The sequence below is a fragment of the Paraburkholderia sp. J69-1 genome, from assembly GCF_905220255.1.
Lineage (GTDB): Bacteria > Pseudomonadota > Gammaproteobacteria > Burkholderiales > Burkholderiaceae > Paraburkholderia.
Window position 1 is genome coordinate 1 of sequence record NZ_CAJMZG010000029.1, and the last position, 108,661, is coordinate 108,661.

89 protein-coding genes and 1 pseudogene are annotated in these 108,661 nt (G+C 64.7%); 32 read left to right on the top strand and 58 right to left on the bottom strand.

From position 1 onward, the window contains the following. Window positions 1–151 precede the first annotated feature (151 nt). The 4 genes and pseudogenes from U5A67_RS35985 to U5A67_RS36000 form a co-directional block, all read left to right on the top strand. The gene (locus tag U5A67_RS35985; RefSeq protein WP_321818064.1) at window positions 152–472 is read left to right on the top strand and encodes a metalloregulator ArsR/SmtB family transcription factor; all 321 of its coding nucleotides are present in this window, start codon (window positions 152–154) and stop codon (window positions 470–472) included. A 78-nt stretch (window positions 473–550) separates the two neighbouring features. Next, window positions 551–1,612, top strand: a complete 1,062-nt coding sequence (locus tag U5A67_RS35990) for an alkene reductase (RefSeq protein WP_321818065.1) — start codon at window positions 551–553, stop codon at window positions 1,610–1,612. A gap of 39 nt (window positions 1,613–1,651) precedes the next feature. Continuing rightward, window positions 1,652–2,044: a DUF3562 domain-containing protein gene (locus U5A67_RS35995; RefSeq protein ID WP_321818066.1), complete on the top strand. Its 393-nt coding sequence runs from the start codon at window positions 1,652–1,654 to the stop codon at window positions 2,042–2,044. A gap of 277 nt (window positions 2,045–2,321) precedes the next feature. Beyond that, window positions 2,322–2,531, top strand: a pseudogene (locus U5A67_RS36000) (DUF2866 domain-containing protein); the annotation flags it as partial. 146 nt (window positions 2,532–2,677) lie between these two features. On the opposite strand, the gene dapA reads toward U5A67_RS36000, so the two are convergent. The 4 genes from dapA to U5A67_RS36020 form a co-directional block, all read right to left on the bottom strand. After that, on the bottom strand, window positions 2,678–3,532 hold the full coding sequence (gene dapA, locus U5A67_RS36005; RefSeq protein ID WP_321818067.1) for a 4-hydroxy-tetrahydrodipicolinate synthase: 855 nt from the start codon (window positions 3,530–3,532) through the stop codon (window positions 2,678–2,680). 313 nt (window positions 3,533–3,845) lie between these two features. After that, entirely contained in the window at window positions 3,846–4,274 is a 429-nt protein-coding gene (locus U5A67_RS36010) for a bactofilin family protein (RefSeq protein WP_205987586.1), read from the bottom strand. Between the two features lie 69 nt (window positions 4,275–4,343). Beyond that, entirely contained in the window at window positions 4,344–4,706 is a 363-nt protein-coding gene (locus U5A67_RS36015; protein WP_205987585.1) for a hypothetical protein, read from the bottom strand. Next, the gene (locus tag U5A67_RS36020; protein ID WP_321818068.1) at window positions 4,699–5,709 is read right to left on the bottom strand and encodes a M23 family metallopeptidase; all 1,011 of its coding nucleotides are present in this window, start codon (window positions 5,707–5,709) and stop codon (window positions 4,699–4,701) included. Before U5A67_RS36020 ends, U5A67_RS36015 begins: the two co-directional genes overlap by 8 nt. Window positions 5,710–5,995: 286 nt before the next feature. Between U5A67_RS36020 and U5A67_RS36025 the strand changes: the two genes are divergently transcribed. Then, window positions 5,996–7,288, top strand: coding sequence for an aspartate carbamoyltransferase (locus U5A67_RS36025; RefSeq protein WP_205987582.1), 1,293 nt, complete (start codon window positions 5,996–5,998; stop codon window positions 7,286–7,288). 85 nt (window positions 7,289–7,373) lie between these two features. Here the strand turns inward: U5A67_RS36025 and U5A67_RS36030 are convergent, their stop codons facing one another. Continuing rightward, window positions 7,374–8,042: a glutathione S-transferase gene (locus U5A67_RS36030; protein ID WP_321818069.1), complete on the bottom strand. Its 669-nt coding sequence runs from the start codon at window positions 8,040–8,042 to the stop codon at window positions 7,374–7,376. Window positions 8,043–8,483: 441 nt separating this feature from the next. On the opposite strand from U5A67_RS36030, the gene U5A67_RS36035 reads away from it, so the two are divergent. The 6 genes from U5A67_RS36035 to U5A67_RS36060 all read left to right on the top strand — a co-directional run bounded on the left by U5A67_RS36035 (window position 8,484) and on the right by U5A67_RS36060 (window position 14,989). Beyond that, window positions 8,484–9,185, top strand: a complete 702-nt coding sequence (locus U5A67_RS36035; RefSeq protein WP_321818070.1) for a (2Fe-2S)-binding protein — start codon at window positions 8,484–8,486, stop codon at window positions 9,183–9,185. A gap of 16 nt (window positions 9,186–9,201) precedes the next feature. After that, entirely contained in the window at window positions 9,202–10,215 is a 1,014-nt protein-coding gene (locus U5A67_RS36040; RefSeq protein WP_321818071.1) for a xanthine dehydrogenase family protein subunit M, read from the top strand. Beyond that, complete coding sequence (locus U5A67_RS36045; RefSeq protein ID WP_321818072.1) at window positions 10,212–12,443, top strand: xanthine dehydrogenase family protein molybdopterin-binding subunit; 2,232 nt, start codon at window positions 10,212–10,214, stop codon at window positions 12,441–12,443. The genes U5A67_RS36040 and U5A67_RS36045 overlap by 4 nt, the downstream gene beginning before the upstream one ends. Before the next feature lie 98 nt (window positions 12,444–12,541). After that, window positions 12,542–13,129, top strand: a complete 588-nt coding sequence (locus U5A67_RS36050; protein ID WP_321818073.1) for a nucleotidyltransferase family protein — start codon at window positions 12,542–12,544, stop codon at window positions 13,127–13,129. Between the two features lie 146 nt (window positions 13,130–13,275). Beyond that, window positions 13,276–13,425, top strand: coding sequence for a hypothetical protein (locus U5A67_RS36055; RefSeq protein WP_165976784.1), 150 nt, complete (start codon window positions 13,276–13,278; stop codon window positions 13,423–13,425). A 325-nt stretch (window positions 13,426–13,750) separates the two neighbouring features. Further along, entirely contained in the window at window positions 13,751–14,989 is a 1,239-nt protein-coding gene (locus U5A67_RS36060) for a PepSY-associated TM helix domain-containing protein (RefSeq protein WP_321818074.1), read from the top strand. A gap of 95 nt (window positions 14,990–15,084) precedes the next feature. On the opposite strand, the gene U5A67_RS36065 is transcribed toward U5A67_RS36060, so the two are convergent. The 4 genes from U5A67_RS36065 to U5A67_RS36080 form a co-directional block, all read right to left on the bottom strand. After that, on the bottom strand, window positions 15,085–16,152 hold the full coding sequence (locus U5A67_RS36065) for a 2-aminoethylphosphonate aminotransferase (RefSeq protein WP_321818075.1): 1,068 nt from the start codon (window positions 16,150–16,152) through the stop codon (window positions 15,085–15,087). 37 nt (window positions 16,153–16,189) lie between these two features. Beyond that, the gene (gene aepY, locus U5A67_RS36070) at window positions 16,190–17,374 is read right to left on the bottom strand and encodes a phosphonopyruvate decarboxylase (RefSeq protein WP_321818076.1); all 1,185 of its coding nucleotides are present in this window, start codon (window positions 17,372–17,374) and stop codon (window positions 16,190–16,192) included. Beyond that, window positions 17,371–19,080 (bottom strand): phosphoenolpyruvate mutase, encoded by a 1,710-nt coding sequence (gene aepX / locus U5A67_RS36075; protein ID WP_321818077.1) that lies wholly within the window; start codon window positions 19,078–19,080, stop codon window positions 17,371–17,373. The genes aepY and aepX overlap by 4 nt, the downstream gene beginning before the upstream one ends. A 156-nt stretch (window positions 19,081–19,236) precedes the next feature. Then, on the bottom strand, window positions 19,237–19,536 hold the full coding sequence (locus U5A67_RS36080) for a hypothetical protein (RefSeq protein ID WP_205987566.1): 300 nt from the start codon (window positions 19,534–19,536) through the stop codon (window positions 19,237–19,239). Window positions 19,537–19,699: 163 nt separating this feature from the next. Here U5A67_RS36080 and U5A67_RS36085 point away from each other — a divergent pair, with 163 nt between their 5' ends. Beyond that, on the top strand, window positions 19,700–21,247 hold the full coding sequence (locus U5A67_RS36085; RefSeq protein ID WP_205987565.1) for a methyl-accepting chemotaxis protein: 1,548 nt from the start codon (window positions 19,700–19,702) through the stop codon (window positions 21,245–21,247). 51 nt (window positions 21,248–21,298) lie between these two features. On the opposite strand, the gene U5A67_RS36090 is transcribed toward U5A67_RS36085, so the two are convergent. Both U5A67_RS36090 and U5A67_RS36095 read right to left on the bottom strand, forming a co-directional pair. Next, the gene (locus U5A67_RS36090) at window positions 21,299–21,694 is read right to left on the bottom strand and encodes a type II toxin-antitoxin system VapC family toxin (RefSeq protein ID WP_321818078.1); all 396 of its coding nucleotides are present in this window, start codon (window positions 21,692–21,694) and stop codon (window positions 21,299–21,301) included. Next, entirely contained in the window at window positions 21,691–21,936 is a 246-nt protein-coding gene (locus U5A67_RS36095) for an AbrB/MazE/SpoVT family DNA-binding domain-containing protein (RefSeq protein ID WP_205987555.1), read from the bottom strand. Before U5A67_RS36095 ends, U5A67_RS36090 begins: the two co-directional genes overlap by 4 nt. 206 nt (window positions 21,937–22,142) lie before the next feature. On the opposite strand from U5A67_RS36095, the gene U5A67_RS36100 reads away from it, so the two are divergent. Then, window positions 22,143–23,858, top strand: coding sequence for a penicillin-binding protein 2 (locus tag U5A67_RS36100; RefSeq protein WP_321818079.1), 1,716 nt, complete (start codon window positions 22,143–22,145; stop codon window positions 23,856–23,858). Between the two features lie 50 nt (window positions 23,859–23,908). Here the strand turns inward: U5A67_RS36100 and U5A67_RS36105 are convergent, their stop codons facing one another. Continuing rightward, on the bottom strand, window positions 23,909–24,280 hold the full coding sequence (locus U5A67_RS36105; RefSeq protein ID WP_321818124.1) for a DUF4148 domain-containing protein: 372 nt from the start codon (window positions 24,278–24,280) through the stop codon (window positions 23,909–23,911). A gap of 188 nt (window positions 24,281–24,468) precedes the next feature. Then, window positions 24,469–25,197 (bottom strand): Crp/Fnr family transcriptional regulator, encoded by a 729-nt coding sequence (locus U5A67_RS36110; RefSeq protein WP_205987547.1) that lies wholly within the window; start codon window positions 25,195–25,197, stop codon window positions 24,469–24,471. 153 nt (window positions 25,198–25,350) lie between these two features. Here U5A67_RS36110 and U5A67_RS36115 point away from each other — a divergent pair, with 153 nt between their 5' ends. Then, window positions 25,351–27,021: an acyl-CoA synthetase gene (locus U5A67_RS36115; RefSeq protein ID WP_321818080.1), complete on the top strand. Its 1,671-nt coding sequence runs from the start codon at window positions 25,351–25,353 to the stop codon at window positions 27,019–27,021. Window positions 27,022–27,357: 336 nt separating this feature from the next. Next, window positions 27,358–27,675 (top strand): hypothetical protein, encoded by a 318-nt coding sequence (locus tag U5A67_RS36120; protein ID WP_205987541.1) that lies wholly within the window; start codon window positions 27,358–27,360, stop codon window positions 27,673–27,675. A 541-nt stretch (window positions 27,676–28,216) separates the two neighbouring features. Here U5A67_RS36120 and U5A67_RS36125 read toward each other — a convergent pair. Next, window positions 28,217–28,819, bottom strand: coding sequence for a response regulator transcription factor (locus U5A67_RS36125; protein ID WP_205987538.1), 603 nt, complete (start codon window positions 28,817–28,819; stop codon window positions 28,217–28,219). 318 nt (window positions 28,820–29,137) lie between these two features. Here U5A67_RS36125 and U5A67_RS36130 point away from each other — a divergent pair, with 318 nt between their 5' ends. Beyond that, on the top strand, window positions 29,138–30,601 hold the full coding sequence (locus U5A67_RS36130; protein ID WP_321818081.1) for an amidase: 1,464 nt from the start codon (window positions 29,138–29,140) through the stop codon (window positions 30,599–30,601). Window positions 30,602–30,665: 64 nt separating this feature from the next. On the opposite strand, the gene U5A67_RS36135 is transcribed toward U5A67_RS36130, so the two are convergent. Next, complete coding sequence (locus U5A67_RS36135; RefSeq protein ID WP_321818082.1) at window positions 30,666–34,460, bottom strand: DUF748 domain-containing protein; 3,795 nt, start codon at window positions 34,458–34,460, stop codon at window positions 30,666–30,668. Window positions 34,461–34,714: 254 nt separating this feature from the next. Beyond that, a complete protein-coding gene (locus tag U5A67_RS36140) occupies window positions 34,715–36,130 on the bottom strand; it encodes a DUF1254 domain-containing protein (RefSeq protein ID WP_321818083.1) in 1,416 nt (471 codons plus the stop codon). A 314-nt stretch (window positions 36,131–36,444) separates the two neighbouring features. Between U5A67_RS36140 and U5A67_RS36145 the strand changes: the two genes are divergently transcribed. Beyond that, entirely contained in the window at window positions 36,445–38,991 is a 2,547-nt protein-coding gene (locus U5A67_RS36145) for a heavy metal translocating P-type ATPase (protein ID WP_321818084.1), read from the top strand. A 308-nt stretch (window positions 38,992–39,299) separates the two neighbouring features. Further along, a complete protein-coding gene (locus U5A67_RS36150) occupies window positions 39,300–41,297 on the top strand; it encodes a Cache 3/Cache 2 fusion domain-containing protein (RefSeq protein WP_321818085.1) in 1,998 nt (665 codons plus the stop codon). A 73-nt stretch (window positions 41,298–41,370) separates the two neighbouring features. Here the strand turns inward: U5A67_RS36150 and U5A67_RS36155 are convergent, their stop codons facing one another. Beyond that, a complete protein-coding gene (locus U5A67_RS36155; protein WP_321818086.1) occupies window positions 41,371–42,282 on the bottom strand; it encodes a peptidyl-prolyl cis-trans isomerase in 912 nt (303 codons plus the stop codon). 452 nt (window positions 42,283–42,734) lie between these two features. Between U5A67_RS36155 and U5A67_RS36160 the strand changes: the two genes are divergently transcribed. Together U5A67_RS36160 and hypD are read left to right on the top strand one after the other, a co-directional pair. Beyond that, window positions 42,735–43,109, top strand: coding sequence for a HypC/HybG/HupF family hydrogenase formation chaperone (locus U5A67_RS36160; RefSeq protein ID WP_205986883.1), 375 nt, complete (start codon window positions 42,735–42,737; stop codon window positions 43,107–43,109). A gap of 90 nt (window positions 43,110–43,199) precedes the next feature. Further along, window positions 43,200–44,336 carry a hydrogenase formation protein HypD gene (hypD, locus tag U5A67_RS36165; RefSeq protein WP_321818087.1) on the top strand — a complete coding sequence of 379 codons (1,137 nt, stop codon included), beginning with the start codon at window positions 43,200–43,202 and terminating at the stop codon, window positions 44,334–44,336. On the opposite strand, the gene U5A67_RS36170 is transcribed toward hypD, so the two are convergent. The 5 genes from U5A67_RS36170 to galU form a co-directional block, all read right to left on the bottom strand. Next, a complete protein-coding gene (locus tag U5A67_RS36170) occupies window positions 44,324–46,846 on the bottom strand; it encodes a penicillin-binding protein 1A (protein ID WP_321818088.1) in 2,523 nt (840 codons plus the stop codon). The two genes, hypD and U5A67_RS36170, sit on opposite strands and share 13 nt — an antisense overlap. A gap of 132 nt (window positions 46,847–46,978) precedes the next feature. Further along, a complete protein-coding gene (locus tag U5A67_RS36175; RefSeq protein ID WP_321818089.1) occupies window positions 46,979–47,275 on the bottom strand; it encodes a hypothetical protein in 297 nt (98 codons plus the stop codon). A gap of 102 nt (window positions 47,276–47,377) precedes the next feature. After that, entirely contained in the window at window positions 47,378–47,992 is a 615-nt protein-coding gene (locus tag U5A67_RS36180; RefSeq protein ID WP_321818090.1) for a flavin reductase family protein, read from the bottom strand. Between the two features lie 346 nt (window positions 47,993–48,338). After that, window positions 48,339–48,857, bottom strand: a complete 519-nt coding sequence (locus U5A67_RS36185) for a GDP-mannose mannosyl hydrolase (RefSeq protein ID WP_321818091.1) — start codon at window positions 48,855–48,857, stop codon at window positions 48,339–48,341. Continuing rightward, window positions 48,854–49,759 (bottom strand): UTP--glucose-1-phosphate uridylyltransferase GalU, encoded by a 906-nt coding sequence (galU, locus tag U5A67_RS36190; RefSeq protein WP_321818092.1) that lies wholly within the window; start codon window positions 49,757–49,759, stop codon window positions 48,854–48,856. Before galU ends, U5A67_RS36185 begins: the two co-directional genes overlap by 4 nt. Before the next feature lie 86 nt (window positions 49,760–49,845). Between galU and U5A67_RS36195 the strand changes: the two genes are divergently transcribed. Together U5A67_RS36195 and U5A67_RS36200 are read left to right on the top strand one after the other, a co-directional pair. Continuing rightward, the gene (locus tag U5A67_RS36195; RefSeq protein WP_321818093.1) at window positions 49,846–51,315 is read left to right on the top strand and encodes an acyltransferase family protein; all 1,470 of its coding nucleotides are present in this window, start codon (window positions 49,846–49,848) and stop codon (window positions 51,313–51,315) included. A 39-nt stretch (window positions 51,316–51,354) separates the two neighbouring features. Continuing rightward, window positions 51,355–52,410: an acyltransferase gene (locus tag U5A67_RS36200; RefSeq protein WP_321818094.1), complete on the top strand. Its 1,056-nt coding sequence runs from the start codon at window positions 51,355–51,357 to the stop codon at window positions 52,408–52,410. A 68-nt stretch (window positions 52,411–52,478) separates the two neighbouring features. On the opposite strand, the gene U5A67_RS36205 is transcribed toward U5A67_RS36200, so the two are convergent. The 3 genes from U5A67_RS36205 to U5A67_RS36215 are packed head-to-tail and all read right to left on the bottom strand — an operon-like array spanning window position 52,479 to window position 57,954. Next, on the bottom strand, window positions 52,479–56,093 hold the full coding sequence (locus tag U5A67_RS36205; protein WP_321959796.1) for a hypothetical protein: 3,615 nt from the start codon (window positions 56,091–56,093) through the stop codon (window positions 52,479–52,481). Then, window positions 56,090–56,623 (bottom strand): acyltransferase, encoded by a 534-nt coding sequence (locus U5A67_RS36210; RefSeq protein ID WP_277397958.1) that lies wholly within the window; start codon window positions 56,621–56,623, stop codon window positions 56,090–56,092. Before U5A67_RS36210 ends, U5A67_RS36205 begins: the two co-directional genes overlap by 4 nt. After that, window positions 56,620–57,954, bottom strand: a complete 1,335-nt coding sequence (locus U5A67_RS36215; protein WP_321818096.1) for a hypothetical protein — start codon at window positions 57,952–57,954, stop codon at window positions 56,620–56,622. The genes U5A67_RS36210 and U5A67_RS36215 overlap by 4 nt, the downstream gene beginning before the upstream one ends. Before the next feature lie 30 nt (window positions 57,955–57,984). Here U5A67_RS36215 and U5A67_RS36220 point away from each other — a divergent pair, with 30 nt between their 5' ends. Continuing rightward, window positions 57,985–58,473 (top strand): hypothetical protein, encoded by a 489-nt coding sequence (locus U5A67_RS36220; RefSeq protein WP_321818097.1) that lies wholly within the window; start codon window positions 57,985–57,987, stop codon window positions 58,471–58,473. A 10-nt stretch (window positions 58,474–58,483) separates the two neighbouring features. On the opposite strand, the gene U5A67_RS36225 is transcribed toward U5A67_RS36220, so the two are convergent. The 13 genes from U5A67_RS36225 to U5A67_RS36285 form a co-directional block, all read right to left on the bottom strand. Then, on the bottom strand, window positions 58,484–59,038 hold the full coding sequence (locus tag U5A67_RS36225; protein WP_205986895.1) for a putative colanic acid biosynthesis acetyltransferase: 555 nt from the start codon (window positions 59,036–59,038) through the stop codon (window positions 58,484–58,486). 26 nt (window positions 59,039–59,064) lie between these two features. Continuing rightward, entirely contained in the window at window positions 59,065–60,216 is a 1,152-nt protein-coding gene (locus U5A67_RS36230) for a glycosyltransferase (protein ID WP_321818098.1), read from the bottom strand. Beyond that, window positions 60,213–61,364, bottom strand: coding sequence for a glycosyltransferase family 1 protein (locus tag U5A67_RS36235; protein ID WP_321818099.1), 1,152 nt, complete (start codon window positions 61,362–61,364; stop codon window positions 60,213–60,215). The genes U5A67_RS36230 and U5A67_RS36235 overlap by 4 nt, the downstream gene beginning before the upstream one ends. Further along, window positions 61,361–62,716 carry a hypothetical protein gene (locus U5A67_RS36240; RefSeq protein ID WP_321818100.1) on the bottom strand — a complete coding sequence of 452 codons (1,356 nt, stop codon included), beginning with the start codon at window positions 62,714–62,716 and terminating at the stop codon, window positions 61,361–61,363. Before U5A67_RS36240 ends, U5A67_RS36235 begins: the two co-directional genes overlap by 4 nt. Before the next feature lie 4 nt (window positions 62,717–62,720). Further along, window positions 62,721–63,920 carry a glycosyltransferase family 4 protein gene (locus U5A67_RS36245; RefSeq protein ID WP_321818101.1) on the bottom strand — a complete coding sequence of 400 codons (1,200 nt, stop codon included), beginning with the start codon at window positions 63,918–63,920 and terminating at the stop codon, window positions 62,721–62,723. 17 nt (window positions 63,921–63,937) lie between these two features. Beyond that, window positions 63,938–64,957 (bottom strand): hypothetical protein, encoded by a 1,020-nt coding sequence (locus tag U5A67_RS36250; protein ID WP_321818102.1) that lies wholly within the window; start codon window positions 64,955–64,957, stop codon window positions 63,938–63,940. Between the two features lie 49 nt (window positions 64,958–65,006). After that, on the bottom strand, window positions 65,007–66,011 hold the full coding sequence (fcl, locus tag U5A67_RS36255) for a GDP-L-fucose synthase (protein ID WP_205986901.1): 1,005 nt from the start codon (window positions 66,009–66,011) through the stop codon (window positions 65,007–65,009). A gap of 22 nt (window positions 66,012–66,033) precedes the next feature. Then, window positions 66,034–67,149, bottom strand: coding sequence for a GDP-mannose 4,6-dehydratase (gmd, locus tag U5A67_RS36260; protein WP_321818103.1), 1,116 nt, complete (start codon window positions 67,147–67,149; stop codon window positions 66,034–66,036). A gap of 59 nt (window positions 67,150–67,208) precedes the next feature. Next, on the bottom strand, window positions 67,209–69,476 hold the full coding sequence (locus tag U5A67_RS36265) for a polysaccharide biosynthesis tyrosine autokinase (protein WP_321818104.1): 2,268 nt from the start codon (window positions 69,474–69,476) through the stop codon (window positions 67,209–67,211). Then, on the bottom strand, window positions 69,473–70,612 hold the full coding sequence (locus U5A67_RS36270; RefSeq protein WP_415768147.1) for a polysaccharide biosynthesis/export family protein: 1,140 nt from the start codon (window positions 70,610–70,612) through the stop codon (window positions 69,473–69,475). Before U5A67_RS36270 ends, U5A67_RS36265 begins: the two co-directional genes overlap by 4 nt. Window positions 70,613–70,861: 249 nt before the next feature. Further along, on the bottom strand, window positions 70,862–72,289 hold the full coding sequence (locus U5A67_RS36275) for an undecaprenyl-phosphate glucose phosphotransferase (RefSeq protein WP_321818106.1): 1,428 nt from the start codon (window positions 72,287–72,289) through the stop codon (window positions 70,862–70,864). A gap of 47 nt (window positions 72,290–72,336) precedes the next feature. Beyond that, window positions 72,337–73,836, bottom strand: coding sequence for a mannose-1-phosphate guanylyltransferase/mannose-6-phosphate isomerase (locus U5A67_RS36280; RefSeq protein WP_415768149.1), 1,500 nt, complete (start codon window positions 73,834–73,836; stop codon window positions 72,337–72,339). Window positions 73,837–74,086: 250 nt separating this feature from the next. After that, the gene (locus tag U5A67_RS36285) at window positions 74,087–74,938 is read right to left on the bottom strand and encodes a helix-turn-helix domain-containing protein (RefSeq protein ID WP_241024579.1); all 852 of its coding nucleotides are present in this window, start codon (window positions 74,936–74,938) and stop codon (window positions 74,087–74,089) included. A 937-nt stretch (window positions 74,939–75,875) separates the two neighbouring features. Here U5A67_RS36285 and U5A67_RS36290 point away from each other — a divergent pair. Continuing rightward, window positions 75,876–76,610: a hypothetical protein gene (locus tag U5A67_RS36290; protein WP_321818107.1), complete on the top strand. Its 735-nt coding sequence runs from the start codon at window positions 75,876–75,878 to the stop codon at window positions 76,608–76,610. 179 nt (window positions 76,611–76,789) lie between these two features. Next, entirely contained in the window at window positions 76,790–78,100 is a 1,311-nt protein-coding gene (locus U5A67_RS36295; protein ID WP_321818108.1) for a glycosyltransferase WbuB, read from the top strand. A gap of 163 nt (window positions 78,101–78,263) precedes the next feature. Here the strand turns inward: U5A67_RS36295 and U5A67_RS36300 are convergent, their stop codons facing one another. The 3 genes from U5A67_RS36300 to U5A67_RS36310 form a co-directional block, all read right to left on the bottom strand. Further along, window positions 78,264–78,419 carry a hypothetical protein gene (locus U5A67_RS36300; protein WP_167068239.1) on the bottom strand — a complete coding sequence of 52 codons (156 nt, stop codon included), beginning with the start codon at window positions 78,417–78,419 and terminating at the stop codon, window positions 78,264–78,266. A 207-nt stretch (window positions 78,420–78,626) separates the two neighbouring features. Next, complete coding sequence (locus U5A67_RS36305) at window positions 78,627–79,622, bottom strand: hypothetical protein (protein ID WP_321818109.1); 996 nt, start codon at window positions 79,620–79,622, stop codon at window positions 78,627–78,629. 275 nt (window positions 79,623–79,897) lie between these two features. Continuing rightward, complete coding sequence (locus tag U5A67_RS36310) at window positions 79,898–80,584, bottom strand: MgtC/SapB family protein (RefSeq protein ID WP_321818110.1); 687 nt, start codon at window positions 80,582–80,584, stop codon at window positions 79,898–79,900. 152 nt (window positions 80,585–80,736) lie between these two features. Between U5A67_RS36310 and U5A67_RS36315 the strand changes: the two genes are divergently transcribed. Next, the gene (locus tag U5A67_RS36315) at window positions 80,737–81,819 is read left to right on the top strand and encodes an AGE family epimerase/isomerase (RefSeq protein ID WP_321818111.1); all 1,083 of its coding nucleotides are present in this window, start codon (window positions 80,737–80,739) and stop codon (window positions 81,817–81,819) included. 79 nt (window positions 81,820–81,898) lie between these two features. Here U5A67_RS36315 and U5A67_RS36320 read toward each other — a convergent pair whose 3' ends face one another. Beyond that, window positions 81,899–83,524, bottom strand: coding sequence for a methyl-accepting chemotaxis protein (locus U5A67_RS36320; RefSeq protein WP_205986912.1), 1,626 nt, complete (start codon window positions 83,522–83,524; stop codon window positions 81,899–81,901). 316 nt (window positions 83,525–83,840) lie between these two features. Between U5A67_RS36320 and U5A67_RS36325 the strand changes: the two genes are divergently transcribed. Then, window positions 83,841–84,281 carry a PaaI family thioesterase gene (locus U5A67_RS36325; protein WP_205986913.1) on the top strand — a complete coding sequence of 147 codons (441 nt, stop codon included), beginning with the start codon at window positions 83,841–83,843 and terminating at the stop codon, window positions 84,279–84,281. A gap of 106 nt (window positions 84,282–84,387) precedes the next feature. On the opposite strand, the gene U5A67_RS36330 is transcribed toward U5A67_RS36325, so the two are convergent. The 9 genes from U5A67_RS36330 to U5A67_RS36370 form a co-directional block, all read right to left on the bottom strand. Continuing rightward, complete coding sequence (locus U5A67_RS36330; protein ID WP_321818112.1) at window positions 84,388–85,236, bottom strand: ureidoglycolate lyase; 849 nt, start codon at window positions 85,234–85,236, stop codon at window positions 84,388–84,390. A 64-nt stretch (window positions 85,237–85,300) separates the two neighbouring features. Then, on the bottom strand, window positions 85,301–86,053 hold the full coding sequence (locus U5A67_RS36335) for an SDR family oxidoreductase (protein WP_205986915.1): 753 nt from the start codon (window positions 86,051–86,053) through the stop codon (window positions 85,301–85,303). 154 nt (window positions 86,054–86,207) lie between these two features. Continuing rightward, entirely contained in the window at window positions 86,208–87,074 is an 867-nt protein-coding gene (locus tag U5A67_RS36340; protein ID WP_321818113.1) for an amidohydrolase family protein, read from the bottom strand. Then, a complete protein-coding gene (locus U5A67_RS36345; RefSeq protein ID WP_321818114.1) occupies window positions 87,071–88,108 on the bottom strand; it encodes an aldo/keto reductase in 1,038 nt (345 codons plus the stop codon). Before U5A67_RS36345 ends, U5A67_RS36340 begins: the two co-directional genes overlap by 4 nt. A gap of 15 nt (window positions 88,109–88,123) precedes the next feature. After that, window positions 88,124–89,431 carry a UxaA family hydrolase gene (locus tag U5A67_RS36350; protein ID WP_321818115.1) on the bottom strand — a complete coding sequence of 436 codons (1,308 nt, stop codon included), beginning with the start codon at window positions 89,429–89,431 and terminating at the stop codon, window positions 88,124–88,126. Window positions 89,432–89,452: 21 nt separating this feature from the next. Beyond that, window positions 89,453–89,806 (bottom strand): UxaA family hydrolase, encoded by a 354-nt coding sequence (locus U5A67_RS36355; protein ID WP_415768140.1) that lies wholly within the window; start codon window positions 89,804–89,806, stop codon window positions 89,453–89,455. A gap of 16 nt (window positions 89,807–89,822) precedes the next feature. Further along, window positions 89,823–90,863 (bottom strand): ABC transporter permease, encoded by a 1,041-nt coding sequence (locus tag U5A67_RS36360; protein ID WP_321818116.1) that lies wholly within the window; start codon window positions 90,861–90,863, stop codon window positions 89,823–89,825. After that, window positions 90,853–92,382 carry a sugar ABC transporter ATP-binding protein gene (locus U5A67_RS36365; RefSeq protein ID WP_321818127.1) on the bottom strand — a complete coding sequence of 510 codons (1,530 nt, stop codon included), beginning with the start codon at window positions 92,380–92,382 and terminating at the stop codon, window positions 90,853–90,855. The genes U5A67_RS36360 and U5A67_RS36365 overlap by 11 nt, the downstream gene beginning before the upstream one ends. A gap of 41 nt (window positions 92,383–92,423) precedes the next feature. Then, complete coding sequence (locus U5A67_RS36370) at window positions 92,424–93,491, bottom strand: sugar ABC transporter substrate-binding protein (RefSeq protein WP_321818117.1); 1,068 nt, start codon at window positions 93,489–93,491, stop codon at window positions 92,424–92,426. Between the two features lie 282 nt (window positions 93,492–93,773). Here U5A67_RS36370 and U5A67_RS36375 point away from each other — a divergent pair, with 282 nt between their 5' ends. Then, on the top strand, window positions 93,774–94,613 hold the full coding sequence (locus U5A67_RS36375; protein ID WP_321818118.1) for an IclR family transcriptional regulator: 840 nt from the start codon (window positions 93,774–93,776) through the stop codon (window positions 94,611–94,613). 7 nt (window positions 94,614–94,620) lie between these two features. On the opposite strand, the gene U5A67_RS36380 is transcribed toward U5A67_RS36375, so the two are convergent. Continuing rightward, the gene (locus tag U5A67_RS36380) at window positions 94,621–96,639 is read right to left on the bottom strand and encodes a tetratricopeptide repeat protein (protein ID WP_321818119.1); all 2,019 of its coding nucleotides are present in this window, start codon (window positions 96,637–96,639) and stop codon (window positions 94,621–94,623) included. 160 nt (window positions 96,640–96,799) lie between these two features. Between U5A67_RS36380 and U5A67_RS36385 the strand changes: the two genes are divergently transcribed. Then, a complete protein-coding gene (locus U5A67_RS36385) occupies window positions 96,800–97,345 on the top strand; it encodes a hypothetical protein (RefSeq protein ID WP_205986922.1) in 546 nt (181 codons plus the stop codon). 40 nt (window positions 97,346–97,385) lie between these two features. Here the strand turns inward: U5A67_RS36385 and U5A67_RS36390 are convergent, their stop codons facing one another. After that, entirely contained in the window at window positions 97,386–99,743 is a 2,358-nt protein-coding gene (locus U5A67_RS36390) for a GNAT family N-acetyltransferase (RefSeq protein WP_321818120.1), read from the bottom strand. A 331-nt stretch (window positions 99,744–100,074) separates the two neighbouring features. Between U5A67_RS36390 and U5A67_RS36395 the strand changes: the two genes are divergently transcribed. Then, window positions 100,075–101,256: a GGDEF domain-containing protein gene (locus U5A67_RS36395; RefSeq protein WP_321818121.1), complete on the top strand. Its 1,182-nt coding sequence runs from the start codon at window positions 100,075–100,077 to the stop codon at window positions 101,254–101,256. Window positions 101,257–101,318: 62 nt separating this feature from the next. Here the strand turns inward: U5A67_RS36395 and U5A67_RS36400 are convergent, their stop codons facing one another. The 3 genes from U5A67_RS36400 to U5A67_RS36410 form a co-directional block, all read right to left on the bottom strand. Next, window positions 101,319–102,920, bottom strand: coding sequence for a peptide chain release factor 3 (locus U5A67_RS36400; protein WP_205987881.1), 1,602 nt, complete (start codon window positions 102,918–102,920; stop codon window positions 101,319–101,321). A gap of 628 nt (window positions 102,921–103,548) precedes the next feature. Beyond that, a complete protein-coding gene (locus U5A67_RS36405) occupies window positions 103,549–103,845 on the bottom strand; it encodes an H-NS family nucleoid-associated regulatory protein (protein WP_205987882.1) in 297 nt (98 codons plus the stop codon). 150 nt (window positions 103,846–103,995) lie between these two features. Further along, the gene (locus U5A67_RS36410; RefSeq protein WP_321818122.1) at window positions 103,996–104,223 is read right to left on the bottom strand and encodes a hypothetical protein; all 228 of its coding nucleotides are present in this window, start codon (window positions 104,221–104,223) and stop codon (window positions 103,996–103,998) included. Between the two features lie 454 nt (window positions 104,224–104,677). Between U5A67_RS36410 and U5A67_RS36415 the strand changes: the two genes are divergently transcribed. After that, on the top strand, window positions 104,678–105,889 hold the full coding sequence (locus U5A67_RS36415; RefSeq protein WP_321818123.1) for a helix-turn-helix transcriptional regulator: 1,212 nt from the start codon (window positions 104,678–104,680) through the stop codon (window positions 105,887–105,889). A gap of 68 nt (window positions 105,890–105,957) precedes the next feature. Here U5A67_RS36415 and U5A67_RS36420 read toward each other — a convergent pair whose 3' ends face one another. Together U5A67_RS36420 and U5A67_RS36425 are read right to left on the bottom strand one after the other, a co-directional pair. Beyond that, window positions 105,958–106,236 carry a hypothetical protein gene (locus U5A67_RS36420; protein ID WP_205987885.1) on the bottom strand — a complete coding sequence of 93 codons (279 nt, stop codon included), beginning with the start codon at window positions 106,234–106,236 and terminating at the stop codon, window positions 105,958–105,960. Between the two features lie 119 nt (window positions 106,237–106,355). After that, window positions 106,356–106,895 (bottom strand): BON domain-containing protein, encoded by a 540-nt coding sequence (locus U5A67_RS36425; protein WP_415768144.1) that lies wholly within the window; start codon window positions 106,893–106,895, stop codon window positions 106,356–106,358. Between the two features lie 225 nt (window positions 106,896–107,120). Between U5A67_RS36425 and U5A67_RS36430 the strand changes: the two genes are divergently transcribed. Further along, window positions 107,121–108,521 carry a GntP family permease gene (locus U5A67_RS36430; protein ID WP_205987886.1) on the top strand — a complete coding sequence of 467 codons (1,401 nt, stop codon included), beginning with the start codon at window positions 107,121–107,123 and terminating at the stop codon, window positions 108,519–108,521. The last annotated feature ends 140 nt before the right edge of the window (window positions 108,522–108,661 follow it).

The following is a 108,661-nucleotide window of genomic DNA, read 5'->3' on the forward strand; positions in this document are numbered from 1 at the left end:
GCTGCAAATAACGCTCGGCCACAAGCGCCTGCGGCGTTGTCATCCACAGCAAACAGCCATTTCCTATCTGCGTCACCCCTATTGCAATCAGTGCGATCGCCCATATCGTAAAATGGCGATATAAGATTCGCTCAGTAACGATGCACACCCGATGAAACACCCAGAACCTTCACCCCTTGACTTCGATGCGATCTACAAAGCGCTCGCCAATCCCGTGCGCCGCGAGATCCTTGCCTGCCTGCGCGAGCCGCAGGCGCATTTCGCCGATCAAGAACTACCGCTCGACCACGGCGTCTGCGCTGGCCGCATCGATGCGCACTGCGGGCTTTCTCAGTCGACAGTCTCCGCGCATCTGGCCGCGCTGCAAAAAGCCGGCCTCGTGACGTCGAAGCGGGTTGGGCAGTGGGTGTTCTTCAAGCGCAACGAGCCGGTCATCGAGGCGTTTCTCGCCCACATGAACCAGCAGCTGTGACGGCGCGCATCGCCGGAAACTTCGGTTTCTCTCCCTTTTTGCTTCAGGCCGCGGGCCGCGCCCGCCACAGGTGATTACATGGCAACGCTTTTCGACACCCTTCAGATCGGCGATCTCACGCTCCCTAACCGCGTCATCATGGCGCCGCTCACGCGTCAGCGCGCGGGCGAAGTCCGTGTTCCCAATGCGCTGATGGCGAAGTACTACGCCGAGCGCGCAAGCGCCGGCCTCATCGTCAGCGAAGCGACGTCAGTGACGCCGCAAGGCGTCGGCTACGCCGAAACGCCGGGTATCTGGTCGCAGGAACAGGTCGACGGCTGGAAGCTCGTAACCGAAGCCGTGCACGCCGCAGGCGGCCGCATCTTTCTGCAGCTGTGGCACGTGGGCCGCATCTCGGACCCGATCTTCCTCGACGGTGAAGTGCCTGTCGCACCGAGCGCGATCGCCGCGCAAGGCTTCGTGAGCCACGTGCGCCCGCAACGCCCGTTTGTCACGCCGCGCGCACTCGAACTCGATGAAATCGCCGGGATTGTCGCCGCCTACCGCCAGGGCGCGATCAACGCGAAGGCCGCCGGTTTCGACGGCGTCGAAGTGCACGGCGCAAACGGCTATCTGCTCGACCAGTTCCTGCAGGACAGCACCAACCAGCGCACCGACGCCTACGGCGGCCCGATCGAAAACCGCGCGCGCCTGCTGCTCGAAGTGACCGATGCCTGTATCGATGTCTGGGGCGCGGATCGCGTCGGCGTTCACATTGCGCCGCGCGGCGACGCCCACACGATGGGCGATTCGGACCCGGCCGCGACCTTCGGCTATGTCGCGCGCGAACTCGGCAAGCGCAAGATCGCTTTCCTGTTCGCACGCGAATCGCTCGGCGAAAATCGCCTTGGCCCGCAATTGAAGGCCGAATTCGGCGGCCCGTACATCGCGAACGAAAAATTCACGCTGGAATCGGCGCAGAAAGTACTCGCCGACGGCGAAGCCGATGCCGTCGCCTGGGGCCAGCTGTTTATCGCCAATCCCGATCTGCCGCGCCGCTTCGAACTGAGCGCGCCACTCAACGCGCCGAATCCGTCGACTTACTACGCACGCGGCGAAACCGGCTACACGGATTACCCATCGCTCGAAAGCGTGGCGTAAAGACTTTGCTCACTATATAGACAGGGCAGCACCGGCTTGATGCACGGCCCCGGCGAAGACATCGCTCTTCGCCGGGGCCTTTTTCTTTTCACACGACGATTCAAACAAGCCACGCACAAACCCCATTTGCGCGAGGCCAATCCCAATAGAGCGATTCAATTGGCATCCCGCGCGACCATGTCCTTGAATTCCAGATTCGTCTGCCCCGCCCAACCGCTGACCGGAGAAAACGTCATGCCGCAAGTCGACGCCGCGCAAATCGTTCACAGCATCGCCGAAGAGTTTCATGCTCCTGAGGAAACGGTCGCCCGCATCTACGCCGACACACTCGATCTCTACCGCGCCGACGCGCGTATTCACGACTATCTCCCGCTGTTCGCCGCCCGCAAGGTGCGCGCAGCGCTGCGGCAAAACGGCACAGGCACGCACTGATCGCGCGCGGATTTCGCGCAGATTTCGCCCCTCGCCGGCTGTTCATTTCGCTCTACCTGGTTGCAGCGCTCCGTGCGGATTTTTGATCCGCGCGGGCGTCTGCGCGCGCACAGCGCCGCCCAGAAAGGCCTTGCGCACCGATGCGCTCTTAAGGCTCGTTTAATTCTTCGCTGCAACCATACGCTCACCCCTGTTGAGCCGCCGGAACATCGGCGGCGTTTTTTTATGCGGTTAGTCGAGGAGGAGCGAAGCCATGCCTGAAGACAACGACGTGCTGATGCACCTGCAGTCCCTGCTGCGCGACGGCTCGACTACACGCGTCGCATCGTGTCGCGTTTCCACGCCGCTGCAGCATCCGTGGGGCCGCGCCTATCGGCTGGTCGAATGGACGACGCTGCTCGACGACGGCGCGCGCCGCCAGGTCGTGCCTGCGGAAAGTTCGGCGTTCGAAATTGCGCGTCTGGTGGCGGAACATGTGCCTGGCCGCCGCATTCTGCTGAACGGCGAACCCGTGGACGGCGAGCGTCCGCGCACGCGCCGCCGCGCACGCAGCAGCGCAAGCGCCCGCGCGGCCCGCTGATCGTCTCGCGCAGCGCGTCCCCCATTGCGGGGCGCGCCGCGCGATCACGCGCTTCAAGCCAGCAGCTTCCCCAACGTCTCTTCCAGCGTATCGCTCACGCGCGTCATCGGCGCGCGCAGTTCGTTGCGCATTAAACCTTGTCGCGCTAGCGCCGCCTTGACCGGGCCAGGATTCGGTTCCGCAAACGCCGCGCGCACGAGCGGCACGAGCGTGTGCCAGATCGCGCGCGCCTCGGCCAGACGATCCTCGCGCAAGGCCCGCTCCATCGCCACGAAGCGCTCCGGCAGCACATGCGCCGATGCCGCAATCGCACCGCTCGCGCCCGCGCACAGCGCGCCGAACATATCCATATCTTCGCCGCACAGCACTTGCAGGCGGCCATCGAGAATCAGCGCCAGGGTCTTGTCGAGCGAACCGCCGCAATCCTTCACCGCGACGATGCGCGCGTGACCGGCGAGTTCGAGCAGCGTCGAGAGCGCCAGCGTCACGCCGGTGCGCGCGGGAATGTCGTAGAGGATCACGGGCTTGCGGCTGGTATCGGCGATGGCCGCGAAGTGGCCGATCACACCGGCCTGCGACGGCCGGATGTAATACGGCGCAGCCGCGAGCACGCCTGCAACGGGCGTGTCGTTGAGCGCGGCCACGCGCTCGCAGACCGATTGCGTGTGATTGCCGCTGACGCCGGCCACCACCGGCAACGCCCCCGCACTGGCCAGCACGGTGGCAAGCACGGCATCCTGCTCGCGTTCGTCCAGCGCTGCGGGCTCGCCGGTCGTGCCCAGCGCGACGAAACCGGCCACGCCTGCGCGCACGTAGTAACGCACCAGCGCATCGAGCGCCTCATGATCGACGGCGCCCTGATTGAACGGCGTGACGAGCGGAATCCAGATACCCGAAAACGAAGACATGACTTTCCCTTGAACGCGACCGTACGAAAAATCCGTCGAGCCGTGCGCGGGAGTCAGCGTGCCAGGGAGAAGAGAAGCGGGTGCCGGGCGGCCGTTCCATCGCAACATCCGACGGAACAGCAAGCTCCGGTCAGATGAGCGGCTGTTTTTTGGCTTTGGCTTTCACGCCGACCGACGAAGCGCACGCGTGCGTGTCCATCGCGCGCGAGGCGGCGAAGAAAAGCGTGGCAATGAAGTTCGGCTGACGTGACATACCCGGCAGTGTAACCGGAATAGCGAGATAACGGGCCGCTCAGGGCGCCAATACCCGGCATCAGCCAATCGATTCGACATCGATGATGGCGGTGTCGAGCAGCAGACTGGGCGCATCGGCGGGATCGCGCTTTGTCAGCTTGCCGTCGACGGTCGCGCCGCAGTCCATCCGCAGCTGCTGATAGTAGATGTTGCCGATCACGTGCGCGTTCGCCTGCAGTTCGACGAAATGATCGGCGATCACATCACCGACGATGCGCCCGTTCACCACCAGATCGTAGCCGTGCACGTTGCCCTGCACGACGCTGCGCTCGCTCAGCACGAACAGCGTCTGCGTGCCCGGTTTGCTGCTGATATTGCCGGTGATCTGGCCGTCGAGGCGCAGGCCATCGGCGAATTCGACGTTGCCGGAAATGCGGACGTCCTCGGCGATCAGCGTCGCGAGCTTGGTTTGCTGGATGCCCGGCTGGGGCTTCTTTTTGTTGAACATGGGAACCACCGTCAGGTTTGCGTTGTATGGAATTTCAGGTCGATGTCGAGAAGAACGTGTCTGTCCTGCCTAGCGCGCCGGTTCGCGCGCGCCGTGGCCGCGCAGAAACAGCACTTCGGTTTGCAGCGCCGAAGCCTGCGCCTGCGCCGCCGATGCGGACTTCTGCAAGGCATCGCGCGCCGCGCGCTCCTGCTCGAGCGCGAGTTCGGCGTTGGTCAGACGGATCTGCAAGGCGTCGGGCGCAAGAACCGGGCAGCGTTCGGCATCGTTGACGTGATGAATCCACGCCACCGTGCCCGCGCCGGCGCCCGAGGCCAGCACCGTCCAGAGCATCGCCATGCCCCAGCGCCAGGCGCGCGAGCGCACCGGTTGCAGTTCGAAGGCGCGTTGCGTGTCCGTGCGCACGCGTGCGGTGCGGCGCGCGTCAGCCATGACCGTAGGCGCTAAACAGCGCGAGATAGCCGACGGGATTGACCTGCGTACCGTTCACAATCACCTCGAAGTGCAGATGCGGCCCGGTCGAACGCCCGGTCGAGCCGACATCGGCGATATGGTCGCCCGCGAGCACGATCTGCCCGACCTGCACGTCGATCTTCGAAGCGTGCCCGTAGCGCGTCGTAAAGCCGTTGCCGTGATCGATATCGACGCAATTGCCATAGCCCGCTTTCGGGCCCGCGAAAATCACGCGCCCGCCCGCGGCGGCAAAGATCGGCGTGCCGGTGGGCGCGACGATGTCGAGTCCCGGATGAAAACTCAAACGCTTGGTGAACGGGTCGATGCGGTTGCCGAACGGCGAGCCGAGCCGCCCCGCTTCGGTCGGCCGACGTCCCGGAAAGGCCTGCAACGCGGCCTCGTGTTCGGCAACCGCCTGCTCCAGCGCGGTGAGCGTGGCGGCCATGCAATCGACCGCGCCGCTGACCGCGTGCGCATTGGCGCGCGAAGCCGACGCCTCCACGCAGCGACGCGGCGCAAGCGCAGGACCGCCCTCGCCGCCTGCCGCGCTTTCGTGGTCGTGATCGTGATCGTGACCGTCGTCTTCATCGTCGTCGCCGGAGCGCGTAGCCGGAGCAACGGGTGCGGCCGCCGCCGGCACACCACCGCGCGGCGTCTGCGCGCGCAAACGCTGGTCGAACTGGCGCAAATCGGCGATCTGCGCGGCCAGGCGCTCGATACGCGGATCGAGCAGCGAGATCGACGCGCTCATGCGGCCGATCTCGCCCACCACATAATGATGCGTGGCCGCGCCCTGGACGCCCGGACCTACCGGCACATCCACCACGCTGCTATAGCGGCCGATCGCCACACCGCCCGCGAGCGCGGCCAGCCCCACGACGCAGGCCGTGCAGATGGCCGTGCGACGCGCGACGCGATGCGTGACGAAGCGGGTCTCGCCGCTGGAAAGTTCGTCGACCGAGCTGGTCCAGGGCATTTTCATGACCGGTCCCGACGACGGCATTTCGCGCAGATAAGCGAAACGCACGAGAACAGAGTGCAAAACAGTGCGTACATCAGGCTGCTACGGCCAGCGCGCGCCGGCCCGCTCGAAATCAAAACGGCGATTATCGCGGCGTCGCATAAAGCCCCATCCCAATTTAAAGCGCCTCTCCCGGCCGGGTGAAACGGCGACCGAAAGCGCCGATCGACGCAAAACCGCTTGACTTCTCGCGCCACCGAACTAATATACGCACCGCGTACATCAACCAGCTATCACGGGTGCCAGCATGAGCGTTCCGCAACAAGCCTTCCTCCGCGACGCCATGCGTCGTCTCAACATGACCCGCGACGCGTTCGCGAGCCGTATCGGCGTATCGCGCCGGGCGCTCGACACGTGGCTGCTGCCGGAAGAATCGCAGGAATCGCGGGCTATGCCCGAGATCGTCGAGCGGTTTGTCTCGGAGATCGTCGGTAACGTCGAGCCGCGCGAGGGCTATACGCAAAGCGTAGATTCGCACTCGCTGGCCAGCCAGATCCAGTTCGAAGGCCGTCCGCAACTGCTGTCGACCAACCAGTTCTCGCGCGACTCCGTCGAAGCGCTGTTCCGCGTGGCCGACATCATGCAGCCCATCGCGCGCCGCCGGAAAATCTCGCGCGTGCTCGAAGGCGCGGTGCTCGGCAACCTGTTCTTCGAAGCCAGCACGCGTACCCGCGTGAGCTTTGGCGCCGCGTTCTGCCGTCTGGGCGGTTCGGTGTGCGACACGACCGGCTTCACGTTCTCGTCGATGGCCAAGGGCGAATCGATCTACGACACGAGCCGCGTGATGGCCGGTTACGTGGATGCGATGGTGATTCGGCATCCTGAACAAGGCTCGGTGGCCGAGTTCGCGCGCGCCGTGAACATCCCCGTCATCAATGGCGGCGACGGCCCGGGCGAACACCCGAGCCAGGCGCTGCTCGACCTCTACACGATCCAGCGCGAGTTCTCGCGTCTGGGCAAGATCGTCGACGGTGCGCATATCGCGCTGGTGGGCGACCTCAAGTACGGCCGCACGGTGCACTCGCTCGTGAAACTGCTGGCGCTCTATCGCGGCATCAAGTTCTCGCTCATTTCGCCGCCGATGCTCGAAATGCCCACGTATATCGTCGATCTGATTACGACCAACGGCCACGTGGTCGAGCAGACCACGGACCTGCGCCAGGGCCTGCGCGGCGCCGACGTGGTGTACGCGACGCGCATCCAGAAAGAACGCTTCACGGACGAATCGTTCGAAGGCTACACGCCGGACTTCCAGATCAACCAGGCGCTGCTCGACGAATGCTGCAGCCCCGAAACGCTCGTGATGCACCCGCTGCCGCGCGACAGCCGCCCGGGCGCGAACGATCTGTCGACGGACCTGAACCATGATCCGCGTCTGGCGATCTTCCGCCAGACCGACAACGGCATCCCCGTGCGTATGGCGATTTTCGCGGTACTGCTGGGCGTCGAAAACCTCGTGCAGCATTCGATGCGCGACGCCGTGTGGCGCCCGCCCGCATACCTGGGCCCGGACGACGCCGTGTTTCATGGCATCGACTGATCGCGCCAGCGCGACGCCGTAGTAAAAAAGGCCGGGAGATTCCCGGCCTTTTTTCGCTTGACACAATTACTTCGACATCCTGATCTTATCCGAACAGTGTGAACTCGCCGCCGCGCTTGAGCGCGCGCTGATACGCCGGCCGCGCATGAATGCGATCGAGAAACGCGCGAATCGACGGCAGTGATTCCGCGCCCGCGCGCTTCGCGCCGGCTTCCAGCGGAAAACTCATCTGCACGTCCGCGGCCGTGAACGCGTCGCCCGCGAACCAGCCCGTGGCTTCCAGTTCTTTCGCCATATAGCGGAAATGCAGGTCGAGTTGCGGATCGACGAATTCGCTTTCCAGCGAACCCGCGATCTTGCGCGTGATCGGCCGGATGAAGAACGGCACCTTCGCATTGGCGATGCGGCTCGCGACCAGCTTGAGCAGCAGCGGCGGCATGGCCGAGCCCTCGGCGTAATGCATCCAGTAGCGATAACGCAGGAATTCGGGCGTGTCGCGCGGCGGCACGAAGCGGCCGTTGCCGTAACGCTCGACCAGATATTCGAGGATCGCGCCCGACTCCGCGAGCGTGAGATCGCCATCCGTCACAACCGGCGATTTGCCGAGCGGATGCACGGAGCGCAGCGCGGGCGGCGCAAGCAGCGTGTCCTTGTTGCGCCTGTATTCCACGATCTCGTATTCGACGCCCAGTTCTTCGAGCATCCAGAGGACGCGCTGGGAACGCGAGTTGTCGAGGTGGTGCACCGTCAGCATAGGGTCTCCTCCCGGTTGCATGGATCGCAAGCATTGTAGGGTGCGCGTCGCCCGCGCAACACGTACCTGAGGCGGACCTCTATTCCGCACGCCTGCCGCATCGTGCCATCGCCACAAACTGGCCGCCTCGCCAGCTTCGCGACGGCCTGACGTCAGGCATTCGACAGGCCCGCGCCAGAAGCGGCGCAATCACGAAAGTTTCGCTCGCAACCCGGCGTTTGCGCTTTACTTTCTCGCGCGGCGCGCGCAACTTGCAGGTCTGTCCGCTGCTGCGACTGCGCGATAGGGCCGGTTTTTGCGGCATCGGAATTGCTCCTGAAAAACTGTTGCACATCGAGGTCCGCACGCTGCGCGACGATGGCTCACGCGGCATCGCGGCGTACTTGCGCCGAACGCGTGCGATCCCATCGCCATCCTCCCCAGATGGAGCCTGCGAACGCCATGTCCCCGACTTCCCACGATCGGCCTCACGACGCCGACGCATCCAGCGAACCCGCCGAACCCGCCCGCCGTCGCTTTCTTCAATCGGCCGCTGCGGCTGCCGCCCTGGGCGCGGCGCCGCATCTGCGTGCGCAGAACGCGCCCGAACCCGCAAATGCCGCCGATACCCCCACGCCGCCCGCCGTGCCCGCGCAACCGGTGCGGCTTGACATCAACGGTCGCGAATATGTGCTGCATCTCGAAGCGCGCGTGACGCTGCTCGACGCGCTGCGCGATTACGCGGGCCTCACCGGCACCAAGAAAGGCTGCGATCGCGGCCAATGCGGCGCGTGCACGGTGCTGGCCGACGGGCGGCGCATCAACGCGTGCCTCACGCTCGCCGTGATGCACGAAGGTCAGCGCATCACCACGGTCGAAGGTCTCGCGACGACCGGCGTGCCAGCCACGATCCAGCGTGCCTTCATCGAGCGCGATGCCCTGCAGTGCGGATACTGCACGCCAGGCCAGTTGTGTTCGGCGACCGCGTGCCTTTCGGAGTTCGCGGCCGGCACCGCCAGCGCCGCGAGCGCCGACGTGCGAACACGCCCAGCACAACTAAGCGATGAAGAAATACGCGAGCGCATGAGCGGCAATATCTGCCGCTGCGGCGCCTACGCGAACATCGTGGCCGCCGTGCGCGACGCGCACGCCGCCAGCGCGTGATCGCGGAGGCGCATCCATGGACGCACTCGCCTACCAGCGCGCCACCGATATCGACGCCGCCCTCGCCGCCGCGCAGCAACCCGGCGCGGCTTTTATCGGCGGCGGCACGAATCTGCTCGACCTGATGAAAGGCGGCATCGCGCATCCGCTCACCCTCATCGACATCACGCATATCGCGGCGCTCGCGCGCATCGAAACGCTACCCGACGGCGGCCTGCGTATCGGCGCACTCGCGCGCAACAGCGATGCGGCCAATCACGCGCTGGTGCGCACGCGCTATCCGCTGCTTGCGCAGGCGCTGCTCGCGGGCGCATCGCCGCAATTGCGCAATATGGCGACGGTCGGCGGCAACCTGATGCAGCGCACGCGCTGCGGCTACTTCTACGACACCGCCTTCGCGCAATGCAACAAGCGCATGCCCGGCAGCGGCTGCGCGGCGCGCGACGGCGTCAATCGCATGCACGCGATCCTCGGCGCGAGCGCGCAATGCGTGGCCGTGAATCCTTCCGATATGAGCGTCGCGCTCGCCGCACTCGATGCGATCGTGCAGGTGCGCGGACCGAACGGCGCACGCGCGATTCCCATCGCGCAGTTTCATCGGCTGCCGGGCGAGCGGCCCGATCTGGACACCACGCTCGCGCGCGGCGAACTCATCACCTCGGTCGATCTGCCGCCGCCCGCTTTCGCCGATCACGCGCATTACCTGAAGCTGCGCGATCGGGCCAGTTACGCATTTGCGCTCGTTTCGGTCGCGGCGGCGCTGCAACTCGATGGCCAGCGCGTGCGCGCCGTGCGCATCGCGCTGGGCGGCGTCGCGCACAAGCCCTGGCGTGCGAGCGTGGCGGAACAGCGGCTCACCGGTCAGCCAATCGATACGGCGACGCTACGCGCCGCAGCCGCCGCCGAACTCGCCCAGGCGCAGCCGCTGAAAGGCAACGCGTTCAAGATCGAACTCGCGCAACGCGCCATCGTGCGCGCCGTCATGCAGGCCGCGGGCCAGGCACCACACGCTTCGGGAGACCTCGCATGAGCCCACTGATCGGACAGCCCATCGACCGCATCGACGGCATGCTCAAGGTGACAGGCAGCGCGAGCTACGCCGCGGATTTCCCGGAAGCGCGTCTCGCGCATGCGGTGATCGTCACGAGCACGGTGGCGAGCGGCACGATCGCGTCGATCGACACGCGCCGCGCGCAAGCGCTGCCAGGCGTGCTGCTGGTGATGACGTGGCAAAACGCGATGCGCCTGCCCAACGGCGGTCACACGCCGCTCACGCCGCCCGCCGGACGCCGCCTCACGCTCTTGCAGGACAACGCCGTGCGCTACAGCAACGAGCCGATAGCAGTCGTCGTCGCCGACACGCTCGAACACGCCAGCGACGCCGCGCAGCACATCGGCGTCACCTACGCGGCCACGCCGCCCATCGCCGATTTCGCGCGCGCGAAAGCGCAGGCCCACACGCCGCCCGGTCAGCCCGGGCGGCCGATCGATTCGCAACGCGGCGATGTCGAAGCCGGCCTGCGCGAAGGCGCCGTGCGTATCGACGCGATCTACACCACGCCCGTGCAATTCCACAATCCGATGGAACCGCACGCCACGATGGCGCGCTGGGACGGCCCGGCACTCACGCTCTACGACTCGACGCAAGGCGTCTCGGGCGCGCGCACCGCCGTGGCCGCCGTATTCGGCATCCCGGCGGACAACGTGCGGGTGATTTCGCCGTTCATCGGCGGCGGCTTTGGCTGCAAGGGTTCGTCGTGGTCGCATGTGACGCTGTGCGCGATGGCCGCGAAGCAGACCGGCCGCCCCGTGCGGCTCGCGCTCGCGCGGCCGCAATTGTTCGGCCCGGTCGGCTCGCGTCCGCGCACGGAACAGCATTTTTCGCTGGCCGCGCGCCGCGACGGCACGCTCACTGCCATCCGCCACGACACGCTCTCGCACACCTCGACGTTCGAAGACTGGACCGAAATGTCCGGCCTCGTCACGCGCATGATGTACGCCACACCGAACCTGAGCACCAGTCACCGCGTCGTGCCGCTCAACGTCGGCACGCCCACATTCACGCGCGCGCCCGGCGAAACGACGGGCTCGTTCGCGCTCGAATCGGCGATGGACGAACTGGCGTGGCGGCTCGGCATGGACCCGATCGCCTTGCGCCTGAAAAATTACGCCGAAGTCGAGCCGCAGGATGGCAAGCCGTGGTCGTCGAAAGCGCTGCGCGAGTGCTACGCAACGGGCGCGGATCGCTTCGGCTGGTCGCGCCGCATCGCCACGCCGCGCGCGATGCGCCAGGGCCAGACGCTGATCGGCCTGGGTATGGCGGGCGCGACGTATCCAGCCAATCGCAGCGAGGCGGCCGCCATCACGCGCATCCTGCCCGACGGCACGGCGATGGTCACTTCGGGCACGCAGGACATCGGCACCGGCACCTATACGGTGATGACGCAGGTGGCCGCGGATGCGCTGGGTTTCGCACCCGAACGCATTCACTTCGCGCTCGGCGATTCGAGCCTGCCGCGCGCGCCGGGATCTGGCGGCTCGCAATCGGCGGCCAGCGTTTCGCCGGCCGTGCAGGCCGCAGCGCGCGGCGCGCGCGACAAACTGATCGCACTGGCCACGGCCGATCCCGCTTCGCCGGTCCACGGCGCCGCGCCCGCCGATGTCACGGTGATCGACGCCTGGGTGACGCTGCGCGCCGATCCCTCGCGGCGCGACCCCGCCGCCGCCATCATCGCGCGCGCGGGCGGCCAGCCGATCGAAGCGCAGGCCAGCACGAAACCGGGCGCGGAAAAGCAGCAATACGCGTTTCATTCGTTCGGCGCGGTGTTCGCCGAAGTCCACGTTGACGCCGATCTCGGCACCCTGCGGGTGGCGCGCATCGTCGGCGTGTATGACGTGGGGCAGGTCCTCAACGCCAAGACCGCGCGCAGCCAGCTGATGGGCGGCATGGTCTGGGGCATCAGCACGGCGCTGCACGAGGAAGGCCTGCTCGACACCGCCACGGGCCGCTTCGTGAACGGCAATTTCGCCGACTACCACGTGCCCGTGAACGCCGATATCGGCGATCTGGACGTGCAGTTCGTCGGCGCGCCGGATCTGCATTTCAATCCGCTGGGCGTGCGCGGTATCGGCGAAATCGGCATTACGGGCGTGCCTGCGGCGATTGCGAACGCCGTCTATCACGCCACCGGCGTGCGCGTGCGCGATCTGCCGATCACGCTCGACAAAGTGATGTCGCCGCCGCACACGATGGTTTAGCGGCTTTGGTGGAAGGAAAACCGCCGGCGCATCGGGGCTTGCCTCACGCGCGGTTGCGCCGCACAATCGGCGTTCACCCCTCTCGTGCGGTACTCCCCATGGCCTATGCATCGCTTGCCACCGGCGTACTGCTCGCCGCCGGCACCGGTTCGCGCTTCGATCCCGAAGGTCTGCGCAACAAACTCCTCGCGCCGCTTCCGAACGGCCTCGCCGTCGCGCACGAGGCCGCGCACCGGCTGCTGATGGTCGTGCCGCGCGTGATCGCCGTCGTGCGGCCAGGCGCCGAAACGCTCGCGCACACGCTCAACGAAGCGGGCTGCGACGTGGTGTTCGCGGCAGCGTCGGTGCGCGGCATGGGCGCAAGCCTCGCAGCCGCGATCGAAGCCGATACCGAAGGCGAAAGCTGGATCGTCGCGCTCGCGGACATGCCGCGCATCGCGGTGAGCACGATCGAAGCCGTCGCGCGCGAACTGGACGCGGGCAAGCCGCTCGTCGCGCCGTTTTACGACGGGCAGCGCGGCCATCCGGTGGGCTTCGGCTACGGCCATCGCGAAGCACTGCTGGCGCTGGACGGCGATGCGGGCGCGCGCGCACTGCTGACTTCGCAGACGCTCACGCGCATCGGCGTGGACGACCCCGGCATTCTGCGCGACATCGATACGCCCGCCGATCTCAACGGCCTCTGAAGCGCCCGCCACGCATTGCAGGAACCGGTCTTGCGGATAAGGCCGCGGGCTCCGAAACCGCACAGACGCGGTTTTCATCGCCTACGCTATGAAGACCACCCACACGTCCTGCGCGGCGTTTGCCGCCCGCGCACGAGGTATCCGCGATGATCTGCTCGCATACGAACCCGCTTCCCGATCCGCTCGCCGATCCGACGCGCGACCCGGAACGCGATCCGCTCACGCCTCCGCCGCCGGGGCATCACGGCGAAGAACCGCAACGCCCGGACGGGCCGCCCAACAAAGACCCGGTCTGAGTGTCATGGCGCGTGCTCCGCGCGCCGCATTCCGCCTGACCCGCCTCTTCCTCGCACGCGCAGCGAACAGCCTTCGCGGCGCGCTCGCCATGCGCCTCGCCTTGCGCTGTCGTGCAAACGACATCCTTGATCCACGCCTGTTTATTGCTTTCTAAAGCCTTACGATGACGCTTGCATCGGCCCGGCTCACTCCGTAAAATGCAAACGATTCGCATTTGCGATCAACAATTTAGCCGAATCAACCCTCATTGCCCTTTAACCCGACCGCCGACGCCATCGTGACCGTTTTGACCTCTGCGCCCGCTTCCGTCCGACGGCACGCCTCATGAGACCGCTGCTGGTACGCCTGCATCGCTGGCTCGGTCTGGGCACGGCCGCCTTCCTGTTCCTCGCCGGCCTGACGGGCGCGGTAATCGCCTGGGACCACGAGCTCGACGCCGCGCTCAATCCGTCGTTCTTCAATGCGGCCACGTCCGGCACGCCGCTGCCGCCGCTCGAACTGGTCAAACGCTTCGAAGCCGCCAATCCGCATGCCGTGGTGTCCTATATGCCGCTCGGGATCGAGCCTGGCCACACCTTCATCGTGCGCGCGGAACCGCATCTCGATCCACACACGCAGCAGCCCTACGCGCTCGACTACAACCAGGTCGCGATCGATCCGGTGACGGGCGCCGTGCAAGGCCGCCGCATGTGGGGCGCGCCCTCGCTCGCACGCCTGAACCTGATTCCCTTCATCTACCAGCTTCACTACACGCTGTTCCTGCCGACGAAACTGGGCATCAACTTCAGCGTCTGGACCATGGGCGTGGTGGGGATGATCTGGCTGCTGGACGGCTTCTTCGCCATCGTGCTGGCGTTTCCGAATTTCAAAAGCTGGCGCAAATCGCTGGCGTTTCGCATCAAGCGCGGCGGCTACGCGCTCACCTTCGACCTGCACCGCTCGGGCGGCGTCTGGCTCTGGGGCCTGCTGACGGTGATCGCGCTCACATCGATATCGATGAATCTGGGCAGCGAGATCGTGCGCCCGGTGGTCTCGGTGTTCTCGAAACTCGCGCCGGACCCGTTCCGCACGGTCGCGCCCGGCCCGCAACTCTCGCCCGCCGAGATGCTGCAGGCGCGTGACCGCATCATCGCCAACGCCGCCGAAGTGGGCCGTCGCGAAGGCATTACGGCGCCGCCGGGCGGCATGTTCGCGATGCCGTCGCTCGGTTATATCGGCGTGGGCTATTACGCAGCCGGCGACGATCACGGCGATGCGGGCCTCGGCAATCCGTGGCTGATCATGAGCGCGCGCACCGGCGCGGTGCTCGCGAAGCAGATTCCCGGCGAAGGCAGCGCCGGCGACATCTTTATTCAGGCGCAGTTTCCGCTGCACTCGGGCCGCATCGCCGGTTTGCCCGGACGGATCGCCATCAGCTTCACAGGCGTGATGATCGCCGTGCTCAGCGTGACGGGCGTGCTGATCTGGCTGAAGAAAGCGCGTGCGCGCCGCAAGTCGGCCAAAACCGCCAAGCCGTCTAAGCAGGCGACGAAAGCGCCCGCACGCGAGCGCGTAACCAGCTAGGCTTTCACGCCGATCAAACAAAAGGGCCTTGCAGCGATTCCTCGCCGCAAGGCCCTTTTTTCATGGCTCGATCGAGCCACGCATGCTTACTTCACTTACTTCGCGATTTCGTCGAACGATGCCAGCAGGCGCTCGACATCGGCGGCGTGAATGTCGCCCATCGTCGAGATGCGGAACAGCTCCTTCGACAGACCGCCCTGGCCCGCGTAGATCACGAAGCCGCGCGCCTTGAGCGCGTCATGCAGCTTCGGATAGTCGATGCCGGCCGGCAGACGGAACGCCCGCAGCACCACCGACGATTCTTCCTTCGGCAGCACGCAATCCATGCCGCGCGCGGCCAGACCCGCACGCACCTGCTCGGACAACGCCGCATAGCGCGCGTGACGCGCCTGCCAGCCGCCTTCGTCGGCGAGTTCGCGCAACGCTTCGACCAGCGCGTAGTACGCGTGCACCGAAGGCGTGAACGGCGTATTGCGCTGATCCTGCAAGGTCGCGAGACGCTTGAGGTCGAGGTAATACGTGCGGCTCGCGGCCGTCGCGAGCGCCGCGCGGCGCACCACCACGAAGGCCGCGCCGGGCACGCCGTGCAGGCACTTGTTCGCGGTCGCGGCCACGGCGGCGATGCTCGTATCGGCGAAATCGATCGCTTCCGAGCCGAAGCTGCTCACGCCATCGACGAGCATCTGCACGCCACGCGCACGGCACGCCGCGCCCAGTTCGCGCAGATCGTTCAGACGGCCCGTGGTGGTTTCGTGATGGATGATCGCGACGTGCGTGATCGCCTTGTCGGCGTCGAGCGCGGCGGTGATGCGCGCGAGGTCGGGCGCGTCCATCCACTCGTGCTTCACGACTTCATGCGCGATGCCGTACTGCGTGGCGATCGCGGTGATGCGCTCGCCGTACACGCCGTTTTCGACGATCAGCAGCTTGCCGTTCGCGGGCACCAGCGAGGCGATCATACTTTCGACCGCCGCCGTGCCGGAGCCGGTCATGAGCACCGCCTGCCACTGCGCGGGATCGAGATCGTAGACGCCGACGAGACGCGTGCGCGCCTCTTCCTGCACGTCGAAGAACTCGCTTTCGCGGTGGCAAAGGTCTTCCTGCAACAGGCTGCGGCGCACGCGTTCGGTGAGCGTGACCGGGCCGGGATTGAGCAACAGCATGGGCTGAGGTTCCTTCGAAGTTCGCTGGGTCGGCCGCTTAACTGGCCGCGCCGATGTGCTTCATCAAACGCGTCTTGACGTCCGGCGGCGTGATGGTCGGACGCGGCAGGCCGTCGGGCGTGCCGCGCTTGATCGTCAGGCAGACGAAGCGCGTGCCCGCGACTCCGCTTGCGCCTTTCGCGCGATCCTGCGCAGCGTTCAGCACGGCGTCGAGCGTGGCGAGTTCGTCGCCTTCCACGGCATCGGCGTAACCGCACGCCGCGGCCACGTTCGCGAACGAAACCTGCTGCGAGACGGTGGCCTGGCCGCCGGTCGAATCGTGCGCGCCGTTATCGAGCAGCACGTGCGTGAGATTCGACGGACCATAGGCGCCGAGCGTCGCGAACGCGCCCATACGCATGAGCGCCGCGCCGTCGCCGTCGAGCGCGACCACGTTGAGGTCGGGGCGCGCGAGCGCCAGACCGAGCGCGAACGGCGTCACGCAACCCATCGAGCCGACCATGTACAACTGGTTCGAACGATCGTCGATGGCGTACAGCTCGCGGCCGCAAAAGCCCGTCGATGCCACCACGACCGTCGATTCCGCGGGCGTCGCCGCGATCACGCGTTCGAGCGCCTGCTGGCGCGTCGGCAGTTCGTCGTAGGCGCGGCCCGTGAAGTTCGACTGCGCGACCGGCAGCGCGTGCTTTTCAGGCATCGCGCCGCCGCCCTTGAGTTCGTACGACGCGACGCTGCCCTTTTGCATCACGAGCGCATACGGGCGGCCCGTTTCGTCCATGTGCCGGACAGCGCGTTCGAGCGCGGACGCGATCTGGTCGGCTTCCGTGGGGAACAGTTCCCAGGGAATCTCCATCGTATCGAGCATCTGCGGCGTGACCGGGCCCATCAGCGCGTGCTGCGGCTCGTCGGCGACGCCGGGCTGGCCGCGCCACGTCACGATCAGCAGTTGCGGCAGACGGAAGGTCCACGTGAGCGAGGTCAGCGGGCTCACGGCGTTGCCGAGACCCGAGTTCTGCATCATCGCGATGCCGCGCTTGCCCGCGAGCGCCACGCCCGCGATCAGCGCGACCGCGTCGCCCTCATTGGCCGCCGACACGTAATGCAGCGAATCGTCCTGCAGCACGTAGTTGATGAACGGCGTGAGGTACGAGCACGGCACGCCCGCATACCATTCGAAGCCTTGCGCGCGCGCCGCTTCGACGAACTGTGCCGCTTCGATCATGCCTTCGCCTCCAGCTTCGCACCTGCGGTGCCGCCGCCGATCGGGGTCTGCGCGTGGGCGAAATCACCCGCGCGACGGAAGTCTTCGAGGTCGTTCACGCCGCGCCAGTGGCCGCGCACGTATTGCACTTCGATCTTCTCGCCGTCTTCGATCAGCGCGTTGAGCAGCGCGGGCATGTCGAGCGTGTCGAAATCGGCGCGCGTCTGCAGTTGCGCGAGCTTCGCCTTGAGCTTGTCGCGGCCTGCGCCACGCACGCTCGTCAGGCCGATCCAGCGGCCGTTCGGCGCCGTGCCCTGCGATGCCTGATCCGACGACACACGTTGCAGATACGCCTTGTTGCCGAACAGACCGCGGTCGTCGTCCGCCGAGCACCACGCGAAATCGCGCACGCTGGCGTTTTCCGATGCCGGCGACGAGTCGATCACGACGCTGAAATCGGCATCGCTATCGACGAGGTCGCGCAGGATGTAGCTGCGGAACAGCAGATCGCCGTACGAGATCACCGTGTCGTTCTCGAGCACGTTGACGGCGCAGGCGAGCGAAGCGAGTTCGTTGGTCTGCGCGAAGCGTTCGTTGCGCGCGAGCTTGATGCCGGCGGTGTCGATCGACTCGGCCTTGTAACCGCCCACGACGGTGATGTCGTTGATCGCTTCCTTCTTGAACGCGTCGACGAGCCAGCGCAGCAGCGGCTTGCCCGCGACCGGCAGCATGACCTTCGGCTTGTCTTCGGTGACGGCGTCGAGGCCCGATCCGCGGCTCGCCGCCAGCACGATCGCAGAACCCGACGAGCGCGTGGCCGACAGATAACGGTTTTCGGCTTCCGAGTATTCGTCGGCGTCCTGCAGGCGGAAAATTTCGTTGACCGTAGCAATACGATCTTCCACGTCGACGAGCGTCTGCGTTTCGTAGATCGTCTTCGTCACGGCCTGCATCGCCGAAACCGCCGCGCGGATCTGGTGGTTCGCCCAGATGATCGTGCTGATGCCCGCCTTGCGGAACACGTCGGTCGGCGTGCTGTAGTACTTGGTCGGCACGATCACGAGCGGACCGCGGCCAGCCCATTCGCGGGCGAACGTGAGGATCTCGTCAGCTTTCGAGAGCTTGCTGTGGATCAGGATCGCGTCCGCGCCAGCCTGGCGGTAAGCCTCGGCGCGCTTGAGCGCTTCGTCCATGCCCCAGCCTGCGATCAGCGCCTCGACGCGCGCCACGATCGAGAAATTCTCGTCGGTCTGCGAGTCCTTGCCGGCCTTGATCTTGCCGCAGAATTCGTCGATATCGGCGAGCGGTTGCGCTTCGCCGCCGATGAAGCTGTTGGTCTTCGGGAACACCTTGTCTTCGATACAGACGCCGGCGATGCCGCGCTGTTCGAGCTTGCGCACGAGGCGGCGCACGTTGTTGAAGTTGCCGTAGCCGGTGTCGCCGTCGAGCAGGATCGGCAGATCGCTGGCGTCGGCCATGAATTCGAGGTTATCGACCACCTGCGTCCAACTGGCTTCGTTGTTGTCGCGCACGCCGAACTGCGCGGAAATCGACAGACCCGAGCCCCAGATCGCCTTGAAGCCGGCTTCGCGCGCGATGCGTGCGGACAGGCCGTTATGCGCTTCCATCAGGAATTCGAGTTCGTTGCTGACCAGCATCTGGCGCAGACGTGCGCTGCGCGAGGTGGAAACAACGTTGGGAACCAGTGCGGGTTCGCGTGCGTTCATTTTTTTTACTCCAGTGGACATCGTCGCGCCGCGGCAAAGTTGCTGCGTCGCGCGCATCGCATCGTTGGTTAAGCCGGTTTCTGGTCCACAGGTCGCCCGCCGCTCGCCTGCGCACGAGGATCGTTCGCGCACATCGATTACGGCTTTCCGACAGGTTCATCGTCGGATGCTTTGAGATTTAAAGCCTGCGTTTAAAGCAGCAATCAACGCGACAAACTTCGCGACAAACATCGCGGCAAAGCATGCAGCAACCAACACGCTGACTCGATAAAGCGAGCGTAAAAACAGCGCTGGCCGTGGACCGAAGCCGCGACTATAGCGGAAATGATTTTTATCTGCCGTCGATCCCGACCAGAAGTGGCAAATCATGGAGTTGCAGTGAAATTTGTGGCTTTTAGGGGCATTTTTCGCCGTTTTTTGCGCACTTTCGCGGCATTCACCCCGACGTGCTGTCACGCGCCTCTGGGCCGCTGCGCCCGCAGCGTCCCAAATCGTTGTTTCCTATGAGGAAACAGGGTTCGCCCTAAGTCATGCGCACGTTTGCCAACGCCGTAAACACAGGAAGGCGAAGCATCCCTGCCCGCCGGCTTTTAGCCAACCCTGACCGACCCAGCAGACGATGACCCTCACCAAGAAACTCCGCTCGATGATCGCGATCCTCTGGATCGGCCTGCTCCTGATCGTTGCCTTCGGCGCATGGCAAAGCCGCGACGGCATGATTCGCGAGCGGCGCGCGCAACTCACCACGCTCGTCGACGAAGCGACCAGCATCGCCAACTATTACTACGGACTGTCGCAGCACAACGTCCTGCCCGAAGCCGATGCGCAAAAGCAGGCGCTCGCGGTGATCGGCTCGATCCGCTACGGCAAGGACGGTTATCTGAGCATCAACAATTCGCAGGCCGTGATGCTGATGCATCCGATCAAGCCTGAACTGAACGGCAAGGAACTATCGGGTTTCACCGATCCGGCCGGCAAACACGTCTTCACCGCGCTGTCCGAAGCGGCCAATCAGCCAGGCGGCGGTTTCGTCGATTACCTCTGGGCCAAGCCGGGCCACAGCGAGCCGGTGCCGAAACTGAGCTTCGGCAACCGCTTCGCGCCGTGGGACTGGGTGATCGTCACCGGCATGTATATGGACGATGTGAGCGCGGCGTTCTACAGCAGCCTCGTGCGCTGGCTGATCGTGACCTTCGTGCTCGGCGGCGCGGCGACGGTCGTGATGGCCTTCGTGGTGAAGAGCGTGCGCGGCAGCATCGGCGGCGAACTGGAAATCGCGGTGGACACGGCCGGGCGCATCGCCGAGGGCGATCTCACTTCGCGCGTCGAAGCGCACGGTGCGAATGCGCAGAGCCTGATGAGCGCGCTCGCGACCATGCAGGGCGCGCTGGTGCAGACGGTCGCGCGCGTGCGCAGCGGCGCGGAAAACATCAACGTGGGCGCCAACGAAATCGCCGCTGGCAACACCGATCTCTCGCAACGCACCGAGGAACAGGCGGCCGCGCTCGTGCAAACCGCCTCGAGCATGGATCAGATGACGGCCAACGTGCGCCAGAACGCCGACAGCGCGCAGCACGCCGCGACGCTGGCCAGCCAGGCCGCCGATGTCGCCACGCGCGGCAGCGTCGTCGTGGATGACGTGGTGCGCACGATGGGCGAGATCACGACCAGTTCGCAGCAGATCGGCGACATCATCGGCGTGATTGACGGCATTGCGTTCCAGACGAATATCCTCGCGCTCAATGCCGCCGTGGAAGCAGCGCGCGCGGGCGAACAGGGACGCGGCTTCGCGGTCGTGGCGGCCGAAGTGCGCAGCCTTGCACAGCGTTCGGCGGCGGCCGCGAAGGAGATCAAGGCGCTGATCGAAAAATCGACGGGCACGGTGACGCAAGGCCAGCAACTCGTGACCAATGCGGGATCGACGATGAGCGAAATCGTGACGTCGGTGCGGCGCGTGCACGAGATTCTGGAGGAGATCAGCAACGCCTCGCGCGAGCAGAGCGCGGGCATCGAGCAGGTGAATCGCGCCGTGGGCGAGATGGATCAGGTGACGCAGCAGAACGCGGCGCTGGTGGAAGAGGCGGCGGCCGCCGCGCATTCGCTCAAGGATCAGGTCACGGGACTGCGCGAGTCGATCGCGAGTTTCAGGCTGCCGGTGGCGGGGTAAGCGCAGATCTCAGGCGTTGCCACGATCCGCCGATGGGGCGTGGCAACCGGCCTACTTGATGAGCTTCATATTGGCCGTCTTCGCGGCTTTCGAATCGAAGGTCACCGTGTATTCACATTGAGCGTCGTGACAACGTCTTTCGATCAGACAATCGGCAAAATCGGCTGACGACCCCGCGTACAGACGTACCGCCTTCCAGACGGTCTCAGCCGCTTCGACGATCAACTCACGCGCGCGCAACACGGTCTCGATCACGTGCACGATCTCATCGCGACCAAGCTCGTAGGCTCGCGCGAGCACCCAGACCGTCTCGACCAAGGCCACCTGCGTGACATAACCGGGTTGTTCTGAAGTCAGCGACTCGATAAGCGCGGTCGCCTTCCTCGCCTGTACTGGATCGTCTTGCGCGAAATAGCGCACGAGAACGTTGGTATCTAGGCCGATCATCGGGACATGCTGCCTTGCAAGGCGATGGCCTCGTTCATGTCTTCGATCGATACCGGCTTGCGCGACTTGCGGACAATGCCTTTAAGCGCCGTCACCGAGCAGGTTGCTGGCACGACTTCGTAGTGCCCGGTTGCTTCGTTGAGCACGAATTCGACCCGGTCGCCTGTTGAGAGACCAAGATGGGTTCGAACGTCGGCAGGGATGGTGATCTGCCCCTTGGATGTCACGGTTGCCGAAGCCATAGTCTTCCTCCGTTGGTGCTCCTTACTCTAAAGTAAGGCGGGTCACGCAGCAATCGGGATGCGTGGCAATCCCCCTTTCTTTGCGCGCAATCAGTTTTCTCGTGCGCCACCGAGTGCCACCAAGCACCGCCAAGCGCCACCTTAAATTTCAATTTAATTACTCTATGTTTACAATAACATTCTGACTATCCGCCCAGCACCACTCGATGATCCGCTCCAGGAAACCGCCGCGCGACCCGCACGCCACTGCGACCCGCCATCCGATGCTGGCGCCGCAGTTGCCCGCCTGGCGCTCGAAACTCGTCGTGTTCATCGTCTTTGCCGCGTTCGCCGCGCTCGCCGGGCGTGCGCTCTGGGTCCAGGTCGTCAATCACGGTTTCTACGTCAAGCAAGGGCAAAAGCGCTATCAGCGCACGCTCGAACTGGACGCCATGCGCGGGCGTATCGTCGATCGCAATGGCGCGCTGCTCGCCGTGAGCCTCGAAACCTTCGAAATCTGGGCCAATCCCAGAGTCCTCGACGAAGCCGCGCACGCGCCGCTCGCCAGACTGCTCGACATGCCGGTCGCCGAACTGCGCCGCCGTCTGCCGCCCGAGCGCTCGTTCGTGCTGCTCAAGCGTCAGGTGGACGCCGAAACCGCCGCCCATATCGATGAAATGGCCACCGGCGGCATCACGCTGATCGCCGACTCCAAACGCTTCTACCCCGAAGGCGAATCGGCCGCGCACGTGGTGGGCTTTACCGACGTCGAGGACAAAGGCCAGGAAGGCGTCGAACTCGCCGCCGACAAACGTCTGCACGGCACGCCTGGCCAGCGCGAAGTGATCCGCGACCGTCTGGGCCGCGTGATCTCCGAGCCGAGCGAGCGCATCCAGCCGCGCAACGGCGACACGGTGCAGCTCACCATCGACCGCCGCGTGCAGCAACTCGCGTATTCGCAACTCAAGGCCGCCGTCGCGAAAAATCATGCGGAGGCCGGCAGCGTCGTGGTGCTCGACGCGCAGAACGGCGACATCCTCGCGCTGGCGAACTGGCCATCGTTCGATCCGAATAATCGCGCGCGCCTCACGGGCCGCCAGTTGCGCAATCGCGCCGTGATCGACACCTTCGAGCCGGGCTCGACGATCAAACCCGTGGTGGCCGCGCTGTCGATGGATCTGCGCAAGGTCAACGCGAACACGATCATCGACACCACGCCGGGCACCTTCCGCATCGGCCCCGCTGTGATTCACGACACCTCGAATCACGGCCGCATGACGGTGTCCGAAGCGATCCAGAAGTCGAGCAATATCGCGCTCGCGAAGATGGCGCTGAATCTGCCCGCGCAGACTATCTGGAACAAGTATCAGGAATACGGTCTGGGCTTGCGGCCCGAAGTGACCTTCCCCGGCGCCGCAGCCGGGCGCGTGCGGCCGTGGGCGCGCTGGCGTCCGGTCGAGCAGGCGACGATGGCGTATGGCTACGGGCTGTCGGCGTCGCTGCTACAGATCGCGCAGGTTTATACGGCCTATGCCGGCGACGGCACGATGTATCCCGCGAAATTGCTGCACGAGAACGGCAACGCATCGGCCGCCACGCAACCGCGCGCGGTCACGACGGCCGCCTCGGCGGCGTCGCTGCGCAACATGCTGGAAATGGCCACGCGCGAAGGCGGCACGGGCCGCGCGGCAAATGTCGAAGGCTATCGCGTGGGCGGCAAGACCGGCACCGCACGCAAACAGATCGGCGCGGGCTATGCGAAGAACCGCTATCGCGCGCTGTTTGTCGGCATGGCGCCGATGAGCGCGCCGCGCGTGATCGTCGCAGTCATGATCGACGATCCGGCGGGCGGATCGTTCTATGGCGGCACGGTGGCCGGGCCGGTGTTTTCGGGCGTCATGCAAGGCACGCTGCAAATGCTGGGCGTGCCGCCCGACGCATAAAAAAGCGCGGCTGAAGGGCCGCGCTTCTTCATCCGAACCCGCAACACTGTTTAGTGATGCTGATAAACCACCGGCTCGGCACGACGTACCGCGGCTGCCGCGCCCGGGCCGCCCGCTTCGCTCGTCTGCGCCGGCTGCGCGCCATAACCGGATTGATTCAGGTCCTGCTGCGGCTGCTGTTGTTGCGCGACCCGCGCTTCGGCGGCGCGCTTCGCCTGCAGGCGAAGCATTGCGGCCTGCACATCGTCGGGATAGTTCACATCGTTGCCCGACGCCGGGCTGTAGCCAACCGATTCCAGATCGACCAGTTCCTGGATCACCTGGGCGCGTGTCAGCGGGCCATTCTGGACGGACTGGACTGATTGGGCGAACGATATCGCCGGAATCACTGCCATCATCGAAACCAGCGCCGTGCGTAGCATTGCGTTCTTCACCGTACTCTCCTGTGGTCTGAACGGACTCGCTGCGCGGGCGATCTGCCGTGCGTCCGGCGAGTCGATGCGACAAGTCTACGCAGCGCCTGCGCACCCAAAAACCGGGCCGCGAGGGGAGGACTGTTCCAGTCTCAGGAAGATTGGTGAGGACTTCTGCCAGAACGCGGCGATGCGGCTCAGATCTGATCGCGCCCGAAAGCCCGCAGGGCGTCGAGATCGGCGACATCCACACGGTTGTACGACAGCGTGACCAGCCCTTCGCGTTCGAGCGTTTGCAAGGCCTGATTGACGCGCTGACGCGATGCGCCCGCCAGCATGCCGATCTCTTCCTGCGAAATCTCCAGCGCGTGGCCGGTCTCGGGATAGAGGTCGGGATTGAACATCTGCGCGAGCGCCTGCGCCACGCGGGCATCGACATCGAGCAGACGGCTGTTCTGGATCAGCCCGATAAACTCGCCCATGCGGTTGTTCAGCTGATGGATCACGAAGCGGTTGAACGGCAGGCTGTTGTCCATGAGCCGATGAAACGTATCGGCGGGCACGGCCATCACCAGCGACGGCTGCAGCGCGATCACGTCGTATTTGCGCGGCTCGCGCTTGATCACGCTGCCTTCGCCGAACCAGCCGCCGTGCGGCACGCCCGAAAACGTGCAGCCGCGTCCCGAAGCATTGAAGATCGCCAGTTTGACGAGTCCGCTGCTCACGCCCAGCCAGTACGCCGATGGCGCTTCGCGCGCTGCCACGATCGCACCCGCCGCGTAGTGCTGCGCATGCGCGCTTTCGAGCACCCAGGCGCGATGCCCTGGCGCGAGCGCACGGAACCACGCGCAGCGCTCGAACAGCGCCGCCAGACGCGCGGCGGCGTCGTTTTCCGGGGGCATAATGGGTGGCTCGTCGGTGTGCATCGCGGCGCTGATCTCGAAGTGAAAAATCCGCTTTTACGCGCCATGTCTGGCTCTGTCGCGCGAACGACAGACTCGGGCGCGCGGCCCTGCTACGGTAGCGGGAATCATACCGACAAATCGTCCGCCAGAAGGCCAGACAGGAGACAGAGCACCATGACGCACCCGTTCGAACAGGGGCTCGCGCCGCGCGAAGCCAATTACGTGCCGCTCACGCCCGTCGATTTCATCGCGCGCGCCGCCGAAGTCTATGGCGATCGCCTGGCGATGGTGCACGGCGACGTGCGCCGCAACTGGCGCGAAACCTACACGCGCACGCGGCGTCTTGCGAGCGCGCTCGAACGCGCCGGCATCGGGCGCGGCGACACCGTCGCGGTGCTGCTTCCCAATATTCCGGCGATGGTCGAGGCGCACTTCGGCGTGCCCATGCTCGGCGCGGTGCTCAACACGCTCAATACGCGTCTCGATGTGGCCACCATGCTCTTCATGCTGCGCCATGGCGAAGCGAAAGTGCTGATCGTCGATACGGAATTCGCGGCGCTCGCGCAACGTGCGGCGCTGGAGTTTCCGCAACTGAAGATCATCAGCGTCGCCGATATCGCGCCCGCCGATGCCGGGCATTTCCCGCGCGCCACCGACTACGAAGCCTTCCTCGAACAAGGCGACCCCGAGTACGCCTGGCGGCCGCCCGCCAACGAATGGGACGCAATCGCGCTGAACTACACCTCGGGCACGACCGGCGATCCGAAGGGCGTGGTCTATCACCATCGCGGCGCGTATCTGAACGCAGTCAGCAACATCCTCGAATGGGATTTGCCGAAGCACGCGGTCTATCTGTGGACGCTGCCGCTCTTTCACTGCAACGGCTGGTGCTTCGCGTGGACCGTGGCGGCGCGCGCGGGCGTGAACGTCTGCCTGCGCAAATTCGACGCGAAGCTCGTGTTCGATCTGATTCGCAGCGAAGCCGTCACGCATTACTGCGGCGCGCCGATCGTGCAAGGCGCACTCGCCGATGCGCCCGCCGACTATCGCGCAGGCATCACGCATACGGTGCGTACGATGGTGGCGGGCGCCCCGCCCGCGCCGGCCGTGATCGCGAAGATGAAAACCATCGGCATCGAACTCACGCACGTGTACGGGCTCACCGAGGTCTATGGCCCGGCATCGGTGTGCGCGGTGCAGGAAAGCTGGAAAACGCTGCCCGATGACGAACAGGCGCGCCTGGCCGCGCGTCAGGGCGTGCGCTATCACCTGCAGAGCGGCATCAGCGTGCGCAATCCGTCGACGATGGAACCCGTGCCCAACGACGGCGAAACGCTCGGCGAAATCATGTTCCGCGGCAACATCTGCATGAAGGGCTATCTGAAGAACGAACGCGCCACCGATGACGCGTTCCGCGGCGGCTGGTTCCATACCGGCGATCTCGGCGTGATGACGCCCGACGGCTACGTGCGCATCACGGATCGCAGCAAGGACATCATCATTTCGGGCGGCGAGAACATTTCGAGCATCGAAGTCGAGGACACGCTGTATCGGCATCCGGCCGTGGCGCTCGCCGCCGTCGTGGCGATGCCCGACGCGAAATGGGGCGAAGTGCCGTGTGCCTTCGTCGAACTACGCCCCGGCGAAAGCGCAACCGCCGAAGAGATCATCGCGCATTGCCGGGGTTTGCTCGCGCATTACAAGGTGCCGCGCGTGGTGAAGTTTGGCGAGTTGCCGCGTACCGCGACGGGCAAAATCCAGAAATACGAGTTGCGTGCGCAAGTGGGTTCTCAGGCTGCAATCGACCTCGGCAAAACACCGGAATCTGGAAAATCGAGCAAATGAAAGGAATATGAATGGAAAATGAATCGTGATTGACATGTTGCGATCACAACCATTCGTATGAGCCAAAGCCAGCCGGGCATGGAATGTAACGCCTCTTGACAACCTGACCCTTTGAAACGCGATGGCAAGGTTCAGAAAGACCCGGTAATCCTTTTCGCATCAAGGCCTAAAGGTTAAATCGGCGATTTCAGGCGTCGGCTGGCTCGAAATGAAAGCTTACAAGTGCTCACGTATTCACCGACTTCCGCCCGATAAGCTTTGATCCATGGCCGAACGCAACGCAGCGCACCATGCACTGCACCAGGCGAATGGCGATCTCGAAGAGGAGGAAAGAACATGAACACGAAGAGCTGGAAGACCCCCGCACGCGCTCTCGCAGCCGCGCTGCTGGCAGGCGGTGCGCTGATGGGTGCCTCGAGCGCCTTCGCCCAGTCTGCGCCTTACGGTCTGCGCGCCGACTCGGCGCCGCATTACGGCGAAGCGCACATGATGCCGGTGGGCGTGCAACTGTCGATCGGCTGGCACGATAACCGTTACTGGGACGGCCACCGCTATTGGGAACACGACGAGTGGATGCACCATCATCCGCACGATGCGGGTCCCCCGCACTACCGCGACGACGATCATCGTCCGCCGCCCCCGCCGCGCTACTGATCGATTGATCGATCAGGCGTGACCGCCGAGGCCGGTCTCTTCCGCAAGGAAAGACCGGCCTCGGCGCATTGTCGGCATGCGCAATGCAATGCGTATGCAAACACCCGATCGGCATCGTATTTCCTTTACTTACTCGACGCGCGCATCGGCGCGATTGAAACCTCTTTTGCCTGATTCGGTATCCGAATCGATTTCAGCCTTGATCCTCAACCGTTCAGGGCGTGTTTGCATTCGCCGCGCTGGAATCCGCGCGCGGCTTGCTGGATGAATCATCGTGCAGAGGGTAATGCAGGGTAATGCAGTCGCGTTGCTTCGTTTGCGCCGTGACGGTAAGGTAATCGGGCGTTTCGTTCCCCGGAGCGCACGGTGTATTCTCATTGCCCCGACCACAACTGGTTGGGGCTTTTTTTTGCGCGCTGGTTTTATGGTCCTTGCGTGCTTTTCTGCACATCTTACGCATCGATGCCACGCGAAGCGACCTGCAAATAAAACGGCCGCGTACCCATGAAAGGCACGCGGCCGCAGCACTTCTGCACATGAATCAATCGATCAGTTTGTTCAGCGTAGCGAATTCGATCAACGCCGCCAGCGACGACACACCGAGCTTATCGAGCACGCGCGTCTTGTAGGTGCTCACGGTCTTGTCGGAAAGACCGAGGCGTGCCGCCACGCCCTTGTTGCTCATGCCGCGCGCAAGATATTGCAGCACCTCGACCTCGCGCGGCGACAACCCGTTGAGCGCCACGTCGCGCCCGCCGCCGCAACTGCCTGCCGGAAAACAGTCGTAGCCGAGCAGCACCGCCTTCACCACGCCACACAGTTCTTCCACGCCGCGGCTTTTGCTCACATAACCGTTCGCGCCCGCGATGCGCGTGTGATTGGCCATGACCTGTTCGGGCTTGGCCGACAACACCAGAATGCGCGTATCGAACGGCTTCGCGCGGATGCCGCGAATGACCGACAGGCCATCGAGCTTCGGCAATTCGAGATCGAGAATAACGAGATCTGGCTGCAAGGCGTGGACGAGACGCAGGCCTTCTTCCCCATCACCGCATTCGCCCACCAGTTCATATTCGGTATGCAGGACGTTGGCGAGCATCTTGAGGACGATCGGATGATCGTCGATAACCACGATGCGCTTCATTTTTTGTTCCATGTTTTCGGGGGCGTGAATTCGGATTGCCTTTCGGCTTGAAAACTACAGCCTGAACGACACACTCCCCTTTTTGCATAGGAAAAATCTGAAACGACGAAGCCCAAGTCGCGGGGGTTAACCCGATGCATCGCGTTATCAACGGGGCGAAACCGATCCATATCGGCTAAATCTCGCCCAAAGCGGCAACCGCTGATTCACGCGGCAACCAGCCGTTTCCTTTCGCTTGCGAGTTTGACGCGCGACAATAAAAGCTGCCCCTGTTCCATCCGCAATCCATCGTTTAACCACCGTTCACGAGAGTCGCACATGAATCAGGCATCGCCCGCCACACCCCAGGACATCGTCGCCGCCGACGCGCTCGAACTTTCGCAATGGATTCGCCTGCGCAAGGTCTCGTGCCGCGAAGTGATGAGCGCTTTCCTCGATCACATCGCGCGCGTCAACACGCCGGCCAATGCGATCGTGTCGCTGCGCGAGCGCGCGGCGCTGCTCAAGGAAGCCGATGAACACGACGCGCAACTCGCGCGCGGCGAATACAAGGGCTGGCTGCACGGCATGCCGCAGGCGCCGAAGGACCTCACGGCCACCGCGGGCATCGCCTCGACGCAAGGCTCGCCGATCTTCCGCGACGAAGTGCCGAAAGCCGACGCCCTGATGGCCGCACGCATGCGCGCGCAAGGCGCGATCTTTATCGGCAAGACCAATTCGCCGGAATTCGGTCTGGGCTCGCATACCTACAACACGGTGTTCGGGACCACGCTCAACGCCTATGACGCCACGCGCAGCGCGGGCGGCAGCAGCGGCGGCACGGCCGTGGCGCTCGCGCTGCGCATGCTGCCCGTGGCCGACGGCAGCGACATGATGGGCTCGCTGCGCAATCCGGCGGGCTGGAACAACGTGTTCGGCTTCCGTCCGTCGCAAGGGCGCGTGCCTTCGGTGCCCGCCGCCGATCTGTTCTACAACCAGCTCGGCTATGCAGGCCCGATGGGCCGCAGCGTCCCCGACATGGCCATGCTGCTGTCGACGCAAGCCGGCTACGACGCGCGCGCGCCGCTCTCCATCGCCCAGGACGGCGCGCAGTTCACGCAACCGCTCGCGCGCGACTTCGGCGGCGCGCGGATCGGCTGGCTCGGCAACTACGACGGCTATCTGCCGATGGAAGACGGCGTGCTCGCGCTCTGCGAAACGGCGCTGAAGGATTTCGGCGCAATCGGCTGCCAGGTCGACGCCGCTCAGCCCGACTATCCGATGGAAAAACTCTGGGATTGCTGGCGCACGCTGCGTCACTTTTCGGTGGCGGGCTCGCTGGGCGCGCTGTATCGCGATCCCGCGAAGCGCGATTTGCTCAAGCCCGAAGCGCAGTGGGAAGTGGAAGGCGGCTTCAGCCTCTCGGGCGAAGACGTGTGGAATGCGTCGGTCGCGCGCAGCCAGTGGTACAACGCGCTGCTCGCGCTGTTCGAGCGCTACGACTATCTCGCGCTGCCGAGCGCCCAACTGTTCCCGTTCGATGCCAGCCAGCCCTGGCCGAAGTCGATCGCGGGCCGCGAGATGGACACCTATCACCGCTGGATGGAAGTGGTGATCGGCGCGAGTCTGGCGGGTTTGCCGGTGGTCAGCGTGCCGGCCGGCTTCAATGCGCAAGGCTTGCCGATGGGTCTGCAGGTGATCGGCAAGCCGCAAGCCGATCTGTCCGTGCTGCAGATTGCGCATGCCTACGATCAGGCAACGCAGTGGGTCAAACGGCGCGTGCCTGCTGCGCTCGCCGCATAACGCTCAAGCCTCAAGCGCGATTTCCTGCGAGGCGCGTACACCGGCGCGCCTCGCCGTCACGACCTCACTTCAGGCCGAAATCCACGCGCGTCGTTGCGCCCTTGTCGTCGATGCCTTTCGCGTCGAGTTTGGGCGCCACCACGAACACGCGACTCGGATCGACCTTGCCTTCAAAATACTGCTGCACCGCCTGCGCGCGCTGTTGCGCGAGATCGCGCAGCGTGGCGTCGTCCACAGGCGCGTGTTCGGCGAGCGCCTGCTTCATGTCGTCCACCGGCATCGACTTCGTGAAGCCAATCATGTTGTGCGGCTTCTTGAAGTCGCCGTCCTTGTACGCCTTGGTCAGATACTTTTCGTATTCCTTCTGATCGACCTTCACCTCGGACGTATCCACGCTTTCGCCGTTGCCCACGGTGTCCTTGACCTTCTGCATGCGCACCAGATGATCGACGTACTGCTCGCGCAGCGCGGGCGTATCCACAGCCGGATCGACGCGGCCGATCAGATCGATCTTGATCGACGGCTTGTCGTCGAGCGCCTTGGCGATGGTGTCGAGCTTCTTGTCGTCGGCGTCGGTGAGTTTGGCCTGGCCCGGTTCGAACTCCACGTAACCCAGTTCCTGCCCGCCGCCGCCGAACGCATTCGCGAGCAGCGAGAACGGCGCCGTCACCGCCTTCGCGACCAGATTCAAAACCGCTTTCCAGATCAAGCCGCCGAGGCTGAACTCCGGGTTCGAGAGCGAACCCGAAACCGGAATATTCACGTCGATCTCGCCACGCCGGTTTTTCAGCAGCGAAATCGCGAGACGCACCGGCAGTTTGGTCGCGGTGTCGTTATCGACGTGATCGCCGAAGGTCAACTGGTCGATGAAGATGTGGTTGTTCGCGGTGAGCTGGTCATCGGCGAGCTGATAGTGCAGATCGACGTTGAGCTTGCCCTTGGTGATCGGATAACCCGCGTACTTGGTCGAATACGGCGTGAGGTTGGTCAGCTCGATATCGTGCGCGCTCGCGGTGAGATCGAGCGAAGGCTTGGCGATCAGCGGATTCACCGTGCCCTTGATCGAGATCGGTCCGTTGGCCGACAGTTTCGCCGATACATCGACCGGCGCGGGCGTGGTCGATTCCGTGCCGAATGCGCCCACCGTGCCCTGGATCTGCACGAGGTCGGCGGTGTAATTCGGCTTGATGAAGTTGTCGGTGTAGTTCACGCGGCCGGCCTGCAACACCAGTTGGCCGAAGTGCAGGCGCACCGGTTTCGACGGCGGCTGCGCCGCGGTCACAGTGGTCGCGCTCGAAGCCGGCACCGGCGCCGACGCCATTTCCGGCGCGCTCGCGGCCTGCGGCGTGAGCGGCACCGGCTCGCGGCCGCCGCGCTGCCCGGCGCTGGTGTCGCGCGTGAGCGATTGCGCTTCGCCGCTCTGGTGCGCCACCACGTCCTTGAGGTTGAGCTTGCCTTGCGCGTCCAGCAACACGCGGCCGTAGAAGCCCGCGAAGGTCACGCGGCTCGCGTCGACATCGGTGCCGCGCGCGTCGTCGTAGGTGGCCTTGAGGTTGCTCAGCGCGAGCGAGCGCCAGCCCGCGAACGGATCGGACGTGGCCTTGTCGAGCATGCGCACATCCACCAGCGCCACGTCGCCGCGATAGTTCGCCTTGAGCGCCTTGCCCTGCTCAACCGCCAGTTGCCCCTTCATATTGAGCAGCGCGCTGGCGATCACGGCATTCAACTGATTGCCGAAATACGGCTCGAAAGCCGCGGCGTCGAGCCGGTTCGCGTCGATCTTCAGTTGCGCCTTGAGCGGCGTCGGGTTCACATCGCCGTCGAGCGCCAGCGTGCCTTTGCGGTTGACCGTCGCCTTCAGTTCGATGGGCAGCGCGTGGCGCATATCGTCGCTGATCTGCTGGACCTTGAGGTCGAGCGGCGCGATCGCCAGTTTCACCGGGCGCTGCGTGGAGCTATCCGTGAAGTTGACCGAACCGCCGTTCACGCTGACGCTATCGATCTTGTAGTGCCACGCCGGGCCTTCCTTGACCGACTTCTGCGCCGCGTGAATCGCCGAGCGCTGCGGCGCGGCTTCATGGCCGCCCGCCAGCTTCATCAAGTCGATATCGCCGTTTTTCAGACGCTCGGCGTTCACCGCGAGGCCGTTCGCTTCCACCGATGCAATCTGCGCCGTGCGCGCCGCCAGATCGACCTGCGTAAGCTGCACCGTGCCCTTCGCGAGCGCGACGGCAGGCGTTTTGGCGCCGCGCGCGGCGATCTTGATCGCGTCGAGCCCGATCGTGCTTGCGCCCACCTGCACGGCGGCCGGCGACTTCGCCCAATCGGCCGTCACGGTCGAATCGAGCGTGAGCTTGCCGTCGACGATCTGCGCGGCCATCGCGTTGTCGAGATACGGCTGCATCGGCGGCAGCGGCAAGGCACGCAAGGCGATCTTCGCATCGGCGTGCTTCGCGGCCATGCCGAAGTTGCCCGAGACCTGCGCCGCGCCGCCGTCCTGCGTGCTCAAGGCGAGCGTGTATGGCGCGGGCGCTTTCGCCGTGGTCGAGAAGTTTGCAAGCGTCGCGGCTACGTTGCTCAAGGTCTGATCGACGGGCTTCGATGCGGCTTCGTCGTGCACGTGGAGCGTGCCGTCGGTCACTGCCAACTGGCGGATCGAGAGATCGAGCGGCGGCGCCTTTTCCGCGACTTCGGCCTTCACTGCGGACGCCGCCGATGCCACGGCAGCCGCCGAAGCGCTCACCACCGGCTTGCCTTTGGCATCGGCCGGCGTTTCTGCTTTCGCCGCCGGCGCGCCCACGAGTTTTTCGACGCTCAGCACGCCGGCCTTGTCGCGCGCGAGCCAGACGGTCGGCGCATCCAGGCGAATCGTGTCGAAGCGATAAACGTTGCCAAACGGTTCGAGCGACGCCGCCGCGACATGCAGCCCGCGCGCACCGAAGAGCGGCGCGTTGGCGTTGTCGGTTGCATCGATATCGTCGAGGTCCGTCGTGCCCGAAACGCGCAGCGTCGGCTTCTCGCCCGACATCACGAAATCAAGCTTCAGATTGGTCGACAGCTTGCCGCTCTTGAGCGCGATGGGCAGCCTGGTCGGCGCATAGGTCAGCAGCTTCGGCACGTCGAGAGCGGTCAGACGCAACTCGACTTCCGACTCGCGCGAAGCCGCGAACGGCTTGGTCTTACCGTCGATCGCGAGCGTGCTCGCGCCGTCGATACGCGCACGCAGCAGCGGCTCGACGAAGATGTCGGTTTTCGACGCCAGCGTGGCGATAAACGGAATCCCCAGCGTCCAGCGGTCGATCACGTGCTTCTCGTTGAGCAGGCGATCGTCGAACGTGATCTGACCGTTTTCGATGCGGATATTCGACACCGAAAATTGCGCGGGCTTGCTGCTGGGCTGGGCGGACGGCTTCGAGAATTTATCGATCAGATCCGAAAAATTGAAACGCTGCGCGTCGAGCCGCACGATGGTCACGCGCGGCGAATCGAGCCGCACTTCATCGACGATCGGCGCCATGCGAAAGAGCGACGACCACGACGGCTTCACCACCAGCCGCTCGACATCGAAGAACTCGCCCTGAGCGCCGCGCTCGCCGATATGCACGCGATCCGCTTCGAGCCGCAAGGTGTAGGGATTCAGCGCGATGCGCGCAATCGTGACGGGACGGTCGAGCTGCTGGCTCAACTGCTGCTCGGCGATATGGCGAATGAGCGGCGGCGCGGCGAAGAAACCGAGCAGGCCGAACACCACGAGAAAGATGACGAGACCCGTGAAGATCTTGCGGGTACGCGGCGCACGCGCGGCGGCGCGCACCGATTGCAATGAAGTAGTCAGCGTTGCTTTGTTGAGGCTTGCCATGCTTGCTGGCCAGTGACGCGGCGACAGGTTCGCCGCGGATGGTGGAACGGCTTGGGCTGTGCCCTGCTGAATTCGACAGACAGATGGGCCCGACTGCCCCGAAGTATAGGCCCGATGGCGCGATACGCGGCTGTAAAACGCCGGGGAAATCGACAGGAAATGACAGATGGGAGCGCGCCGCAGAACGCCGCGCGCGGAAGAAACGCAGCGGCGGGATGCGCCGCTGCGTTCAGACTTTACGACTTTGATTCAACTTACTGACGCTCGACCGCGGCCGGTTGCCAGCTGCCGTCGGTGGCCTGCGGCTTCGGCGCGTACATGCGCAGCACGAGGCGGAAATCGCCCTTCGGCGCCGGCACCCAGTTGCTGCCGCCACGCGCACGCTCGGCGCTCACATGCACGTCGATGGAACCATCGCGATTGCGGCGCGCGCCGTTGCGATCGCCAAACGCGATACGCACGGGCGCATCGCCATCGAGCGCGCCATCGGTCGTGTAGGCCGTGATCGACCAGAAGCCGCGCACCGGCGGCAACCGCTTGGCGCTGAAGTGAATCACATAGCGATTCGCGCCGTTGAGCGCGTGACCGTCGCTGTCCTGCGCGACGCGCGCGCGCACTTCGTCGCGGCTGGTCGGCAGACCCGGCGACGCCCACGCCGCGTAGGCGCGCAGCGCATAGTCGGGGCCGTAGTTGCCCGCATCGTCGCCGATCCAGAGCCAGCCGTTACCCGCCAGCAGGTTCGACGGCGGCGTGGCGACGCGCGTGCGGCCATCGGCGAGACCCGCGTTCACCATCGCCATATCCTTGCTGCCCGACGGCAGTTGCGCGCCATCGCCCGGATGCACGCCGATATCGCCGAGGATCTTCAGCGCGTGCTGGTCGTCGGGCACCGGCGCGTTGTCTTCCAGCGCGAGCGCGAGGCGGTTGAAGTAGCCATTGGCGTCGAGCGCCGCGACCCGCGCGGCGGGCGCGCCGGTTTCGACCGGATCGCCGCTCAGACCCGCGCCGGATTGAGCGTCGGCCTGCGCCGCGCGCTTGCCGTGCGCGTCCCACGCGGCCAGCGGCGCCACGCGCAGACCGCGCTGCAGACGGCGCACCGCGTTCAGATCGGCGCCCCCGCGCGTCTGGATACGGGCGATGAACCACGCATAACGCGTGCTCACGTCGATGCGTTTCACGCGCGCGGGCAGCGTGCCCTTCCAGCCGGCCGGGACGAACGCAATCGTTTGCGCCTTCAGACCGTTCACGCGCTCGTTGGCGGGCGTTGCCGTCGACCAGAGCACGTTGGTCCACATGTCGAGCGCGCGCGCATCCATGTAGCGGCCATGCGTATCGGGCAGCGAGATCAGCACCGGTTCATTGCCGAGATCGAGCCAGCCGGTCGAAACGAGCGTATCGAGATTGGGTTCGGGCGGGCTGGACGCGCCGACGGGCGGCAGCGACTGCGCGTTACGCAGCGTGTTCGACGCGGCCTGGCCGGGCGCGCTGCCGGTGGCGGCTTCGCGCGAGACGTCCATCAGCACGAGCGGATAGGCGAACACGTAGGAGTCGGACACTTCGTCCTTGACCCAGCCGTTGCTGTTTTTGGGTGCTGCACCCTCGGGCGCGGACGCGCATCCGGCGATGAGGGCCACGCCCGCCAGAGCGGCGCAGGCGCGTAAAAAGGGCATAGTGCAACGTTTTGTTGTCATTTGTTGGTTCTGTACGAAGCGGGCGGTCCATGGGTGACGTCGACCGGCCTCCGGCAAAACGCGCCAGCCCCCCCAAGGGCTGTTGGTCCAGTGCGCGCAGCGGGGCCAATGCCGCCGGTCGCTATCGTATCGCCCACAAAAGACTAAGAAAAGCCTGACGGAGGCAATTGTTCGTTACGGGGGGCGGGGGGGAATCGCTGGCTCGACTCGAAAGGGCCCAAATAGCCCCTTGACCTTCCCATGATGGGAACGTAGATACTGCTTCCTATCGAATCAGATCGCGTTTGCACATCATGAACGAACCCCTTATTGCCGAAAGCGTGGGCCAGGCGGCCCGCAGCGTGGCGGAACTCGACATCGGCGGCATGACCTGCACGTCGTGCGCGATGCGTGTTGAAAAGGCGCTGGCGAAGGTGCCGGGCGTCGCGCGCGTGAGCGTCAATCTCGCCACGGAAAAAGCCACCGTCGAAGCCGCAGCCGATGCCGCCAGCACCGCCGCGCTCACTTCTCAACTCGTCGCTGCCGTCGAAAAGGCCGGCTACGAAGCCACGCCGGTCGCAGCGCCGGAATCCGCATCGCTATCCAGCGACCCCGCCGACACCGCGAACTTCGCGATCGGCGGCATGACCTGCTCGGCCTGCTCGAATCGCGTCGAAAAGGTGCTCTCGCGCGTGCCGGGCGTCGCGAGCGCCAGCGTGAACCTCGCGACCGAAGAAGCATCGGTGCGCCTGAACGCGCCGCTCGACGCCGAGACCCGCGAGCGCCTCGTCGCCGCCGTCCGGAAAGCGGGCTACGAAGCCACGCCCATCGTCAAGGACGCCCCTCCCGCGGCCACGGACGATCAACCGGACGCCGCCGCCCCGTCGCGCGCCGAAATCGCCGAAGCCACCGCGCGCCGCGAACTGCGCGCCGTGCTGATCGCCGCCGTGCTCAGCGCGCCGCTCGTCGTGCCGATGTTCGGTCACTGGCTCGGCCTGCACTGGATGCTGCCCGCCGCCGCGCAGTTCGTGCTCGCGTCCATCGTGCAGTTCGGCTTTGGCGCGCGCTTCTACCGCGCCGCCTGGAAGGCCGTGCGCGCGTTCGCGGGCAATATGGATCTGCTGGTCGCGCTCGGCACCTCGGCGGCCTGGGGCGTGAGCGTCTACGCGATGCTCGCGCATCCCGGCGAGAGCGCGCATCTGTACTTCGAGGCTTCGGCGGTCGTCATCACGCTGGTGCGCTTCGGCAAGTGGCTCGAAGCGCGCGCGAAGCGCCAGACCACCGACGCCATCCGCGCCCTCAACGCCTTGCGCCCCGAGCGCGCGCGCATTCGCGAACACGGCGTCGAGCGCGATGTGCCGCTCGCCCAGGTGCGCGTCGGCGCGATCGTGGTGGTGCGTCCCGGCGAGCGTCTGCCGACCGACGGCGTCGTGCTCGAAGGCCGCAGCCATATCGACGAATCGCTGATCACCGGCGAAAGCCTGCCAGTGCCGAAGTCGCCCGACGACTCCGTCACCGCCGGTTCGATCAACGGCGAAGGGCTGCTGGCCGTGCGCACGACCGCCATCGGCGCGGAAACGACGCTTGCGCGCATCATCCGCCTCGTCGAAAACGCGCAGGCGGAGAAAGCGCCGATCCAGCGTCTCGTCGATCGCGTGAGCGCCGTGTTCGTGCCCGCGATCCTCGTGATCGCGACGCTCACGCTGGGCGGCTGGCTGCTCGCGGGCGCGTCTGCGGAAACCGCGATTCTCAACGCGGTGGCCGTGCTGGTGATCGCCTGCCCGTGCGCGCTCGGCCTCGCCACGCCCGCCGCGATCATGGCGGGCACCGGCGTGGCCGCGCGTCACGGCGTACTCATCAAGGATGCCGAAGCACTCGAAACCGCGCACGACGTAGGCGTCGTGGCCTTCGACAAGACCGGCACGCTCACGCTCGGCCAGCCGTCGCTCGCCGCGTTCGAAGCCGCGCAACACATCGCACGCTCCGATGCGCTCGCGCTCGCCGCCGCCGTCCAGCAGCACAGCGATCACCCGCTCGCGAAAGCCGTGGTGAATGCGTTCGAGGCGCAGGCGCACGGCGCCGCACTGCCCGCCGCATCCGAGGCGCGCGCCGTGCCCGGCCGTGGCGTGGAAGCCGAGGTCGATGGCCGCCGTCTCGCCATCGGCAGCGCGCGCTGGCTTGCGGAACTGCAACTCGCGGTCGCGCCCGAACTCGCCGATCGCGCGAAGGCGCTCGAAGCGCAAGGCAACACCGTTTCGTGGCTGATGGACACGCACGCGAACGCCGTGCTCGCCCTGCTCGCCTTCGGCGACACCGTGAAGCCCACCGCACGCGACGCCATCGCGCGATTGAAGGCGATGGGCATCCGCAGCGTGCTCGTGACCGGCGATAACGCAGGCAGCGCGCAGGCCGTGGCCGCGCAACTCGGCATCGACGAAGTGCACGCGCAGGTGCTGCCCGACGACAAGGCGCGCACCGTGCGCGATCTGAAGATCCGCACCGGCGCGATCGTGGCGATGGCCGGCGACGGCATCAACGACGCGCCCGCGCTCGCCGCCGCCGATATCGGCATCGCCATGGCCACCGGCACCGACGTTGCCATGCACGCCGCCGGCATCACGCTGATGCGCGGCGATCCGGCGCTCGTGGCCGCCGCCATCGACATCTCGCGGCGCACGTGGCGCAAGATCCAGCAGAACCTGTTCTGGGCCTTCATCTACAACCTGATCGGTATTCCGCTCGCGGCCTTTGGTCTGCTGAATCCGATGATCGCGGGCGCGGCGATGGCATTTTCGAGCGTGAGCGTCGTGACCAATGCGCTGCTGCTGCGCACCTGGCGCGATCGTCCCGATCGTTCATAACGTCGCCTTTATATGGCGCGGCATTTCATATGCAGCGCCATTTCCTATATTTTCACGCACCACAAAATAATATTTCAGCGTGCGAAATATTCGACACGCTATCGCGCTTTTCACGCATCGATCCAGCGCAATCCCTTACGCATCAACGTACCCAGATCGCACCCCATATCGGCGCTCGCGCGTATTCATACGCAAACGTTGGCGCTTTTTTTCTGCACCCCTCAAGGATCGCTAAAGCTGGCCGTAATCCGTATGCCAGCGCTTCGAAAGCGCCAGTTCCCGGCATCATTTCTTCAGGAACCGCTTCAATGATTTCATTCGTCCAGCGACGCACCAGTGTGGGTGTGCGTCTCGCGCTGCTTTCGTGCGTGATCGTCGCGGCGATCTTTATCGCATTTACGCTAGCCATCACCCATAGCGCCGCCACTCAGGTCGGCGAACAGGTGCGCGCGCGTATCGCCGAAAAGGATCGCTCGGTCGCGTCCACCATCGCGCTGATCGACAGTGCGCTCGACGCCGAAGTCGATCGCTCGATGACGCTGTTCGCCAGCTTCCTGCCCGGCGACTTCGCGCTCGATCCGACGCAGACCGTCGATATCGGCGGCAAGGCCACGCCAACTTTCAAAGTGGGCGATCGTGTGCTGAACCTCGATTTTTCGATTCCCGATCAATTCCTCGCGCGCAGCGGCGCCATCGCGACCGTGTTCGCCCGCACCGGCGACGACTTCGTGCGCGTGACCACCTCGCTCAAGAAGCAGGACGGCTCGCGAGCGATCGGCACGCTGCTCGACCGCAAAGGTCCGGCCTACGCGCCGATTCTCGACGGCCGCAGCTACTCGGGTCTCGCGCAGTTGTTCGGCAAGCAGTACATCACCGAATACAAGCCCATTACCGATGCCAGCGGCAAGGTGATCGGCGCGCTCTTCGTGGGCGTGGACGTGGACAAGCAGATCGGCGCGATCAAGAGCGAGATCGGCAAACTGAAGCTGGGCGACACCGGCTATTACTTCGTGATGGACGCCTCGAACGGCTCGGCACGCGGCAATTTCCTCGTGCATCCGGCCGCCGTCGGCCAGCATTTCGATGATGCCAACGCGCCCTACTCGCGCATGCTCGACGCGCACGAAGGCACCTTCGATTACAGCAGCGCCGACGCCACGCTCGGCGAGCGCGACGCGCACGCCAAGCTCGTGTCGTTCGTGAGCGTGCCGCAATGGCAGTGGCTGGTGGGCGGCGTGGTGCCGCGCGACGAGATCATGGCCGAAGTGAACACCACGCGTAACGACTTCGCGGCGATCGGCTTCGCGCTGGTCGTGCTGTTCGCGGCGCTGTCGATCTACGCGGCGCGGCGCATGGTGAGCCAGCCGCTCGACGCCGCCGCGCACGCCGCCGGGCAACTCGCGGCGGGCGACCTGACGGTGCGCATCGGCGCGGCGCAAGCGACGCACGCAGCAGGCCCGGCGAGCGCGCAAGGCGCCGACGAAATCGGCCGTCTGACCCAGGCCATCGACGGCATCGGCGTGGGTCTCGCGCAGATCGTTTCGCAGGTGCGCGGCGCGAGTGCGCAGATGAGCGACGACACCGCGCGCATCGCCGAAAGCAGCGGCGAGATCGCCGAGCGTATCGCCAGCCAGGCCAGCAGCCTCGAAGAGACGGCGGCGAGCATGGAAGAGATCACCTCGACGGTGCAGCAGAACGCCGATCACGCCCAGCGCGCCAATAACGTGGTGACGGGCGCAGCGGACGCGGCGCTCGACGGCGGACGCGCGGTCGAACGCGTGGTCGCGACGATGCAGGACATCAGCCGCGCCTCGCAGAAGATCACCGACATCACCAGCGTGATCGACGGCATCGCGTTCCAGACCAACATCCTCGCGCTCAATGCGGCCGTGGAAGCCGCGCGTGCGGGCGAGCACGGCAAGGGCTTCGCGGTGGTCGCGAGCGAAGTGCGCGCGCTCGCACAGCGCAGCGCGGCGGCGGCGCGCGAGATCGCGGCGCTGATTTCGGAATCGTCGGCGACAGTGGATACGGGTTACCGCATCGCGGGCGAAGCGAGCACGACGATGCGCGACATCGTCACGCGCGTGGAGGAAGTGCGCGCGATCATCGCCGAAATCAGCGTGGCGTCGCGCGAGCAGTCGGGCGGCATCGAGCAGGTCAACATCGCGGTCTCGCAGATCGGCGAGGCCACGCAGCAGAGCGCCGTGCTGGTCGGCGACGCCGAGCGTGCCGCCGCGGCGCTTTCGGATCAGGCCGCCACGCTCGCGCAACTGGTCAGCGTGTTCAAGCTGCGCGGCGAGCGGTAAAACGAAACGCGGTCGGTCAACGCACAAGGGCGCTTGAGGTCACTCAAGCGCCCTTTTTACTTCGTGTCGCGCGTTACTGGATGATCGTCGCGCTTTGCACCAGCGATTTGACGAGCTTGGCCGCGCCCGCATCCATCGCTTCGGCCGTCAGTTCGCGGCGGATCTCTTCCTTCACTTCGCTGTACGGCTGCACCTTCATCGCGCGCTTGTCCTCGAGCTTCACGACGACCCACGCCTGGCCCGAACGCACCGGCTGCGGCGCGACCGCGCCCACCTTGAGTTGAGCGAGCGCACGCGCGAAATCCACCGGCACGCCATGCGTGTTGCCTTCCTTGACCGGCGTTCTGAAGCTGACCCACGGCATTTCGCCGCCGTTCGCCTTCGACGGCACCATGCTGTAATCGCGCGCCAGCGCATCGAACGGCTGGCCCGCTTTGGCCTTCGAAATCACATCCTGCGCAAGCTTCTGGTCGGCGACCACGATCACCTGCGGTTTGAATTCGAACTTGCCGAGTTCCACATTCGTGGTGTCGTAGCGCGCGCGGATTTCGCGTTCCGTCGGCGCCGGTACGTGCACGTTGTCCTGCATCCACGCGCGAATCACGAGATCGGTCTTGTCCGTGCCGGATGCCTGGACGATTTCCGGACGCTGATCGTAGTGCGCGCTGACGGCCTGCTGGCGCATCACTTCGCGCACGATCAACTGCTCCTTGAGCGCCTTGCGCAGCTTGGGCGAGTCGGTGGCGTCCTGGTTGCGGCTGATCACTGCCTGCACGGCACTATCGAGCGCCGATTGCGGAATCTGCACGCCGTTGACCACGGCCATCGCGCCGGCGGGCAAGGTCTGCGACGCGCCCGACGTCGCTCCTGCGGCCGGCGTGGCCGAAGCGGCTGGCGTAGGCAGCGCCTGAGCGAACGTGGGCAACGCGGTGACAAGCAGCGCCGACGCGCACAGCGCACGGAAAAGCGGGGACATACGGAACATCAGATTCGACTCCAGAAGAGGAAGGGCCAGCGGCCCGCGCCCGGCATTATCGCTTGTGCGGGGTCGTGGATGCGAAATGCGACGGTGAGCCGGTTCGGGTGGCGCGCTGCAAGCGCCGTGGGATGGGGTGTTGGCGGGTTCGCGGGCGGAGGGCGGGATGGGGGTTATGCACAGAGTTGCCAACAAAATCTGTGGATATCTTTTAAACATTGCGCCCCCTCCTGCGCCCCCGCAACATAGATCAACGTTTCCGAACTGCCACGCTCCGCGGCGCGACACCACGCTCCAGCCGCGACACAGCGGCGCTACCCGTCCGCCGCCCTTGCTTTAGCTTGCGCAAGATCAACAGCTTCATCGCCGTGCAATCGGCCGCTTCCAAGATGCTGCTAACTTTCGCGCTCGTTTTCGCCGCGCGCGCCCTGATGCGCTGCACCGCTGTCCCCAGGATTGCCATGCTCCAATTTACCCGCCACACCGGCTCGCCAGCCGGAGATTCGTCTGCGCCGCGCGGCTCGCGCGCCGGGATCGGCCTGCCCGCGCGCATCGTCTGCGCGGAAGGGCTGACCGCGCAGGCCGTCACGCGTCACGGCGCCTGCGCGCTCGATCTCACCCGCACCGGGCCGCTGCCGGCCGGTGCGTGGGTGCTGGCGCTAAACGGCGCGGCGCGTTCCGTCATCGGCGTGGAGCAGGCGCGCAAGATCGACGATGCACTCGATCTGCTCGACGCCATCGCGCGCGGCGATCTCGAAGCACGCCACGCGTCCAGCGGCCTGGCCCACTATTTCGCCGCTCTGCAACGGCCCGCCGGCACCACGCATCTTGAATAAACGAAGGATTCCGAATATGTTTTCCGCGCTCATACGCGGTGCCGAAACCCGGATCGTGCGCCCTGTCGAATCAAACGAGCGAGCCGTCCGATGAAATTCACCGACGACATTCGCAACAATCCCATCGCACGCGGCCTGAGCGCGCGCATTCGCGATGCCGTCGAGCGGCGTCGCCGCTATCGGCTGATGGGTTTTTGCCGCAGCCATGCACTGGCGATTGCGCGTCATGATCTCGCGTCACTGTTGCCGCCGCAGATCGAGCTGATTCACGGGCCCGGCTGCCCCGGCTGCGTGCTGCCCGCCAGCCGCATCGATCACGCGATCGATCTCGCGCTCGAACGCGGCGTCACGCTCTGCGCGAGCGAGGACACACTCGGCGTGCCGGGCGCACGCCACGCCAATCTGCTCGCTGCGCGCGCGGCTGGCGCGGACATCGTCACGCCCGGCGCGGTCGCCGACGCGCTCGCGCTTGCCCGTGCCCATCCGCAGCGCGAGATCGTCTGGCTGGCGACCGGCTTCGAGACCGCCGCGCCCGCCACCGCCGAAGCGCTGATGCTCACGCGTGCGCTCGCCATCGGCAATTTCAGCGTGCTGTGCAATCACGTGCTGACGCCTGCGGCCATGCGCTTTCTGCTCGCCGACGATGCCCTCGGCGAGCGTGCGCTGCTCAACGGCTTTCTCGCGCCCTCGCACGTGAGCCAGGTGATCGGCGTGGCGCCTTATCGCTCGATTTCGGGGGATTTCGTCAAGCCGGTCGTGATCGCGGGACCGGAACCGCTCGACGTGCTGCAGGCCGTGCTGATGCTGGTCGAGCAGATCAACGAATGTCGCGCCGATACCGAAAACCAGTACCGGCGCGCCGTGACCGAAGCGGGCGATACGAAGGCGAAGCGACTCGTGGATGAGGTGTTCGACGTGCGCGCGTCGTTCGTGTGGCGTGGCCTCGGCCCGGTGCCGCACAGCGCGCTGGCCTTGCGGCCCGCGTTCGCGAATTGGGATGCCGAGCGCCGTCACGCGCTCGCTTTGCCTGAGATGACGATCGACATCGCGCCGGTGTCTGCCACGGCTACCTGTGCGGGCAAGGCGCTGCGCACCGCTTCCGGCGCGACCTGCACGCCGTTCGCGCCGCTCGAACTCTGCAAGGGCGCGACCGCCGGCCCCTGTACCGACGCGCGCGCAGGCGATCTGAGGACCGCCCGGCGCGGCGTTTCGCGTCAGTTGCCCTGAGGCGGCGTGTACTGCGCTGGCGCGCCGCCGCTGGAGTCGGCGTCATCGGGTGTGGGCGTCGGTGCCAGCGAAGGCTCCTGCGCCGGATACGGCGGCTGCTGGGACGAAGGCGCGCTCTGCTGCGAAGCGCCCGACGGCCCGAGAATCGGCGGCATGCTCTGCCCCGGCTGCGTGACGCCGTTGAGGATCGCCGAAGCCGCCGCCGCGTCCGAAGCCGCCGCAGCCGCCGATGCCGATGAAGCACCCGACGACGAAGCCGCCGCCACACCGCTGGACGGCGGCACTTCGCCCGGCTCAGGCTGCTCAGGCGCAGGCGCACGCTTGACCGGCGTGACCGGACGCGGCGCCTCGGGCTGCTTCGAAGCGAACAGCGAGTCCATCCACGTCTTCAGACGATCGCGGAACTGCTCGAAGGCGCCCGGCGTGACTTCGGTATCGAAGCGCGCGCGCGGATCGACAATGCGCGAGCGCAGCGCACGCTGGAAGAAATCGCCGACGATCGGCAGCGCACTGCGCGCGCCCTGCCCCCAGTAATCGCTGTTGAGCGTGACGCGGCCATCGTCGAAACCGACCCACGCGCCCGCCACCAGTTGCTGATCCATGAGGATGAACCAGCCGTCCGCGTTGTCCTGCGTCGTGCCGGTCTTGCCCGCCACATCGGCGCGAATGCCAAAGCGCGTGCGGATACTCGAACCCGTGCCGCGATTCACGACGTCGCGCATCGTGTCGAGCAGCGTGCGATCGGCGTCGACGGACAGCGCGCGCTCCGGCGACGCGCTGCCGAATTCCGCCAGCACCTCGCCCTTGCTGTCCTCAATGCGCGTGACCATGCGCGGCTGCAGATACACGCCGTCGTTGGCGATCGTGCTGTACGCCGACACCATCTCCTTGAGCGTGACCGGGCTCGTGCCCAGCGCCAGCGACGGCACCGCGTTGAGCTGGCTGTCGCGCACGCCCATCGCGCGCGCGAGACGCTCCACCTTGTCCGGGCCGACCGCCTGCATCACCTGCGCCGTGATGCGATTGCGCGAGAACGCGAGCGCGTCGCGCAGTGTCATCGGCTTGTTGCTGGGCGGCACATCATCGTTAGGACGCCAGATTTCCCCGCCTTCGAGCGGCATTTCCACGGCCTGGTCGATGATCGTATCGGACGGCTTCGCGCCATTGGCGAACGCCGCGCCATAAACAAAGGCCTTGAACGTCGAACCCGGCTGACGACGCGCCTGCTGCACGTGATCGAACGGTTCGTCCTGGAAGTCGCGGCTGCCCACCCAGGCCTTGATTTGGCCATCGCGCGGATCGATCGCGACAAAGCCCGCCTGCACATCGGTCTTGGCCTTGCACAGCGAGCGCATGAAACTGCGGTCCGAGGCGAGCTTCTTGAGCGCGTCCGCGTCGCTGGCGCCCGCGTCGTGCGCGGCCTTGAAATCCGGCGTTTCGCGCATGAAGGTCTTGAACAGATCGTTATCCGCCGAGCAGCCGTTACGCCCGCTCCATGCGCCGTTCGCGATGCCCTGCAACTGGTTCGCGTGCTGCTTGAGCGATGCCGTGGCCATCGCCTGCAGACGCGAATCGATCGTCGTGCGCACGACCAGGCCATCGGAATAGATGTTGTAGTCGTTGCGGTCGGCCCACGCGATCAGCCACTTGCGTAGTTGCTGCGCAAAATGCGGCGCCGGGCCAGGCGGTTCGGTCTGACGCTCGAAGTCCAGACGCAGCGGCTTTTTAGAAAGCGTCGCGAATTGCGCGGGCGTGAGCTTGCCGTATTTCACCATCTGCGAAAGCACGGTGTTGCGCCGCGCGAGCGCGCGCTCGGGGTTGATCACCGGGTTGTAGTAGGCGTTGCCCTTGAGCATGCCGGTGAGCGTCGCGGCCTGCAGCACGCTGAGCTGATCCGCCGATACGCCGAAGTACGTCCGCGCCGCCATCTCGATGCCGAACGCGTTGTAGAGGAACGGCACCGTATTCAGATAGGTTTCGAGAATCTGCGGCTTGCTGTAGACGGCCTCGATCTTGAACGCGGTGATTGCTTCCTTGATCTTGCGCGTGAGCGTGGGCGCACGGCCGATCTCATCGGGATACAGATTGCGCGCGAGCTGCTGCGTGATGGTCGAGCCGCCCTGGCGATCGCCCGAGAACGTGTGCAGCGCCGCGCCCGCGGTGCGCTTGAAGTCGATGCCGTGGTGCTCGTAGAAGCGGTGATCTTCGGTCGAGATCAGCGCGTCGACCATATGCGGCGAAATCTGCGCGAGCGGCACCCATTCGCGGTTCGACGGCTTGAATTCGGCGAGCAGTTTGCCGTCCGCCGACATGATCTGCGCCGGCCGGTCGACTCGCGCCTTGCGGATGTCGCCGATGCCCGGCGTAAACGGAATCAGCACCAGCACGTAGAGCACGACCGCTGCGGGCACGGCACCCACGGCGATCAGCACGCCGCGGCGGGTCGGATGGCGCAGATGATGGATGCCCTGGGCGAGCCGCGGGCGCGCGAGCGCGCAGACTCGCGACATCAGGGGCTTCAGGCTGGAGGCACACTTCGCGCCCAGGGCGCGGATGAACGACACGGAACGCTTCACGCGGGCAACTGGATAGCTGACAAAGCGTGCATCGTACCAAAACTGCGCGACCGGTCTTTCAGCGCGCTAGAGAACGAGCGACAGCGCGATCGAGGCCCACACCGCGCAAGCGCCTGTGGCGAACACGCGGCGCGCGAGCAGAAAGCGCCGCTCGTCGCCGGGCGCGGCGGGCGAAGTGGCCAGCCACGGCACGCTGCCGAGGCACGCGAAACCGGCCAGCGCGAGCGCAACGATCACGCGGTCGCCGGCGCGCCACGGCGAGGCCTCGTGCAGGCCCCAGTAGCCGAGAAAGATCATGCCGATCGAAAACATCGTCGAGGCCGCCGAACTGAGCGCCACGACCGAGCCGGTCGGAGATTGCATGGACTGTCTCCCCCGCGCGACGCGCGATGTGGGGCCATTATCGGCGTGCGCGGGGCGGCGGGCAACGGGCGCGGCCGCGCTCGCCCGACCACGAGCCGGGGTTCAGGCGCTCGGGCGCACCATCTGGAACATCTCGCCGATCTGCGCGTAGTCGGCGCGGTAGCCCGCGCGCATGATGGGCTGCGCGGCGTGCGTATCGAACAGACCGTCCTTCAGATATTCCTCGCGGATATGCACGCCGACCACCTGGCCGAGCGCGAGCCAGTTGTCCATCGGCGTGCCGTCGAGCGCGTTCAGGCGCACGATCTGCAGCAGCTTGCATTCGAGCGCGGCGGGCGCTTCGGCCACGTGCGGAACCGCGACATTGCGTCCCGGCGCGGGCGTGAGGCCCGAAAGCGCGAATTCATCGACATCGGCAGCGACGGGCGCGGAACTGCGATTCATCTGCTCCGCGAGCGGACGCGATGCCAGGTTCCAGACGAACTCGCCGGTCGCTTCGATATTGCTGATGCTGTCCTTGCGGCCTTCGCTGCAAAAGCCGATCACGGCCGGAAACGTGGCGAAGGCGCCGAAGAAGCTGTACGGCGCGAGGTTGAGCACGCCTTCGGGCGATCGGCTGGAAATCCAGCCGATCAGGCGCGGCGCGACGATGGCCTTGAAGGGATCGTGAGGCAGGCCGTGGCCGGCGGCGGGGTCGTAGAAGTAGGTGTCGGACATGAGAGCGGCGGTTTGATGCGGATTTAGCGCGGCTCACACTATGACATGGGGTGGGGAAATGTGCTGCGAGTGGATAAGTTGGGACCATTGAGCGGCCACGTTATCCACAGATTTCGTTGACAGCCTTGTGAACAACGCTTGGAAATCCGCCTCAACTCCTTGATCCACAAACAAAAATCACAAACCGCCACCACGCAGGCGCCCCACCCCGCCAAAAACTTTTCCACAGATTTTGTTGAGAGCCCTGTTGATAACCCGTGAGTGCATCACGCAAGTGCCTGTGCGCAAAGGAAAACCGCGCCCTGCATCGGCGCGGCCCTGAACGTCAACACAATCGGCGTAACGATCAGCGAAAGTACGCCTTGGTGTTCTCATGCACATCGTCGCGCGCGAGCAGCGCTTCCGGCGCCATCCACGCGTACTCGCTATGCTGCTCGGGCCGCCCGACGCTGCGCGCGTCCTCCACGGCCATGATGTGCGCGAGCACCACATAATGCGTCGGCACGCCTTCGCGGCCCGCGAAGTTGTCCGGGTAGTGATGCTCGTAGAGCCCGTAAAACGACGCCTGCTTGCGCGTCACGCCCGCCAGCCCCAGCTCGGCTTCGACGATGCGCGCAAACGCCGCGTCCAGCGTCTCGTTCTTGCGGATACGCCCGCCCGGCACGAACCACCAGGCGCGCGCCGGCCGGTTCCGGCGCCAGCCCACCAGCACGCGGCCGGCCTCGTCGGTGACGATCAGATCGATCGCCACCAGCGGCGACAGCCTGACCGCCGACAGAAACTCGCCTTCGTCGAGCGGCGGCGAATCGTCGGCTTCGAATGGCAGCGCGGGCGCGCGCACCAACGCGAGCGGCGACGTGCTCATGCCACTTTCGCCCGCTGCGCGGCCGCCTCGGTTTCGAACGCCAGTTCTTCGAGGTAGCGCTCGAAGCCTTCGCCCACTTCGGGATGGCGCAGCGCGAACTCGACCGTCGCCTTCAGGTAGCCGATCTTGCTGCCGCAGTCATAGCGCTTGCCGCGAAACCGGTACGCCAGCACCTGTTCGCGCGCGAGCAGCGAGAGGATGGCATCGGTCAACTGGATTTCGCCGCCCGCACCCGGCGTCACGCGGCGCAGATGCTCGAAGATGCCGGGCGTGAACACATAGCGCCCCACCACGCCCAGCCGCGAAGGCGCATCGGCCGGTTCCGGCTTTTCGACGATGCCGTTCATGCGGAAAATGCGGTCGTCCCACGCGCGCCCGTCGATCACGCCATACGAGCGGCTTTCTTCCGGCTCGATCTGATCGACGCCCACCACCGAACACGCGTAATGACCGAACACATCGAGCATCTGCGACAGCACGGGCGGCTGACCGTCGAGCAGATCGTCGGCGAGCATCACGGCGAACGGCTCGTTATCGACGATCTTTTCCGCGCACAGCACCGCATGACCGAGGCCGAGCGCTTCGGCCTGACGCACGAACAGACAGGTCACGTGACGCGGCTTGATGCTCTGCACGACGCGCAGCAGTTCGGTCTTGCCGCGGCTCATCAATTCCGCCTCGATTTCATACGACTTGTCGAAATGGTCTTCGATGGCGCGCTTGCTGCGCCCCGTCACGAAGATCATTTCCGTCACGCCCGCCGCAGCGGCTTCTTCCACGGCGTACTGGATCAAGGGTTTATCGACGATCGGCAGCATCTCCTTCGGGCTTGCCTTGGTGGCCGGTAGAAAGCGCGTGCCAAGACCCGCGACCGGAAAAACCGCCTTGCGTATTGTGCGCATCGTTGTTTCCTCGACGTGTTTGCCAGGCGTCGCCTGCATTTGCCCGCATGTGCCCGCATTTACCTGGCCTTGCCTGGACTGGCCGGATGAGGTCGATCAGTACTAACCCCGAGATCCGAGCGTATGGGCAGCCGCGCGAGCGCGCACGCCAATGCCTCGCCGATTGCAGCCACCCCGCCGCCGATCTCGCCCCAACGTACGCCAGCGCACACGCGGCCCGCATGCGCGGCACCCGCACGGTGTCGATGTCGCACAACGCCGAGGCCATGGCGCACATCGGCGGTTTTGCGGCAGTAGCATCGTTCGAACCACTCAGCATCCGCGCACGCTGGCCTGCGTTCGCCAGGACATTCGCTACGATGAAGCCAGGGCTCACCACTTTCCTCGATTTCTCGCGCTGGTTCGCCGCGCTGCTCGTGGTCGTCAATCACGCGCGCGCGCTGACGCTCGCGGACTTTTCCACGGCAGGCGCGTCGGCGACGGCGGGTCCGTTCATGCGCGCGCTATACCTTTTCACGGGCCTGGGCCACGAAGCCGTGGTGGTGTTCTTCGTCATCAGCGGCTTTCTGGTGGGCGGCTCGACGCTGGAACGCTGGCAGCGGCGCGGGCCCGATCTGCGCGCCTATGCGTCCGCGCGCACGAGCCGCATCTACACGACGCTCGTGCCTGCGCTGCTGATCGGCATCGCGCTGGATAGCGCCGGGCTGCGCTGGTTCAACGCGAGCGGCATCTACACGACGATGCCCGAGCCACCGATCGCGACGATCACTTATGTCATCGGCTCCGCGATGAATCTGCCGACGTTTCTCGGCAATCTCTTCATGATGCAAGGCGTGTTCACGCAGACGCTCGGCAGCAACGGGCCGCTCTGGAGTCTGGCCTGCGAGTGGTGGTACTACTGCGTGTTCGCGCTGGGCGCCGCGGCGCTCACGAGCGATAAAGGGCGGCGGCTGGGCTGGGCCGCCGCGGCCTGCGCGCTTGCCCTGCTGCTGCCGTTCTCCATCATGCTGTGGGGCCTCGTGTGGCTGACGGGCGTGCTGACGTATCGATGGGTGCGTTCGAGCGCGTGGCGTCCGCACCCGCTTGCTGGCTTTGCGCTGTTCGCCTTCGCGCTGGCCGCTTCGCGCTTCACGCATGGCATCGCCGTGATCGAATCGAATCTGCTGGCCGCGTTCGCGCGCGATTTCGTGCTCGGGATCGCCTATGCTGCGGCGCTGGCGAGCGCGAGCCGTCTCACGCGCGCCCTGCCCTTCGCGGCATGGCACCGCCAGCTCGCCGAGTTCTCGTACACGACTTATCTGTTCCACTTCCCGGCGTTGCTGCTGCTTTGCGCGGCAGCGGCGCAGAGCTTCGGCCTGCATTTCGTGCAGCGCCCCGACGCGCGCGGCATGGCATGGTTCGTCGCCGCCGTTGTGCTGGTCTATGCGTACTGCTACGCCATTTCGCTGCTCACCGAGCGGCACACGCCGCGCGTTCGTCATGCACTCGATACGTTGTTGCGCGCGCGCCCTGCCTTGCAGGTCGAGCCGTCGCGCTCCCCGGCGTCAGAAGCCTGAAAACCCGCCCAACGGCCGATTGCTACAGGAGGAAGGATCATGGCGCCAGGCGCTCTGCGGTTTCTGCTCGCGACCCTCGTCGTGGTGTTTCACTACACCAGCTTCGGCATCGGCCATATGCCGGTTTATCTGTTCTTTGCGCTAAGCGGCTACTGGGTCTTTACGATGTGGCAGAAGAAGTACGCCGCCACGCGCGAGCCCTACGCCACCTTCATGATTTCGCGCACGTGGCGGCTCGCGCCGGTGTTTCTGCTCTGCAGCCTTAGCGCGATGGCGATCTCGTTCGCGCTGCCGCTCGTGATCGCGCCCGCTCTGCCATTCGCGCCGCCCGACCCGCTCGCGCTGATTTCGAGCTTCGTACTGCTGGGCTACAACACCGCCGCCGGCGCGCCGCTCGTGCCCGCCTGGTCGCTCGACATCGAGTTCCAGTTCTATCTGGTCGCGCCGTTCGTGATCGCATTGCTGCAACGGCGCGCGCTGCTTGCCGTGCTGCTGTGCGCGGGCGTGAGCGTGGCGTCGTTCGCGGTTTTCTACGACCGTGCGTCTACCTCGTATCTGCCGTGGTTTCTCGCCGGCATGCTGGCCGCGCGCTATCCCGCGCTGCTGCCGCGTCCTCGGGTTGCGCAGACTTCCGGCTTGCTGACCTTGGGTGTCGTCGTGCTATTCGCCTGCGTGCCCGCATTGCGCCCGGTGCTGTTTGGCGGCGCGCATCGCGGCGAAATCTATATGACGTGGAATCCGCTGCTGAACGCGGCGCTGGCGGCGGTTGCGCTGCCGTTTGCACTCGGCACGCTCAGCGTTCGCAGCGGCAAGTTCGATCGCCTGCTGTCCGATGCGTCTTATTCGCTCTATCTCGTGCACTGGCTGCCGCTGCTCTACGTCTCGCATTACCTGCCGCAGATCGCCGCGCTGCCGCACTTTTCGCGCGCACTGGCGACGATGCCCCAAGTACTGCTGTCCTACGCCGCCGCTTTTGCGATCACCGTCTACGTCGACCGGCCTTGCAGCCGCGTGCGCGAACGCTTCGTGAAGACGCGGCACGCGATGCACGAACAACCCGCTGCCGCCACGCTCGCGACTCGCAGCGTGCGCTGAATCGCATCGTTAATCGCACTTTTAATCGCACCTTCAATTGCGCCTCTAATCGCGCTTTCGATCGAGATTCACTGATTCGCGGCATCCACGAAACGCAGCTTGCCCCAGAGGTTCGGCGTGAGTTCCGCCTCGCCCGGCAAGTCGCTGACCAGGCCGCCCGCCTTGTTCGACCAGTACGCGCGCTGCAGCGTCTGAAAGCCGTTGCCGCGCAGCACGCCGATATCGCCGGCCAGCGTGCGCTCCGCTGTCGCGTTCAGGCCCAGCACGCTCAAGGGCACCGACACCTTGTACAGCACTTCCTGTGCGTTGCCGCCTGACTGACGCTCGATCGACACATCGACCTTGTCGCTCACCTCGTCGACGCGATCGAAATGAATCGTGCGCAACGGCGAGCTATAGGTAATCGGCGCAAGACCATCGGGCGTCGCCACCGGCCGATAAAGCATCGCCTTCGACATATCGTGCACGCGCGACACCACCAGACGCTCATCGCCCTGCACGGCATTGCTGCGATTCGGCGCGGCGTCGGCATTCGTGCCCAGCATCAGGTCGATGCCGCCGCCGGTCGCGAAGAGGTTCTGCAACGCCTCGCCGCTATTGTCGAGCAATGTGGGCGTGTCCGTCGTCACGGCGATATAAAGCCGGTCGCCGAAAATCGCCAGCGCCGCTTTTGTTTCGCTATCCTGATGACCCCAATCGCCAACCTGGATGGAACGCGTATCGATGCTCGCCCATTGCGTCGATGAATCGGGCCAGTTCTGCGCGCCCGATTCGGCGTGGATCGCCACGTTGAGCACGCTATTGGCCGTGCTCGCGCTGGCCACGCGCGCCGCGGCATCGCGCGTTTCGCGCTGTGCATCCACGAGTTGCTGCGCCGTGATCGTGATCTGCTGATCCGGCAAACGCTGCACGCCGTCGAGCCCGACAATGCGCAGCAGCGGCGCGGTCGAGCCTGCCTGCATATAGATATTGCCGTCGTCGGCGCGCACGATGGTCGGATGAAAACATTCGGGCCCGAGACTCGTGGCGGCAAGGTCGAGGCCACGCGTGGCCTGCGCGGGCGGCGGCGCAGTATCGAGCCGCGTGTCCTTGAACAGCGTCGCGACGAACAACCCATCGGTGGTGAAGAGATAGACGCTGCCCTCGTTGCCATTGATCGCCCAAAGCTGGCCCGCATCCGAAGGCGCGGGCGCGTCGAACGGATTGCCGAGTACGCGCGTCGTGCCGATCAGTTCGCCGGGTTTGCCGGGCACCGGCGCGGCGTGCGAGGCATGAAGCCCCGGCCAGAGACTGGGATACGACCACGCAGCGCCATCGGCACGCAGACCGGCGACGCCTTGCGGCGCGAACGGCGCGGGCGGCGTGGTGAACACCGTCCAGCCGTCGCGGCCCACCAGCACCTGGCCGCCGCCCGTGCTCACGGGCGCCTGCACGTTCGTCGCGAGCGTCTTGAGATGCGACGGATCGTAGACAGGCACGCCGCGCGGCCCGATCGACGTAGCCGGCACGACCACCGCCGCGCTTCCCGCGTAGGCAATCGCAAACGAGAGATCGTCGAGTACCGTCACGTTGCCGAGCATCGCCGCATTGCCGCGCGCTTCGCCTTGCGGTTGCCAGAACGTGACTTCGTCGGGCGCGATGCGGCCGTCGCCGTTCGTGTCGCGCCAGACAAACAGCAACGCGCGGTGTAACGGATCGCTGCCGGCCGGCATGCGCGCGCGCATCGCATCGCTGTTGAATGCGGGCAGCAATTTGCCCGCACTGTCGAACGTGCTCCCTGCCGCCGCGACCGCATGCGCCGCGCCGTCCGCGCCCAGATGCCAGAGAATCGCGCTGGGCCGGCCCGTCACCTGGGCGCTATGCGCGTTGGTCAGATAGCGTTCGCTGCCGCGATAAAGCGGATAGTCGGGCATGCCGCCGGTGTCGCTGCCGCTCAGGCCGAGATCGTCGGCATCGGCGCGATAGGGAATCGATTGGGGCACGCCGCTGCCGTTGGTCCAGTCGAGTTTGAATGCAATCGCGCCCGCTTCGTCGGCGTAATAGAAGCGCGTGCGATCGCGCGGATCGAGCGTGCCGCCGCCGCCATATCGCGGCGGTCCATAGAACGCGTTCACGAAGCGGCCGCTCGCGGCGTCCCAGACGCTCACGCGCTTGGGCGTCTTGTCGTTTTCGGCCACCCACAGACGCCCGCTGCCGTCGATCGACATCCCCGCGGGATGATTCATATGCTGCGGATCATAAAGCCCCGTAACGGGCGCACCCGCGTGTCCGATCGCTCGCAATAGCTTGCCCGCCGCATCGAAGACTTTCACCTGATGGCTCTTGCCCCAATCGCTCACGTAAAGTGCGCCGTTCGTATCGACGCAAAGCGATTGTGGATCGTCGAGTCCCGTTGCGATGACCGCTTGCGGCGACGAAACATGCAACTGCCCATTGCCATCGAGACTCGCATCGAGCCGCACGAGGCGCGTGCCCGATAACGCCAGCAAATGCCCTTGCGCATCGAACGCGAGGCCGCGCGGGTCCGCCAGCGGCACGCGCTGCACCACGCGATGCCGCGCCGCATCCACAAACAGCAGTTGATTCAGCGCGCGCAAGGAAACGACGATCAGCCCGTCACGCACCGCCAGCCCGGCGATGGCCGAATGACGCTCGGGATAGGGATCGTCGGCTGCGGACTTTACGGTGTCGGGCGATTCGTCGATGCGATACGCGGGCGTGAGCACGGGCACATCTTCGCCGGTGCCAAGACGCGCATCGGCTGGCGCGCTGCGCTGCGCGCCTGCGCTCATCAGCGCATTCAGGCGCAATTCGCTGTAGTGGTCGCCGGGTTGATCGCTGCGCCACGACGTCGCTGCATAGGCATAAGCGCCAAGCAGCGCGTGCTCGCCCGTATCGCGCGCGAGTTGCGTTGCGCCCGTCCACACGCCGCCCATCCACGTCTGGCCCCAGCGTTTGCGGCCCTGCATATCGAGCCATGCCAGACCGCTACCGCCTTCCGTCACATAACTGCCGACGAGCATCGCGCCATCGGCGCCAGCGTGCGCGGACCCATTAGCGCCGCCCGGCACGAACAGCACCGCCGATGGTGCCGCGTGATTTGCCAGCCATTCGCTGCTGCGATCCGCCGTCTTCCACGGCGGACGCGCCGGATCGTAGGGATTGAATTCGTACAGCGCCTTCAGCGCAGGCCGCACGAGCCCGCGCACACGATACGTGCCGGGCGCGACCAGGCGCCCGGGAATGCGGTATTGCGCGTGCGCAGCGGCATCGGGATCGCGGCCGAGATCGTCCAGACCATCCCACCACGCCGTATTGTCGCCCGCCGGAAATGGCGTCTCGCTCACGAGATTGCGCACGCGGCGGCCATCGGTCGATTCGATTACGAGCGTGACATAGCCGGGCTGCGCGAGCGAAAAATGAATCGGTATGGACGCGTGGTCGCCAGCAGCCTCGGTGGCGCTTTTCACATTCGATGCGCTCGCAACTTCTTTCGCTTTTGCTTCGCTCGCCGCGCTGACTGCGGCCGCCGCCTGCACCACAGCGGACGAACGCATCATATCGAGCGCGATCCACGCGCCATACAGCAGCGCGATGGCCGCGCAGATCGTGATGCTCCAGCGCACGATGCGTCTGCGCGCCGCCGTTCGTTCGCCGTGTCGCGTGCGCCTGCGTTGCATCATTTGCAAAGCTGCCGATAGAGCGGATTGCATTCGAGCCGGCCATGACGCCGCCCGATCGCACGCGCCGGCACACCGGCAACAATGGCATAAGGTTCGACCGAGGCGGTGACCACCGCACCGGCCTCCACGACCGCGCCTTCGCCGATCATCACCCCCGGCATGATCAGCGCATTCAATCCGATCGAAACATGATCGCCAATAATCACGCCGCGCTCCTGCCCCGCGAAACGCGCTTTTCCAGGCTCGCCCGCCGCCGTCAAAATGGTCGCCCGCGAACTGATCGACACATTGCAGCCAAGCACGATGCCGCCGCGCGTATCCATACGCGCCTCATCGTTGATGACGGAATTCGCGCCCATCGCAAAGCCGCGTCGCGCGTCGAAAGTGACGCCCGTGAGAATCGCCGAACCCGGCGCAATGCTGAAACCCATCACGCAGCGATACCAGACCTGTCTCACGAAGCGCAAAGGCAAGCGATTCACGATCACGTTATTGACATAGAGAATACAGGCGCCGATGACGAGTTTCATGCTTCCATCCTGCCAAAGTGAAACGTGGCCGAAATCAGATACACAGCGATCGAGACCACCGGGCTGATCGACGAAAAAATCACGACGCGAGCGATCGTATCGATGGGCATGAATGCAAGCAGAACCGCCTGAAACGCGAGCGTCACAACCACCTGAATCCACGAAGACGCGACCCATGCTCTCGACATATTCAGCGAATAAAGCAACGCTTCGATGACATAAAGTGCAGCCGAGCCGAGAATCAAAAGCAGTTCGCCATGCAGACCCGCATACTGCCCGCCGAGCACCGACAACACCACACCGGGAAACAGCCATGCCGCACCGAGCAATATCGCGATCAGAACCAGGAACGCCGAAACCGCCAGCACATACTTGCGCAGCATGTCAGCCTTGTCTTTCAATACGGCGAAACGCGGCATGAGAATACTGGAAAACAATGACTGCGTGACCATCAGCAATGCGGAAATCCGTCCGAGCGCACCCAGTTGCGCAACCTGCGTCGCACTGCCGAAATAGCCGAGCAACAACACGTTGAGCTGGCCTTGAATACAGAAGTAAATCGATGCGGGCGCCTGGCGCCGCGCGACTTTCGAAAACTCCGCACGAACCGTGTCGAGCGGATAATGCGTATCCTGATCTGCAATATCGTAGCGGCGGCGTATCGTCCAGGCCTGCCAGGCGATGGCGATCAGCGCGGCAAGCAGCGCCGTAATCGTATTCGCCGAGACCAGCAAGGCGGCCAGCAAAACGAGGCGTATTGCAGCGCCGGAAATCGTGATCTGCTGTAGCGACTTGAGATCCTGTTCGAGCTTGGGCAGTACCGAAAGCAGACTGAAGTTGAGCTGAAAAAAGGTCACGGCTAGCACGCAAACCATGATCGCCACAGCAGCTGGCCACGAAGCCTGCGACCTTGTCAGCAGAAAAACGCCCGCGCCAAACACCACGGCACCGAATAACGCAAAGAACTTCGTGCGCGCTTCGTAAGCCACGGCGAATAGCCGGTTGACCGTGGGACGGTCGGGCCACAGCCGTCCCGCGAGACTCAAGAGCGCCGCGCCCACGCCCATATCGCCAAGTACGATACCCGCGCCCAGCATGGTGGTGGCAATCGTGTACCACGCATACTCATGCATCGTGAGCGCACGCACCACCCAGATGCCGCCAACGAAATTGAGGCCTTGCACCACGGCTTCGCGCGAAAGAAACTTCGCGACAAATACCGGCAATCCGCCTGAACTACGCAGCGCACGCAGACGCGAAGCGCGCGGCGCGGCCACATCGTCTGAAACGTAGCGTGCCTCGTTTGGGCTTTCACTGCTGGGCGTGCTCATCGTCGCGATGTTTCCCGTAAAGGGTTTGGTTTGCAGACCGGCGATGCCTATAATCTGTTCGGTCGGCTCAGGTTCCTGCTCAACGCCTCACTTACAATCATTCGGACTACGATGAAACATTCGATCTCATTGATGATGCTGATTGCCGGTGTAAGCGCGGCAGTGCTTTCTGGCGCCAATGCTTATGCCGCTACAACGGCCAGTTCTACTCGCACCGATGCACAGTCAGCGCGCGATTCATCGGCATCGGAGTCGACCTCGAACAACAGCGGCCTCGCTACCGAAGACGCCTCGCGCGCCAGCGAGCAACAACTGCTGGGACTGCCACGCGTGCCGAAAGACACCAACCTCAGCGCTCCCGATGACGGCAGCGCCGCTGTCACGCGCGTCGCGCTACGCCGCTCGGCAACGTCGTCGGCCTCGGCTTCCACGAAGCACGGCGACGTGTTCGCCAATCCCTTCCCCGCATCGATTTATCCGGCAGATTCCAGCGGCACCGTCTACCAGAGCCCCTGGTAAGCGCGCCGCGTCACGCCGTCTGCGGCACGCGCCGCCGCACCGGCTGGCACGGATGGCCGAAGCACACCATGCCTTCGGGCATATCGGCGAACACGCTGCTGCGTGCCCCCACAATCGCACCCCGCCCGATCGTCACGCCTGGCCCGACGAACACATCCGAGGCCACCCACGCCTGATCGGCCACGCGAATATCGCGGGCGCGAATCGGAAAATTTTCGACGGTGGCGTCGTGATCGCCCGCACACAGATAACAGCCCTGCGAGACCACTGCATGATCGCCGATGGTGATTTCGCCAAGGCTATAGAGCACGGCGTTATCGCCCACCCACGCGTAATCGCCAATGCTGACCTTCCACGGATACGTTATCGTCACCGAAGGCCGGATCACCGTGTTGCGGCCCACATTCGCACCGAAGCGGCGCAGCAGCCACGCACGAAATCCATAAGCGAATTGCGGCGAGGGTTTGAATAGCAGCGCCTCGACGATCCACCAGCACTGCACGAACCATTTCGAACGTCCGCGAAAGCCGGCAGGCATGCTGAACTGCGAGAGATCCTGATACATGGCGCACTCCACTCGGGTCTGGGAAATCAGGCAAAACGCTCGACCGCGTCGATCAAACCATGCGCCATCGCCTTGACCGTGAAGTGCGATTCGTAGAGCGATTGCGCGCGTACTTTCATGCGCTCCTTGTCGCCGAGTTTCAGGCGCAGCCAGCGATCGAGACTATGTTCGACGCCATCTACGGTGTCGTCGCTCACAAAACCTGCCTCGTTTTCCAGCACTTCGCGCCAGATATTCACCTTGTTCGTGATGAGTACCGGCAACTGGCAAGCCAACGCTTCCGCAATCACAATGCCGAAATTTTCCTGATGCGAAGGCAGCACGAAGACATCGCTCGCATAGAACGCGGCCCACTTTTCATTGCCTTCCAGCATGCCGGTCCAGGTGATGCGTTCGCTCATACCCAGTTCGCTCGCGCGGGCGCGTAGACGCTCGCCCAGATTGCCGCTCTCGGGGCCTGCCACCACGAGATGCCAGTCAGGATGCGCCTGCGCGCGGCGTGCGAATGCCTCGATCAGCAGATCGCAGCCTTTCTTCGGATGCACACGGCTCAGAAACAGCATGAGGCGTTTGCCGCGCAATTGCGGATGCGCCGCAAAAAAGGCATCGCGCAGCGATTCGCCCTGTAGCGGCGGACTCGCCGTTCCGCACGGCACCACATGTTCATTCGCGCGATACAGCCAGAACGAATCGCGCGAAAGCAGGCGCTCCTCTTCGCTCGTGAACAACACGGCGCAGGCGTCGCGCAGCAAGCGATATTCTGACCACGGCCAGTAGAGCCACTTCTTCAAATGCTTGAGCGGATACGTGCGCTTGAACCACGGATCGAGCATGCCGTGCGTGAAGACGAAATACGGCACGCGCGAGCGACGCAGCGCACGCCACGCGCCAAAGCTGTGGTATTGCCAGAGACCGTTGATGATCACGGCGTCGTAACGTTGCGCATTCGCGCGCAGCCACGGTACGAGCCGCGAGTTATAGCGGTAGTGCCCCGCCGATGGCCCGATCGCATGCACCGGCAGCGAAAACGCGGCGACATGCGCGTCGCCCGGATCATCGAGCGACAGCACATCGACGGTATGGCCCGCCGCGCAAAGATAGGCGCCCGACTGGCGCACCGCTTCCACGGTGCCGCCAAGCAAGGGATTCGTCGATGGCAGGATATGCAAAATCTTCATGCGTGAGTCCCTATGGATTCCTCATGAGTGACAATCGGCCTTGTTGCATCGAGGCCAATCGCGGCAATGAGTTTGCGGGTCATCTCTTCATGGGTAAAACGCGTAGCGTTGTCGAGACCGGCCAGCGTCATGCGCTCGAAATTCGCGCGATCCACCAGTTCCGCCGCGCGCGCCGAATCGGCAGGATCGAAATAGACGGCGGCCGCGCCGCCCACTTCCGGCAACGGATCGATACCGGCGGCAAACACCGGGCATCCGCAGGCCTGCGCTTCGATCACCGGCCAGCCGAAGCCCTCGTTCAGCGACGGAAAAATCATCGCCTGCGCGCCCGAATACAGCGCAACAAGCAGCGCATGCGGAGCGTCTTCCACCACCTGAACGCGCGAGCCGAACCCGCCGCTGGCGATCACCTCGCGCATCGCCGCATCGGGCGGCGGCCCGACGAACACCAGTTGCGCATCGGCGAAACGCGGCTTACGCAGCAGATGTTCGAAGATACGCGTGACCGCCACGCGATTCTTGCGCGGATGGTCGGAACCCACGTGCAGGAAATAAGGCCGCTCGCCGAGCGCGCCATGGCCGTTCGAGCCCAACGTCGCGCGCCACGCGGGATCGGGTTGAAAAGCGCTATGCAGGGCATTGAGCACCACCGCCGTGCGCGGCGCAACATCGGCGCGCAACGCCAGCAGATGCGTGCGCGTGAGATCGGACACGCAAACGATGCGCCGCGCGCGCCCGATACCGTGATAATTGAGCGCCTGCAGCACCTTGCCGGTAAATCCCGTGTGCCAGCCCTCGACCAGCCCACGCGCCGCCTGAATCGCAATGACGTCGTGGCAGGTGACGCTGCTGCGTTCGCGCGGCAGCCAGAACAGATACATGCCGTTCGAGTGATCGCACACATGCGTGCGGTCGAAACGGCGCGCGGCGCGTGCCAGTGAAAACGGGAAGATCACGAACTTGTCGATATAGCCAATCCACTTCGCAAGCCCGGATACCGAAGCCTGCGAGCGCAGCAACACCGCGCGTGGCGCCATGAACTCCACCTCCACGCCGGCCGCGCGCAAGCCGCCCAGCACCATCTGCGAATAGGCCTGCATGCTTTTCTGGCCATCGGCGGGATAGTTGCCTACCAGCAGCACTTTCATGAACGCGCTCCCCAGTTCAGCATCGGATCGTCGATGGGCGCGCTTGCCGGTAGTGTCCGCGTCGAACACAAGGCCAGACCCAGCGCGATATAGCCAAAGGCGTTCGCGCTCACCTGCCCGCTCACCGGCCACGACGACATGCCATACGCCGTGGTCGCCCACATCAGCAGCGGCAAGGTCTCGCTACAGCGCACGAGCCGCACCAGACTGCGCGACAGGCCAACCGCGAAAATCAGGCACTTCACCATCAGCCACGCGAAGCCAATCACACCCATTTCCAGCAGCACACGCGCGGGCTCCGATTCCGCGAGTTCGAACGCGTTCTCGCCGGTCAGCAGCACCGAACCCGCATTGGTGCCCGCGCCCAGGCCGTGACCAATGGCATTCATTTCTTTACGCGCGGCGGGTTCGCCCAGCAATTCGGTTTCGATGCGGCCCATCACGTCTTCATCGGCGGCCGCAGTCTGGAAACGCTCTTGCGTGGCAGTGAGCGCATCGCTGAACACGCCGAGCGTGACGGCCAGCGCGATCACGGCCAAGGCCGTTCGCACGAACGATTGCATCAGCGCCTTGCCTGTTTTCGCGGCTCCCAAGCCCGCCAGCGTCTGCACGGCGAGCAACGCACCGAAGAACATGATCGATGCGCGCGAGCCGCTCACCAGCGTGGAAATCGACACGGCGATAAATGCCACCACCGCGAGCCACGCATGCCGATAAAGACGCACGCCGTTCCACACCGAACTGATCGCAATCGGCGACACCACCGCAATGAAGCACGCAAAGCCCATCGTGAAGGTGAAGGTGCCGCTCACGCGCACGATGTCGGCGGTCACGCGGAAGATCGCGTCTTCGTCGGTATCGGGCTGCACGTTGATCGGCGACGAAGGCGGCAGGACATGCTGCAGCATCACGAGCGGCGTCATCATGATGCCCAGCACGATCATGAGCCGCATCACACGCACGATTTCCTGGTTCGTGAGCGTGCACGCCATCGCCAGCGCCATCCAGAAGTACAGCAGCCAGAAACGCAGCCCGAGCAGAAACAACACGATCGGCCCTTGCAGCACGATGATCTGGAACAGTCCCCAACCCGCCACCACAAAAGTCCATGCAAGCAGGCATTGGGTGGCGAACGGCATCGCGGCAAAGCGGCCGCTCAACGCGGTGCGCGCGACCAGCGCGAAAGCCGCACAATCGCGGCACAACAGCAACGGACTCGTGAGGCCCGGCGCGATCCATTTGCGCACCGCGCCTTCGAACACCGTGACGAGAATCACGGTCAGCACGAGCAGAAAATCGAAGCGCAGCGCTTCCTGCCCGGCACGTCTGGTAGAGATCGCGGATGATCGCATCGGCTTACTCCAGCGTTTCGGCGATCAGATCGGCCACGCGCGCGCGATACGCACGCCACGTGAAATAGCGCGACGCCGCCAGCGCACGCTCCGACGCTTCGCGTATCGAGCGGCGGTCCGCCACTTTCTCGCGCATCGACCGATAGATAGCTTCTTCGGTCGGCTCGACCACCCAGCCGCTATCGGGAAAGCGCGTGATGACTTCGCGCGCGCCCGTCATCGTCGACACGATGGCGGGCGTGCCGGTCGCCATCGCTTCCACCACGACCATGCCGAAAGCGTCGAAGCGCGAAGGCAGTAGAAGGCAATCGGCCTCGGCAAACAAGGCATAAAGTTCGCGTTGCGGCACGCCGGCGAGACAGCGCACGTGCGGGACCTGCTTCGCGCGCGTGAGCCATTGCGGGCTTTCGCTGCCGCCGACCAGCGTGAGATCGGCGCAATGACTGTCTGCGTTCAGACGCGCGAAGGCGTCGAGTATCAGGTCGATCGACTTGCGCGACGAAAGCGTGCCCGCAAAGATGAACTGCACCGGCTTTGCCGATTCGGCGCGCCGCGCAACGCCTGCGGGCAGTTCAGCGCCTAGCAGCACGGAACGGACTTTGCGTTCGTCCACGCCGGCACGCAGATACGTTTCGCGCGCCATGTCCGAGCAGGTAATGACCAGGTCGGCCAGTTTCACTTCTTCGTCCTTGCGGCGATTGATTTCGTCGATATAGCCGTTCGACGGCACCTCGATCAAACGCTTCGCATCTTCGTGATGCAGCGAAGGCGCGTCGAGAATGCAGGTCGCGCCTACTTCGCGCGCGGCCTTGAAGGTATGCCAGGCCGAGTTTTCGTAGCCCACAACGGCAGCGGGCTTCAACGCCCGCACCTGCTGCGCGACCCACCAGTCGAACCAGTGAAACACGCGATGCATGTAGTCGTGTCGTGTCGGCGCCGTGCGCGCGAGCGAATTCGCCCGCACCAGCATTTGCCACCAGACGGGATGGCGGCGCAGCGCTTGCGGCACTTCCGTGTCGCGCACCTTCCTGCGCCACCGTGCGGGAAGGTACGAGCGGCCGCTATCGCCCTCGCAACGCACCGGCACGCCGGACCAGAAGGTCTGCAACATGCCGCGCTCGTAGAGTCCCCACGCAAGCTGATGCGAATGCTGCAAGCCCGGATGAAACACCGCGACGTTCTTGCCGCGTGCTGCTCTTGCCATAGGTCGCGCTGCCCCGTTCATGACGTGATTTCCACGATCTTTTCGATGAGTTGAGCGCTGCGGGCATGCTCCGCGAACACGCGTGCGCCGATGGCCGCCGATGTCGTATCGAGCGTGTCGCCCGCTTCGCGAAACGCATTGCGCGTGAGGAAATGCTGCTCGGGCAGCGGATAAAACGTCGGCACCGGATAGTTGCCGACGCCGTCGAAAATCGACACCGGCGCGACGCCATGGCAGGCATAGGCTGCGTACACCCCGGATTTCGATGCCTGTCCCCAAGGCGTATTGAAGAAGCCCCATTTCGCGCGCATCAGCAATTGCGAAATCGCCTCGGAAGGCATCGGACCACTTCTTTCGAAAGGCCAGGGCTGCAATGCCTGCTCCACGCTGTCGAGCCACGGGCCGCCGCTACCCACATCGATCACGCGTTCGATATGACCACGCCCGAGCTGCTCGGCAAGCGCGGGCAGCGCTTCGCGATAGATCTCTTCACGCGTGCGTGCCGAGCCGAATACCACCGCAATATCGTCGCGTTCGCGCCAGGCGCTTACCGAATCGGGCTCGCCTACGTTAGAAAAAGTGGGCGAATAGATCGCGCGCTCGCCCATGCGTTCGACGCCCCATGTATAGGCCCAATCGGTATTGAAGAACGCGTAATCGGCCAGTTCCGCCACGCGTTCGCAGATACGCCGCTGCATCGGCGCGAGCCAGTACGCACTGGACAGTCCGCGCGCGACCAGCACCCAGAGCTCGTGAAAATAGACCACCACTTTCACGCCACGCGCGCGCGCCGCATCGACGAATGCCGGCAGCCATAGCGGCACGCCTTTGCGACTGAAACCGTAGATCGACAGTTGCAGGATCCATACGTCGCCGGGCACCACCGGCACCGTGCGCGCCGCGGCGCGATTGGGCACGGCGTAACGCTGTGCATCACGCTGGCGCTCGCGCAACAAGCGCACGAGCACGCCCGAGTGATCGGAAACGCCGCAACCGTGTTCCTTGATTTCCGGTTGAACGATGCGAAAGCTGGTCATGGTGACGACGTCCTTGCGTTCGACTCTCGTGGTGGTCCTGCTTCGGGCTTCAGGCGTTAGCGAATCCGCGCACGGGCATCGCTTCGACCTGCGTGCCCAGGAAGGCCGCATAGGCGCGTGCAAGCCCATCCACCAGCGCCACCGTCGGCTGCCAGCCCAGCGCTCGCAGGCGCGCGCTATTCATGAGCTTGCGCGGCGTGCCATCGGGCTTCGATGCGTCGAATTCCACCTGACCGTCGTAATCGACGACGCCAGCAATGGTTTGTGCAAGTTCGGCGATCGTCACGTCGCTGCCGAAGCCCACGTTGATATGGCTTTGCATCGGCGCCGTGCATTGCTCGTAGACCGCACGATCCATCTCCATCACATAGACGCTCGCGGCCGCCATATCGTCCACATAGAGGAATTCGCGACGCGGACGCCCCGAGCCCCACACCTGCACCGCGCGATCGCCGTTGCTGCGCGCCTCGTGAAAACGGCGGATCAGCGCGGGCACGACATGGCTCGTCTGCATCGTATAGTTATCGCCGGGACCATAGAGATTGGTCGGCATCACGCTGCGATAGTCAGTGCCGTGCGATGCGCCGAACTGCCGGTTGTAGCTCTCGCACAGCTTGATGCCGGCGATCTTCGCAATCGCATAAGGCTCGTTGGTCGGCTCCAGCTTGCCGGTGAGCAGCGCGCCTTCGTCGATGGGTTGCTCGGCGAACTTCGGATAGATGCAGCTCGAACCGAGAAACAGCAGGCGTTGCACACCCGCGCGCCACGCTTCATGAATCACGTTCGCTTCGATCATCAGGTTCTGATAGATGAAATCGGCGGGATAGTGATCGTTGGCGAAAATGCCGCCGACTTTTGCGGCGGCCAGATAGACTTCTTCGATGGCTTCGTCGCGAAAGAAAGCACGCACGGCGTCCTGACTCGTGAGATCGAGTTCCGCGTGCGTGCGCGTCACCAGTTCGACGTCGGGGCGCAGCGCCAGAATGCGTGCGATTGCGGCGCCCACCATGCCGCGATGTCCCGCTACATAGACTCGTTTGCGTTTGTTCTGCATGATCGGCTCCTTGCCGTTGCACTCATTCGTGATAGTCGTAAGCGACATAACCGTGCTCTTTGACCAGTTCGTCGCGACCGGCGAGTTCATAGTCCGACCAGACCATTTCCTTCACCAGTTGCTCGAAGCTCGTGGTCGGCTCCCAGCCCAGCTTCTGCTTGGCCTTGGCGGGATCACCCAGCAGCGTTTCCACTTCGGTCGGGCGGTAGTAGCGCGGATCGATACGCACAATCACGTCGCCAGGCTTGACGTGCTTGCCGTCATGCACGGCGCAAACCGTGCCGATCTCTTCGGCGGCGGTGCCGCTCCATGCGATCTCGATGCCCATCTCTTTCGCAGCAGCTTCGACGAAATCGCGCACGCGATACTGCACACCGGTCGCAATCACGAAATCTTCCGGCTGCTCCTGCTGCAGCATCAGCCACTGCATATGCACGTAATCGCGCGCGTGGCCCCAGTCGCGTTTGGCGTCGAGATTGCCCAGATAGAGCGTCTTTTGCAGGCCCAGTTTGATACGCGCAATCGCGCGCGTGATCTTGCGCGTGACGAAGGTTTCGCCGCGATTCGGACTTTCGTGGTTAAAGAGGATGCCGTTGCACGCGTACATGCCATACGCTTCGCGGTAATTCACCGTGATCCAGTACGCGTAGAGCTTGGCTACGGCATACGGGCTACGCGGATAAAACGGCGTGCGTTCGGTCTGCGGAATTTCCTGCACCAGACCATAAAGCTCGGAAGTCGACGCTTGATAAAACCTCGTTTCCTTAGTCATGCCAAGGATACGAATCGCCTCCAGAATGCGCAGCGTGCCGATCCCATCGGCATTGGCCGTATATTCCGGCTCCTCGAACGATACCGCCACATGGCTCTGCGCAGCGAGGTTGTAAATCTCCGTAGGCCGCACGGTCTGGATAATGCGGATCAGGTTGGTCGAATCGGTCAGGTCGCCGTGGTGCAGCACGAAATTGCGGCCCGACTGATGCGGGTCCTGATACAGATGATCGATACGATCGGTATTGAACAGCGAAGCACGGCGCTTCACGCCATGAACTTCATAGCCCTTGTCGAGCAGCAGTTCCGCGAGATAGGAACCGTCCTGCCCCGTGATGCCCGTAACCAGTGCAACCTTGCGTTCCATAATGGCGCTCTCCAGTGTGTGTGCGCGTGCGGCGAATGCGTGTTGCCGATGCCGATGCTTCAGTGCAATTCCACGGCGTCCGCCGCGTAGGTGGGGAAGTTCGATCCGTAGCCGAAGGGCCCGCGCGGCACATCGGTGAGCACCACGCCCTTCACCGCAATGCCGCCGTGCCGCAGCCGCCGCACCGTCTCGCCGATGCCAGAAAGCGCATCGCGGCCATGACGGCACACCAGCAGCGTCAAGCCCGCACGGCGCGCGATCAGCGCGGCGTCGGTCACCGCCAGCACGGGCGGCGTATCGATCAACACCACGTCGTAGCGCGCGGAAAGCTCCTCCAGCAGCGAGCGAAAGCGCTCGCTCATCAGCAGCTCGGAAGGATTGGGCGGCACCGTGCCTTGCGGCAGCGCGTCGAGGCCGGGCAGCACGTTGCGGATCACGGCGCTATCGAGGTCCGCGCCCGCGATCACGTCGGAAAGTCCGGGCCGGCGGCGGATATTGAGGTACTCGTGGATATCGCCACGCCGCATATCGCCGTCGATGATGATGGTGCGCTTGCCACCCAGCGCGAGCACCGCCGCAAAGTTCACCGAGACAAACGACTTGCCGACCTTGTTGCGCGGCCCCGTGATCGCAACAATGTTATTGCTCGCAGCAAGCAGGCCGAATTGCATGGCAGTACGAAGATTGCGAATGCCCTCGATCGCGACATCGTGCGCGGCGCATCCGGCGAGCACATGCTGGGCACGCGTGCCGCGCTTCATCTCTTCATAGATCTTGAGTTGCGCATTGCTGCGCGGGACGACCGCATAAACCGGCACACCAATGACATGCTCGATTTCCTTTGAATTCTCCACGCCGCCAAACACCATCTTGCGGCACAGCGCGACGCCCACGCCCACGAGCACGCCCAGCAACGCCGAGAACACCAGGATGATCGAACGATTCGGGCGCACTGGAAATTCTGGCATCGACGCGTGATCGACCACGCGCACGCTGCCCACCTGACCGGCTTTCACCACGCGCAACTGCTGCGCGTTATTGAGCAGGTTCGTGTAGAGCTGCGTATCCACGCGCACATCACGCATCAGGCGCAGCGCGTTCTGCTCGGTGTCGGGCATCTTCTCCACGCGCGCGGTGAGATCGGCCATCTGCTGGCGCAGCGTGCCCATCTGCGCATCGAGCGCCGCTACAGCGGGGTGCGCAGGCGTGAAGCGCTGCACCATGGCATCGCGTTGTTGCTGGAGATCGACGAGTTTGGTCTTGTCGTCCACCACCTGTTGCAGCAGCAGACGACTTTCCTCGCTCAGATCGACCGAGCCGTTTTCATTGCGGAAGCGGTTGTATTTCTGTTCGGCATCGTCGAGCTCGGCGCGCAACTGCGGCAGCTGCTGCTCGAGAAATGCGAGCGTATGCTCAGCTTCTCCCGAGCGGCTGTCGATGTTCTGTTTGACGTATTGCTCGGTGATCGTGTTGAGGATCAGCGCCGTGCGTGCCGCATCGTTGCCGTGCAGGCTCACACCGATCATGCCCGACTGCTTGGCCTTTTCCGCCACCGTGAGATGACTCTGCAATTCGCCGGTGGCGTGTTCGAGCGACACCTTCGACACGCCGAATTGCGTGCCGGGGCGCGCCACCAGATTATCGACCCGCACCGTCACCGTGCCATCGCCGAAGGGCGCGGTTGCCGTCGTTCCTGCTCGACCGTTGAGCACGAGCTGGCCGCCTTTTGTCACCAGGCTGTAGGCATTGCCGCCCTGCGCGACCAGCACCACGCCTTCGCGCGCCAGACGCGGCGGCAGATCGAGCGCGCTGATCGCCAGTTCTTCGCCGCCCCACGCGTATTGCGCAAGGCCGAAGCGCGGCGGCGCGAGGTCGCCCGGCGGCACATGACGCGCGAGCGCCGCGCCGATCAGCGGAAAATAATGCGGCTGCACGTCGATATCCAGATGCAGACGCGACACCGCCTGTCCCACCACGAGGTCCGAACGCAGCAATTCGATTTCGGCAGCGGCCGTGCCGCCTTTATCGAAGATCGAAGCCAGCTCGCCCAGCGAATCGCGATCTTTCGCCGACAACTGGTTATCGAGTATCTGGATCAGCGATTGCGCTTCATACACGGGCGTGGCGACAAACGCATAGAAGCCGCCCAGCAGTAACGCGATCACCGTCATCGCAAGAATCAGACGCCAGCTTTCGGCAATGCGCGAAAACCACATCGAAAGCGGCACATCGGTCTGGGCGGCGAGCGGCTGCGTCTCCACCGGCGCCACGGCGCTCAGGTGCTCGGCAGCGGGCTCTCGTACGAGGCGAGGAGTAGGTGCGTTCATTTCGTCAACACCGCTGCGGTAAGGCCCGCGTTAATGGCCGGAAGAAGGAGGTTCAGCACGCGCGAGAGGCGTACGAGCCCGTTGCTGTCGACATAGACGACATCGTTGGATTGGAGCTGGAACTGGTTGGCGAGAATCATCGATACCGGCGAGCGCGCATCGAGGTGATAGACCTGCGGCTCGGTGCCTTCCGCGCCGCGAATCACATAGAGTTGCTGCGGATCGGCAGTATTGGCGTTGACGCTGCCCGCCTGCGAGATTGCATCGCTGAGCATGAGTTTGCCGTTGCGCATGGGCACGGCCGTCACGGGCTTCGACACTTCGCCCATCACATAAACGCCGTTGTCCTCGCGCGCCACCACGCGCAGCAGATCGCCATTGCGCAGGCGGATGCTCGAAAGATTCTCGCCGCGCGCAAGCATCGCCGGCAGATCGAGCCGATATGACTTGCCGTCGCGCACCAGCACCATCTGGCTTTGATCGGCGTTCTTCGTGAAGCCGCCCGCGCGCGAAATCGCCTGATAGAGCGTCATCGGCACGTCGTTGATGGCGTACGAGCCGGGTGTCAGCACTTCGCCGTCCACGTAGATCTGTTTCGAGCGGTACGAGACGATGCGCACCGTCACCTGCGGCTTGTTATAGACCACCGAAAGACGGTCGTGCACGAGTCGTTGCACGTCCTCGATCTGCATGCCCGCCACGTGCTCGCGTCCCACGTACGGAAACTGTAGATAGCCATCCTGATCAATGACGAAACCGGGCGCGGGATCGGCGGCACGCTGAGCCGAAACGCTATTGGCCTGGCCGCTTTGCGCGGCAATCAGTTCCGGGTGATCCCACACGGTAATATCGAGCACGTCGCCGGGACCGAGCGTGTAATGCGCCGGCTGGTTCGCCGAAGCGAGCACGGTCCACGCGCTGTCCGGCGCTGCGGATGCGCGCAATTGCTGGATCAGGCGCAGATTGATTTCGGTGATCGGAATATCGGTCTGCGCCTGGGCGTTGTTACCCGACGTGTCGCCGGTCGGCAACGAGGCCGGCTCGGACATGCGCATACCCGGCGCAGTCGAGCAACCCGTCAGTGCGCTCACGAGCGCGAGAACGGCAATGATGGCCGCCAGTCCGCCGCGGCCCATGCGGCGAGACTTGACGATGCGGCCTGATAGCAAGCCTGAATGCGCGCGCATCGCGCAACGTGCTCTGCGGCACGCTTGCAGGATGACGGCAACGATGAACCCTTCCAGCATCTGGATGAACACGATCATTCTTCCCCAACGTTGAGAGGAAACGACGGACGATCGAAGGCCCCGGAACAGACGCGTTTGCTGCATGGCGTCCACCACCCTCCGATCGGAACATCTATGAAAGCGCTGTAAAACAGGCGCTCAATACGCGTTGCTGTGCACGAGCCCCTTGAGAACGGTGGCCGCCACGATGCGCATGTCGAGCGCGAACGACCAGTGATGGAGGTAATAGAGATCGTGTTCGACGCGGCGCTCCATCTTCTCCACGCGATCGGTCTCTCCGCGATAGCCATTCACCTGCGCCCAGCCCGTGATACCCGGCTTGATGCGATAACGGTGGATATAACCGTTCACGACCTTGCGATAGAGTTCGTCGTGCTCGATCGCATGCGGGCGCGGGCCGACCACCGACATGTCGCCGCGCAGCACGTTATAGAACTGCGGGAGTTCGTCCAGACTCGTGCGACGCAGAATCCCGCCCACCTTCGTGATGCGCGAATCGTTGCGCGTGGCCTGCACGACCTGTCCCGCGACTTCGGTGTGCTGACGCATGGTGCGGAACTTGTAGATGCGAAATACGCGACCATCCGCGCCCATGCGCTTTTGCGTGAAGAACACCGGGCCCGCCGAAGACAGCTTCACAGCCAGGCTTACCGCAATGAAAACCGGCAGCAGCGCGAGCAGCGCAGCGGCGGCAAACACGCGGTCGAAAATCTCTTTCTTCACCAGCGCATGCGCGGGCATGGGCGAGGCCACGAGATTCATCGCCGGCATGCCGATGAGATCCACCATTGCATTGCCGAACAACGCCATGCTGCGCACATCGGGAATGAATCGCACGTTCACGAGATCGTCGCGAAACGCATTCACGCATTGCAGAATGGTTTGCTCTTCGCACAGCGGCAGCGCGAGCCACACTTCCTGAATGCCGTTGCGGCGCACGAAATCGACAAAGCTCGCAAAGTGTTCCGTGCCTGCAAACGCCGGCACGCCGATAATGGCCGCGCCGCCCGCTGGTTTCGCATCGAATGCCGCCATGGCGCGAAAGCCGGTAGCGGGCGCCTGCTGGATGCGCTCGACCATATGCTGGCAATGCTCGCCGCAGCCGACGATCGCCACGTTGCGCAGATTCATGCCGGCATGGCGCGCACGCGAGAGCGCCGCGCGCACGACCAGCCGCACGCCGACCATGCCCGCCGCGGTATAGCCGGTCCACCACATGAACCACTCGCGCGAAACGGCGTCGGTGCTGTGCACGGCGAACATCATCACGAGCGCACAGACGGCGACTACGGCCCACGCCAGCACGACCTGCGAAAGGAACCGCAGAATCGAGCGCCCGCGCCACGATTGATACACGCCGAACACAGGAAACACGGCGAGCGTAAATGCACAGGCGAACAACGCAAATGCGCCCTCCACGCCCAGCGACACGCTATCGGCCGCATGCAGGCCAGTCGCCAGCCGCGCACAGCCGACGACCAGCGTGACGTCCAGCATGCGCGCAAGCAGTCCTTGCACGCCGCCGAACGAGGCCGGAGATTCCGGCACGAACTCGATGGTACTCATGACCCGACTCTCCAGTTGCGAGCGCAACGAGTGCGCTCCAGATCGCTTCAGGCCCGGCCGTAGGTATCGTCGAAACGCACGATGTCGTCTTCGCCCAGATACGCGCCCGATTGCACCTCGATGATTTCGAGCGGCAATTTGCCGGGGTTTTCCAGACGATGGCGCACGCCGATCGGGATAAAGGTCGATTCGTTTTCGCTGAGCATGAACTGCTCGTCGCCGCGCGTGACAAGCGCCGTGCCGCTCACCACGACCCAGTGTTCGGCGCGATGGTGATGCAGTTGCAGCGAGAGTTGCGCGCCCGGCTGCACGACGATGCGCTTGACCTGAAAACGCGCGCCCTTGTCGATCGAGTCGTAATAGCCCCAGGGACGGCGCACCTTGCGGTGCGTATTCGCTTCGGGCGCGTGCATCGCCTTGATCTTCGACACCAGACCCTTGACGTCCTTCACGTGCGAACGGTCGGCGACCAGCACGGCGTCGTCGGTTTCCACCACCACCACGTTGCTCACGCCCACGCAGGCCACCAGACGCCCTTCCGAATGCGCGAGACTCGACGTGGCGTTCTCGAACATCACGCGGCCGCGCGCAACGTTGCCGTCGGCGTCCTTGTCGAGCGCGTCCCACACGGCGTCCCACGATCCCAGATCGGACCAGCCCGCATCGAGCGGCACGACCACGCCTTGCGCGAGCGCGGCGTCGGTGCCAAGGCGCTCCATCACGGCGTAATCGATCGAATCGGACGGCGAGGTCTTGAAGTAATCGCGATGCGGACGGAAGAACGCGCCATCACGCTGCCCCGACACATACGCGGCCATGCAGGCCTCGTGCATTTCAGGCTGAAGATGTTGCAGCGTGTCGAGCCAGACCGATGCGCGCACAACGAAAATGCCGCTGTTCCACCAGTAATCGCCGGTGTCCACGTAATGCGCGGCCAGTTCTGGCGCGGGTTTTTCGACGAAGCCCGCGATATTGCGCGCGCCTTCATCGAGCGGCGCGCCCAGACGGATATAACCGAAGCCGGTGTCGGGACGCGTGGGCGGCACGCCGAGCGTCGCGATGGCACCCGCTTCCGCATAACGCGCCGCGCGGCTCACGGCGCGCTGGAACGCAGCCAGATCGCCAATCGCGTGGTCTGCGGGCATGGCCACGACGATGGCGTCGCCGCCTTGCGCGCACGCGGCGGCGCAGGCCAGCGTCAATGCAGGCGCGGTGTCGCGGCGCTCCGGCTCCACGATAATCGCCGCCTTCACGCCGTTCACGCAACTCTGCTCGGCGGTCATAAAGCGATGCTCGTCGCCGCACACGATGATCGGCTCGGGCACGATCTCCCACGGCGTGGGAAAACCGTCGAGGCGACGCATGGTCGATTGCAGCAGCGTGTCCTGACCGATCACGCCGATCAACTGCTTCGGATATTGCTCGCGCGACATCGGCCACAGACGCGTGCCCGCGCCGCCCGCCAGCACCACCGGCACGATGCGCAGCGTGGGGATATGCGTCATCGGCGCGCCCGGCGTGCTGACGTCGAGTACATCGACGGTCATGAACACCGGCGCCGCCTTCGCGGACTCCAGCGGCTTGACGAGTTTTGCGTAATCGATTTCCATTGCTTCGTACTCCTATTATCTATAGGAAGTTAAAACCGCCGGGGCAGCGCCGCGCCAAAGCGCGGACGCCTCGCCCGTCGTCGAAGAGGAATGCGTGTGCTGTCTCCGCCTCGCACGGCGTCGCGCCGCGCGGTACGTGCTGTTAGCGCGTGGACGCGCTATCTACGTGAGATCGCCGATGCGGCGCTCATTGGCCAATCGCGTCGTCCACCCGAACGCGGTGACGGCTGCGATATTCGGTGGGAGAAACGCCCAGCCGGCTGCGGAAGACCTTGGACAGGCGGTCGCCGTCGCGCATCCCGCTGCGGCGTGCGATCTTGTCCACCGGCAGATCCGTGTTGACGAGCAACTGACAGGTCAGCTCGAGCCGCACCTGCAACAGATAATCCGAGGGCGTCATGCCGAGCACGTCCTTGAACCGCCGCAGAAAATTGCGCTCGCTCATCGCGAAAGCCTGCGCCGCATCCGCCACCGAGATCGCCCGCTCGCAGTTCTCCTGGAGCCAGCGCGCCGACGCCCAGACCTTGTCGCCCGAGGTGGGACGCGAGGCATCGGCAAACAGCGCGGAAAGCCGCGTGGAAAGGCTCGGCAACGCGCGTTCGCCGACCTTGCGCGCCGCATCGGCGCCCATATCGCGGCGAATCAGCACGAGCGCCGCGCGCAGCGCTTCGTGATGATCGTCGGCGGCTGCATCTTCCTCCGTGCCCGCGAGGCGCACACGTTGACCAAACGGCGCGCCGCCCTGCTCAGACTCGAGCCCGGCCGCCTTCAATAACGCATGCCCTTCGCCAATCGCCCGCACTTCGTCGCTGGCCGGCACGACGCGATGCAGCCACGCCTTCAGGCGCGCATCGTTCAATGCATTCGCCACGGCGCGGCCGCCGCCAATAAAAAGCGCGTCGAAACCGCGGATGCACGAATCGCCCACTTCGTCGATCGCGGACGTCGCCAGTCTGAGCGACGACGAGCACGCCACTGCGCCCCCTTCCACCGAAAGCATCCAGACGCGGTACGGCAGCGTGCGGTTGCCTTCGGCCATTGCAATGTCATTAGCCAGCTGAAATACCTCTGCCACCATCCCTGCGCCGAGCAGGGAAAAACCTTCGAACAGCACAATCCCGATTTGCCGAGTAACACTTTCCCGGGTGACTCGCGCCGCAGTATTTCTAGCCGATAGCGACGCGGCCAAACCTCGATCATCTATAACGACGTATGCCATGGCTGATCCCCAATGTGGACGGTCCGCTGGCTCCCTTTTCTCGCATTCGTCGATGCGATTTTGTTGTTTCGTGTGCAGTGCATCATAGCGCGCCGAAATGCATTGCGCGTGACGTGACGGATTATGGCGAGGTGTTGGCGGATCAATAAACTGGGTAATTATGTGGCCTTACGCACATTGATAAGACAAGAATGGCCGCCATTCGGCGCTTAAAGCAAATGAAAGCGATTCAGCAAGCAGCACCCCGATGCTCAGGTGCGCACGATTCTGGCAGAGCGCAAGCAAACGCACTTCCATTGCGATGCAGCATGCGCAAAACCCCTGTAATTCCGCATTCCCGGCAAATCGGATAAATAATCAAGCTGAGAAATCGGTCATTTAATTCGTCTGGCTTATATAGAAACGTTTCATTTTTGAATCGGAAAATCAATAAAATTGGCGCGGCTAGCAGAATCCGTTCCATTCAAAATGTTTTCAGTGATTTTTCCTCGGACAAATCGAAAGCTGAATGGAGAGAAGTAACGGGGTTCTCCCGCATGGACAAAAACCGTGAGGAAAAAACCACAGGAAGAATTGCTTTTGTATGGTGCATGGCAAAAATATGACCGGCCACATTTACCGCTCCTGAACCCTGGATGGCCGATTCCGCCGAAAGCTTGGCGTCGAACGCATTCCGGTGCGTAGTAAGGTGGCTCGAGGGCTTCGAAGCGGCGAACCGCGACGGCAAACATACCAAACCACGACAACAGGTCAGGCCATGAGCGAAGGGGTAACGGCTGCGCACGGCGGCCTTGTCAGCGAATTCGTCGGCGTTGTGCCGCCCGACTTGCTGGCAAGCATCAATGCATCGATTGAAGCCGCGCGACACGAATGGCAGCCACCCGACGGACGACGCGCCTCGGCAGCGGCGCGCCAGTTCGCCGACGCGCTGCGCCGGCACGACGCCTTCAGCGCCATGGAAGCGCAAGTCTGCGCAGCAGCGCGACAGTGGGTTGCGCGCACCCAGGCGCGCGAAGCGAACGATCCGCCCATTCATGTTTTACGTTGCGTCGGGCCGGCGATGGCCGCGCAAAGCTATCTGCGCCATTTCGACTCGCATGTACTGACCGTGCTGATTCCGCTGCAGCGCGCGCCCGATGGCGAGCAGAACGGCGACCTGATCGTGCATATGCGCCGCTGCGCGCCGCTTGCACCGCTCGCGCATTTGATGACCAAGGCGTGGCTCTTTTTCGAGCACGGCCTGCCCTTCGGGTTGCGTCGCGCAATCGTCAATAGCGGTTTCGGCACGCGGCGTGGTTTGCGCATTCGCTGCGAGCCCGGCAACGCCTACGTATTCAATGGCTTTGTCACGCTTCACCACAACCTGCATGTCGCCGATGGCGAACGCCGCTCGCTCATCATCCATCACTATGACGCAGGCCTCGAAGCGCGGCTGCGCACGATGGTGCGTGCCGTGCGCCATATGCGCGACCGGCTTGCTGGGTACTCCTGAATGCTTGATCGACACGGATCTTCAATATCGGACAATTGTCCGATCGCTGCGAGATTCTGGCGGGCGGGCACATCATTGCGCGCCGCATAATCGGCCACACTCGAACACGATTCGAGCACTCGCTTCGAGCATGGTTCGATTCCCGCTCGAGTCCAATTCGCCGCGCGCACGGAGGGCCAGTGAAGATCCTGATCTACGGCATCAACTACGCACCGGAAATGACCGGGATCGGCAAATACACGGGCGAAATGGCCACCTGGCTCGCCGCACGCGGACATGAAGTGCGCGTGGTCACGGCGCCGCCCTATTATCCCGAGTGGCAGGTAGCAGAACCGTACTCGGCAAACCGCTACGCCAGCGAAACGCGCGACGGCGTACAGGTCGCGCGTGCGCCCTTGTGGGTGCCGTCGAAGCCACGCGGCAAGGGCCGCCTCGTGCATCTCGCGAGCTTCGCGTTATCGAGCCTGCCGCTGATGTTGCGCTTTGCGCTCTGGCGTCCCGATGTGGTGTTCTGCGTTGCGCCCAGTCTGCTCAACGCGCCCACCGGTTGGCTCGCAGCGCGGCTATGCGGCGCACACGCGTGGCTGCATATTCAGGACTTCGAAGTGGATGCGGCATTCAAGCTCGACATTCTGCGCGGCTCGTGGCTCAAACGCACGGCGCTGGCGATCGAACGCGCGCTGCTGACGCGCTTCGACAGTGTCTCGACGATCTCCGGCAAGATGCTCGAGCGCGCCGCCGACAAAGGCGTGCGCGCCGCGCAACTCGTGCGTTTTCCCAACTGGGCGAGCACCGACGCCGTGTTTCCGCTGGAGCGCGTGAGCCGCCTGAAAGCAGCGCTGGGCATCGCGCCCGACGCAGTGGTCGTGCTCTACTCCGGCAACATGGGCATGAAACAGGGCCTCGACGTGCTGACCGACGCCACACTCGCGCTCAAGGATCAGCCCGATCTCGCCTTCGTGTTCTGCGGCAGCGGGCCGGCGCGCGCGGCCATCGAAGCGGCCTGCGGCGAGTTGCCGAATTGCCGCGTGATCGATCTGCGTCCCGTCGAGGAGCTCAACGAACTCCTCAATCTCGCCGATATCCACGTGCTGCCGCAACGCGCCGATGCCGCCGATCTCGTCATGCCGTCCAAGCTCACCGGCATGTTCGCAAGCGGCCGCGCGGTGATCGCGATGGCCAGCCCCGGCACGGAGTTGCATAGCGCCGTCGCGCCGCGCGGCATGGTGGTGCCGCCCGGCGATGCGCCCAGCCTCGCCCAGGCAATCCGCGCACTGGCCGACGATCCGGCCCGGCGTGCGGAATTCGGCAAGGCCGGCCGGGCGTTCGCGGTTGCGTCGCTGTCACGCGACGGCGTGCTGGAGGATTTCGATGCGCGCCTGCGTGCGGTGCGGGCCGCGCGCAAGGGACCGTCGAAAGTCGGCACAAAGGCCGAAAGCCCGAAGACGCCGGCGCTGGAGGTCGTGCGCGACGCGGAGCGGCCTGGCTGACGTTTTTTCGGGCGCCAGACGCAACAAAGCCGGCTCTTTTACAAGAACCGGCTTTGTTCGCTGCAGATCGACCAGCAGATGGGCGGCGTGTGCCCGAACAACGCCTCAGGCGTTGGTTCGTCCCGCTCCGATTGCGATCAGACCGTATTCAGCGGTGAACAGCTTAGTCGCGCGGCAGACCGAACGGTGCGTAGTGCGAGCGGCGGATGCGTTCGGCTTCGCGAGCACGCGCAGCATACGAATAGTCGGCATCCATCGGCAGGTAGGGCGACGCGAAGAAGTCGTCCACCTTCTGGAGCAGTGCGAGGATAAAGCTCATGATGACTCCCGGTGTGACAGGTTTTAAGGGTTTTCCCTAGGAATGAAAGCATTATAGGGTTTTCCCTAGGCAAACGCCAGTGCGCTGCAACAAAAAATCTGCGGCGCGGCGTCGCGGCCCGTCAACAGGCGCCCATGCGTTGCGCAAGGGCAACACATAGGCGATCTGATTTTCAGGGTTCGAAAGGAAAAATGCGGCGCTGACTGATTAGTTCTTCGCCGTCTGCGTCGGGCGGGCGCCCTGCTGCGAACGCGTTTTGGCGGCGGCGTGCGAGCCGGCCTTTTCAGCGTTCTTTTCTGCGGCGGCCTTTTCCGCTGCGGCTTTTTCAGCGGCCTTTCGCGCAGCACGCGCGGCGTGGCGCGAAGGCGCCGAAGCGGACTGCGCACGCGCCGCAGCAGGCGCCGCCGACGTGGCGGCAGGCGCAATAGCCATCGGCGCGAGCGCTGCAACCGGCGGCGTGTCCATGCGCGCCGCCAGCTTGTCGAGCGCGGCCTGCTGGTTCTGCATCAGCAACTCGATGCGCTGCTGCTGCGCCTGCGAATCGGCGGAAAAATTGGCCAGCATGGCCGTTTCCGCCACCGCCAGCACCGTTGTGACCGCCAGCGCCGCCACCGCAGCCGTGAGCATCCACTTCGTGCGGCGCGCCTGCACGGCCAGTGCGGCCGCGAGATCGGCAGGCGACGCTTCGGCCGTGCGCTCATTGACGGGGCCATGCACCGCCGCCTCGAAATCCGAAGCATGCACCACCGACGTCAGATGCGCCGGGCTGCCGCTTGCGCTCGTGGGCGCGTAGGAAAAGCCGCTGACGGACGGCGCCGCCGGTTCGAGTTTTTCCTTGTATGGCCTGGGAGCGACGGTTGCGTCCGGCGCTGCGGATTCAGTGTTTGGCTCAACCTGCGCGGTTTCCGCCGATGCAGCGGCCGAAGCCACTTCGGCCTGCTGCGGCGCGGACGCGTCCTCATGTGCCGTATCGGCGTGAAAAGACGGCTCGATGGGTTCGTCGGATAGCTCCGGCGTCAGCGCAGGCGCTTTTTGCCGCGCTGCGCGACGCGCGGCGGGCGACGCCATCGCGCGGCTGACCTTGGCGCTCATGGTCTGCGGCGTGCCGACGAATTCCAGCGCGGGGCCTTCGCCAAACAGATCGAGGGTGGTTTCAGGAGGCTGGGAGTCCAGCGTAGCGGAGTCGGTTTCGGCGGAAGACACCGGAGTGCGTCGCCGGGAGGCGCTGGTGCGCGCACCGCGCCCGTTTCCCGACGTTCCGTTGACTGCATTGTCTTCGTTGTCTGCGTAATCTGCGTGATCGGCCATGGGTCAACGATGATGCTCACTTCGGATGAACTCGCGAGGCGCGCGGCCATCCTTTGGCCGGGCGCCTCTGGACAGGCATCTTAGCCGCAAACGTTACCGGTGTGCGTCCCTAAAATATGAAGTATCCATGACGCATTGCTACATCGCCCGCACCCTCATCCGTCGATGACTCAGCTTCGCTGGCCGTCCTCACGAAATTCCTTGACCGCGTCCAGACGCCGCAGCGCCGTGCAGATCGCCTCGTACTCCATCGATGAAACCCGCGCCAGCACGATCATCACTTCGTCCAGTTCGGGCGAATCGTCGCTTTGCTGCACCACGAACTGCTTCACGCGCGGGCTCGAAGTGCCCAACGCGTCGTGCAGCGAATGGAAGGTGAGCGCGCCGCGCGTGACCAGCAGCGAGATCTGACGGCGCTGCCGGAACGTGATGAAGCGGCGCTCCAGCGGCTTGATGCCCGCAAGGATGATGACGATGATCACCGTTGCCGCGATCGCCGCCGTATACAAGCCGCCGCCCACCGCGAGGCCGATGGCCGCGACCGACCAGAGGCTCGCCGCCGTGGTCAGGCCGCGCACGATCTCGCCGCGCAGCAGGATCGAGCCCGCGCCCAGAAAGCCGATGCCCGAGACCACCTGCGCGGCCATCCGCGACGGGTCGAGGACGACGTGATCGGCGCTGAGCACATCGGCGAAACCGAACGCCGACACAATCATGATGAGCGCCGAGCCCACGCACACCAGCATGTGCGTACGCAGCCCGGCGGCCCACGACAGCCGCTCGCGCTCGAAGCCGATGACGCTGCCCAGCGCCGCCGCAATGACGAGTCGCGAAACGAGTTCCCAGTTGTTCAGCATGGTTGGCGTTCTCCTTGTCGTTAGGTGGAAGTCGGGCTTGCCTCGCCAGCAAGCTTTAGTAAGGCTTCGATTCGAGACAGCCAGCGGCGCAGCGTACAATCGGCGGCACCGATTCAGCCTGTTGCCGCCGTCAGCCGTGCGGCACGTCCTTCATGAACGCATTTACCGGCGCAGCCAGCCTGCGCGATCATTTCGACCGCACCGTCCTGCCGCTGTGGCGCGGCCCGGGTTTCAATACCGCCCTGCGTCTGCCGCACGAAGCGCTCGACGCCACCGGCACCGCGCCCTTGCCCGACACGCGCTATCGCGCGATGGCCTGCGCGCGCCAGCTTTTCGTGTTCTCGCAGAACGGCGACGCGGCGCACGCGCATACGCTGTTCGAATCGCTGTGCCGTCTCTTTGCGGACCGCACGCACGGCGGTTGGTTCTATAGCGTCGATCCGCAAGGCGCGCCGCTCGATACCACCAAGGACCTCTATACGCACGCGTTCGTCGTGTTCGCCTGCTCGGCATATGGACAGCGCTTTGGCGTGAGCGAGGCGCTCGATGTGGCGCGCGAGACGTCGGCGCTGATCCTCGACCGCTTCAAGGCCCACGACGGCTTGCTGCATGCCGCGCTCGACGTCTCGTTCGCAAGCGCCATCGGCGGCCCGCTGCAGAATCCGCTGATGCATCTGACCGAAGCCTGGCTCGTGGCCCGCGAAGCCACCGGCGACACCGCCTTCGACACCGCCATCACGCGTCTGTGCGAAGCGCTCGCGCGCGGCTTTCTGCATACGCCCACGGGCTGTATCGCCGAATTGCCGATCGGCGCGGCCGGCAACCGCCTGGAGCCCGGCCATCAGTTCGAATGGTTCTGGCTGGCGACGCAGGCGGGCCATGCCCGGCTGGGTGCCTCGGGGCTGCAGGAAGCGCTTGCGCGCGCGTTCACGTTTGCAGTGAAGCACGGCGTGGACCCGGTCTCGGGCGCCGTGGCTGCGGCTGTCGATGAAGCAGGCCGCGTGACGGACGCCACGCAGCGCATCTGGGCGCAGACGGAGTATCTGCGTGCGATTGCAACGCACGACGATACCGTTGTGCGCGCAACGTTGAACGATCAGATCGGCAAGTTCGCCGGGCGCTTCATCACGCCGCAAGGCTGGGTGGAATGCCGCAGCGCAAACGGCGAAATCGCTCGCGCCGATATGCCTTCGACTACGCCGTATCATTTGCTGACGGCGTACAGCGCGCTCTAACGCCGCGCGGACGTAAACGAGAAAGGGCAGCCCGTGGCTGCCCTTTCTTCATGCTGAAACCGACTTCGCTGCAGCAAACTCAGGCTGCGGCAAACGCTCCGTCCGGCTCCGTGCGCGCCGCACTCAGCGCCGCGAGATTGCGGCCTTCCGCCAGCACCGCCGGCGAGATCTCGAACGCCGCCACCGCTTCCGCAAGCTGACGCGTCTGCTGATGCAGCGAAGCCGCCGCTGCCGCCGCTTCCTCGACCAGCGCCGCGTTCTGCTGCGTCATCTGGTCCATCTGCGAAACGGCCGTGTTGACCTGATCGATACCCGCGCTCTGTTCGAGCGACGACGCGCTGATACCCGCCATCATCTGCGTAGCGCGCGAAATCGAGGTCGACACTTCGCGCATCGACTCGCCCGCGCGCTCGACCAGTTCCGAGCCGCCGCGAATCTGCGACACCGACTCGCTGATCAGCGTCTTGATTTCCTTCGCCGACTGCGCGCTGCGCTGCGCGAGCCCACGCACTTCGCCCGCCACCACCGCGAAGCCGCGGCCCTGTTCGCCCGCGCGCGCCGCTTCGACGGCCGCGTTGAGCGCAAGGATGTTGGTCTGGAACGCGATACCGTCGATTACGCCGATGATCTCGGCGATCTTGTCCGAGCTTTGCGCGATCGCATGCATACGCTCGACCACTTCGCCCACCACGGCGCCGCCGCGCGAGGTCGCATCGAGTGCCGCTTCGGCCAGCGCGTTGGCTTCGCGGGCGTTTTCGGCGGTGTTGCGCACCGTGCCGGTCAGCTCTTCCATGCTGGCCGCCGTTTCTTCGAGCGAGGCTGCCTGCGATTCCGTGCGCGCCGACAGATCGGCGTTGCCGGTGGCGATTTCGTCGGCGCCCACGTTGATGCCGCCCGCCGTCTCGCGCACCGTATGCACCGTGCGCGCGAGGCTCGCCTGCATCATCGCGATGCCGCGGAACAGCCGGCCGATTTCGTTATCGCCGCGCGCCGTGACGGTCTCGTTCAGATGCCCGCGAGCGATGCGATCGAAGTGGCGGCCCGCTTCTTCGAGCGGTGCGACCACGCCGTTGCGCAGCCCGAAGTGCACGCTGGTCGCGAGCGCGACGAGGCCGATCAGGATCACGATGCCGACGGTCTGGAACACCGCGAGGCGCGTATCGATCGATTCGAGCGAAGCCCGGCTGGCCGCCGCGCTAAAACGCGCGAACTCGTGCAGCTCGTTCAGGTAAGCGTCCTGATACGACTGCGTCGGCTGATCGAGGAAGGCCTGAATGTTGTTGGCGTTGAGATCGTCGACGAGTTCGGCGAGCGCCTTGTGATAGACCTGATAACGCTGGCCGAGCGCGGCGATGCGCGTGCGGTCTTCGTCGTTCATCGCCTCGACGGCGTTGAGCGTCGCGAACGCCTGATCGGCCGCGCCGAGTTCGTCCTGCGCGTGGCTGATGATGTCGGTCGGCGCCGCACCGCCGCCGCGAATCAGACGGGTGCCCGCCCGCGACAGGTTGATGCGCGCGTCCATCAGATGCTGGGTGATTTCATTGGCGGCGCTCGCCTGACGCAGCGCGACCTTGGAAAGGTCCTTGACGTCGTCGTGCGTGCGGGTGAGCGACCAGAAACCCAGCCCCTCGGTCACGAGCTGGAGCACACAGAATGCGACTAGAACGCATAGAAGGCCGGATGCGACCTTGATCTTGCTGAACATCTTGAACACCTGGGATGGCAGTGAGTGTGGGGTGAGCGCCCGCATGTGATCGCGTGCGCCTGCACTGGGGTTTACGGCAGGCGCAAACGTTGAATTGAGGCTTAAAACATGAAATTTCCGCGTCAAAACAGCGACAGATCGTTTCGAAAACGATTTGAAAGGACTATTTGAAATGCCGGAGCGGATTGCCGATTTATTCAAGCCATTTTCCGCAACAATCCGCGTAAAGGCGTTCGTCGATTCACCTTGCGCCGCCGCAAGACGCTTCCTAGAGTGGTTAGGGAATTCATGCGGGCAGCGCCCAAGGAAGCCGACCATGACCGATCTGGTGGACCGCGCGCGCGGCGCGCTGATGGCGCAGCCGTTCAGCATGCTGCTTGGCACCGAGCTGATGCACGTCGGCCCCGACGAGCTGACGCTGCGCCTTCCCGTGCGCGACGAACTCAAGCAGCAGCACGGCTTCGTGCACGGCGGCGTGATTTCCTATCTCGCCGACAACGCACTGACCTTCGCGGGCGCGCTGGCGCTCGGGCCGCGCGTCGTCACCGGCGAATACAAGATCAACTATCTGAGGCCGGCGCTCTCCGGCACGCTGATGGCGCGGGCGCGCGTGGTTCACGCGGGGCGCCAGCAGGCCACCTGCCAGTGCAGCGTGTTCGTGATGGAAGACGGCGGCGAGCGGCTGGTGGCGCTCGCGCAGGGCACGGTCAGCAGGATGGGCGACGCGAACGGCGAGACGGTGCATATGCCGGTTTGAGGCTGCATCGCGGGTAACAAGGAAAACGGCCGCGGGTCTGAAACCCGCGGCCGTCCGCTTTTGCGCTTCGCTTCTGGTTCGCTGCTGCCCGTATCAGGCGCCGCGCTTACTCCGCCGCACGCGTTTTCTGCGTCTGCACGCCCAGCCCTTCGATGCCCAGGCGCACGGTCTGCCCCGCCTTCAGGTACACCGGCGCGGGCTTCACGCCCATGCCCACGCCCGGCGGCGTGCCGGTGGAAATCACGTCGCCCGGTTGCAGGCTCATGCACTGCGACAGATACGACACGATCTTCGCGACCGTGAAGATCATCGTGCGCGTGTTGCCGTTCTGGTAGCGATGGCCGTCCACTTCGAGCCACAGCGAAAGATTCTGCGGATCGGGCACTTCGTCGCGCGTCACGAGCCACGGGCCGGTCGGGCCGAAGGTATCGAAACCCTTGCCCTTGTCCCACTGACCGCCGCGCTCGATCTGCCATTCGCGCTCGGACACGTCGTTGATGACGCAATAGCCCGCTACGTGTTCGAGCGCCTGCGCTTCGCTGACGTTCTTCGTGAACTTGCCGATCACCACGCCCAGTTCCACTTCCCAATCGGTCTTCGTCGAGCCGCGCGGAATTTCGATGTCGTCGTCCGGGCCGACGATCGCGCTGGTCCACTTGTTGAAGACGACCGGCTCGGCGGGAATCGGCATATTCGATTCGGCGGCGTGATCGGCATAGTTCAGACCGATACACACCATCTTGCCGATATGGCCCACGCACGGGCCGAGACGCGGATTGCCTTCGACGAGCGGCAGCGTTTGCGGATCGATCGTGCGCAGTTGCGCGAGGCCCGCATCGGACAGCACATCGCCGGCGATATCGGCGACAGCGCCCGAGAGCGCGCGGATGCGGCCTTCGGCATCCACGAGGCCCGGCTTTTCGTGGCCTTTCGGGCCATAGCGAAGCAGTTTCATCGTCTATCTTCCTTGTGTCTCTCTACAGTGTCTTTATGGATGCGGCAGCGAAACCGATCGCGGATCAGTTCGACCAGCCGCCATCGATCACATGCGCCTGGCCCGTCGTGAATGCCGATTCGTCCGAGGCCAGATAGAGCGCCAGCGCCGCGATTTCCTCCGGCTTGCCCACGCGCCCCATCGGCTGGCGCGCGACGAAGGCGGCGCGCGCCGCGTCCACCGTCGTGCCTTGCGCCGATGCCTGCGCGGCGATGCGCTCCTCCAGCGAAGGCGAGGCCACGGTGCCGGGACAAATCGCATTGCAGCGGATGCCGCGCGTGATGAAATCGGCGGCCACGGCCTTGGTCAACCCTATCACAGCCGCCTTGGACGCGCCGTAGACGAAGCGGTTGGGCACGCCCTTCACGCTCGATGCCGCCGACGACATATTGATGATCGAGCCGCCGCCCGCCTCCAGCATCGCCGGCAAAAAGGCGCGGATGGTGCGGTACATGGCCTTGGCGTTGAGGTCGAACGCGAAGTCCCAGTCCTCTTCGCTCGCTTCGAGGATCGAGCCCGCGTGGACGAAACCCGCGCAGTTGAACAGCACGTCGATGGCGCCCAGTTCGCGCGCGAACGCGTTGATCGAAGCGCTGTCGCGCACGTCGAGCGTACGCGCTTCGACGGGCAGTTTGCCGAGCGCGTCGATGCGCACGTCGGTGGCGATCACGCGCGCGCCCTCACGCGCGAACAACTCCGCGGCGGCATAACCGATGCCTTGCCCCGCAGCCGTGATCAAGGCCGTCTTGCCGGCCAGTCTTTGTCCCCTTTGTTCCATCTGCCGCTCCAGTTGATACGGTGTTGAATGCCGTGTTCGCCGATGAAGCCCGATGACAGGCATTATGGCGAGCCGCCACGCCGCGCGGGCCTTTCGGCGCTGTTGTCTAACCGGCTGGATTAACGCGCACTGATTTTTTCGACGTCTTTCGACTTCATTCCACGTCATTCAACCGATAAAACGCCGCCGCGTTGCCGCCGAAGATCGCCGCCCGCTCGTGCGCGGCGAGTGGCGCGAAGAGACGTTGCACGCTCGCGAGCCAGCTTGCGTAATCGCCGTTGAGATTGAGCACGGGCCAGTCGCTGCCCCACATCAGCCGATGCGCGCCGAAGCTCGCCAGCAGATGCGCGATAAACGGACGCAAGGTGTCGTCGCGCCAGCCCGGCGCGGCTTCGGTGGCGAGTCCCGAAACCTTGCAGCGCACCTGTCCGAAGCGCGCGAGCCGCGCGACGGCCTGAGCCCACGCTTCGAACGCTTGCGCGCTGCCGTCGCGGATCGGCGGCTTTGCGCCGTGATCGATCACCACGCGCAACGCGGGATATCGTGTGAGCAATGTTTCGAGTGCGGGCGCGTGGCGCGCGAAGATCAGCGCGTCGAAAGCGAGATCGTGGGCGATCAGCGCTTCGATGCCGCGGGCGATATCGGCGGTCGCGATCCAGTCGTCGTCGGGCAGGTCTTGCAGCATGGGGCGCACGGCGCGCAGTTTCGGTTCGCCTGCGAGTTCGGCGATCAGCTCGGCTGCGTGTGGATCGTCGAGCGGCACCCAGCCCACCACGGCCGCGATCGAATCGTCATCGCGTGCGAGATCCAGCAGATAGCGCGTTTCTTCCAGCGTGGGCGCGGCCTGCACGAGCACCGTGCGCTTCACGCCGCATTGCGCGCGCAGCGGCGCGAGATCGGGCGGCAGGAAGCGCCGATACAGCGCGCCGAGTTCAGGCGTGAGCCAGCCGTAATCGCCGCGCGCGGGGTCCCAGTAATGTTGATGGGCGTCGATCGCCTCGAAGGCGGTGGAGGCGTTCATCGCGCGGCCAGAACCGGCAGCGGAGCACGTGCATCGATCAGCCCTTCGTCACGCACCGCGAGCCAGAATTCGCGCGGCAACGCGGTTTCGAACGAGGCCGCGTTCTCGCGCATTTCCGTCGCGCTTCGCGCGCCCGTGAGCACCGTCGCCACGGCCGCATGCGCATACGGAAATTGCAGCGCCGCCGCCGCGAGCGGCACGTTAAAGCGCCGGCAGATCGCATCGAGTTGTGCCACGCGCGCCACCACGTCCGGCGGCGCATCGCCGTAATTGAACTTGCGATCGCCTGCGAGACCGCGCGCAAGAATGCCCGAATTGAATGCGCCACCCAGCAGGATGCTCACGCCACGCTCGGTACACGCTGGCAGCAGATCGTCGAGCGGCGCCTGTTCGAGCAGCGTGTAGCGGCCCGCCAGCAGCGCGCAATCGATATCGAATTCGCGCATCGCTTCGAGTATGACTTCGCGCTCGTTCACACCGAAGCCAATCGCCTTGATCGCACCGGCCGCACGCAATTCGTCGAGCGCGCGAAAGCCTCCGCCTTCGCTCAATTGCCGCCAGTAATGCGCGTTGCGCTCGCCATGCGTCAGTCTGCCGATGTCGTGCACCAGCAGAATGTCGATATCGACCAGGCCCATGCGCTGCTGGCTGTCTTCGTAAGCGCGCAGAATGCCGTCGCGCGTGTAGTCGTAGATTGCCTCGAATGGCAGCGGGTTTTGCCAGCCTTCGCTGCCGTCGTAGGCGTGCGTGCGCGGCGCGAAACGGCGGCCCACTTTGGTCGAGAGCACGTATTCATTACGCGGATAACGCCGCAGCGCCGCGCCCAGCCGATGCTCGGCCTTCGTGTGGCCGTAGTGCGGCGCGGTGTCGAAGAAACGCACGCCCGCGTTCCATGCGGCATCGACGGTGGCTTGCGCTTCTTCGTCGCCGAGATCGCGGTACAGGCCGCCCAGCGGCGCCGTGCCCAGACTCAACGCGCTGACCTCCAGCGCTGTGCGCCCGATACGGCGGCGTTGATTAATCTGCTGCGCCATGCGGGCGGTCTCCAGTCAATGCGAAGCGACAACCGGCACCGTCACGCGCGCCGCCGCTGGCAGACACGCGGGACCCACCGGCTCGAAACTCTTGTAGGTGAGGATGAATTCCTGATGCCCGAGCGTTTCCGACTTCGAACGCGCGCCGCGCGCCACCTCGAGCGTGACGTCGAACACCTCGCGGCCCACGTCTTCGAGCGTCGCGCGGCCTTCGAGAATACGCCCCGCATCGACATCCATATCGCCCGCCAGATTGCGGTACGTGAGCGGATTCGCGCAGACCTTGATCACCGGTGCGAGCGCCGAGCCTACGACCGAACCGCGCCCCGTCGTGAAGAGAATCACGTGCGAGCCGCAGGCGATCAATTCGGCAATTTCCGCGTTATCGCTAATATTTGGGAATCCGAAACGAGGCTCGCCGTCCGGCACGACATCGAGCAGATAAAGCCCGCCCGTGGGCGGCACATCACCCGGTTTCACGATGCCCACAATCGGCGATGCACCGCTTTTCGCATACGCGCCCAGCGATTTTTCTTCCTGCGTGGTGAGACCGCCATCGGCATTGCCCACCGCGAACGAACCATGGCCGAGAATCGAGTAATATCGCGCGGCTTTCGCCACGCACGCGACGATTTCATCGCCCAGTTCGGGCCGCGCCGCACGGCTTTTCATGTGGTATTCGCAGCCCACCAGTTCGCCGGTTTCCTCGAACAGGCAAGCCGCGCCCGCCTCGATCAGACGATCGAACGCGCGTCCCACAGCGGGATTGGCCGTGATGCCGCTCGTGCCGTCCGAGCCGCCGCAGATCGTGCCGACCACCAGTTCGTCCAGCCGCATCGGCACTTTCTTTTGCTGCGCGAGTTGCGCACGCGCTTCGCGCACCCAGTCCATGCCGTATTGGATCGTGCTGCGCGTGCCGCCCTTTTCCTGGATCGTCAGCACTTCCACCGGACGGCCGCTCGCGCGCACCTGCTCCACCAGATAGTGCTTGTTCATGCTTTCGCAGCCGAGCGAAACGAACAGCACCGCGCCCACGTTCGGATGCGTGGTGAGGCGCGTCATCATCTTCTCCGCGTAGGCGTTCGGATAACAGCCCGGAAAGCCGATCAGATGCACGGGCGCTTCGCGTACCGCCGATGCATCGTCGAATGCATCGAAAGGCTCGCGAAACTGCGCAACGATCTCGCGCGCCACGTGATGCGCGCACTCGACCAGATAAGCCACCGCTACCACGTTGCGGATGCCTTTGCGGCCATCGCTGCGCGGCCAGCCTTCGAGCATCGGCGTCGGCGTTTCAGGGGGATTGAATCGGGTTTCGCTCATGACGTCATTCCTGCTTGCGCGCTAGCCGTGCGAAATGAATTCGTGGCCGGCGTCGTGCGTGTAAGTCGGCAGATAATCGCTTTCGAGGTTATGCGTATGCAGATGCTCGCCGCACGCGACATCCATCGTCACATGGCCAATGCGCGCGCCATAACGCAGCACCTTTTCATCCTTCGCGAGCGCACGCCGCGCGAGCTTGTGGCCTAACTCGATGGTCTGCGCAAGCGTCACGTTTTCGCCCTCGATTTTCAGCGTTTCGCCTGCGGGCAGACGCGCCGCCGCGATCAGGCAGTTGTCGTCGGGCGAGAGCAGGATGAGGCGCGCATCGGTGTGCTTGATGTTGGCTGTGCTGGCTGTGCTGGCGCGATCGTTCAAGACGGGACTCCTCGCTTCAGTTCTGGGCTTCGCCGCCCGCGAGCCGCGCCACCATCAGCGAGCCGAGGATGATCGCGCCGTAAATCGCCTGTACCCAGAACGACGGCACCTGGGCGAGCGTGAGCAGGTTCTGCACCACGCCGAGCAGCAGCACGCCCAGCAGCGCGCCGAACATCGTGCCCTTGCCGCCATCGAGCGAAATCCCGCCGATCACCGCCGCCGCGAACACCGTGAAGATCATGCCGTTGCCCTGATTCGCGTTGATCGCGCCCACATAGCCCGTCACGATCAGCCCGCCCAGCGCAGCCAGAATGCTGCCGAGCACGAACACGCCCCACGTGATGCGCTCAACGCGAATGCCTGCTGCGCGCGCGGCATCCGGATTGCCGCCGATCGCGTAGAGCGCGCGGCCGATGCGGTGATAGCGCAGCATGAACGCGGCAAACGCGAACGCCGCCGCCGCGAGCCACACCGACAGCGGCAGGCCCAGCACGATGGTCGTCGCCAGCGCGAAGAACGACGGCGGCATATCGAACAGCGTGCCGCCCTTGGTCGCGCCTACCAGCATGCCGCGCAGCACGATCAGCATCGCCAGCGTGACGATAAACGCGTTCAGGCGCAGCCGCACAACGAGAAAACCGTTGACGAAACCGATCAACGCACCCACCGCCACAATCATTAGCAATCCTGCCAATGCCGGCCATTGCGTGCCGAATCCCGCCGTCGCCGCCGGCATCACCAGCATCGCGCCTATGGCGGGCGCGATGCCTACCGTCGATTCAAGCGAAAGATCGAACTTGCCGGTCAGCACGATCAGCGATTCCGCCAGCACGACCAGTGCCAGCGCCGCCGACGCGCCCAGCACGCTGATCAGATTCGCCTTCGTCAGAAAACTCGGGCTGACAAAGCCGCCGATCACGATCAGCAGCAAAAGCGCGGGCAGCAAGGCCAGATCGCGCAAGCGCGCGAATTCGATGCGCGGCCTCGCGCGGCGGCCCGTCGCGAGCGCGGTATCCGCAGTGGCCGCGAAGGCCGGCGTGGAAATACTAGGCTTCATGGAGATCGACTCCCTCAACCGATGCAATCAGTTCATGGTCCTGCCAGCCCGCCGCGAATTCCGCCACCACGTTGCCGCGAAACATCACGAGCACACGGTCGCAGGTACGCAGATCGTCGAGTTCGCTCGACACTACGAGCACGGCCTTGCCTTCGTCGCGCACGCGGTCGACGACCGAGAGCAGCGCTTCCTTCGATTTGACGTCCACGCCCGCCGTGGGATCGATCAGCACCAGCACTTCGGGATTGCTCGCCAGCGCACGCGCCATCACCACCTTCTGCTGATTGCCGCCCGATAAACCCGACACCACATGGTCCGGTCCTTGCGCGACGATCCCCAGCGATTCGATCATGCGCCGCCCCACCAACTGCTTTTTCGCGGGCGGCGCAAAGCCCAGGCGGCCGAGCAAACCGGCAATCGTCATCGAGGCGTTTTCGGCCACGGATTGCGTCAGCACGAGTCCTTCGTGATGGCGATCCTTCGGCACGCAGCCCACGCCATGTGCGAGCGCATCGGGCACGTCGCCGGGTTTGAGCGACGCGCCGTTCACGCGAATCTCGCCCGCCTGCTGCGCCGTGAGACCGGCAACGGCCTCGCCCACGCTCGTGCGCCCGCTGCTGGTCGCGCCCGTCAGGCCAACGACCTCGCCGCGCCGCACCTGCAAGGACACGCCGCTGTAATCGGCACCGCTGATGCCGCGCACCTCCAGTGCGATCCGCGCATCGGCGGGCAAGGCGGTACGCGCCGCTGCATCGGCCACGTTAAGACCGCCGCGCTCGCCCGTCATCGCTTCGATCAGGCGTTCGCGCGGCAATTCCGCCACCGGCGCACTGACGATATGGCGCGCATCGCGCAACACCGTCACCGCCTGGCAGATCTCGTACACCTCCTGCAGATGGTGCGAGATAAAGAGAAACGTCACGCCTTCGCGCTGCAGTTCTTCGATGCGGCGAAAGAGGCGCTTGATCTCTTCGCCGTCGAGTTGCGCGGTGGGTTCGTCGAGGATGATGAAACGCGCGCCATACGACAGCGCGCGCGCAATTTCCACAAGCTGGCGCGCCTCCACCGTGAGATCGCCCGCACGCGCATCCTCGCGCACGTCGATACGCCAGTGATCGAGCAGCGCGCGCGCATCGCGGCGCATGCTTGTCCAGTCGATCACACCGCGTTTGACCGGCTGACGATTGATGAACAGATTCTCGGCGACGGTGAGATCGCGAATGATCGTCGAATGCTGATAAACGCAGGCGACGCGCTCGCGCCACGCATCGCGATCGGCCACGGGCGGCGCGGCTTCGCCGTTGAAACGCACCGCGCCTTCGTCGGGTTTGCGCAGGCCCGTGAGGATCGACACGAGCGTCGATTTGCCCGCGCCGTTGCGCCCCACGAGCGCGTGCGACTCGCCCGCCATCACGCGCAGGCTCACGTTCGCGAGCGCCGCCGTGGAGCCGAAGCGTTTGGTCACGCCGCTCGCTTCCACCACGGGCGGCAACGCCATCGCCGCGCGCTCGCGCGACATCGCGAGCGACGCGGCATCGTGCCGGTCCAGGCTTCGATCGCTCATTTGATCGTATTACCCCAGAGGTTCTTGTCGTCGACGTTCTGCTTCGTCACGAGCGGCGCGGGCAACTGATCTTCGAGCACGCCGGGCTGCAACTGGATGATGTTGCTGTCATGATCGGTCTTGCCCGGCTTGAAGGTTTTGCCTTCCAGCGCGGCCTTGATGTAATAGAGGCCGTATTTCGCGTAGAGATCGGCGGGCTGGGAAACCGTCGCGTCGATCTCACCCTTGCGGATTGCTTCGTATTCCTGTGGAATGCCGTCGTTCGAGACGATCACGATATGTTTGGGGTCGCCAGCGGGAAACATCAGCTGCTTGCGGCGCAGGGTTTGCAGCGTGGGCGAAAGATACACGCCGCCCGCCTGCATGTAGATCGCTTTCAGATCGGGGTTCGCGGTCAGCAGACTGTCGAGCGCACTGGCCGCCACATCGCCCTTCCAGCCCGCCGGAATCTCCAGCAGCGACAGATTCGGATAACGCTTCAGGCAGGCGCGAAACGCTTCGGAGCGATCACGCCCGTTCACTGAAGCCAGATCGCCCATGATCTGCACGACCTTGCCCGACTTCACATGCTCGCCGATGTACTGGCAGGCTTTCTCGCCATACGCGCGGTTATCGGCACGCACGACCATCGCCACATTGCCTTGCGTGGGCGCCACGTCCACGGCCACGACCTTCACGTTTTTCTGCGCGGCATTATCGAGCGCGCGGCTGATGGCGGCCGAATCGATCGGCCCCACCACGATGCCCTTCGCGCCCAGATTGATCATGTTGTTCATGTCCGTGATCTGCTGCGCGGGATCGTTGTTCGAATTCACGGGAGCGAGAATGTCGATGCCCATCTGCTTCGCGTACACGCTCAGGTAGTTGTTGTACGACTGCCAGAACGGCGAAGTCAGCAACGGCAGACCCAGGCCGACCTTGCCCAGATCGGCCGCCTGGGAAGCCCCCGGCGAAGCGAGCGCCGCAACGCAGGCCGCGACGGCGCAAAGCGTCTTCGCGAACGCGCGCGTCTGGCGGGATGAAATGGAGCGGCGGGCCAACGGGTGCCCGGATGCGAACGCCATGACTGTCTCCTGTCGACGCTGATTACGTCGGTTCTTTCGTTATGGAACCTTCCGTGTGCGCCGCGCCCGCGTGATCAGGCAAATTCGCAAGCAAGGCACGCCTGCGGCGCTGCGACTGCTCTTTCCTTGTCAGACGATGCTGGCGTATGTTCACCAGTGAACCTATTATTCATATACGCACGACACAAGGTCAAGGAATGTGCACTGCAGCAACCGTCCGTGATTTCCCTGGGCGGCGCGCGTGCCCACCTCCGCGTCAATCCAGAAAACACGCACGCACCCATGAAAACGAACGCACGCAAGCCGAAAGACGAAGCGCCGGCGCTGGAACCGGAAGAAAAGGACGGCAGTGACGGCGACGACCGCTACCGCGCGCCCGCGCTCGACAAGGGGCTCGATATCCTGGAACTGCTCGCGGAACAGCGCGGCGGCCTCACGCGCGCGGAAATCACCAAGGCGCTCGGGCGCAATGCGAGCGAGATCTACCGGATGCTGGAGCGGCTGGTGGCGCGTCAATACGTGATGCGCTCCGAAGCCGGCGACCGTTACGCGCTGGGCCTCAAGCTCTTCGCGCTCGCGCACCGCCATCCGCCGATGGAGCGTCTGATCGCCGAGGCGCTACCGCTCATGCAGCGCTTCGCCAACGACGCCGAGCAGTCCTGCCATCTCGCGGTGTACGACCGCGGCAATCTGCTCGTGATCGCCCAGGTGGACGGGCCGGGAACGTGGGGCATCGCGGTGCGGCTGGGCTCGCGCGTGGGTCTCGTCGATACGAGTTCGGGGCGCACGATTCTCGCGTATCAGACGCCGGAGCAGCGCACGCATATGCTCGCGGAACATACGAAGGTCAAGGGCGAAGTCGCCATCGATCATGCGGCGCTGGAAAGCGCGTGCGAGCGTATTCGGGCCGCAGGGTTGTCCCGCACGGACAGCCAGCAGATTTTCGGCGTGACGGACGTGACGTTTCCGGTGCTGGGACCGTCCGGGCAGGCGATTGCGGCGCTCACCTGCCCGTTTCTCAAGCGTATCGACGACTATGTCGCGCCATCGCTGGAAGACGCGACGCGCATGCTGGAGGAGACGGTGGAGGCGTTGTCGATGTTTCGGGAGGGGGAAGCGTGAACGCGCGTTACTGCGCCACCACCGCCCCCTCGCCCCCGTCCACCTCGCGGCGCACAATCGCCACCATCAACCGCTCCAGATCGCGCGTAAACCGCACCGTATCGAACAACGGCGCGTCGCTCTTCGCCCGCGCGAGCCGCTCGCGAATCTGCGCGAGCCAGGCCGGATCGCTCGCCAGCCCGAGCGCGATCTGGAAATACCCATTGAGGTCGCGCGCCACCAGTTCGCCGAGCCCCACCGCATGCAGCAGGCTCGCGCCCACGCGCCCCGCGAACAGCGCGCCGCTTGCCGACACCATCGGCACACCCGCCCACAGCGCATCGCTGCCGGTGGTGTGCGAACCGGTCGGCAAGGTATCGAGTGCGAGATCGGCGAGTTGCAGGCGCGCAAGATGCGCCTCCTGCGCGAGTCGCGGCGCGAAAATCACCCGCTCGCGCGCCACGCCCTCGCTCACGAAAAACGCATGCAGATTGGCACGCGCACGCTCGCTGCCCGGATCGAGCAGCCAGAGCACGCTGCCAGGCACCGCGCTCAAGAGACGCGCCCACACCGACGCCATCTGCGCATTGAGCTTGAACGTCTGATTGAAACTGCAGAACACGAAGCCGCGCTCGGGCAGACCAGCCGCTGCGCGCGTGGGCCGCGGGCCGCACTGGCGCCGGTGATCGGTCGGCTGGTAGCAGTGCGGCATCAGCGCGAGCGTTTCGCTGTAATGCTGAGCGCTGGCAGGCGGCGTCACCACCGAGTCGCCGATCAGGTAATCCGCCAGCCTTGGCGCGCCCAGCGAACCGGGATAACCCAGCCAGCTGACGATCACCGGCGCGGGCCGCAGCGCCGTGATACCCAGACGCGTTTGCGTCGTATAACCCTTGAGATCGACGAGCAGATGAATGCCATGATCGGCGATCTGCGCAGCTGCCTGCGCATCGGTCAGACCGCCGATGTCGTGGAACGTCGCGGGCAGCGCATCAAAACGCGCTTGCCACGCTGTATCGCGCGCGGCATTTCCATAGGAATACAGATGAATATCGAAGCGCGCCGCATCGTGCGATTCGAGCACGCCCGCCAGCAAATGCATCGTGGCGTGCGCATGAAAATCGGCGGAAAGATAGCCGATGCGCAAACGCCCGCCCATCGCCAATGCAGACAACGCCTCGGCCAGCCCCGCGCCGCGCGCCACCAGCGGCGCGGCCGCCAGTTCGCCACGCCAGCGCGTTTCGGCGAAGCGTCGCCCGGCTTCGCGATGCAGGCCCGGCGTGAGCGCTGGAATGCCGAGCAGGCCCCAGGGCGTGAGTTGTTCCGCCGCGCCCGAAGCCACCATCTCCAGCGTCAGGCGGTCGATGCGATCGAGATCCTGCCAGTACGCCACGCGTCGCCGCACATATTGCGCCGATTCCCAGCGCTCGCCCCGGCAATACGCCGCGTCGGCTTCATCGAGGCGGTTCTGCTGCTCGAGCAATCCACCGTAGCGCTGCCAGAGATGCGCCGCCGTCGGATCGAGTTCGAGCGCCTGCTTCAGGCTTGTCTCGGCGGCGTCGAATTGCCCCGCATCCTGCAGCAGCATGGCGAGATTGCTGTGCGCGAGCGCGTAAGCCGGATCGACGTCGATGGCCGCGCGATACGCGATCTCGGCATATTTGAGGTTATTGCCCTTCTTGAGCAGATTGCCGAGGTTATTGAAGAGCCGCGCCTCGCGCATGCCCTGATTGATCGCCGAGTAATACGCCGCGATCGCTTCGTTGTCGCGCCCTTGCCAGATGAGCGTCCAGCCCAGATCGCGCTGACGCTCGCCGCTATCCTGCAGCGCCAGCGCCTGACGGATCGCCGCTTCGCCCGGCGCGAAACGCTGCTGCCGCGCGAGCGTCACTCCCAGCCGATGCCAGGCTTCGGCATGCTGCGGGTCCTGCGCGACGATCTCGCGAAAGAGCGCTTCGGCAAGCGTGTATTGTTCGGCGTTCAGGCGATCGAGGCCACGCTTGAGCAGATCGGCGGAACGGGAAGAAAGGGTCGGGCTGGAAATTTTCATGCCCCGATCATAGGAAGCCCGATGGGGCGCGAACATCAGAGCGTTCCTGGTTTGGCGCGGCGTCGCGCAACTGGAAGCGCGCCGCGCAAACCGGTTAGAATGGCGGCCCTCTCAAATTCCGTCCGGCGCGCGTCTCACGTCGGGCGCGCACGCATACGTCATGGCGAAACTTCTCTCCGATCAAGAATTCCAGCGTTTTTCCGACCTTCAGCAAAAGCAGGCGAGCTTCACGATTTCGGCTGAGGAAGCCGACGAGCTGCGCGATATCGTCGCGCGTGCGCAGAAGAAGCGCGACGATCGCGCCGACGCGATGAAGACCGTCGAAACCGCCATCGCCGAATTCGAAATCACGCCGGACGAGCTGTTTTCGGCCGAGCAGATCGCCGAAGCCGCGCGCAATTTCGGCCTGATCCCGGCCACGCGCAAGGAGCGCGTGCTGCCGCCGTCGCTGACGTTCAACGGCAAGACGCATCAGTGGACCACGCGCGCGCTGCCGGACGACATCCGCATGCCGCTGTTCGAGGCGTTCCAGGGCGGCCAGTCGGTGAAGGCCTTCATCGCCACGCCGAAGGACGCCGCGCGCTGCGCCGCGACCATCGCGCGTCTGGAAAAGGAAACCGGCGCACAGTACGCGCAGGCCTGGCTCGACGAACTGTCGGTCACGCGCGCGCAGGTTGACGAAGCGCTGGCGAAGCTCGCGGCTTAAAGCTGCGTTCGATGCCGCCCGGTCGACAGGCAAGCGAGAGTTAATCGAGCGGCATCCTGAAACCCACCACGCCCGGATCATCCGTCGGCGTCACCGTAAAGCCCATCGCCCGCGCGAGGCCGATCATCGGCGCATTCTCGCGCAGCGCCTCGCCCAGCAGCCAGTGCGTGCCGCGCGAGCGCGCGTAGGCGATGATGCGCTCCATCAGCAGGCGGCCCAGGCCGCGCCCCTTGAGCGTCGACAAAATCGCCACGGCGAATTCGGCCGTTTCGTTGTCCGGGTCGGACACCGCGCGCGCCACGCCGAGCGTATGCGGCTGGCCGTCCTCGCCCACCACACTGGCGATCAGCGCCATCTCCCGGTCGTAATCGATCTGCGTCATGCGCGCGAGCTGCGAGTGATCGAAGCTGCGCACCGCCGAGAAAAACCGCAAACGCAGATCGTCCGGCGTCATCGATTCGACGAAGGCGTGGTGCATTTCTTCGTCCTCGGGCCGGATCGGCCGGATCGTCAGACGCTCGCCGTGCCAGTCGATGGTTTCTTCGAGCCGGCGCGGATACGGCATGATCGCGAAGCGGCTACGCTTTTCGGCCAGCTTGATGCGCGGCGCAGCGAGCGCGACGCCGTGGGGACGCACACGCAATGTCAGATGCAATCCGACAATCTCTCGCACTTCGCACACCGTCTGTGACAGTTCGGTGAGCGCGCGCAGCGCCGGCTCGGGCGCGACGCGCCGCGCGTAGGGCGACTGCGTGATGATGTCGCGCGACAGCACCGGATTGAGCGGCGGCAGGCTGTAGACGCGCAGCGGCGGCGAATAGCCATCCGGCGAAGGCGCGGCGAAGCGGAATACCGGGCCGAAGTTGTCGTCGTCGCGAAACTCGACGCTCACATCGACGATGGTGTCCGGCGATTCCTCGTGCGTCGTTTCCAGCCCGAACGCGGCAAAAAGCTGCGCCGCCTCGTCGCCTTCCAGCGTGTCGCGCCCCGCCGCCAGCGCCGCGCGCGCGATGCCCTGCGCCGTTTCGATGGCCGCGGCGCCCTGCGCGGGCGAGCTTTCGGGCGTCTGCATCAGCAACTGGCGGCCCAGCCGGTAATCGACCAGACGCGCAAAGGCGCGCGCGAGCCGTCGCGGCGTCGTGTGGACCGGAATGCCGTGCGCGTGCAACGCGTCGCGCGTGGCGTCGTCCACGCCGCCGAAAAAGCACGCCAGCATGCCGCGATACGCAAAGCGCTGGTTCTCGATCAGGACGCGCGCCACCTCGTTCACCGGCGCGCTGTGAGTGGGCGCATGCACGACGAAGGCCGTGCCGCTCGAACGCTGCGAGGCGAGCGTCTGCAGCGCCAGGCCGAAATGCTCGGGCTTCGCCGTATCGCCGAGCACCAGCGGATTGCCCGCCTGCGCGTGCGGCAGCGCCGCCTCCACGGCCGCGCGGGTTTCGTCGCTCCATTGCGCGAGCGTGTCGCTGGCCTTGTTGAAGGCGTCGCGCGCGAGCGTGGCCACGCCGCGATCGCTCGTGATGAGCGTGGCCGAGTCGCTCGCGGCCACGCGGCCCACGCCCAGCGTTTCGATTTCGTCGAGCAGATCGTCGAGGGTGTCGACGCGCACCAGGCCCGCGCGCCGGAACGCCGCCGTGTAGAGCGCGTCGCCCGGCTCGTCGCGGCCGCTGCGCAGCGCCAGCACCGGCTTGTTGCGGGCCGCCGCGCGCGCCGCGGACATGAATTTGCGCGCCGCGCGGATGCTGTCGACTTCGAGCAGGATCGCGCGCGTGGACGGATCGCTGGCCAGATAGTCGAGCACATCGCCGACGTCGATATCGGCCTCGTCGCCCAGCGCGACCGCGTGCGAGAAGCCCAGGCCGCGCGCATCGGCCCAGCGCAGCACGGCGTTGGTCAGCGCGTTGGACTGCGAGACCCACGCCACGCCGCCCTTGCGCGCGACCGTGGCGGCCGCGCCGAGTTGCGCGTTGAGCGCCGGCGTGAGCGCGCCCAGGCTGCCGGGGCCGAGCAGCCGCAGCAGATGCGGGCGCGCTGCCGCCAGCGCGTGGCGCAGATCGGCGTGATCTTCCTCGCTGCGCGCCTCGCCGACGATGATCGCCGCGCGCGTGCCCATGCCGCCCAGCCGGTGCACCAGCGCGGGCCACGTGGCCGGCCGCGTGCAGATGATGGCGACGCTGGGCGCTTCGGGCAGATCGCCGGCATCGGCCACCACGGGCCGGCCGTCGAAATCGCTCGTCTCACCGGCGTGGCGCGGGTTGACCGCCCACAGCGGCCCCGCGAAACCGCCTTCGATCAGGCGCTGCCAGACCATGTTGCCGATGCTGCCGGCGCGCTGCGAAGCGCCGATCACGGCCACCGACTTCGGCTGGAATATCGCGTCGAGATTGCGTACGGTCACTGCCCCTCCTCGCTGTTCGAATGCGCGGGCGCAGCGCGTGCATCGCGGCCGCCCGTCGTGACGATGAGGATAGGCGAATCGGCCCCGCGATGCGCGCATTTCGCCGCCTGACAGAGCCTCGCGCGGCGGCGGCATGGCGTCGCGGCCTTTGAAGCGTTGCGCGCGATGCCAACGCCCGAGAAACAGGAAAACGTTACCGGTATCGGGAACCGTGTCGCCGCACATCTGTTGCAAAATCGCAGCCTTCTGACGCGAACATTATGTTTTCAATATTTCATCGTAAAATGCGCCAGCCGCCGGGATGTATCGGCGTAGCACTTTTACGCCCGCGATGCACGTCGACCTTCTCACCCTATATTTCCTCGCGATCGGAACCTTGCTCGCCAGTTCCGCGATGACCCTTTGGGAGCATCGCACTCACCCTGGCCGCAGCAAGGAACTGAAAATACTCGCCGCCGGATATACCACGCTCGCCATTGGCTGCGTGGCCGTCATCTATCGCTTCAAATTGCCCTGGGTGTGGGGTTCCGCGTTGAGCAACATGGTGATGCTGTGCGGCTATCTGCTGATTGCCCACGGCGTCGCCACCATGAACGGGCGGCGTTACCGGCTCGCATCCGCGCTCATCCTGCTGGTCCAGGCGCTCGCGTGGGGCGTGTCGGGTACGCGCGGGCTCGACGTCATGTGGATGTATGTCACGGCGATCCCGCTGTCGCTGGCTTCCGCGATGGCCGCGCGCGAACTGCTGCGCGGCGACGGCCGCAAATGGGGCCACGCGCGCAATATCGCCGTGCTGGTGACGGGCGCGCACGCGGCGCTCTACGCGTTTCGCGCAGTCGTGCTGCCGTGGCTGGCCACGCGCTACGGTCAGGCGATTCTGCCGACCGTCAGCAAGATCACCTTGTACGAAGGCGTGCTGTATTCGGTCGTGCTGCCGATGACGCTGCTGCGCCTCGTGCGCGAGGAAACCCACGGCCAGCTTTTGCAGGAATCCCAAACGGATTATCTGACGCGCCTGGGCAACCGCCGCTGGTTCTTCGAGGAAGGCGCGCGCATGCTCGGCCAGGCGGGCAGGCGCGAAGCGGTTGCGCTGCTGGCCTTCGACCTCGACCACTTCAAGACGATCAACGATCGTTACGGCCACAAGACCGGCGACGAAGTGCTGAAATCGTTTTCGGCGATCGCGCGCGGTGTGGTCGGTCCGCAGGCGCTGCTGGCGCGCATCGGCGGCGAGGAATTTGCGGCGCTGCTGCCCGGCATCGACACCGCGCAGGTGCAGGCAATGGGCGAAATGATCGTGCGGCGCTTCGAGCAGACGGCGGCGCACGGCATCGACGGCGTGGGCATGCGCACCACCGTCAGCATCGGCCTGGCGGTGAAAACGAGCGAAACGATGACGCTCTCCGACCTGCTCGCCGCCGCCGACCAGGCGCTCTATCGCGCGAAATCGCTGGGCGGCAACCGCCTGGAATACGCGAACAGCGATAGCGATACGCAAACCACACACGCATAAAAAACGGGCCGCTGGGGGAAACCACCCAGCGGCCCGTTCTACATCGGCTGCAGCAGCCAGCGTTAAATCGACTTCTTGAACGGTGCGCCCGAATGCTCGCGCAGTTCGTTGAAGACGATCTTCGGCCACGCCTTTTGCGCGACGTCGATTTCGGAGACGTGCGAAGCCAGATACGTCGGCGCATTCGATGCGTCGTAGGCCATGCGCGCTTCGTACGAATCGGTGAAACGGCGCAGCTCGACGGGGTCATCGCAGGTGACCCAGCGCGACAGGCGATAGCGCGCCGGCATCAGGCGCACCGCCACCTTGTATTCCGCCGCGAGACGGTGCGACACCACTTCGAACTGCAGCTGGCCGACCGCGCCGAGAATCGTCGCGCCGCCGTGAATCGGGCGGAACACCTGAATCGCGCCTTCTTCGCCAAGCTGTTTGAGCGCTTCGCCCAGTTGCTTGGCGCGCATCGGATCAACCACTTCGACGGTCTGGAAAATTTCCGGCGCGAAGAACGGCAGACCCGTGAATTGCAGGTCTTCGCCTTCGGTCAGCGTATCGCCGAGACTCAGCGTGCCATGGTTAGGAATACCGATGATGTCGCCAGGGTAGGCTTCGGCCACGGTTTCGCGGCGCTGCGACAGGAAGCTCACCACGTTATTGGCGCGGAAGGTCTTGTTGTTGCGCGTGACCTTCAGTTGCATGCCGCGCTCGAAATGGCCCGAGCACACGCGGATAAACGCCACGCGGTCGCGGTGCGCGAGGTCCATATTGGCCTGCACCTTGAACACGACGCCCGTGAATTTGGCTTCGTCCGGCGCGACCGCGCGCTGCACGGCCATACGCGGCGACGGTGCCGGCGCGAGGTCGACCAGCGCGTCCAGAATTTCCTTCACGCCGAAGTTATTGATCGCCGAGCCGAACAGCACCGGCGACTGCTCGCCCTTGAGGAACGCTTCGCGATCGAAGGTGGGCGTCGCGCCCGTGATCAGCTCGACTTCTTCCTTGGTGCGCTTCCAGTGATAGCCGAAGCGCGCTTCGCCATCGGCGTCGCTGATGTTTTGCAGCGTTTCCACCGCGCCGCCCAGCGATTGCTCGCCCGCACGGAACACGCGCACCTGATCGCGCTGGATGTCGTAGACGCCCTGGAATTCCTTGCCCATGCCGATCGGCCAGGTGAACGGCACCGCCGCCACGCCAAGGTGCTGCTCGATTTCGTCGAGCAGATCGAGCGGCTCGCGCACTTCGCGGTCGAGCTTGTTGATGAACGTGAGAATGGGCGTCTTGCGGCTGCGGCAGACTTCGAGCAGCTTGAGCGTCTGCGCTTCCACGCCGTTCGCGCCGTCGATCACCATCACGGCCGCGTCGACGGCCGTCAGCACACGATAGGTATCTTCCGAGAAGTCCTCGTGGCCCGGGGTGTCGAGCAGATTGATGACGGCGTCGCCGTATTCGAACTGCATGACCGAGCTGGCGACCGAAATGCCGCGCTGCTTTTCGATCTCCATCCAGTCGGAGGTCGCGAAGCGGCCGCTCTTCTTGCCCTTCACGGTACCGGCGATCTGAATCGCGCCCGAGAACAGCAGCAGCTTTTCGGTGAGCGTGGTCTTACCCGCGTCCGGGTGAGAAATGACCGCGAACGTGCGGCGGCGTCTGAGTTCGGCAACTGACATGGATGGAGCGGGTATCACTGATGAATTCGGGCAACCGGCCGCGTGGCGGGGGTTGCGGATGTGGCCGGCGCATCGGCGGCGGCCGGCCCGGCGGCCAGCGCGGCAGCATTGCCGGCTGCGGCACGGCAGGCGGGCGGCCTGCGCGTCGCGGCCTTCGAGGCGAATAGCACGACCGGTCCGAAAAACACGACCGACGTCCGCAGCAGGAAGGCGCCGGGGACGAATGATACACGGCATTACCGCTGGAGACTAAGACTTCGCTGTGGATAAGCGTGGCGCGTGGGGTATCGGCGGCGTGGCTACGGTGAGCTTTTACGGGAGCAATGGGCGCGGGGCCGGAAGCGGAGCGCTTGCGCTGCGTTTTCAGTGCATTACGCAGGGCGTTTGGGCAGATCGGCTGACCGTGCCGTGAGCACGCGGCAAAGTGTCTCGCGTGAGAAAGCTTTTCGCGTCAATGACTTGCGTGCATCGTGCGTGCATCGTGCGCGGCGCAGGCCGGGCGATTCACGCAGCGCGCCATGCATCGCCGTACTGCTGGTCCAGAGCCCGGCGGCGCACTGGCATCGCCGGGCGCCGCCCAAAGGTGAGGATTTACGGGATCACACGCGCCGCGCTTGATCCCGGAGGTTTATTGCTTGATCAGGAAGCGGTCGCGGTTCTTCACGCCCGAAAGCCACGCCGGAGCACGGCCACGGCCGCTCCAGGTCTCCCCCGTCTTGGGGTTCGCAAAACGCGCGGGCAGCGGCGTCTTCTTGCGCGCGACCGTACCCGCGCTTGTGAAGCCGAGCTCTTCCGCCGTGATTTCGTATTCCGCGATCTTTTCCTTGATGTCGGCGATCGCTTGCTCGACTTCCTTTTCGCGTGCCGCCGCAACTTCCTTATGCAGTTTTTCGAGTTGGGCGGTGAGTTGCTTGTAGCTCGGCATGAATAGAGATCTCCAGAAGGTCACACGTGGCTATTGTGGCCCTTATCGCCCTCGCGAGTGTTAAATTGCGCGCCGTTTTTCGCTTGCATTCGCTTATACGCGTCAATTTCTTTCCTTTCTTTACCAGATCGATCGGCGATTATGTGTTCGCTAACGAATGGTTTCGAGCGCCGCAATACCCTTCGCGCGCCGCTCCAGCGCGCCCAGCGCCTCGGACAGACGCCTGACACGCTGCAATTGCGAAGGCACGAGATCGGCGCTCGACACGGCTGCAACGCGGCCGCGCCAGTAAGAAAGGGGAATGCGATCGGTGCCCGACAGTCTTGCAACGATCTGCTCGAGATGCTCAATATCCTTTTCAAGTTGATGATGGTTCATTGCTGCCCCCGGGATTCATCCAACTTTTAAAAGACGTCATGTAAAAGACGTCGGCGCATTCAATGCAGCGCGATGACTAAACCATTATTCAGCGATAACCTGGAATTTAATTCGCCGCATTGCGCTCATTGCGCCGGATTGTTTATCGGCAGCCTGACGCGTGCTTGTCGCCTGTTTATCACTTTTCTTGCGCGGTCTTTTTCCTGGCAGTCGGTCTGGCGGGGTGGTTTTCAACAGCCTCGCCGTTCCAGAATAGGACGGCCATGGCCGCCAATCCGTTGCCTACCGCACGGAACGCAATGGGCGCCTCGTCCAACCTGACGCTATTAGTCAACGAACGATATGAAGATTAGCGGCGCCTAAAACGGCTGTATATTCCACAGTTGTGCAAGGAATATGCGCCACGCATTTTAGGCGCGCGATGCTTCACGGCGGGTTTGAGTACGGGATCGGCGTGAAATCGAACGAATCGGAATACGACTGCCTGTTGCACGGCATATACGCCACGCTCGAACGTCCCGCGGCATGGAAGGATTTTTGCGCCCTGCTGCGCGAGGCGATCGGCGCTGCTTCGATCCAGTTGAGCGCCTTCGATCGTCAGCGCGAGTTGTTCTCCTGGGCCGATGGTTTCAGCGTGCTGGAAACCGAACCGCTCGAATTCATCCCCACGCTCTATCGCGACGACGCGCGCCTCGAATGGCTGCGCGCCTGTGCGCCCGGCAAATGGCTCTACTGCTGCAGCGACGCCGGCAACAGCCGGGGCCAGGCCGTGTTCGAGCCGTGCGTGCTCGCGGGCGCGGGGCGCTTCGTCTCGCTGTGCAAGCTGATCGACAGCGGCACGCTCACGGCGATGATCGCCTGCCGCCGCCACCACGGTGACGGCCCGCTGCCGGAGGCCGGGCGCGCGCTGCTCGAACGTCTGACGCCGCATCTGATCCGCGCGATGCGCCTGAGCCTGCATCGCCTGCTGCCCGACGCCGATGCGCTCGCGCGCCAGGCGCGTCCGCCTGCGATGCTTGTGAGCGCGCTCGGCGAAGTCCTGCACAGCAACGAACCTGCGCAGCGGCTGTTGCGCGCCACGTCGCTCGTGCGCGTGCGCAGCAAGCGCATCGCGCTGGCCGCGCCGTTTCAGACGCGCTTTCTGGAGGATGTGGCGATCAGCGAAGCGCGCCTGAAAAACCACGTGAACGGCGCGCGGGCCGCAGCGGCGCGCGTGCGGGCGCTGCGCATCGTGAGTACTGCCGATCGCGCTGTCGATCATGAAGACGGGCACCCAACGCGCGACAACGATGCCGATGCGACGTTACCCGCCGCGCCGGAAGTGCTCTACGCGTTCTACAACGTGGTGACGCCCGGCGAAGCATCGGCCGCCGATCTGCGCGCGATGGCGGCGCTGACCTTCTACCATCCGCGTTCGGCGCCGGCGGTGGACGAGCAGGTGCTGGCCACGGCATTCGATCTCTCGCCCGCCGAATGCCGCATCGTGCACATGCTGGTGGATGGCTTCACGGCCAAGGAAATCGCCGCGCGCGTGAACGTGCAATACGACACGGTGCGCAAGCAACTACAGTCGATCTACCTCAAAACCGCCACGCGACGACAACCCGATCTGCTGCGTCTGATGATGAACCTGCCGGCACGCGGCCGGGCAGGTGCCGCCGGCTAGGTGCGGCCGGCCAGGTGCGGCTGGAGGCTACTGACGTAGCCTCGCGCGACGATATCGGTTCGGACGTCTTATTTCGCCTTGCAGGCGAACACGAGCGTATAAGTGTCGCCGGTCGTGGCGTTATCGACGGTGTCGTAACCCGCGCCAGCGCAGCGCGCACGCGCCTGTTGCACGCACGAATCGCGGTCGCCGCCCGCCGGGCATTGCACCTGGATCGTGGGACGGCCATCGGAGAGGAACAGCGGCGGGCCGCTGCTGCACGCGGACAAAGCCGCGAGCAGCGCACAGGCGCCCGCCGCAAACGGCAGCCTGCGAAGATAAAACGAAGGCGAAACGAAACGATTCATGGAGTACCCCGGGGGCGTTCTAGTTTTTCGACGCTGCGATTGTGCCATGCCGCGTGACGCCTGGGCGCCATGCGGAGCGCATGGGGTAACAGGCGCGTGGCGCGCGCGGTTCGAGTGTTTCAGTGCGACGGCGGCATCGTCTTGTACGGCGGCTTCGCGCGCGGATCGGCACTGATGCGCACAAACACCTGCTCGACATCGGGTATCGCCGATAGTCGCCGCTCCAGCGCCGCGCGATCGAAGTTTGCGCCCGCGCAACCTTCGGCATAGACGAAGCGCCGCTGCACCGTAATCCACAGGCTCGTGCCGGCCAGCGTAGCGTCGTCCTTGAACTGCGTGCGGATCGCCTGCGCAATATCGGCATCGTAGAGATAGGAATTCGGCTTCGTGCATTTGTGCGCGAGCCAGCAGGTCGTGCCGCGCTCGACGCGGTAATGGGCGTCGTCGTCGGCTTCGGCCTTGGTCATGCTCGGGCCGAGCGGCTGCGGGCAGGCGCGCTGCGCAGCCGAAAGCGCAAAAAACGGGTCGTTGTACCAGTTGCGGACTTCGTCAGGCGATGGCGCCGATGCCTGCGCCACCGCGATGCACGGCAACATCGCCGCAATCAGCCACGTGATCGCCCTCGCTCGCCGTCCCTGAAACGCCTTGCGCGTTTGCATCGCCCTCTCCCTGCCGCTGCGTATGCCGATTCAGTCACGATAGGACCGCCCTGCGCAAGCCGCAATCAGGAATGCCCGGCATACGCGATTGCGAAGCCTTCCTGAACGATTCGGTACAATCGCTGCGGCGCACCATGGCTTTGATCGTGGGCGTAGAGACATGCAAGAAAAAGCGCAATACAGAAGTGCATCGACGAAGTGCAACACGCCCTTGCAGGAGACTCCATGTCGTTCATTATCGTTCTCGCCGCTCTAGCGTTTCTCATGCTTGCCGCATATCGCGGCTACAGCGTGATCCTTTTCGCTCCCGTAGCGGCGCTCGCCGCTGTTCTGCTCACCGATCCCGCCGCCGTCGCACCGGTTTTCTCCGGCATTTTCATGGAGAAAATGGTGGGTTTCGTGAAGTTGTATTTCCCCGTGTTCCTGCTCGGCGCCGTATTCGGCAAGGTCATCGAGCTATCGGGATTCTCGGAAGCGATCGTCGCCGCCGCGATCCGCTATATCGGCCGCTCTCGCGCCAATGCGGTGATCGTGGCCGTCTGCGCGCTGCTCACGTATGGCGGCGTGTCGCTGTTCGTGGTGGTGTTCGCGGTCTATCCGTTCGCCGCGGAGCTTTATCGCCAGAGCAACATCCCCAAGCGCCTGATGCCTGGCGCGATCGCGCTTGGCGCATTCTCGTTCACGATGGACTCGCTGCCCGGCACGCCGCAGATCCAGAACATCATCCCGACGACGTTCTTCAAGACCACCGCCTGGGCCGCGCCGGCGCTGGGCGTGATCGGCTCGTTGTTCATCATCGTGGTGGGTCTGACGTACCTCGAATGGCGACGCCGTAGCGCGATGGCCAAGGGCGAAGGCTACGGCACCTCGCTGGTGAACGAGCCCGAGCACGTGAAAACCGACCATCTGCCGAATCCGCTGCTGGCTGTGACGCCGCTCGTGCTGGTGGGTGTCGCGAACTTCTTTCTCACGCGCTGGATTCCGCAGTGGTACGGCGATACGTACACCGTCACGCCCGATGTGCTACCCGGCATGCATACGCCCGTGACGACGACGGTCAAACAGGTTGTCGCGATCTGGTCGGTGGAAGGTGCGTTGCTGCTGGGGATCGTGTTCGTGGTCGTCAGCGCGTTTTCGCGTGTGAAGGAGCGTTTTGCGACGGGCACGAAGGCGGCTGTGGCGGGCGCGCTGCTGGCGTCGCTCAACACGGCTTCGGAATATGGCTTTGGTGGCGTAATTGCGGCGTTGCCGGGTTTTCTTGTTGTCAGCGATGCGCTCAAGAGCATTCCGAATCCGCTTGTTAATGCGGCTGTTTCGGTGAGTTCGCTGGCGGGGATTACGGGTTCAGCATCAGGCGGGATGAGTATTGCGCTGGCTGCGATGTCCGATCTGTTTATCAAAGGCGCGCAGGCTGCGAATATTCCGCTAGAGGTGCTGCATCGAGTAGTGGCCATGGCCAGCGGCGGGATGGATACGCTGCCGCATAACGGCGCAGTCATTACGCTGTTGGCCGTGACCGGGTTGACGCACCGTGAGTCATATCGGGACATTTTTGCAGTCACCGTGATCAAGACGTTGGCGGTGTTCTTTGTGATCGCCGTTTTTTATACGACGGGGTTGGTTTAAGGGTTTGGATTGTTGCTAGTGGTAGTGCTGAATGCAAAAAGCCGTCCCTGTGGGGACGGCTTTTTTATGCGGGCTTAGCGGTGCCTGCATCTGCGCGTGCTTTTCCACGCGCGTAAACGCCAGAACCCCGGTTCTCGCTT

What these genes read in the sequence shown, in the direction of transcription:
- U5A67_RS36405 (WP_205987882.1), bottom strand. Translation starts at nt 103,845, where the DNA reads ATGCCGAGCTACAAGCAACTCACCGCCCAACTCGAAAAACTGCATAAG.
- U5A67_RS36280 (WP_415768149.1), bottom strand. Translation starts at nt 73,836, where the DNA reads ATGACCGTCGATGTACTCGACGTCAGCACGCCGGGCGCGCCGATGACG.
- U5A67_RS36270 (WP_415768147.1), bottom strand. Translation starts at nt 70,612, where the DNA reads ATGGGCCGCGGCGGACTGGCGGCCATCATTGCCGTTCTCGCGCTCGTG.
- U5A67_RS36335 (WP_205986915.1), bottom strand. Translation starts at nt 86,053, where the DNA reads ATGGAACAAAGGGGACAAAGACTGGCCGGCAAGACGGCCTTGATCACG.
- U5A67_RS36345 (WP_321818114.1), bottom strand. Translation starts at nt 88,108, where the DNA reads ATGGCGCAGCAGATTAATCAACGCCGCCGTATCGGGCGCACAGCGCTG.
- U5A67_RS36150 (WP_321818085.1), top strand. Translation starts at nt 39,300, where the DNA reads ATGATTTCATTCGTCCAGCGACGCACCAGTGTGGGTGTGCGTCTCGCG.
- U5A67_RS36300 (WP_167068239.1), bottom strand. Translation starts at nt 78,419, where the DNA reads ATGAGCTTTATCCTCGCACTGCTCCAGAAGGTGGACGACTTCTTCGCG.
- U5A67_RS36385 (WP_205986922.1), top strand. Translation starts at nt 96,800, where the DNA reads ATGGCGAAACTTCTCTCCGATCAAGAATTCCAGCGTTTTTCCGACCTT.
- U5A67_RS36400 (WP_205987881.1), bottom strand. Translation starts at nt 102,920, where the DNA reads ATGTCAGTTGCCGAACTCAGACGCCGCCGCACGTTCGCGGTCATTTCT.
- U5A67_RS36055 (WP_165976784.1), top strand. Translation starts at nt 13,276, where the DNA reads ATGATCTGCTCGCATACGAACCCGCTTCCCGATCCGCTCGCCGATCCG.
- U5A67_RS36340 (WP_321818113.1), bottom strand. Translation starts at nt 87,074, where the DNA reads ATGAACGCCTCCACCGCCTTCGAGGCGATCGACGCCCATCAACATTAC.
- U5A67_RS36410 (WP_321818122.1), bottom strand. Translation starts at nt 104,223, where the DNA reads ATGAACCATCATCAACTTGAAAAGGATATTGAGCATCTCGAGCAGATC.
- U5A67_RS36020 (WP_321818068.1), bottom strand. Translation starts at nt 5,709, where the DNA reads ATGAAAATGCCCTGGACCAGCTCGGTCGACGAACTTTCCAGCGGCGAG.
- U5A67_RS35995 (WP_321818066.1), top strand. Translation starts at nt 1,652, where the DNA reads ATGCACGGCCCCGGCGAAGACATCGCTCTTCGCCGGGGCCTTTTTCTT.
- U5A67_RS36240 (WP_321818100.1), bottom strand. Translation starts at nt 62,716, where the DNA reads ATGCGATCATCCGCGATCTCTACCAGACGTGCCGGGCAGGAAGCGCTG.
- U5A67_RS36085 (WP_205987565.1), top strand. Translation starts at nt 19,700, where the DNA reads ATGACCCTCACCAAGAAACTCCGCTCGATGATCGCGATCCTCTGGATC.
- U5A67_RS36030 (WP_321818069.1), bottom strand. Translation starts at nt 8,042, where the DNA reads ATGCTGACGGTGCACCACCTCGACAACTCGCGTTCCCAGCGCGTCCTC.
- U5A67_RS35990 (WP_321818065.1), top strand. Translation starts at nt 551, where the DNA reads ATGGCAACGCTTTTCGACACCCTTCAGATCGGCGATCTCACGCTCCCT.
- U5A67_RS36120 (WP_205987541.1), top strand. Translation starts at nt 27,358, where the DNA reads ATGAACACGAAGAGCTGGAAGACCCCCGCACGCGCTCTCGCAGCCGCG.
- fcl (WP_205986901.1), bottom strand. Translation starts at nt 66,011, where the DNA reads ATGCAGAACAAACGCAAACGAGTCTATGTAGCGGGACATCGCGGCATG.
- U5A67_RS36425 (WP_415768144.1), bottom strand. Translation starts at nt 106,895, where the DNA reads ATGCAAACGCGCAAGGCGTTTCAGGGACGGCGAGCGAGGGCGATCACG.
- U5A67_RS36130 (WP_321818081.1), top strand. Translation starts at nt 29,138, where the DNA reads ATGAATCAGGCATCGCCCGCCACACCCCAGGACATCGTCGCCGCCGAC.
- U5A67_RS36395 (WP_321818121.1), top strand. Translation starts at nt 100,075, where the DNA reads ATGCACGTCGACCTTCTCACCCTATATTTCCTCGCGATCGGAACCTTG.
- U5A67_RS36145 (WP_321818084.1), top strand. Translation starts at nt 36,445, where the DNA reads ATGAACGAACCCCTTATTGCCGAAAGCGTGGGCCAGGCGGCCCGCAGC.
- U5A67_RS36210 (WP_277397958.1), bottom strand. Translation starts at nt 56,623, where the DNA reads ATGAAACTCGTCATCGGCGCCTGTATTCTCTATGTCAATAACGTGATC.
- U5A67_RS36135 (WP_321818082.1), bottom strand. Translation starts at nt 34,460, where the DNA reads ATGGCAAGCCTCAACAAAGCAACGCTGACTACTTCATTGCAATCGGTG.
- U5A67_RS36010 (WP_205987586.1), bottom strand. Translation starts at nt 4,274, where the DNA reads ATGTTCAACAAAAAGAAGCCCCAGCCGGGCATCCAGCAAACCAAGCTC.
- U5A67_RS36320 (WP_205986912.1), bottom strand. Translation starts at nt 83,524, where the DNA reads ATGTTCAGCAAGATCAAGGTCGCATCCGGCCTTCTATGCGTTCTAGTC.
- dapA (WP_321818067.1), bottom strand. Translation starts at nt 3,532, where the DNA reads ATGTCTTCGTTTTCGGGTATCTGGATTCCGCTCGTCACGCCGTTCAAT.
- U5A67_RS36095 (WP_205987555.1), bottom strand. Translation starts at nt 21,936, where the DNA reads ATGGCTTCGGCAACCGTGACATCCAAGGGGCAGATCACCATCCCTGCC.
- U5A67_RS36050 (WP_321818073.1), top strand. Translation starts at nt 12,542, where the DNA reads ATGGCCTATGCATCGCTTGCCACCGGCGTACTGCTCGCCGCCGGCACC.
- U5A67_RS36250 (WP_321818102.1), bottom strand. Translation starts at nt 64,957, where the DNA reads ATGACCAGCTTTCGCATCGTTCAACCGGAAATCAAGGAACACGGTTGC.
- galU (WP_321818092.1), bottom strand. Translation starts at nt 49,759, where the DNA reads ATGCGCACAATACGCAAGGCGGTTTTTCCGGTCGCGGGTCTTGGCACG.
- U5A67_RS36285 (WP_241024579.1), bottom strand. Translation starts at nt 74,938, where the DNA reads ATGGCCGAAGGCAACCGCACGCTGCCGTACCGCGTCTGGATGCTTTCG.
- U5A67_RS36025 (WP_205987582.1), top strand. Translation starts at nt 5,996, where the DNA reads ATGAGCGTTCCGCAACAAGCCTTCCTCCGCGACGCCATGCGTCGTCTC.
- U5A67_RS36215 (WP_321818096.1), bottom strand. Translation starts at nt 57,954, where the DNA reads ATGAGCACGCCCAGCAGTGAAAGCCCAAACGAGGCACGCTACGTTTCA.
- U5A67_RS36090 (WP_321818078.1), bottom strand. Translation starts at nt 21,694, where the DNA reads ATGATCGGCCTAGATACCAACGTTCTCGTGCGCTATTTCGCGCAAGAC.
- U5A67_RS36205 (WP_321959796.1), bottom strand. Translation starts at nt 56,093, where the DNA reads ATGATGCAACGCAGGCGCACGCGACACGGCGAACGAACGGCGGCGCGC.
- U5A67_RS36375 (WP_321818118.1), top strand. Translation starts at nt 93,774, where the DNA reads ATGAAAACGAACGCACGCAAGCCGAAAGACGAAGCGCCGGCGCTGGAA.
- U5A67_RS36245 (WP_321818101.1), bottom strand. Translation starts at nt 63,920, where the DNA reads ATGGCAAGAGCAGCACGCGGCAAGAACGTCGCGGTGTTTCATCCGGGC.
- U5A67_RS36380 (WP_321818119.1), bottom strand. Translation starts at nt 96,639, where the DNA reads ATGAAAATTTCCAGCCCGACCCTTTCTTCCCGTTCCGCCGATCTGCTC.
- U5A67_RS36195 (WP_321818093.1), top strand. Translation starts at nt 49,846, where the DNA reads ATGAGGTCGATCAGTACTAACCCCGAGATCCGAGCGTATGGGCAGCCG.
- U5A67_RS36155 (WP_321818086.1), bottom strand. Translation starts at nt 42,282, where the DNA reads ATGTTCCGTATGTCCCCGCTTTTCCGTGCGCTGTGCGCGTCGGCGCTG.
- U5A67_RS36170 (WP_321818088.1), bottom strand. Translation starts at nt 46,846, where the DNA reads ATGTCGCGAGTCTGCGCGCTCGCGCGCCCGCGGCTCGCCCAGGGCATC.
- U5A67_RS36110 (WP_205987547.1), bottom strand. Translation starts at nt 25,197, where the DNA reads ATGCACACCGACGAGCCACCCATTATGCCCCCGGAAAACGACGCCGCC.
- U5A67_RS36035 (WP_321818070.1), top strand. Translation starts at nt 8,484, where the DNA reads ATGTCCCCGACTTCCCACGATCGGCCTCACGACGCCGACGCATCCAGC.
- U5A67_RS36100 (WP_321818079.1), top strand. Translation starts at nt 22,143, where the DNA reads ATGATCCGCTCCAGGAAACCGCCGCGCGACCCGCACGCCACTGCGACC.
- U5A67_RS36420 (WP_205987885.1), bottom strand. Translation starts at nt 106,236, where the DNA reads ATGAATCGTTTCGTTTCGCCTTCGTTTTATCTTCGCAGGCTGCCGTTT.
- U5A67_RS36265 (WP_321818104.1), bottom strand. Translation starts at nt 69,476, where the DNA reads ATGAACGCACCTACTCCTCGCCTCGTACGAGAGCCCGCTGCCGAGCAC.
- U5A67_RS36225 (WP_205986895.1), bottom strand. Translation starts at nt 59,038, where the DNA reads ATGTATCAGGATCTCTCGCAGTTCAGCATGCCTGCCGGCTTTCGCGGA.
- hypD (WP_321818087.1), top strand. Translation starts at nt 43,200, where the DNA reads ATGAAATTCACCGACGACATTCGCAACAATCCCATCGCACGCGGCCTG.
- U5A67_RS36185 (WP_321818091.1), bottom strand. Translation starts at nt 48,857, where the DNA reads ATGAGCACGTCGCCGCTCGCGTTGGTGCGCGCGCCCGCGCTGCCATTC.
- U5A67_RS36275 (WP_321818106.1), bottom strand. Translation starts at nt 72,289, where the DNA reads ATGAGTACCATCGAGTTCGTGCCGGAATCTCCGGCCTCGTTCGGCGGC.
- U5A67_RS35985 (WP_321818064.1), top strand. Translation starts at nt 152, where the DNA reads ATGAAACACCCAGAACCTTCACCCCTTGACTTCGATGCGATCTACAAA.
- U5A67_RS36180 (WP_321818090.1), bottom strand. Translation starts at nt 47,992, where the DNA reads ATGTCCGACACCTACTTCTACGACCCCGCCGCCGGCCACGGCCTGCCT.
- aepY (WP_321818076.1), bottom strand. Translation starts at nt 17,374, where the DNA reads ATGATCGAAGCGGCACAGTTCGTCGAAGCGGCGCGCGCGCAAGGCTTC.
- U5A67_RS36325 (WP_205986913.1), top strand. Translation starts at nt 83,841, where the DNA reads ATGACCGATCTGGTGGACCGCGCGCGCGGCGCGCTGATGGCGCAGCCG.
- U5A67_RS36350 (WP_321818115.1), bottom strand. Translation starts at nt 89,431, where the DNA reads ATGAGCGAAACCCGATTCAATCCCCCTGAAACGCCGACGCCGATGCTC.
- U5A67_RS36105 (WP_321818124.1), bottom strand. Translation starts at nt 24,280, where the DNA reads ATGCTACGCACGGCGCTGGTTTCGATGATGGCAGTGATTCCGGCGATA.
- U5A67_RS36290 (WP_321818107.1), top strand. Translation starts at nt 75,876, where the DNA reads ATGAGCGAAGGGGTAACGGCTGCGCACGGCGGCCTTGTCAGCGAATTC.
- U5A67_RS36045 (WP_321818072.1), top strand. Translation starts at nt 10,212, where the DNA reads ATGAGCCCACTGATCGGACAGCCCATCGACCGCATCGACGGCATGCTC.
- U5A67_RS36365 (WP_321818127.1), bottom strand. Translation starts at nt 92,382, where the DNA reads ATGTCGCGCGAGCGCGCGGCGATGGCGTTGCCGCCCGTGGTGGAAGCG.
- U5A67_RS36040 (WP_321818071.1), top strand. Translation starts at nt 9,202, where the DNA reads ATGGACGCACTCGCCTACCAGCGCGCCACCGATATCGACGCCGCCCTC.
- U5A67_RS36315 (WP_321818111.1), top strand. Translation starts at nt 80,737, where the DNA reads ATGAACGCATTTACCGGCGCAGCCAGCCTGCGCGATCATTTCGACCGC.
- U5A67_RS36015 (WP_205987585.1), bottom strand. Translation starts at nt 4,706, where the DNA reads ATGGCTGACGCGCGCCGCACCGCACGCGTGCGCACGGACACGCAACGC.
- U5A67_RS36140 (WP_321818083.1), bottom strand. Translation starts at nt 36,130, where the DNA reads ATGCCCTTTTTACGCGCCTGCGCCGCTCTGGCGGGCGTGGCCCTCATC.
- U5A67_RS36230 (WP_321818098.1), bottom strand. Translation starts at nt 60,216, where the DNA reads ATGAAGATTTTGCATATCCTGCCATCGACGAATCCCTTGCTTGGCGGC.
- gmd (WP_321818103.1), bottom strand. Translation starts at nt 67,149, where the DNA reads ATGGAACGCAAGGTTGCACTGGTTACGGGCATCACGGGGCAGGACGGT.
- U5A67_RS36370 (WP_321818117.1), bottom strand. Translation starts at nt 93,491, where the DNA reads ATGGCGTTCGCATCCGGGCACCCGTTGGCCCGCCGCTCCATTTCATCC.
- U5A67_RS36175 (WP_321818089.1), bottom strand. Translation starts at nt 47,275, where the DNA reads ATGCAATCTCCGACCGGCTCGGTCGTGGCGCTCAGTTCGGCGGCCTCG.
- U5A67_RS36310 (WP_321818110.1), bottom strand. Translation starts at nt 80,584, where the DNA reads ATGCTGAACAACTGGGAACTCGTTTCGCGACTCGTCATTGCGGCGGCG.
- U5A67_RS36430 (WP_205987886.1), top strand. Translation starts at nt 107,121, where the DNA reads ATGTCGTTCATTATCGTTCTCGCCGCTCTAGCGTTTCTCATGCTTGCC.
- U5A67_RS36200 (WP_321818094.1), top strand. Translation starts at nt 51,355, where the DNA reads ATGGCGCCAGGCGCTCTGCGGTTTCTGCTCGCGACCCTCGTCGTGGTG.
- U5A67_RS36125 (WP_205987538.1), bottom strand. Translation starts at nt 28,819, where the DNA reads ATGAAGCGCATCGTGGTTATCGACGATCATCCGATCGTCCTCAAGATG.
- U5A67_RS36065 (WP_321818075.1), bottom strand. Translation starts at nt 16,152, where the DNA reads ATGCTGTTGCTCAATCCCGGCCCGGTCACGCTCACCGAACGCGTGCGC.
- U5A67_RS36115 (WP_321818080.1), top strand. Translation starts at nt 25,351, where the DNA reads ATGACGCACCCGTTCGAACAGGGGCTCGCGCCGCGCGAAGCCAATTAC.
- U5A67_RS36360 (WP_321818116.1), bottom strand. Translation starts at nt 90,863, where the DNA reads ATGAAGCCTAGTATTTCCACGCCGGCCTTCGCGGCCACTGCGGATACC.
- U5A67_RS36060 (WP_321818074.1), top strand. Translation starts at nt 13,751, where the DNA reads ATGAGACCGCTGCTGGTACGCCTGCATCGCTGGCTCGGTCTGGGCACG.
- aepX (WP_321818077.1), bottom strand. Translation starts at nt 19,080, where the DNA reads ATGAACGCACGCGAACCCGCACTGGTTCCCAACGTTGTTTCCACCTCG.
- U5A67_RS36160 (WP_205986883.1), top strand. Translation starts at nt 42,735, where the DNA reads ATGCTCCAATTTACCCGCCACACCGGCTCGCCAGCCGGAGATTCGTCT.
- U5A67_RS36330 (WP_321818112.1), bottom strand. Translation starts at nt 85,236, where the DNA reads ATGAAACTGCTTCGCTATGGCCCGAAAGGCCACGAAAAGCCGGGCCTC.
- U5A67_RS36235 (WP_321818099.1), bottom strand. Translation starts at nt 61,364, where the DNA reads ATGAAAGTGCTGCTGGTAGGCAACTATCCCGCCGATGGCCAGAAAAGC.